This is a genomic window from Streptomyces sp. NPDC002104 (assembly GCF_053593795.1).
This window is the reverse complement of the sequence record NZ_JBSFDF010000005.1, coordinates 56,131-167,877: the sequence shown is the minus strand read 5'-3', so window position 1 is coordinate 167,877 and position 111,747 is coordinate 56,131. Positions and strand designations below refer to the sequence as shown.

General features: G+C 69.0%; 106 protein-coding genes and 11 pseudogenes (1 of these 117 only partly in view). 55 read left to right on the top strand and 62 right to left on the bottom strand.

Translation table 11 applies throughout. From position 1 onward, the window contains the following. The first annotated feature begins 54 nt into the window (after positions 1-54). The 4 genes and pseudogenes from ACWCP2_RS06885 to ACWCP2_RS06870 form a co-directional block, all read left to right on the top strand. On the top strand, positions 55-1,419 hold the full coding sequence (locus tag ACWCP2_RS06885) for an NAD(P)-binding domain-containing protein (RefSeq protein ID WP_450907520.1): 1,365 nt from the start codon (positions 55-57) through the stop codon (positions 1,417-1,419). Between the two features lie 215 nt (positions 1,420-1,634). Then, complete coding sequence (locus ACWCP2_RS06880) at positions 1,635-2,990, top strand: nitrate- and nitrite sensing domain-containing protein (protein WP_450907519.1); 1,356 nt, start codon at positions 1,635-1,637, stop codon at positions 2,988-2,990. A gap of 34 nt (positions 2,991-3,024) precedes the next feature. Then, positions 3,025-3,768 carry a maleate cis-trans isomerase family protein gene (locus tag ACWCP2_RS06875; RefSeq protein ID WP_450907518.1) on the top strand — a complete coding sequence of 248 codons (744 nt, stop codon included), beginning with the start codon at positions 3,025-3,027 and terminating at the stop codon, positions 3,766-3,768. A 217-nt stretch (positions 3,769-3,985) separates the two neighbouring features. Further along, positions 3,986-4,138: pseudogene (locus ACWCP2_RS06870) on the top strand (AraC family transcriptional regulator); the annotation flags it as partial. A 180-nt stretch (positions 4,139-4,318) separates the two neighbouring features. Here the strand turns inward: ACWCP2_RS06870 and ACWCP2_RS06865 are convergent. Then, positions 4,319-4,837: a peptidylprolyl isomerase gene (locus ACWCP2_RS06865; RefSeq protein ID WP_450907517.1), complete on the bottom strand. Its 519-nt coding sequence runs from the start codon at positions 4,835-4,837 to the stop codon at positions 4,319-4,321. Between the two features lie 985 nt (positions 4,838-5,822). Here ACWCP2_RS06865 and ACWCP2_RS06860 point away from each other — a divergent pair. Next, entirely contained in the window at positions 5,823-6,383 is a 561-nt protein-coding gene (locus ACWCP2_RS06860) for a hypothetical protein (RefSeq protein WP_450907516.1), read from the top strand. Positions 6,384-6,443: 60 nt separating this feature from the next. Here ACWCP2_RS06860 and ACWCP2_RS06855 read toward each other — a convergent pair whose 3' ends face one another. Both ACWCP2_RS06855 and ACWCP2_RS06850 read right to left on the bottom strand, forming a co-directional pair. Further along, positions 6,444-6,713 carry a hypothetical protein gene (locus ACWCP2_RS06855; protein ID WP_450907515.1) on the bottom strand — a complete coding sequence of 90 codons (270 nt, stop codon included), beginning with the start codon at positions 6,711-6,713 and terminating at the stop codon, positions 6,444-6,446. 72 nt (positions 6,714-6,785) lie between these two features. Continuing rightward, positions 6,786-6,931: pseudogene (locus ACWCP2_RS06850) on the bottom strand (cold-shock protein). A gap of 686 nt (positions 6,932-7,617) precedes the next feature. Between ACWCP2_RS06850 and zwf the strand changes: the two are divergent. From zwf to ACWCP2_RS06820, 6 genes are all read left to right on the top strand, one after another. Then, complete coding sequence (gene zwf / locus ACWCP2_RS06845) at positions 7,618-9,087, top strand: glucose-6-phosphate dehydrogenase (RefSeq protein ID WP_450907514.1); 1,470 nt, start codon at positions 7,618-7,620, stop codon at positions 9,085-9,087. 20 nt (positions 9,088-9,107) lie between these two features. Continuing rightward, positions 9,108-9,329, top strand: a complete 222-nt coding sequence (locus ACWCP2_RS06840) for a hypothetical protein (RefSeq protein ID WP_450907513.1) — start codon at positions 9,108-9,110, stop codon at positions 9,327-9,329. Next, positions 9,326-9,538 carry a hypothetical protein gene (locus ACWCP2_RS06835; RefSeq protein WP_450907512.1) on the top strand — a complete coding sequence of 71 codons (213 nt, stop codon included), beginning with the start codon at positions 9,326-9,328 and terminating at the stop codon, positions 9,536-9,538. The genes ACWCP2_RS06840 and ACWCP2_RS06835 overlap by 4 nt, the downstream gene beginning before the upstream one ends. A gap of 164 nt (positions 9,539-9,702) precedes the next feature. Continuing rightward, positions 9,703-10,047 carry a MerR family transcriptional regulator gene (locus tag ACWCP2_RS06830; RefSeq protein ID WP_450907511.1) on the top strand — a complete coding sequence of 115 codons (345 nt, stop codon included), beginning with the start codon at positions 9,703-9,705 and terminating at the stop codon, positions 10,045-10,047. Between the two features lie 46 nt (positions 10,048-10,093). Beyond that, positions 10,094-11,092, top strand: coding sequence for a zinc-binding dehydrogenase (locus tag ACWCP2_RS06825; RefSeq protein WP_450907510.1), 999 nt, complete (start codon positions 10,094-10,096; stop codon positions 11,090-11,092). A gap of 323 nt (positions 11,093-11,415) precedes the next feature. Continuing rightward, positions 11,416-11,871, top strand: coding sequence for a hypothetical protein (locus ACWCP2_RS06820; protein ID WP_450907509.1), 456 nt, complete (start codon positions 11,416-11,418; stop codon positions 11,869-11,871). A 277-nt stretch (positions 11,872-12,148) separates the two neighbouring features. Here the strand turns inward: ACWCP2_RS06820 and ACWCP2_RS06815 are convergent, their stop codons facing one another. After that, positions 12,149-13,123 (bottom strand): glycosyltransferase family 2 protein, encoded by a 975-nt coding sequence (locus tag ACWCP2_RS06815; protein WP_450907508.1) that lies wholly within the window; start codon positions 13,121-13,123, stop codon positions 12,149-12,151. 106 nt (positions 13,124-13,229) lie between these two features. Here ACWCP2_RS06815 and ACWCP2_RS06810 point away from each other — a divergent pair, with 106 nt between their 5' ends. After that, positions 13,230-15,221 carry a GtrA family protein gene (locus ACWCP2_RS06810; protein ID WP_450907507.1) on the top strand — a complete coding sequence of 664 codons (1,992 nt, stop codon included), beginning with the start codon at positions 13,230-13,232 and terminating at the stop codon, positions 15,219-15,221. A 212-nt stretch (positions 15,222-15,433) separates the two neighbouring features. On the opposite strand, the pseudogene ACWCP2_RS06805 reads toward ACWCP2_RS06810, so the two are convergent. Both ACWCP2_RS06805 and ACWCP2_RS06800 read right to left on the bottom strand, forming a co-directional pair. Then, positions 15,434-15,589 (bottom strand): annotated as a pseudogene (locus tag ACWCP2_RS06805) (IS5/IS1182 family transposase); the annotation flags it as partial. A gap of 454 nt (positions 15,590-16,043) precedes the next feature. Then, a complete protein-coding gene (locus tag ACWCP2_RS06800) occupies positions 16,044-16,610 on the bottom strand; it encodes an SMI1/KNR4 family protein (RefSeq protein ID WP_450907506.1) in 567 nt (188 codons plus the stop codon). 350 nt (positions 16,611-16,960) lie between these two features. Between ACWCP2_RS06800 and ACWCP2_RS06795 the strand changes: the two genes are divergently transcribed. From ACWCP2_RS06795 to ACWCP2_RS06785, 3 genes are all read left to right on the top strand, one after another. Continuing rightward, complete coding sequence (locus tag ACWCP2_RS06795) at positions 16,961-18,394, top strand: NF041680 family putative transposase (RefSeq protein WP_450907601.1); 1,434 nt, start codon at positions 16,961-16,963, stop codon at positions 18,392-18,394. Positions 18,395-18,398: 4 nt separating this feature from the next. After that, complete coding sequence (locus tag ACWCP2_RS06790; protein WP_450907505.1) at positions 18,399-18,725, top strand: hypothetical protein; 327 nt, start codon at positions 18,399-18,401, stop codon at positions 18,723-18,725. 286 nt (positions 18,726-19,011) lie between these two features. Beyond that, on the top strand, positions 19,012-19,134 hold the full coding sequence (locus tag ACWCP2_RS06785) for a hypothetical protein (protein ID WP_450907504.1): 123 nt from the start codon (positions 19,012-19,014) through the stop codon (positions 19,132-19,134). A gap of 113 nt (positions 19,135-19,247) precedes the next feature. Here ACWCP2_RS06785 and ACWCP2_RS06780 read toward each other — a convergent pair whose 3' ends face one another. Further along, a complete protein-coding gene (locus tag ACWCP2_RS06780; RefSeq protein ID WP_450907503.1) occupies positions 19,248-19,853 on the bottom strand; it encodes a dihydrofolate reductase family protein in 606 nt (201 codons plus the stop codon). 426 nt (positions 19,854-20,279) lie between these two features. Here ACWCP2_RS06780 and ACWCP2_RS06775 point away from each other — a divergent pair. Next, positions 20,280-20,513, top strand: a pseudogene (locus ACWCP2_RS06775) (IS110 family transposase); the annotation flags it as partial. A gap of 83 nt (positions 20,514-20,596) precedes the next feature. Here ACWCP2_RS06775 and ACWCP2_RS06770 read toward each other — a convergent pair. Next, entirely contained in the window at positions 20,597-21,142 is a 546-nt protein-coding gene (locus tag ACWCP2_RS06770) for a hypothetical protein (RefSeq protein ID WP_450907605.1), read from the bottom strand. Positions 21,143-22,144: 1,002 nt separating this feature from the next. On the opposite strand from ACWCP2_RS06770, the gene ACWCP2_RS06765 reads away from it, so the two are divergent. After that, entirely contained in the window at positions 22,145-22,972 is an 828-nt protein-coding gene (locus tag ACWCP2_RS06765) for a glycoside hydrolase domain-containing protein (RefSeq protein WP_450907600.1), read from the top strand. Here the strand turns inward: ACWCP2_RS06765 and ACWCP2_RS06760 are convergent. The 4 genes and pseudogenes from ACWCP2_RS06760 to ACWCP2_RS06745 form a co-directional block, all read right to left on the bottom strand. Continuing rightward, entirely contained in the window at positions 22,962-23,354 is a 393-nt protein-coding gene (locus tag ACWCP2_RS06760) for a VOC family protein (RefSeq protein ID WP_450907599.1), read from the bottom strand. The two genes, ACWCP2_RS06765 and ACWCP2_RS06760, sit on opposite strands and share 11 nt — an antisense overlap. Positions 23,355-24,168: 814 nt before the next feature. Beyond that, entirely contained in the window at positions 24,169-24,876 is a 708-nt protein-coding gene (locus ACWCP2_RS06755; RefSeq protein WP_450907598.1) for an HAD family hydrolase, read from the bottom strand. 58 nt (positions 24,877-24,934) lie between these two features. After that, positions 24,935-25,494, bottom strand: a pseudogene (locus ACWCP2_RS06750) (transposase); the annotation flags it as partial. Next, the gene (locus ACWCP2_RS06745) at positions 25,491-25,649 is read right to left on the bottom strand and encodes a hypothetical protein (RefSeq protein WP_450907604.1); all 159 of its coding nucleotides are present in this window, start codon (positions 25,647-25,649) and stop codon (positions 25,491-25,493) included. The gene ACWCP2_RS06745 and the pseudogene ACWCP2_RS06750, both read right to left, overlap by 4 nt. Before the next feature lie 804 nt (positions 25,650-26,453). Between ACWCP2_RS06745 and ACWCP2_RS06740 the strand changes: the two genes are divergently transcribed. Together ACWCP2_RS06740 and ACWCP2_RS06735 are read left to right on the top strand one after the other, a co-directional pair. After that, positions 26,454-26,834, top strand: coding sequence for a nuclear transport factor 2 family protein (locus tag ACWCP2_RS06740; RefSeq protein ID WP_450907502.1), 381 nt, complete (start codon positions 26,454-26,456; stop codon positions 26,832-26,834). Further along, positions 26,834-27,256 carry a nuclear transport factor 2 family protein gene (locus ACWCP2_RS06735; RefSeq protein ID WP_450907501.1) on the top strand — a complete coding sequence of 141 codons (423 nt, stop codon included), beginning with the start codon at positions 26,834-26,836 and terminating at the stop codon, positions 27,254-27,256. The genes ACWCP2_RS06740 and ACWCP2_RS06735 overlap by 1 nt, the downstream gene beginning before the upstream one ends. 126 nt (positions 27,257-27,382) lie before the next feature. On the opposite strand, the gene ACWCP2_RS06730 is transcribed toward ACWCP2_RS06735, so the two are convergent. The 4 genes and pseudogenes from ACWCP2_RS06730 to ACWCP2_RS06715 form a co-directional block, all read right to left on the bottom strand. Further along, the gene (locus ACWCP2_RS06730; protein WP_450907500.1) at positions 27,383-27,568 is read right to left on the bottom strand and encodes a hypothetical protein; all 186 of its coding nucleotides are present in this window, start codon (positions 27,566-27,568) and stop codon (positions 27,383-27,385) included. Positions 27,569-27,931: 363 nt separating this feature from the next. Then, positions 27,932-28,070: pseudogene (locus ACWCP2_RS06725) on the bottom strand (DUF4383 domain-containing protein); the annotation flags it as partial. Further along, positions 28,007-28,240: pseudogene (locus ACWCP2_RS06720) on the bottom strand (hypothetical protein); the annotation flags it as partial. The pseudogenes ACWCP2_RS06725 and ACWCP2_RS06720, both read right to left, overlap by 64 nt. A 370-nt stretch (positions 28,241-28,610) precedes the next feature. Beyond that, on the bottom strand, positions 28,611-28,928 hold the full coding sequence (locus ACWCP2_RS06715; protein WP_450907499.1) for an SH3 domain-containing protein: 318 nt from the start codon (positions 28,926-28,928) through the stop codon (positions 28,611-28,613). Positions 28,929-29,359: 431 nt separating this feature from the next. Here ACWCP2_RS06715 and ACWCP2_RS06710 point away from each other — a divergent pair, with 431 nt between their 5' ends. From ACWCP2_RS06710 to ACWCP2_RS06695, 4 genes are all read left to right on the top strand, one after another. Beyond that, a complete protein-coding gene (locus tag ACWCP2_RS06710; RefSeq protein WP_450907498.1) occupies positions 29,360-29,938 on the top strand; it encodes a fasciclin domain-containing protein in 579 nt (192 codons plus the stop codon). A 163-nt stretch (positions 29,939-30,101) separates the two neighbouring features. Further along, the gene (locus ACWCP2_RS06705) at positions 30,102-31,694 is read left to right on the top strand and encodes a molybdopterin-dependent oxidoreductase (RefSeq protein ID WP_450907497.1); all 1,593 of its coding nucleotides are present in this window, start codon (positions 30,102-30,104) and stop codon (positions 31,692-31,694) included. Positions 31,695-31,766: 72 nt separating this feature from the next. Further along, positions 31,767-32,159: a hypothetical protein gene (locus ACWCP2_RS06700; protein WP_450907496.1), complete on the top strand. Its 393-nt coding sequence runs from the start codon at positions 31,767-31,769 to the stop codon at positions 32,157-32,159. Positions 32,160-32,611: 452 nt separating this feature from the next. Then, positions 32,612-32,938, top strand: coding sequence for an STAS domain-containing protein (locus ACWCP2_RS06695; protein ID WP_450907495.1), 327 nt, complete (start codon positions 32,612-32,614; stop codon positions 32,936-32,938). Positions 32,939-33,552: 614 nt separating this feature from the next. On the opposite strand, the gene ACWCP2_RS06690 is transcribed toward ACWCP2_RS06695, so the two are convergent. The 8 genes from ACWCP2_RS06690 to ACWCP2_RS06655 form a co-directional block, all read right to left on the bottom strand. Continuing rightward, a complete protein-coding gene (locus ACWCP2_RS06690; protein WP_450907494.1) occupies positions 33,553-33,750 on the bottom strand; it encodes a hypothetical protein in 198 nt (65 codons plus the stop codon). A 49-nt stretch (positions 33,751-33,799) separates the two neighbouring features. Then, positions 33,800-34,183, bottom strand: a complete 384-nt coding sequence (locus ACWCP2_RS06685; protein ID WP_450907493.1) for a hypothetical protein — start codon at positions 34,181-34,183, stop codon at positions 33,800-33,802. A 491-nt stretch (positions 34,184-34,674) separates the two neighbouring features. Next, a complete protein-coding gene (locus ACWCP2_RS06680; RefSeq protein WP_450907492.1) occupies positions 34,675-35,217 on the bottom strand; it encodes an ATP-dependent DNA ligase in 543 nt (180 codons plus the stop codon). 587 nt (positions 35,218-35,804) lie between these two features. Further along, positions 35,805-36,659, bottom strand: a complete 855-nt coding sequence (locus ACWCP2_RS06675; protein WP_450907491.1) for a hypothetical protein — start codon at positions 36,657-36,659, stop codon at positions 35,805-35,807. A 79-nt stretch (positions 36,660-36,738) separates the two neighbouring features. Then, a complete protein-coding gene (locus ACWCP2_RS06670; RefSeq protein WP_450907490.1) occupies positions 36,739-39,075 on the bottom strand; it encodes a polymorphic toxin-type HINT domain-containing protein in 2,337 nt (778 codons plus the stop codon). A 462-nt stretch (positions 39,076-39,537) separates the two neighbouring features. Continuing rightward, entirely contained in the window at positions 39,538-40,416 is an 879-nt protein-coding gene (locus ACWCP2_RS06665; RefSeq protein WP_450907489.1) for a helix-turn-helix domain-containing protein, read from the bottom strand. 821 nt (positions 40,417-41,237) lie between these two features. Then, the gene (locus tag ACWCP2_RS06660; protein ID WP_450907488.1) at positions 41,238-41,903 is read right to left on the bottom strand and encodes a hypothetical protein; all 666 of its coding nucleotides are present in this window, start codon (positions 41,901-41,903) and stop codon (positions 41,238-41,240) included. Between the two features lie 180 nt (positions 41,904-42,083). Continuing rightward, entirely contained in the window at positions 42,084-42,416 is a 333-nt protein-coding gene (locus tag ACWCP2_RS06655) for a hypothetical protein (protein WP_450907487.1), read from the bottom strand. Between the two features lie 176 nt (positions 42,417-42,592). On the opposite strand from ACWCP2_RS06655, the gene ACWCP2_RS06650 reads away from it, so the two are divergent. Beyond that, on the top strand, positions 42,593-42,727 hold the full coding sequence (locus ACWCP2_RS06650) for a hypothetical protein (protein ID WP_450907486.1): 135 nt from the start codon (positions 42,593-42,595) through the stop codon (positions 42,725-42,727). Positions 42,728-43,342: 615 nt separating this feature from the next. On the opposite strand, the gene ACWCP2_RS06645 is transcribed toward ACWCP2_RS06650, so the two are convergent. The 4 genes from ACWCP2_RS06645 to ACWCP2_RS06630 all read right to left on the bottom strand — a co-directional run bounded on the left by ACWCP2_RS06645 (position 43,343) and on the right by ACWCP2_RS06630 (position 45,102). Beyond that, the gene (locus tag ACWCP2_RS06645) at positions 43,343-43,528 is read right to left on the bottom strand and encodes a hypothetical protein (RefSeq protein ID WP_450907485.1); all 186 of its coding nucleotides are present in this window, start codon (positions 43,526-43,528) and stop codon (positions 43,343-43,345) included. Further along, positions 43,528-43,695 (bottom strand): hypothetical protein, encoded by a 168-nt coding sequence (locus ACWCP2_RS06640; protein WP_450907484.1) that lies wholly within the window; start codon positions 43,693-43,695, stop codon positions 43,528-43,530. Before ACWCP2_RS06640 ends, ACWCP2_RS06645 begins: the two co-directional genes overlap by 1 nt. 255 nt (positions 43,696-43,950) lie before the next feature. After that, positions 43,951-44,157, bottom strand: coding sequence for a hypothetical protein (locus ACWCP2_RS06635; RefSeq protein WP_450907483.1), 207 nt, complete (start codon positions 44,155-44,157; stop codon positions 43,951-43,953). Positions 44,158-44,550: 393 nt separating this feature from the next. Then, entirely contained in the window at positions 44,551-45,102 is a 552-nt protein-coding gene (locus tag ACWCP2_RS06630; protein ID WP_450907482.1) for an FG-GAP-like repeat-containing protein, read from the bottom strand. Positions 45,103-45,113: 11 nt separating this feature from the next. Between ACWCP2_RS06630 and ACWCP2_RS06625 the strand changes: the two genes are divergently transcribed. The 6 genes from ACWCP2_RS06625 (at position 45,114) to ACWCP2_RS06600 (ending at position 51,056) form a co-directional block, all read left to right on the top strand. After that, positions 45,114-45,704 (top strand): heavy metal-binding domain-containing protein, encoded by a 591-nt coding sequence (locus ACWCP2_RS06625; protein WP_450907481.1) that lies wholly within the window; start codon positions 45,114-45,116, stop codon positions 45,702-45,704. Then, positions 45,697-46,089 carry a hypothetical protein gene (locus tag ACWCP2_RS06620; RefSeq protein ID WP_450907480.1) on the top strand — a complete coding sequence of 131 codons (393 nt, stop codon included), beginning with the start codon at positions 45,697-45,699 and terminating at the stop codon, positions 46,087-46,089. The genes ACWCP2_RS06625 and ACWCP2_RS06620 overlap by 8 nt, the downstream gene beginning before the upstream one ends. A 407-nt stretch (positions 46,090-46,496) precedes the next feature. After that, positions 46,497-47,501 carry an ArsR/SmtB family transcription factor gene (locus ACWCP2_RS06615; RefSeq protein ID WP_450907479.1) on the top strand — a complete coding sequence of 335 codons (1,005 nt, stop codon included), beginning with the start codon at positions 46,497-46,499 and terminating at the stop codon, positions 47,499-47,501. Between the two features lie 205 nt (positions 47,502-47,706). After that, a complete protein-coding gene (locus ACWCP2_RS06610; protein ID WP_450907478.1) occupies positions 47,707-48,147 on the top strand; it encodes a hypothetical protein in 441 nt (146 codons plus the stop codon). A gap of 655 nt (positions 48,148-48,802) precedes the next feature. Next, positions 48,803-49,279: a DUF4265 domain-containing protein gene (locus ACWCP2_RS06605; protein WP_450907477.1), complete on the top strand. Its 477-nt coding sequence runs from the start codon at positions 48,803-48,805 to the stop codon at positions 49,277-49,279. 1,060 nt (positions 49,280-50,339) lie between these two features. Continuing rightward, positions 50,340-51,056: a poly-gamma-glutamate hydrolase family protein gene (locus ACWCP2_RS06600; protein ID WP_450907476.1), complete on the top strand. Its 717-nt coding sequence runs from the start codon at positions 50,340-50,342 to the stop codon at positions 51,054-51,056. Between the two features lie 383 nt (positions 51,057-51,439). Here the strand turns inward: ACWCP2_RS06600 and ACWCP2_RS06595 are convergent, their stop codons facing one another. The 3 genes and pseudogenes from ACWCP2_RS06595 to ACWCP2_RS06585 all read right to left on the bottom strand — a co-directional run bounded on the left by ACWCP2_RS06595 (position 51,440) and on the right by ACWCP2_RS06585 (position 53,870). Then, entirely contained in the window at positions 51,440-52,012 is a 573-nt protein-coding gene (locus ACWCP2_RS06595; protein ID WP_450907475.1) for a hypothetical protein, read from the bottom strand. Beyond that, a complete protein-coding gene (locus ACWCP2_RS06590) occupies positions 52,009-52,428 on the bottom strand; it encodes a hypothetical protein (RefSeq protein WP_450907474.1) in 420 nt (139 codons plus the stop codon). The genes ACWCP2_RS06595 and ACWCP2_RS06590 overlap by 4 nt, the downstream gene beginning before the upstream one ends. A 634-nt stretch (positions 52,429-53,062) precedes the next feature. Beyond that, positions 53,063-53,870: pseudogene (locus ACWCP2_RS06585) on the bottom strand (IS5 family transposase). A gap of 351 nt (positions 53,871-54,221) precedes the next feature. On the opposite strand from ACWCP2_RS06585, the gene ACWCP2_RS06580 reads away from it, so the two are divergent. Next, positions 54,222-54,656, top strand: a complete 435-nt coding sequence (locus tag ACWCP2_RS06580) for a hypothetical protein (RefSeq protein ID WP_450907473.1) — start codon at positions 54,222-54,224, stop codon at positions 54,654-54,656. Between the two features lie 214 nt (positions 54,657-54,870). Here the strand turns inward: ACWCP2_RS06580 and ACWCP2_RS06575 are convergent, their stop codons facing one another. Beyond that, a complete protein-coding gene (locus tag ACWCP2_RS06575; protein ID WP_450907472.1) occupies positions 54,871-55,026 on the bottom strand; it encodes a hypothetical protein in 156 nt (51 codons plus the stop codon). A gap of 315 nt (positions 55,027-55,341) precedes the next feature. On the opposite strand from ACWCP2_RS06575, the pseudogene ACWCP2_RS06570 reads away from it, so the two are divergent. Together ACWCP2_RS06570 and ACWCP2_RS06565 are read left to right on the top strand one after the other, a co-directional pair. Next, a pseudogene (locus tag ACWCP2_RS06570) lies at positions 55,342-55,494 on the top strand (IS5/IS1182 family transposase); the annotation flags it as partial. A 261-nt stretch (positions 55,495-55,755) separates the two neighbouring features. Then, on the top strand, positions 55,756-56,700 hold the full coding sequence (locus ACWCP2_RS06565; protein WP_450907471.1) for a methylenetetrahydrofolate reductase: 945 nt from the start codon (positions 55,756-55,758) through the stop codon (positions 56,698-56,700). A 48-nt stretch (positions 56,701-56,748) separates the two neighbouring features. On the opposite strand, the gene ACWCP2_RS06560 is transcribed toward ACWCP2_RS06565, so the two are convergent. From ACWCP2_RS06560 to ACWCP2_RS06495, 14 genes and pseudogenes are all read right to left on the bottom strand, one after another. Continuing rightward, on the bottom strand, positions 56,749-56,982 hold the full coding sequence (locus tag ACWCP2_RS06560) for a hypothetical protein (RefSeq protein WP_450907603.1): 234 nt from the start codon (positions 56,980-56,982) through the stop codon (positions 56,749-56,751). Positions 56,983-57,180: 198 nt separating this feature from the next. After that, entirely contained in the window at positions 57,181-57,435 is a 255-nt protein-coding gene (locus ACWCP2_RS06555; protein ID WP_450907470.1) for a hypothetical protein, read from the bottom strand. 215 nt (positions 57,436-57,650) lie between these two features. After that, positions 57,651-57,851: a hypothetical protein gene (locus tag ACWCP2_RS06550; protein WP_450907469.1), complete on the bottom strand. Its 201-nt coding sequence runs from the start codon at positions 57,849-57,851 to the stop codon at positions 57,651-57,653. 233 nt (positions 57,852-58,084) lie between these two features. Then, entirely contained in the window at positions 58,085-58,474 is a 390-nt protein-coding gene (locus ACWCP2_RS06545) for a hypothetical protein (RefSeq protein ID WP_450907468.1), read from the bottom strand. A 319-nt stretch (positions 58,475-58,793) separates the two neighbouring features. Next, positions 58,794-59,015 carry a hypothetical protein gene (locus ACWCP2_RS06540; protein WP_450907467.1) on the bottom strand — a complete coding sequence of 74 codons (222 nt, stop codon included), beginning with the start codon at positions 59,013-59,015 and terminating at the stop codon, positions 58,794-58,796. Between the two features lie 501 nt (positions 59,016-59,516). Next, positions 59,517-60,872, bottom strand: coding sequence for an ATP-binding protein (locus tag ACWCP2_RS06535; protein ID WP_450907466.1), 1,356 nt, complete (start codon positions 60,870-60,872; stop codon positions 59,517-59,519). After that, on the bottom strand, positions 60,869-61,564 hold the full coding sequence (locus ACWCP2_RS06530) for a response regulator transcription factor (protein ID WP_450907465.1): 696 nt from the start codon (positions 61,562-61,564) through the stop codon (positions 60,869-60,871). Before ACWCP2_RS06530 ends, ACWCP2_RS06535 begins: the two co-directional genes overlap by 4 nt. A 56-nt stretch (positions 61,565-61,620) precedes the next feature. Further along, entirely contained in the window at positions 61,621-62,385 is a 765-nt protein-coding gene (locus tag ACWCP2_RS06525) for a PepSY domain-containing protein (protein ID WP_450907464.1), read from the bottom strand. 557 nt (positions 62,386-62,942) lie between these two features. Further along, entirely contained in the window at positions 62,943-63,272 is a 330-nt protein-coding gene (locus ACWCP2_RS06520) for a hypothetical protein (RefSeq protein ID WP_450907463.1), read from the bottom strand. Next, a pseudogene (locus ACWCP2_RS06515) lies at positions 63,272-63,538 on the bottom strand (GmrSD restriction endonuclease domain-containing protein); the annotation flags it as partial. The gene ACWCP2_RS06520 and the pseudogene ACWCP2_RS06515, both read right to left, overlap by 1 nt. A gap of 53 nt (positions 63,539-63,591) precedes the next feature. After that, positions 63,592-64,848: an FG-GAP-like repeat-containing protein gene (locus ACWCP2_RS06510; protein ID WP_450907462.1), complete on the bottom strand. Its 1,257-nt coding sequence runs from the start codon at positions 64,846-64,848 to the stop codon at positions 63,592-63,594. A gap of 166 nt (positions 64,849-65,014) precedes the next feature. Continuing rightward, the gene (locus ACWCP2_RS06505) at positions 65,015-65,224 is read right to left on the bottom strand and encodes a hypothetical protein (RefSeq protein WP_450907461.1); all 210 of its coding nucleotides are present in this window, start codon (positions 65,222-65,224) and stop codon (positions 65,015-65,017) included. Between the two features lie 315 nt (positions 65,225-65,539). Next, the gene (locus tag ACWCP2_RS06500) at positions 65,540-65,707 is read right to left on the bottom strand and encodes a hypothetical protein (RefSeq protein ID WP_450907460.1); all 168 of its coding nucleotides are present in this window, start codon (positions 65,705-65,707) and stop codon (positions 65,540-65,542) included. A 60-nt stretch (positions 65,708-65,767) separates the two neighbouring features. Next, positions 65,768-69,130: an RHS repeat-associated core domain-containing protein gene (locus tag ACWCP2_RS06495; protein WP_450907459.1), complete on the bottom strand. Its 3,363-nt coding sequence runs from the start codon at positions 69,128-69,130 to the stop codon at positions 65,768-65,770. A gap of 405 nt (positions 69,131-69,535) precedes the next feature. On the opposite strand from ACWCP2_RS06495, the gene ACWCP2_RS06490 reads away from it, so the two are divergent. From ACWCP2_RS06490 to ACWCP2_RS06470, 5 genes are all read left to right on the top strand, one after another. Further along, a complete protein-coding gene (locus ACWCP2_RS06490; RefSeq protein WP_450907458.1) occupies positions 69,536-69,700 on the top strand; it encodes a hypothetical protein in 165 nt (54 codons plus the stop codon). Between the two features lie 355 nt (positions 69,701-70,055). After that, positions 70,056-72,425: a tetratricopeptide repeat protein gene (locus ACWCP2_RS06485; RefSeq protein ID WP_450907457.1), complete on the top strand. Its 2,370-nt coding sequence runs from the start codon at positions 70,056-70,058 to the stop codon at positions 72,423-72,425. Between the two features lie 138 nt (positions 72,426-72,563). Beyond that, a complete protein-coding gene (locus ACWCP2_RS06480) occupies positions 72,564-74,039 on the top strand; it encodes an MFS transporter (RefSeq protein WP_450907456.1) in 1,476 nt (491 codons plus the stop codon). Next, on the top strand, positions 74,036-75,136 hold the full coding sequence (locus tag ACWCP2_RS06475; protein WP_450907455.1) for a cation diffusion facilitator family transporter: 1,101 nt from the start codon (positions 74,036-74,038) through the stop codon (positions 75,134-75,136). The genes ACWCP2_RS06480 and ACWCP2_RS06475 overlap by 4 nt, the downstream gene beginning before the upstream one ends. 151 nt (positions 75,137-75,287) lie before the next feature. Then, complete coding sequence (locus tag ACWCP2_RS06470) at positions 75,288-75,716, top strand: SRPBCC family protein (RefSeq protein ID WP_450907454.1); 429 nt, start codon at positions 75,288-75,290, stop codon at positions 75,714-75,716. A gap of 22 nt (positions 75,717-75,738) precedes the next feature. On the opposite strand, the pseudogene ACWCP2_RS06465 reads toward ACWCP2_RS06470, so the two are convergent. Continuing rightward, a pseudogene (locus ACWCP2_RS06465) lies at positions 75,739-75,967 on the bottom strand (WhiB family transcriptional regulator); the annotation flags it as partial. An 88-nt stretch (positions 75,968-76,055) separates the two neighbouring features. Here ACWCP2_RS06465 and ACWCP2_RS06460 point away from each other — a divergent pair. Beyond that, positions 76,056-77,099, top strand: a complete 1,044-nt coding sequence (locus ACWCP2_RS06460) for a branched-chain amino acid ABC transporter substrate-binding protein (protein ID WP_450907453.1) — start codon at positions 76,056-76,058, stop codon at positions 77,097-77,099. 10 nt (positions 77,100-77,109) lie between these two features. On the opposite strand, the gene ACWCP2_RS06455 is transcribed toward ACWCP2_RS06460, so the two are convergent. Further along, positions 77,110-77,664, bottom strand: coding sequence for a hypothetical protein (locus ACWCP2_RS06455; protein ID WP_450907452.1), 555 nt, complete (start codon positions 77,662-77,664; stop codon positions 77,110-77,112). 68 nt (positions 77,665-77,732) lie between these two features. Then, positions 77,733-78,140, bottom strand: a complete 408-nt coding sequence (locus tag ACWCP2_RS06450) for an ASCH domain-containing protein (RefSeq protein WP_450907451.1) — start codon at positions 78,138-78,140, stop codon at positions 77,733-77,735. A 396-nt stretch (positions 78,141-78,536) separates the two neighbouring features. On the opposite strand from ACWCP2_RS06450, the gene ACWCP2_RS06445 reads away from it, so the two are divergent. Both ACWCP2_RS06445 and ACWCP2_RS06440 read left to right on the top strand, forming a co-directional pair. Next, positions 78,537-80,513 (top strand): discoidin domain-containing protein, encoded by a 1,977-nt coding sequence (locus ACWCP2_RS06445; protein ID WP_450907450.1) that lies wholly within the window; start codon positions 78,537-78,539, stop codon positions 80,511-80,513. A 343-nt stretch (positions 80,514-80,856) separates the two neighbouring features. After that, positions 80,857-81,306: a TIGR03618 family F420-dependent PPOX class oxidoreductase gene (locus tag ACWCP2_RS06440; RefSeq protein WP_450907449.1), complete on the top strand. Its 450-nt coding sequence runs from the start codon at positions 80,857-80,859 to the stop codon at positions 81,304-81,306. Positions 81,307-81,446: 140 nt separating this feature from the next. On the opposite strand, the gene ACWCP2_RS06435 is transcribed toward ACWCP2_RS06440, so the two are convergent. Then, positions 81,447-82,340: a hypothetical protein gene (locus ACWCP2_RS06435; RefSeq protein WP_450907448.1), complete on the bottom strand. Its 894-nt coding sequence runs from the start codon at positions 82,338-82,340 to the stop codon at positions 81,447-81,449. Between the two features lie 474 nt (positions 82,341-82,814). Between ACWCP2_RS06435 and ACWCP2_RS06430 the strand changes: the two genes are divergently transcribed. Continuing rightward, positions 82,815-83,768: a virginiamycin B lyase family protein gene (locus ACWCP2_RS06430; RefSeq protein ID WP_450907447.1), complete on the top strand. Its 954-nt coding sequence runs from the start codon at positions 82,815-82,817 to the stop codon at positions 83,766-83,768. A gap of 15 nt (positions 83,769-83,783) precedes the next feature. Here ACWCP2_RS06430 and ACWCP2_RS06425 read toward each other — a convergent pair whose 3' ends face one another. The 3 genes from ACWCP2_RS06425 to ACWCP2_RS06415 all read right to left on the bottom strand — a co-directional run bounded on the left by ACWCP2_RS06425 (position 83,784) and on the right by ACWCP2_RS06415 (position 87,019). Further along, complete coding sequence (locus tag ACWCP2_RS06425; RefSeq protein WP_450907446.1) at positions 83,784-85,334, bottom strand: hypothetical protein; 1,551 nt, start codon at positions 85,332-85,334, stop codon at positions 83,784-83,786. Between the two features lie 2 nt (positions 85,335-85,336). After that, positions 85,337-86,026, bottom strand: a complete 690-nt coding sequence (locus ACWCP2_RS06420; RefSeq protein WP_450907445.1) for a GAF domain-containing protein — start codon at positions 86,024-86,026, stop codon at positions 85,337-85,339. Positions 86,027-86,245: 219 nt separating this feature from the next. Then, complete coding sequence (locus ACWCP2_RS06415; RefSeq protein WP_450907444.1) at positions 86,246-87,019, bottom strand: response regulator; 774 nt, start codon at positions 87,017-87,019, stop codon at positions 86,246-86,248. 112 nt (positions 87,020-87,131) lie between these two features. On the opposite strand from ACWCP2_RS06415, the gene ACWCP2_RS06410 reads away from it, so the two are divergent. Continuing rightward, positions 87,132-88,736: a sensor histidine kinase gene (locus ACWCP2_RS06410; RefSeq protein ID WP_450907443.1), complete on the top strand. Its 1,605-nt coding sequence runs from the start codon at positions 87,132-87,134 to the stop codon at positions 88,734-88,736. Positions 88,737-89,456: 720 nt separating this feature from the next. On the opposite strand, the gene ACWCP2_RS06405 is transcribed toward ACWCP2_RS06410, so the two are convergent. Then, positions 89,457-89,663 (bottom strand): hypothetical protein, encoded by a 207-nt coding sequence (locus ACWCP2_RS06405; RefSeq protein WP_450907442.1) that lies wholly within the window; start codon positions 89,661-89,663, stop codon positions 89,457-89,459. Positions 89,664-90,267: 604 nt separating this feature from the next. On the opposite strand from ACWCP2_RS06405, the gene ACWCP2_RS06400 reads away from it, so the two are divergent. Both ACWCP2_RS06400 and ACWCP2_RS06395 read left to right on the top strand, forming a co-directional pair. After that, the gene (locus tag ACWCP2_RS06400; protein ID WP_450907441.1) at positions 90,268-90,657 is read left to right on the top strand and encodes a hypothetical protein; all 390 of its coding nucleotides are present in this window, start codon (positions 90,268-90,270) and stop codon (positions 90,655-90,657) included. 97 nt (positions 90,658-90,754) lie between these two features. Further along, positions 90,755-90,934, top strand: a complete 180-nt coding sequence (locus ACWCP2_RS06395) for a hypothetical protein (RefSeq protein WP_450907440.1) — start codon at positions 90,755-90,757, stop codon at positions 90,932-90,934. 787 nt (positions 90,935-91,721) lie between these two features. Here the strand turns inward: ACWCP2_RS06395 and ACWCP2_RS06390 are convergent. Beyond that, positions 91,722-93,353 (bottom strand): penicillin-binding transpeptidase domain-containing protein, encoded by a 1,632-nt coding sequence (locus ACWCP2_RS06390; protein WP_450907439.1) that lies wholly within the window; start codon positions 93,351-93,353, stop codon positions 91,722-91,724. A gap of 404 nt (positions 93,354-93,757) precedes the next feature. Between ACWCP2_RS06390 and ACWCP2_RS06385 the strand changes: the two genes are divergently transcribed. Next, positions 93,758-94,276, top strand: coding sequence for an NUDIX hydrolase (locus tag ACWCP2_RS06385; protein WP_450907438.1), 519 nt, complete (start codon positions 93,758-93,760; stop codon positions 94,274-94,276). 353 nt (positions 94,277-94,629) lie between these two features. Continuing rightward, the gene (locus ACWCP2_RS06380; RefSeq protein ID WP_450907437.1) at positions 94,630-95,154 is read left to right on the top strand and encodes a hypothetical protein; all 525 of its coding nucleotides are present in this window, start codon (positions 94,630-94,632) and stop codon (positions 95,152-95,154) included. Positions 95,155-95,470: 316 nt separating this feature from the next. Here ACWCP2_RS06380 and ACWCP2_RS06375 read toward each other — a convergent pair whose 3' ends face one another. The 6 genes from ACWCP2_RS06375 to ACWCP2_RS06350 all read right to left on the bottom strand — a co-directional run bounded on the left by ACWCP2_RS06375 (position 95,471) and on the right by ACWCP2_RS06350 (position 101,834). After that, the gene (locus tag ACWCP2_RS06375) at positions 95,471-96,340 is read right to left on the bottom strand and encodes a MurR/RpiR family transcriptional regulator (protein WP_450907436.1); all 870 of its coding nucleotides are present in this window, start codon (positions 96,338-96,340) and stop codon (positions 95,471-95,473) included. A 136-nt stretch (positions 96,341-96,476) separates the two neighbouring features. Then, complete coding sequence (locus ACWCP2_RS06370) at positions 96,477-97,766, bottom strand: cyanophycinase (RefSeq protein ID WP_450907435.1); 1,290 nt, start codon at positions 97,764-97,766, stop codon at positions 96,477-96,479. 177 nt (positions 97,767-97,943) lie between these two features. Beyond that, positions 97,944-99,158, bottom strand: coding sequence for a M20/M25/M40 family metallo-hydrolase (locus ACWCP2_RS06365; RefSeq protein WP_450907434.1), 1,215 nt, complete (start codon positions 99,156-99,158; stop codon positions 97,944-97,946). After that, entirely contained in the window at positions 99,155-99,907 is a 753-nt protein-coding gene (locus ACWCP2_RS06360) for an amino acid ABC transporter ATP-binding protein (protein WP_450907597.1), read from the bottom strand. Before ACWCP2_RS06360 ends, ACWCP2_RS06365 begins: the two co-directional genes overlap by 4 nt. Positions 99,908-99,915: 8 nt before the next feature. Continuing rightward, positions 99,916-100,878: an amino acid ABC transporter permease gene (locus ACWCP2_RS06355; RefSeq protein ID WP_450907433.1), complete on the bottom strand. Its 963-nt coding sequence runs from the start codon at positions 100,876-100,878 to the stop codon at positions 99,916-99,918. Positions 100,879-100,880: 2 nt separating this feature from the next. Next, the gene (locus ACWCP2_RS06350) at positions 100,881-101,834 is read right to left on the bottom strand and encodes an ABC transporter substrate-binding protein (RefSeq protein WP_450907432.1); all 954 of its coding nucleotides are present in this window, start codon (positions 101,832-101,834) and stop codon (positions 100,881-100,883) included. A gap of 280 nt (positions 101,835-102,114) precedes the next feature. On the opposite strand from ACWCP2_RS06350, the gene ACWCP2_RS06345 reads away from it, so the two are divergent. The 3 genes from ACWCP2_RS06345 to ACWCP2_RS06335 all read left to right on the top strand — a co-directional run bounded on the left by ACWCP2_RS06345 (position 102,115) and on the right by ACWCP2_RS06335 (position 104,583). Next, on the top strand, positions 102,115-103,548 hold the full coding sequence (locus ACWCP2_RS06345) for a pre-peptidase C-terminal domain-containing protein (RefSeq protein ID WP_450907431.1): 1,434 nt from the start codon (positions 102,115-102,117) through the stop codon (positions 103,546-103,548). 207 nt (positions 103,549-103,755) lie between these two features. Beyond that, positions 103,756-103,965, top strand: coding sequence for a hypothetical protein (locus ACWCP2_RS06340; protein WP_280919233.1), 210 nt, complete (start codon positions 103,756-103,758; stop codon positions 103,963-103,965). Positions 103,966-104,004: 39 nt separating this feature from the next. Further along, positions 104,005-104,583 carry a DUF4383 domain-containing protein gene (locus tag ACWCP2_RS06335; RefSeq protein ID WP_450907430.1) on the top strand — a complete coding sequence of 193 codons (579 nt, stop codon included), beginning with the start codon at positions 104,005-104,007 and terminating at the stop codon, positions 104,581-104,583. Positions 104,584-104,634: 51 nt separating this feature from the next. On the opposite strand, the gene ACWCP2_RS06330 is transcribed toward ACWCP2_RS06335, so the two are convergent. Beyond that, on the bottom strand, positions 104,635-106,671 hold the full coding sequence (locus ACWCP2_RS06330) for a glycosyltransferase family 4 protein (RefSeq protein WP_450907429.1): 2,037 nt from the start codon (positions 106,669-106,671) through the stop codon (positions 104,635-104,637). Between the two features lie 152 nt (positions 106,672-106,823). On the opposite strand from ACWCP2_RS06330, the gene ACWCP2_RS06325 reads away from it, so the two are divergent. The 5 genes from ACWCP2_RS06325 to ACWCP2_RS06305 all read left to right on the top strand — a co-directional run. After that, entirely contained in the window at positions 106,824-108,146 is a 1,323-nt protein-coding gene (locus ACWCP2_RS06325) for a glycosyltransferase (protein WP_450907428.1), read from the top strand. Positions 108,147-108,371: 225 nt separating this feature from the next. Further along, a complete protein-coding gene (locus ACWCP2_RS06320; protein ID WP_450907427.1) occupies positions 108,372-109,073 on the top strand; it encodes an SDR family NAD(P)-dependent oxidoreductase in 702 nt (233 codons plus the stop codon). A gap of 16 nt (positions 109,074-109,089) precedes the next feature. Next, the gene (locus tag ACWCP2_RS06315) at positions 109,090-109,584 is read left to right on the top strand and encodes a DUF427 domain-containing protein (RefSeq protein ID WP_450907426.1); all 495 of its coding nucleotides are present in this window, start codon (positions 109,090-109,092) and stop codon (positions 109,582-109,584) included. Positions 109,585-109,762: 178 nt separating this feature from the next. Continuing rightward, on the top strand, positions 109,763-110,278 hold the full coding sequence (locus tag ACWCP2_RS06310) for a TspO/MBR family protein (protein ID WP_450907425.1): 516 nt from the start codon (positions 109,763-109,765) through the stop codon (positions 110,276-110,278). A gap of 427 nt (positions 110,279-110,705) precedes the next feature. Beyond that, positions 110,706-111,747 carry the 5' portion of an ABC-F family ATP-binding cassette domain-containing protein gene (locus ACWCP2_RS06305; protein ID WP_450907424.1) on the top strand. 602 nt of this gene lie beyond the right edge of the window, so 1,042 of the gene's 1,644 nt are visible here — the first part of the coding sequence; the start codon lies at positions 110,706-110,708; its stop codon lies off the right edge, out of view.

Genomic DNA, 111,747 nt, shown 5'->3' with positions numbered 1-111,747 from the left:
GCCGACCGTATGACCACCCGGTCATGTGACCGGGTGGTCATAATGGAGGTCCGGATGGAACGCATCTGCGTGATCGGAGCCGGCTCATCCGGCATCGCAGCCTGCCAGGTACTTGCCGAGCGCGGCATCCCCTACGACTGCTACGAGAGCGGCTCCGAGGTCGGCGGCAACTGGCGCTACCAGAACGACAACGGCATGTCCTCGGCCTACCGGTCCCTGCATATCAACACCTCCCGGCAGGTGATGGAGTACGCCTGTTTCCCGATGTCGGATGCCTACCCGGTCTACCCGAGCCACTTCCACATCGCGCGCTACTTCGACGCGTTCGTCGACCACTTCGGCCTGCGTCCCTCGATCGCGTTCCGCACCGAGGTGACGGAGGTCGCCAAGACACCCGACGGCCGGTGGGCCGTGACGGCACGAGACATCGAGGACGGCGCATCGATCAGCCGCGTCTACGACGCGGTGCTGGTTGCCAACGGACACCACTGGAAGCCCCGCATGCCACAACCGGCGCTCGCCGGAACGGGTTCCTTCACCGGCAGCCAGACCCACTCGCACCACTACCGCACCCCCGAGGCCTTCGCCGGAGCGCGGGTTCTCGTCCTGGGTATCGGAAACTCCGCGTGCGACATCGCCGTCGAAACCTCACGCGTCTCCGCGCGCACCTTCCTGACCATGCGCCGCGGGGCGCACATCCTGCCCAAGTACCTCTTCGGAACCCCGACGGATCACCTCACCGGGTCCTGGCTCGCACGGGCCCCGCTCACGATCCAGGCCCTCGGACTGTCGCTGCTCCTGCGGCTCAGCCGCGGTCGCCTGTCCGCATACGGCCTGCCCGAGCCGGGCCACGGTGTCCTCGGCGCCCACCCGACGATCTCCGACGACCTGCTCTCGCGCCTGGGCCACGGCGACATCACCGTCACTCCAATGATCAAGGAACTCGACACATCGGGCGTCGTTTTCGAGGACGGCAGCCGGGAGGAGATCGACGCAATCATCTACTGCACCGGCTACGACATCGACTTCCCCTTCCTGCCGGAGAAGCTGATCAACCCGGCCGACAACGCGGTGAACCTGTACCGACGTGTCGTCTCCCCCGACCACAGCGGGCTGTATTTCATCGGGCTCGTCCAGCCGCTCGGCGCGATCATGCCGCTGGCCGAAGCGCAGTCCCGCTGGGTGGCCGACCTGCTCCAAGGCCGCTGCCGCCTGCCCTCGCACGACACGATGCAGCGCGAGATCAGCGAGTACCACGCCCGCACGGCACGGCGGTACGTCGCCTCCAGCCGCCACACCATCCAGGTCGACGCACTGAGTTACCTCAGGGAGTTGCGTGAGGAGCGCGCACGCTTCTCCACAGGCCACACGAAAAGCCGGCGTCGGGGATCGGTTGACGGTCGGGCCGCACCCCTCTAGTTTTGCGAAACATCGTTTCACTGAACGAAACACGTCAACTCGTTTGTCTCCCTGTCAGGAGTGCCGACTTGCCGATCCGATGGCCCCTCCCGCGACGGTCCGGACAGCACAGGCACACCTCTACCGATACGCCCGGGCGTCGACGCTCCGCAGGCATATCGCCGGCCAACTGGGGCTTCACGTCCCGCCTGGCCACCATCACCGTCATCCCGCTGGTGGCCTTCTCCGCCCTGGGCACCCTGCGCAGCCTTGAAGCCTCCGGTTCCGCCACCACGGCAACCGAGGCCGCAGCCACCGCAAGCCTCTCCCGGCAGGCAGCCGTGCTGGCAGCTGCCCTCCAGGACGAAGCCGGAAGATCAGCCCTGCCACCCGACAGGCCTGCGGCCGCCCCAAAGAGGGCAGTCCCACCGTCAGCGCAACCCGCGGCAGCCACCGACAGGGCGTGGAAGGAATTCCTTGACGCGGCCAGCAGAATCCCGGGCTCGCAGCCCGCTCTGCGCAAACGGCTCGAGGAGTTCATCCAGCGGGCCCCCTCCCTGCCTCAAGTCCGCCGAAGCGCCGAGGAAGCCGAGCAGCGAGCGCAAGAAACCTCAACCGGGAACCTGAGGCAACAGCCGAAGGCGGCCGAGACCTACCAGGACACCCTGGACGTCCAGCGCCAGTACGAGACCCTCATCGCTCCCCTGCTTGGGCTGCACAACGAGATCTCCCTCACCCCCGAAGCCAGCGCCAAAGGCAAGTCCCTCTCCTGCTTGTCCGTCGTGAAATCCGCCATGTCCACGCAGCGTTCACTCATCACGGCGGTCCTCGGCGGACGTCTGGGAACCGCCGAAGCCGCAGAGCGCGTACAGGTAGCCGCAGGCCTCGAGCGGGCAGCTCTGGGAGAGTTCCAGGCGGGCGCCGGCCCTGGGGACGCCCAGCTCTTCTCCTCGACCGTTTCCGCCCTCGGCATGGAACGTTTCACGCAGCTGCGCGCCCCTGTCATGTCCGGTACTCCGACGGGCGCCGGACTTGCGACGACTCCACAGGCGTTCTTCGACTTCGCCGGCGCGCAAGTGGACCAGCTGCACAAGGTCGAAGACCAGCTCGGCCAAGACCTTGCCGACATCACCACCGGCGCGCTCACCGACGCCGGGGACACCGCGGTCCGCTCCGGCGTGTGCACACTCCTCGTCGTGCTGCTCTCCGTCGCGCTCATCAACAGCGGCTGGGGCGAGCCGATCCCGCTGGAAAGAATCCTGCGTGCGGCAGCCGGTGAGGTGAGCAGTACCAGCGCGTACGCATCGTCAACGTACCTGAATCGAGGTGAGCGACCTCGGCTTGGCCTCACCACCAAAGAGCTCGCACACCACAACCGGCGTCTCGCCGTTCCGCCGGCACTGGATGGCTCCGCAGGACGCCGGATGGGCCTGTACGTCGTGGCCCGGCTGGCCGAGCATCACGCGATCCACGTGGAACTTCGAGCAGCGCGCAAGGGCGTCGGGACCACCGCCATGATCACCCTGCCACCAGCGCTCTGCAGTCTGGGCGAACCGGATCTGGAGCCCCGGCGCGTACGCCACTCGCGGTGACTGTCCCTTACCCGTACGAACTGGAGCATCCGCCATGACCAATACCGTGGGCCCACGAGCCGTCTTCGGAGTCATCGTGCCGAGCACCAACACCGTCGTCGAACACGACTATTGGAGTGCACGAATTCCCGGAGTCGCATACCGCACGGGCTCCATGCACATCCCACACCCGGCCATGGCCGACGATCGTGACTTTGAGGCGCTCCTGTCCCAGATCAGGGCTTCCCTTGACACCGCCGTCCGCGACGTCCTTACGGCCGAACCGGACCGGATGGTCATGGGGATGTCCGCGGAGACGTTCTGGGGCGGCGTAGCGGGCAACGCGGCCTTCGAACGCCGACTACGCGAACGCACCGGCCTCCCGGTCACCACCGGCGCAAGTTCCTGCCGGGCCGCACTGCACGCCCTGAAGTGCCGGCGCATCGCAGTCTTCTCCCCCTACCAGCCGGTGGCCGACCGTGAGGTCAGCCGGTTCTTCAGCGAATCGGGATTCGATGTGGCAGCCGTTTCAGGACTGCGCTGCCCGACCGCGACGGATATCGCCAGGGTGGGACCCGACCGGATCCTGGAGATGGTCACCGCACTGGACGGCCCCTCGATCGAGGCCATCGTGCAGGTGGGCACCAACCTCTCCTTCGTCTCCCAGGCCGAGGCCCTGGAGGCCGAGCTCGGCAAACCCGTCGTCGCGATCAACACGGCCACACTGTGGCACGCCCTGCGCGAGCACGGCATCACCGACCGCATCGCTGGCGCGGGCCGCCTGCTCAGAGACTTCTGACCACAGACGGCCCCTGCGGAACCATGACCCGGCCGCAGAGTGGACATGCGGGCCGCCCCCCTGTGGAGGGCGGCCCGCACCCGTCAGGGACGACGGTGAGCGCCGGCAGGAAGCACCAGGGGCGCGTGAGAGCTACGGCGTGCTGCTCCGCGGGTCACTGGGCGTCGTCAGGTCTCGCCCACGTGCCAAGCTGCTGGGCCACCAGCTTCGCGGACCATCGCAGTACCTTGCCGCGTGGGTGATCACCCGGACCCTTGGAGAGGAAGCCGCGCGCGGCGCTATCGGCTACGCGGCTCCGGTCGGCGAAGCCCGGGAGACCGTAGAGCGCGTCATGGGTGCCCTCCACGCAGGCGAGGTCGCACTGAGCTGACACCCGTGGCCAAGGCCTCCACCACTCCCTGGACCGTCTGGAACAACCCCTCGGGGCAAACCTCCTCCCCCACCCCTGAAGCTCTCGGGGCCCAGCCAAGGCGGCGGCAACCCCGGCGCCGGGGAACGCCGTGACCGGAGCACGGCAGTTGTCCACCGCCGCGCTCGCCCCTCCCGTCGGCTACCTGGCCGCACTGCCGCCATGGCCGCCGACGACAACGTCCTCGATGGTGACCGTCTTCTTGGGGGCGCCGTCGCCTTCGCCGTTGATGTTGTCCGTCCCGGCCATCGCGACCTGCTCCAGGAGATCCACGCCGCTGGTCATCTTGCCGAAGGCCGTGTATTTCGGGGGCAGTTCGGAGTCGCCGTAGACCATGAAGAACTGGCTCCCGGTGGTGCCCGGGCCCGCGTTGGCCATGGCGACGGTCCCCTTCGCGTAGATGGCGGTCCGCCTGCCGGAAGAGGGTTTCGGCAGGTTCTCATCGCCGTACGTGTAGGCGGGCCCGCCCGAGCCCGTGCCGGTCGGATCGCCGCACTGCAGGACCTTCAACGCCCCCGTGGTGAGGCGGTGACAGTGGGTCTTGTCGAAGAAGTTCCTCTGCGCGAGGTAGGTAAAGGAGTTGACGGTGCAGGGTGCCTTCGCCCCGTCCAGGGCGAGCTCCAGCTCCCCCAGGTTCGTCTTGAGCGTGGCCTGCACCATGCCTGCGTAGGGCGGTGTGGCCGGGGGTGTCCCCACGTCCTTCGCCCCCTGCTCATGGTGGGGCCGGAACGCGCACGCTGCGGACACGGCCGCAGCCGCGGGTGTCATGGACAGGGCGCCGGCCTGGGGCCGGACCGGACCTGAGAACGCGGCAATGAGTCCGATGGCGAGCGCGGTGCCGGCTGCCGCGCGCAAACTGGTCGAGAGCATGGAAATCCCATCGCAGACGGGGCCCAGGGACCTGATCCGCTGAGGCCAACACCCGCGCAACGACCTCCTGCCGTGCCAGGTCACCCACGCACTGGCAGCAAGGGCGATCGAAGGGTAACCCCCCGCCGTCGAGGCACGCCCTGGTCGTGGGACCTCCCAGGGCACGGCGAACCCACCCGGCCCCGGGCCGGACCCGGGCCGGACCCGCCGGGCTTCGCCGTGGTGGCGGGGCGGGTGGAGCAGTTGCCCGAGCACGCCAACCCGCTCCGGGCCGCCCTTCGGCATCTATCGCCGCCGCGGTCCCGCTGTTCGCGCACCGGCCAGCCCAGACCCGTACCGCAGTGCGGGCGGGTACCCGGTCAGGGCGGCCGCCCGCACCTACCGACTCCCCGCCGCACGCGGACTAGCTGCTGCTACTGCCGGCCTCCTTGCGCGGAAGCGCCGGGCTGCCCGCCTGCCCCGCCCCGGGATCGGCCGAGTCCTTCCCCGTACCGTTCCCGCCGCCATCGTGGGATTCAGGGGCCGGGCCCTTCGCGTACGTGACCGGGCACTTCGCCTTACGCGGAAGCGTCGCGCCGCCGCTCGCCTGCCCCGCCCTGGTGTCGGTCGACTCAGATTCCGGCGTCTCCTGTCCGGCGGATCAGGTGCTTGGGCTCTCCGGCATGGGCTTACCCAGATCACCGTGGAGCGGCCAAGGCACAGGCGCGGCAATCGAAACAGGGGGTGTTCCGGCAACTGCACATGAGGACGGATCGCATCAGCGATGATTCTTGTCATGGATGCAACGGGTGTTGCCGCAATCCTGGCCCTCGCAGGAATCCCCGTGAGCGTGCTCTTGGGCCGCTGGCAGATGCGCACCGCCCTACGTCAGGTCGAGGTGTCCCATCGGACTGCTTTGGAGATCGCCGCTGCCAACCACCGCAACGTATTGGAAGCGGCAGAGGCCAGCCACCGCAATGCCATGGAACTTGTGCGCAAGCAGGAGGAGGCGGAGCGCGCGCGTTGGCTGGCTGAAGCGCGTCGTGCCGAGTACAGGCTTCTACAGAACTCGTTGGCGCAGTTTCGGCGAACCCTTTTGGCTCCTGATCCAATTATTGAAGATGTTCTGTCCGCTTTTGATGAGGTTCACGAGAGTGTGCACTCTATCGAAGCGGTAGGGCCTGAAGAGATATACCGCCTGGCGGTCAGAATTCTCGTGGCGTGCCGGGTACCGGCCGTTACCTTCCAGCTGGGAAGATCTCCCTTACTGGAAGACCGAGAGCGCTGGTGGAATCAGATCAGGTCACTGCGGCACGACTTCCATGACGCAGTAAAGGATGTCCTGGAAGGTTACTGAGGGTGAAGTCGGCCGTGTGACCCGCCGGACACGCTCTAGTACTCCAGCCGTAGATCGTGATCATGGATGCGGAGGTCCGCGCATCAGAGCTGGTTCTTCTTCCGGCGGCCGCTGAGCACGATGCCGATGCCCATGCCGGCCGCGGCGCCCGCGAGGATCATCCACCAGACGTTTCTTGCCGCCCGAGTCCTTCTCCTTGTCCTTCTTGTCCGCCGCCTGGTCCGATGCCTTCGCGGACGCGTTCTGCGGCGCCGGGCCCGTCGCGTGCGCGGCCAGGATCAGGGTGCCGAGGCCCGCCGGGTTGCCGACCGGCAGGAGCGCGGGTCCCACAACGCAACGGCTCCCGCATGGCGTTGAAGGCAGCTCATGCGGGAGCCAGGAGCCTCAGCGCGGGCCAGGGCCTCAGAGATGGCGGACCGACCTGGCCTCCAGCGCCTTCTCCCCCTGAACGACTTCGAACTCGACGGGCTCGGCTTCCTGGATCTCCCCGCCGCCGTCGATCGCGGAGGTCTGACGTACACGTCGTCGCCGCCCCCGTCCTGCGCGATGAAGCCGAAGCCCTTTTCCGAGTTTCACCACTTCACGATGCCCGTCGCCATGCCCTTTCCCCCTTACAAGATCGAGGGTGCCGCCAGCCAGCCCTGCGGGCAGCACTCACCACGGACGGTGCGACCCGGCGACCCACGGCGGTACAAGGATTCCAGCCGCCCCAGAACACGCCATCCACAACACACAGGCCGCACCAGGGGCGGCGGTGCTCGCTCCACGGCCATCCGGGGGACGCAGTCAATCCGAACCCGCGCATACCCATGGGGGTATGGGAGCGTTGCGTCCATGCGCCGCTGGTCTCTGCTTGCTGCTCGGCGTCCTGCAGGCGGTCCCGGGATGCGTGAGCGTAGATCCCGCCGGCCGCCCGGCCCCGACCGCCTCGCCGGCCGCCGACGACACCCCCCTCCCCCCGCCCGAACCGCGCCCAGTCCAGGGCAGGCGGCCCTGCCACTCTCCCCTACCCGCCCCCTCCCATGCCGTCCAGCCGTCCGGCTGGAGACCAGGCCGGAACACCGGACCCTTCGTGCGATCCCGGGTGCCGGATCGGTCGCGGGCGTGCAGAGTGGGTGTGAGGGCGCACGGCCGCCGCGTAGGTGGAGCCGGCACGGGCCCGGGGCGTGCCGGGGGCGCCCGCTGCCGCACTCGCGCCGTGCGGAGTTCAGGCGCGGATGAGGGAGGATGTCCGATGGCTCAGCCGACCCAGCAGTGCGAACCCCTTGCGGACCACGTCATTGTCCTGTTCGGCGCCACGGGTGATCTGGCCCGGCGCAAGCTGCTTCCCGGGCTGTTCCATCTGGCGCGAGCCGGGCTGATGCCACCGCACTACCGTGTCGTCGGTACGGCGCCTGCCACGGAGGCCCTCACCGACCAGGAGTTCCGGGATCACGCGCGGCAGGCCGTAACGGAATTCGGGCGCGCACGGCCGGAGGGCCCGGCCTGGGAGACGTATGCGGCCGCCCTGTCCTTCGGTGCGGCCGACACGGGAGCCGCGGAGCCCCTGGTGACGGCCGTGCGCGCGGCGGAGGCGGAGCTCGGGGGCGAGCCGCGCCGGCTCTTCCACCTTGCCGTGCCCCCGGTCGCTTTCACCTCCGTCATCGACCTCCTCGGTGCCACGGGGCTCGCTGAGGACGCCCGCGTGATCGTCGAGAAGCCCTTCGGTACGGACCTCGCATCCGCTCGCGCCCTCAACGCGGCCATCCACGCGGTCTTCGACGAATCACGGGTGTTCCGGATCGACCACTTCCTGGGCAAGGAGGCCGTCGACAACGTCCTGGCCCTCCGCTTCGCCAACGGTCTGGTCGAGCCGCTGTGGAATCGCGAGCACATCAGCCACGTACAGATCGACGTGCCCGAGCACATCGACATCCAGGGCCGCGCCCGCTTCTTCGAGGGCACCGGAACCTTCCGCGACATGGTCGTCACCCACCTGTTCCAGCTGCTCGGCTTCATCGCCATGGAACCGCCGGTCGCTCTGGAGGCGGGCCCGCTCCGGGACGAGCAGGTCAAGGTCTTCCACAGCATGCGCTTGCTGGATCCCGCGCACGCCGTCCGCGGCCAGTACGCCGGCTACCGTGCCGAGGAGGGCGTGGATCCGGAGTCGGACACGGAGACGTTCGTGGCCCTGCGGGCCGAGATCGACAATTGGCGCTGGTCGGGAGTGCCGTTCCTCCTGCGGACGGGCAAGGCCCTGGCCGAGGGTCGGCACGTGGTCACGATCGGCCTGCGCGAGCCGGTCCTGCGGATGTTCCCGCTGGACGCGCGGGATGCGGCGGACGGCCGGGGCAACGAACTCGTCATCGACTTCGACGACCCCGGCTCCATCACGGCCCGGTTCCTCGTCAAGGAGCCGGGACCGTCGATGCGGCTGACCGACGGCGAAATGGTCTTCGACTACGGCACCTCGTTCGCGGCACAGAGCTTCCTGGAAGGTTACGAGCACCTCCTCCTCGAGGCCATGCGCGGCAACCAGTCCCTGTTCACCCGGTCCGACGGCGTCGAACGGCTCTGGGAAGTGGCGGCACCGCTGCTCGACGAGCCGCCGGCGGTGCAGCCGTATGCCCCTGGTAGCTGGGGGCCGGACGCCATCGACGCCCTGGTGGCGCCTTACCACTGGCACCTGCCTGACCGGCGGCTGAATGGCGGGGGCGAGGTCTAGGGGTACGACGCCGGAGGCGAGTGCGTCAAGGTCGAACCGGAAGAGCCCGACGAGATCGCGCCGGGCCGCTCCTCCCCGGCAAGGCCCGGGCCTCGGAGAAGGAGCTGACGAAGGCCGAGCGGCTCATCGTGGCCCTGAGCATGAGCTGGGACCCCGGCGGGTTCCGCGACACCTTCCAGGAGAAGGTCGCCGCCCTCATCACGGCGAAGCGGTCGTACCGCTGTTCCTGTACGTCGGCATGATCGCCCTCCTGGCCGGGCTCAGGGGCCCCGGCGGCATCCGCTCGCTCGTGCTGTTCGTTCTGGGCACCGTCGCGATCGCGCTGAACTCGGACTCTCTCCCGCTGGGCGGGTTGTGCTACCTCCTGGCGTTCATCCCCCTCCGGCACCGCGTGGCCGCCCTGCAGGTCACGGTTCCCTGGGGGACCCTGCGGACGCCGGCTGGCCACTGAGTTGTCGCCAGGCCGACTGCGCAGATCACGTATGTGGCGTGGCAGGGCCTCCTCGTGCTCGTACTGGTCGTGGGCGGTTGTCTGACCTGTTGAGTTCTGTCAGGTCTTCAAGCCGTGTGCGGGGTATTGGAAGATCGCGACGCGTCTGGACGTTGTCGCCGGACATGCAGATCAGTGAAGCTTCCAGAGTCAGCGGTGTCAGCGCACGTGCGCTGCGCTACTACGAGGCCGAGGGCCTGATCGCCTCCGGCCGCTGCTCCAACGGGTTCCGTGACTACTGCCAGACGACCATCGACCAAGTGCGGCTCATCCGCGAGTTGCTGGCGTCCGGGCTGCCCGTGCGGCTCATCCGGGACGTACTGCCCCGCCTCACTGACGAAGTGTGTCCGGAGTTCCTGGCCGAGGTGGAAAGCCACCGCGACCGCCTCGCCGCACGCATCGCCATCCTCAGCGGCCAGCAGGCGGCCCTCGAAGCCTTCCTCCGGAAGGCCCGTTCGGCCAGTTCGTGAATGCCATTTGACCTTGACACAAGCGTCAGCTGCCTAAGGTCGTCCCATGAGTACTGATGAGCAGCTGATGAAGGCCCTGGTCCAGCAGTCACACCAGGGTCCGAAGGACCTGACCTTGACGATCGACCAGCCCCGCCCTAGCCCGGGGCCCGGCGAGTACCTGATCCGTGTGGGGGCCGCTGGGGTCAACTTCGCGGACGTCCTGCAAAGCCGTGGAACCTACGAGGGTGGGCCGCAGGCGCCCTACGCGGCAGGCTTCGAAGCCGTCGGCGAGATCGTGGACGCCGCCCCGGACGTCGAGAGCCCGCTTCCGCTCGGCACCCATGTCGTGGGGGTGGGTGCGGGCGCGTTCGCGCAGTACATGACCATGCAGTCCGCGAGCGTGCTCCCCGTCCCATCCGGCTGGAGCGACGCCGAATCCCTTGGCCTGGTGCTGAACTGGGCGACCGCGCTGGCCGCACTCAAGCCGCTGGGCGAGATCAAGCCGGGTGAGGCGGTGCTGGTGTACGCGGCGGCCGGAGGCGTGGGCCAGGCCGCCGTCCGCCTCGCCCGGCACTACGGCGCACGCGTCATCGCCACGGCCTCGCCGGCCAAGCACGCCACCGTCAAGGCCCTGGGAGCCGACGAGGTGCTGGACAGCCGACGCCCCGATCTCGCCGAGGAAATCCTGCGTCTGACCGGCGGTGTCGACCTGGTACTGGAATCCGTGGGCGAGGCCACTTTCGGGACCAGCCTGACGGTCGCCAAGCCGTTCACCGGACGCATCGTCATCTTCGGCGCCGCCTCCGGGCACGCCGATTTCTCCACCCGCGACTTCATCTTCACCCACTACGCCCAGGTCAAGGGCCTGCACATTTTCAACTGGGCAGCAGCAGCCCCGGCCGCTTTCAGGGAACTGCTCGTCGAGCTCGACGAGCTCATCGGCCAAGGCGTCTACCAGCCCGGCACGCCGCGGATCCACCCTCTGGCACTGGGGCCGGACGTGCTGCGCCAGCTCGAAGAAGGCCAGACCAGCGGCAAGCACGCCCTCGACCCCTGGCGCTGAGAACGACCACGCGGCAGGGACCCGCACCGCAGACGGTCCGGCCGCTGGTCCTGCCGCAACCAGGGAGAGACATCCACGGCCGGCACCAGGCGACCATCGTTCGGACGGGGGCAACGGCACGTCCGTCAGCGCGCGACGCGGGCGGGCGACGTCGATCCGGCCCCGGTTGATCCCGGGGTACAGGCGGCCTCCGTGCGGACCAACCCTGAGCACAGGATCGAGGCTGGGCCTCGCGCACGTCCTGTGCGCTGGGGAAACCCGTACGAGTCCGGGCTCAGTTCGACGCCCGTGGATGAACGGCAAGCTAAGGAATAATCGTGACCATGGAACACCCCCACCTGGCGTCCACTGAGGCCGCCGTCACCGCGATACGCAAGATCGCGGACGACTACCGCCTGGCGATGACCGTCACCCACGACATAGGCGCCGACCAGACGTCACGCCGCACCTCGGCGGGCGTCTTCGCGACCCTCGACCCCGACGGCTCACTGCCGCACGAGGCGTTCGTCGAACTGGCTGGCTCACCCACCGTGAGTGTCCGGGTCTTCCCCGAGGACGACGTGAAAATCACCGTGGATCACGTCGAGTTCCACGACGTGCCCCGGGACTCCGTCCCGGCGTTCCTGCGCTCCGTGTACGGCGGACTGGCCTACACGAAGGGCCGGTTCTTCCCCCCGGGCCAGTGGCTCATCGTCCCCCTCCCCGGCGACGAGACCTACAAGGAACTGATCGCGGACACCACTCGCACGCCGTGGCTCGCACGCAGTACGCGTCGCTGATGGCAACCCGCCAGTGGCCGCTCCGTGGACGACCCCGTTCCACACCTTGGGCAGTTGAAAGCCCGACACCTACTCAGCACTGACCTTTGGACAGCGCACCATCCAAGCCGCATCCCGAAGCAGGTCCCGGCCGGGCGACCGGGGCCGGGCGGGTGGGTTTTGGTCTGACCACCACAAACGCCAGCCGAGCCCTTACACGCTAGAACCATCCACAACACACCTGGTCAGTGGTACACCAAGCACCACCCCCTCCAGCGTCAGCTGCGGTGCGGTGTCGTCAGGACGGCTTGGGGGCGTTCTGGCGGAGCATGTCCGGGACGAAGTCCGTGTCTCGGGTCGGGGCCGGGTACCTCAGGTGGGCGAGGCGTGCCTGCTCCTGACGCATGTGCATGAAGGACTCCAGGATGTACCCGACCAGCAGCACGAGCACCGCGATGATCATGATCGAGGCCGACAGTACGGCAGTGGGGAGGCGCGGGACCGTGCCGGTCTGGATGAACTCGCTGATCAGTGGGGCTCCCAGGATGAGGGAGACGAGGGCGAGCAGGCTGGCGACGACGGAGTGGTACAGCGAGGGGCGCTGGCGGCGGGCGAGGCCCAGTATGAGCTTCAGGATGCGCCAGCCGTCGCGGTAGGTACGCAGCTTGCTGACGCTGCCGGCCGGGCGGTCCTTGAAATCGACCTCTATCTCGGCCGTGGGCAGACGCAGGCTGAGTGAGTGCACCGTCATCTCGGTCTCGGTCTCGAACTCGTGCGAGAGCGCCGGGAAGGACTTGATGTAGCGGCGCGAGAAGACGCGGTAGCCGCTCAGCATGTCGGTGACGTCGTTGCCGAACAGTGAGCGGACGGTGCCGGTCAGCATCTTGTTGCCGACCGCGTGGCCCGCGCGGTATGCCGTCTCGACTATCTCCCGCCGGGCGCCGACGATTTGGTCGTACGGGCCTTCGAAGAGCAACTCGACCATCTCGCGGGCGCGCGACGCATCGTAGGTGTCATCGCCGTCGATGATGAGGAGCGCGTCCGCCTCGATGTCGGCGAATGCGCGGCGGATCACGTTGCCCTTGCCCTTGCGGAGTTCGTGGCGCACCACAGCGCCCGCCTTGAGGGCTTCGGCGACGGTGTCGTCCGTGGAGGCGTTGTCGTACACATAGATGACTGCCTCGGGGAGAGATGCGCGCAGGTCGCGAACGACCTTGCCGATGGCGGCCTCCTCGTTGTAGCAGGGGACGACACACGCAATCGCCGGATTCATCGGGTGGTCCTCGTTATGGTTAGGAAACGGACAGGGTGATGACCTTGATCGTTCGGATGTTATCCCTAATTTGTTCACATGACTTCCGTGCGCTTACGTTCTGTCCATGCTGCAAACGATGGCGTGGAGTCGGCGCATGCCCGCGTGGGCGCGCAAGGTCTGGCGGGAGGTCGCGGCCTTCGGCGTTGTCGGCGCTCTCGCATTCGTGGTGGAGACCGCCAGTTTCAACCTCATGATCTTCGGTTCCGCCTCCTCGGGCGGCGGAATCCTGGGCGGTACGCCCGTGCTTGCCTCCGTGGTCGCCACCCTGCTCGCGATGGCTGTGAGCTGGTTCGGCAACCGTTACTGGACCTACCGGGACCGACGCGGCGGCGCACAGCGCAGTGAGCTCATCTGGTTTCTGGTCATCAACCTGGCGGGCATGGCCGTGACGGCCGTCCCCGTCTTCGTCTCGCACGAACTGTTCGGCCTGGGGTCGTCCCTGAGCGACAACGTGGCGCGGCTGATCGGCTGGGCGGCGGCGACGCTGCTGCGCTTCGTCGCCTACCGCAACCTGGTCTTCAGTCAGCCTGGAAAGGACGCCATTCCCGTGACCGTCAGCACTGACCGGTGGACCACGACACTGCGCGGCGCCTGGCGGCGCGGCGAGCCCTGGCCGTGTTGCCTGGCCGTCATCGCGATCATCTGCGGCGTCGTGGTGAATGCCATCTTCCACCCCGGCTACCTGAGCACGGACAGCGTGGAGCAGCTCATGCAGGCGCTGGGAGACCGGCCGGTGACCGACTGGCACCCGCCGGTGATGGCCCTGCTGTGGCGCATCCTCATCGACACCACCGGTGCCATCTCGGCTATGGCCACGCTCCAGATCGCTGTCCTGTGGGCGACGTTGTGGGTCCTCGCCCGACTGCTGTGGAAGAAGACCGGCAGCCGTGCCCTGTCCCTCGCCATGCTCGCAGTCGGCCTCGCCCCGCACATCCTGACCTTCACCGGGGTGGTGTGGAAGGACGTGCACATGGCGTACGCCATGCTCGCCGTCCTCGCGGTGGCGCTCACAGCGCGCGAACTGCCCGCCGGCCGGACCAAGACGCGCTGGTCCCTGCTGGTCCTGGGTGTGCTGTTCCTCGCGTACGCCATCCTGGTCCGCAAGAACGGCTTCCCGGCCGCGATCCCTGTCTTCGTGTTGCTGGTCATGGCCGTGTGGCCCGCCCCGGGCCGCCGCCGCTGGCTGGTCGCCACCGGCGCTCTCATCGCGGTCACCGCGGTCGGCAGCGTCGCCGTCTCGGCGGCCACGAGCCCCGTGGCCACCCGCCAGTACGCGCAGATTCCCCTGGACGACCTCACTCACGTACTGACCCCGAAGCAGGTGCGCGCGGCCGCCGAGCAGGCCGGAGCGAGCGCGGACTTCCGTGACCGCTTGGTCACCACCACCGTCCAGTGCCAGAAACGGCAAATCCAGGCCGACGTGTACTTCAACTGCTACCCGAGGGACCTGTCGCTCGGTGCCACCGAGCTGAGCCAGAACGCCGACGTCCTCGTACGGATGTGGACGCAGCAGATGCCCAAGCACCTGAATGACTATGCCGCGTACCGGGTGCAGGTGTTCGCGAAGCTCCTCTTCCAGGGCAACCTGGCCTTCTACGACGGCTCCGCGACCAAGCTCGACGTCCTCAAGAGCGCGCCGGTCAGCCAGCCCATGAAGTTCACCTTGCAGAGCTATGTGACCGGCTTCGACCGCGATCTGCCGATGCTGTTCGAGGGCTGGTTCTGGCTGGCCATCTCCCTGGTCCTTGCCCTGCGCCGCCGCTGGGTCGGGCCCTACTCGCGGGAGCTGAGGCTCCTCGGGGCCAGCACCGTGCTGTACATCCTCGCCTACGTGCCCACGGCGCCCCAGTCGAACTTCCGTTACGTGTACTGGCCCGCGCTGTCCGGAACCATCGCGCTGGTCCTCATCGCGGCCGGGTACCTGGTGCGGCGCCGTGAACAGGCCTCCGAAGCCGTGCACGAGACGGACTCGGTCCCCGAGACGGCAGCCGCCGCGGCGACCCCGTCCCCCGGGGCCCCGGCCGCGGCTCCGCTGGAGGTCGCCGCCCCGCGGTGACCCGTGTGGTCGACATGGCGAATCCGGCTCGAGATCGGATCGTCGGGTAGTCGACGGTGAGGCCTTGACCCAGGGCCGGGTAGTTGACGTGTCCACAGGTCGGGCAAGCCAGTTGAAGACTTTGGACGCAGAGCAACGGAGCTCGTTGGAACAGGCAGTCGACCACGACAGCTTGTCCCGAAGGAGCTCCGTTGCCCCATCATTGAGCGTTTTCAGCGTTGCCGCTCCCGGGCGAGGGCGGCTCTTGCGATTGACGTCATGCGGGTTGGGCTGCAGCGGGCGTGACGGAAGATCCGCCAGGTCTTGAGGCGGGCGACGCCGCGCTCGACCGGTGCCCGCGCTGCTGCCAGGGCCTGGTTGGTCGTTCGTTAGGCATGTCTACGCCGGTCAGGGCTGAACACGTAGTCGTGTTGCAGGGTCGGTTTGCACAGCCCGGGTGAGTGCTGTCCGATGACAGCGGATGCTGAGGCCGTGCCATCGCGTGTTCAGTGAACTAGACCGTTTCGTTCGGATCATCTGATCGTTGGTTCGGGTGTGCCATTGAGTGACGCGCAGTGGGCGCGGTCGAGCCGTTGCTTCCGGACCGGACGCCGAAGCGAGGTGGTCGATGGAGCCAACCCAGCAGCCTTCGAGCCCATAAACCCCCAGCCACTACGAGCGCAACGGGTTCCACATCAACACACAGCAGCCAAACCATCCGAACACCCGCAGGTCACAGAACCAGACCACGCACTACATCAATGGCCCGTCTTACATGACCCGCCCCATCACCAAGCCACGCAAGGCCCCCGAGCGGTCCTCGCCCCAGCTCTGCCCAGGTAGTCAGGAATCGGTGACCTCTGGGCTGACCGGGGGCAGCGCCCAAGGTTCCAGCGTTCCATCACAGAGCTCGGCCAGGAACTGCACGACTCCGCCTTCGTAGTGCCACCAGCCCCCGTTCCGAGACGCGACGGTGACCTGCCACTTCTGCGGGCTGTGCTCGATGGAGCTCCACAAGAACCGGTCGCCCTCGGCTGACTCACCCCACGGCAGCAAGCCGCCGGGCGCTGGATGGGGACTGCGCAGGTCGGCGGCATCATCAGAGTCCCACCAGTCCCGGTCATCCCGCATGGCCCGGAAACGGTAGATCTCCCTGCCCGGGTCGGGAAGGGAGACGAGCAGGAAGTCGTCGAGCGCGAACGCGGGATACAGCTCGGCCAGGCACTTGAAGTCGGCAGGCAAGATGACGCCGAGCCCGTCCTCAATGACGCTCCAGTCAAGCCTCGCAGGCTCCGGCCTGCGGTGATTTACCAGCCCAGGAACAGCGCCCTCCAACGTGGCGATCGCCTCGGCAGGATCAAGAATCCTGCGGACCGGTGCCTGAGTGCCGATGAAGTCGTCATCAATCATGGCGAGCAGAGTGTCAGATCGCTCCGACAAGCAGTTCAGCCAGGTCTAATCGCTCTCAGGATGAACGGCCACCCATAGGCAAGGCACCCCAAGGGCGTCAGACCATCCGGGCTCGGGCAGCTCCGGATTGCAATCAGGCAGTCAGCTTGACGTTTATGGTCCGGCGTCGAACGAGGGTCGAACTTGTTCGGTGTTTGCCCAGTTCACCAGCGGTGTGAGACTCCGCGGGCCGATTCTGTGCTGAGCGACAGCGCAGCACGGAGGCCGGGATCGTGGGACTGGTCGAGCACGAGGTTCAACGAGGCGCGTTCACGGTGATGGCGGAGTTCCGCTCGGAGTAGTACGCGTGCCTGACCGCACGGAGCGACGCCCTGTTCGAGCTGTGCGACGCGCTGCTGTGCACCGACGGTCCGGCCCGCACCCTCGTGGACCTGGCGCTCGCTCCCGAGCCTCGACGCGGGCACGGGGCCTTGTACTCCGCGATCAACCACGGCCGGATTGACCTCGCCCGGCTGCGGCGGGCACTGACCGGCGTCCCGCTTCCCCGAGTCGGCGACGGTCGGCTCGTTCTGGCAGTGGACATCTCCCCGTGGCTGCGGCCGGACGCCGACACCTCCTCCGACCGCTCCTTCCGCCATACCGTCGGCCGGGGCCTGGGCACGCACCAGATGGTGCCCGGCTGGCCGTACTCGATCGTCGCCGCCCTGGAGACCGCCCGGACCCCGTGGACCGCGCTGCTGAACGCGATCCGGCTGGAACCCGGCGCCGACTTGGCCACGGTCACCTCCAGTCAGGTCCGAGACGTCGTCGAACGCCTCATGGACGCCGGCCAGTGGCTGGAGGGGGACCCGGAGGTCCTGGTCGTGCTGGACGCGGGCTACGACGCGCCCCGCATCGCCCATCTCCTGGCCGACCTGCCGGTGGAGGTTCTGGGCCGGCTCCGCTCGGACCGGGTGATGCGCAAGCCCGTTCCGGTGCCGTGGATCTGCCCGCCGCAGGGCGGGCGCCCGCCCAAGCACGGCGGCGAGTTCGTCTTCGGCCGACCCGAGACCTGGGGCGAGGCCACCGCGGCGACCGTCACCAGCACCGACCGATACGGGGCGGCGACCGCACAGGCATGGGACCGGATGCACCCCCGGCTGACCCGACGGGCGGCTTGGCTCGACCACGAGGGACCGCTGCCCATCATCGAGGGCACCGTGATCCGGCTGGCAGTCGAAAAGCTGCCCAGCGGCAGGGTGAACAAGCCTGTCTGGCTGTGGTGGTCGGGCACCGGCGCCGGCCCCGCCGACGTCGACCGGTGCCGGCAAGCGTTCCTCCGCCGCTTCGACGTGGAACACACCTTTCGGCTTCTCAAGCAGCCTCTCGGCTGGACCAGGCCCAAGCTGCGGGACTCGGCGGCGGCAGACCGCTGGACATGGCTCGTCCTGGCCTCACACGCTCAGCTCAGCCTCGCCCGCCCATTCGCACGCGGCCTCCGGCGTCCCTGGGAACGAACCGCGGAACCGAACAGACTCACCCCCGCCCGGGTCCGGCGAGGGTTCAAGAACCTGCACGCGAAGACGGGCACGCCAGCCGGTGCACCAAAACCCACACGACCCGCCCCCGGACGCCCGCGCGGCTCGAAGAACCGACAGCCCGCCACCCGCTACGACGTCGGACGCGTCCTCGCCACCGGCGAGCCCTACACCCGCCCCGCCCACCACAAGAAGGGCACCAAACCGCGCCGAGGCAGCGGCCCCGCCACCCCCGTTCATCGCCACGATCCCGACGATGTTGGATAGCGGCATGGTGAGACGCAAGAAGGAGAAGAAGAAGCGCCCCACCTGGGGCATTCCGAAGGGGATCGTCCTGCTTGCGACGCCGGAAGGCTGGCGCTTCATGATCCAACCCGTAGAAGGTGGCATGCTCTGCGGGCGCCTGGACATTCCGATCAACACCGACCCGCAGGACGCGCGAGCCGCTGCGGCAGTCATGGTGGTGGAATTCGCGCACGACGTCCACGACACCGACGTCGAGGTGACCTGGGATCCGCCCCCGGAGCCCTGGTCATGGACCGCCCAAGTAACCCTCGCCACGCCGATCGAACCTGCCCCGTCGGGCACCGGAGGTTAAACGACAAGGTCAGGCAGGAGCACCCGCACCGGCGGGAGCGGCGCCCCGGTCGGTGTCCGGTGGGGCGCGGTCCGGCCGCGCGACGCCTGACCTGCCATAACACCTATAGCCGCTCACGTGTTCGAATGAACGCAAGTGGGGGCTCCTGCGCCCGGGGGAACAGCCACGATTGCGCGGGCTCGCGCCGACGGGCACGAGGATGGGAGAGATCGCCTAAGGCAGCGCAGGGAAGCACGTCCTCCTGCCCGCCGGCACCATCCGCCAGATCGACGCCGCCGAGGAGAAGGTGTACGTCGACCGGACCAAGAAACAGATCAAGAACGCACCCGAATACTACGCCGACAAGCACGCAGGCGAACCCAGCCACCTCGAACAGTTCGCCCGCTACTACGGCATGCCCCACATCTGACGGTTCGGGGCCGGGTGACCGGGCGTCCTGACATTGGCCGTCCCCCTTTTAGGGCTTGCTTTGCACCTGCCGACGCCGGCCTGGCAGCCGTCCAGACCGGCGCCGGGGTGACATCACGCAGGGACGCTGAGCGGCGGGCGCTCCAGTACGCGGGGCTTGTACTCGACGAGCTGGATGCGGCTGTCGAAGGTGCGGTGCTCGATCATCTCGAGGGCAACGTCCGGATAGCCGTCGTAGATGCGTTCTTCGCCCGTGGCCCCGGTGATGACCGGGAACATCACGACCCTGAAGCGGTCGACGAGTCCGGCTCGTAGCAGGGAGCGGCACAGGCTGAGGCTGCCGATTGTGCTGAGGAGCCCCGATCCACTGGACTTCATGGCGCGGACCGCCTCGACGGCGTCGTCGCGGACGAGCGTGGAGTTGGCCCACTTCAGTGGCTCCTCGAGTGAGGAGGAGAACACCACCTTGGACGCTTGCGTGAGCTCGTCGACGGACGCCTCTTCTTCGGGCCTGAACTCGTCTTGGCCATTCGGGATCTCGCCCGCGGCGAAGCCCGACATGAGGCGGTAGGTGTTCGCTCCCATCAGATAGGTGACCTCGGGCTGCTCGCCGAGCCAGGCGAGGTACTCCGGGCCCTCGAGGCCCCAGAAACCGGGCCATCCGTCTCCCGATGCGTGGCCGTCGAGGGAGGTGATGAAGTCTACGAGAAGCTCCGACATGACGCTGTCCCTTCCTGAGGTGTCACGAGCTTGGACTGGCCGCGAGCCGCAAACTCATCGGCCGCGCTGTCGGGTAACGAGAAATCCCACGACTGCAGCCGATCAGATTGGTGGAGGGCCGCCCGCGAACGGTCCGGGCCAACAGGCACGCTCAGCCAGGCCAGGTGCAACGCTTAGGGGCCAACTGAGACGCTCCTTACCGTATTGGCGGATTGATTCCGGTCCTTCGTACGATCGGGAGACCCAGGGGCCTGGGTGTGGCTCTATCGCGCTCTTGCCGTACGTGTGGCTTTGACTGATTGGCCGCCCAGTGCCCCGCGACGACACGGCCACTCATTGGGATGAGCGAACAGAGATCGCTTCGTAAGGACACGTCGGCGTGGTCGTCTGCAGGGACCAGTCAAACGATCGACGAGGGAGGCTCGGGTGCCCGAGCTCTGGGCGGGGACGGATGCCGGCAAGGCCGCGCATCACTGCACGGTGATCGATACGGACGGGGCGAAGGTGCTCTCGCGCCGGGTGCCCAACAACGAGCCTGAGCGCATGGAGCTGATAGGCGACGTCCTCGCACTGGCCGAGGACGGCCCGGTGACGTGGGCCGTCGACCTCAACGCTGGCGGCGGGGCTCTGGTGATCGCTCTCCTGACTGGCCATGGTCAGCGGCTGCTCTACAGCCTGGCCGAACCGTCCACCACGCCTCCCGCGGCAACCGAGGCGACGGCAAGACCGATGCGAAGGACCCCCTACGTCGGCGTCGCCTCGACGATCACATCCGCGCCCGGCACCACATCGGTGTATGTAGCCCGGGGGCCGTTCAGCGTCGGCGTCGGCAGCCCGCCACGCCACTGCAGTGTGATCGCGTCGTCACCCGAGCCCACGCCCACCAGATCGGTGGGCGCAGCCGACTGAGCATTCCTCAGCGACGCTGCCTTCGTGCCTGCCTTCCCGGACAACCGCAGCCCCTGCGGATGGGCCTTCGAGGCAACCGAACCATCCGCGGCAGCGGCGAAGTCCACATCGATGTCGCGCCACTCGGCGCTGGCCGCGTCCCTAAAACGGATCGCTCCGGCTGCCACCTCAGTGGTCAACGAACCGTCTTTGTTCACCCACGTCGTCGACGTCTCCGAACGCTCCGACAGTGCCTCCACCCGCTTGCCGGACAGCCGAGCGGTTACACGGGCGGACACGATGTCGGCGACCGCAGTCGGATACCGGTCCGCTGTCTTCTGCTGCGGAGCCTGTTGCAGGGCGCCCGTCGCGGTGGTGCCGTACAGCGGCGTGACGGACATAGCCAGGGCGATGGAGGTGGCTATTCGCCGGGTCCAAACGCTGCGGAGGTCGGGCCAGGCACGCCCGCGCCAAGCCCGCGTTCTTGTTGCTCTCATGAATCCCTACAGCTCTTGCCGACCCAGGAGTTGGGCCCGTTCGGCAGAGCCGTATCTGCGTAGAAAAGTGCCTCTTTCGCCAAAATCAGGACTCTAGACGATCTTTACACCTCACATACATGCGGAATCTGTACCCGCAGGATGGAGCAAGACATTCCGAATTCTCCTTGTAGGCGCTGACCGGGGCACCTTCTGTTATTTATCGGTACTGGGAGCCACATGCACGGCCCGAAGAAAGGTGACCGGCTCGCCGTGGAGGCAGCCCACGGCGGCGGCTTCGACCACTACCAGCCGGCAGAGCCGCCCTGATGCGCTCGCCCGGCACGGTGCTGGACCTGCACCGCGTCCAGGGCCTGGTCCGGGGTCAGCGCCGCGCCCCGGCCGGGGCCTCCGTGCAGTCGACGGCTTGGACGGTCCCACAGGCGGCAGGCCCGCGGCCGCCGGCCTTCGCCACCCACTCGCTATGACTGAAGCCCGCTTGGCCGAGCTCGCCGCCACATGGAACGTCATCAGCAGCCTCCCCCTCGGAGACTGCCACCGCCCCGCCTACCAGCTCATATGACCATGTTCATCGACACCCCGGGGAAGGTGCTCCGCGTCCGCGATCTGCACGAGTATCTCGGCTTTGCCAACCGAGAGCACTCAATCGACGGCCGACGCTCTCGCCTGGGGCGCGTCGGGCCGCAAGGAACCTCTCAGGCGCTATCAGGAGCGGACGGAAACCAAGTGAAAGCAGTCCACTACAGTGCGGTCTGCTCCGCATGTGTGGAGCGTGGCGACACTGCATCGCTCCATGCGGCGACGGGCACGGCGTCAACGGCTCGACCTGCCGTTTCGCACAACCCGTTTCCCTCGGCCGGTGCACTGACCGCGGCAGACTGCCGCGTTCGTGAGATGGGGTGGGGTATGGCCAGGCATCGGCTGTCGAAGAAGCGTCTTTACATTGCTGCGGCGACCGGAGGCGCCGTAGCTGTTGCAGGGTCCGTGGTCGCGGCGCAGACCACGATGGCAGCCACGGTGTGGCCTGCACAGCAGACGTTCGCCGGTCAGGCCTTCGACACGTGCGCGGCCCCTTCTCTGGCAGCGATGAAAGCATGGAACACCGGCTTCTACGGCGGTGCCGCGGTATACATCGGGGGCGAGAACCGCGGCTGCTCCCAGCCCAACCTCACTGCGTCCTGGGTGAAGTCGGTCAACGCGATGGGCTGGAAACTCATCCCCCTCTACGTCGGCGCCCAGCCGTCGTGCCAGACCAGTGCCAACCCCGAGAAGCTCACTGCCTCGACCGCGGCGTCCCTCGGCGTCAGGGACGCCAACGACGCGGTAGCCAAGGCGGGGGCGCTCGGCATAAAGCCGGGCAGCCCGATCTTCCTGGACATGGAGCCGTACGACATCACCAACAAGGCCTGCAACGACACCGTGCTGACGTACGTGCGGTCCTTCACCAAAACGCTGCGCGCCAAGACGTACCGCGTTGGCTTCTACGGCTTCACCAGCTCCAGCGCCAAGGCCATCGCTACGGCGACCGACCGCACCGACCTGCCGGGCAACCTCTGGTACGCGCTGTGGGACAAGCAGAACACCACCACTGCCGACTGGCCGTGGAACCCCACGCAGTACACCAACCACAGCCGCGGCCACCAGTACCTGGTCAACAGCAAGGAAAGCCGCGGTGGCCACACCATCACCGTCGATCAGGACGCCTGGGACGGACCTGTCGCGATCATCGGCTGAATCCCAACACGACCAGTTCGATCTCGAAGCCGTCGTCGTTCTCCAGGTAGGCGGCATAGTGCTCCGCGCCGCCTGCGTGCGGATGCCGGTCGGGGAACATCAGATGCCAGCCGTGCCGGGTCGCCTCGGTGGCCAGCTGTTCGACTGCGGTGTCGTCTTCGACGTGAACGGCCAGATGGTTCAGCCCCGGTCTGCAGCGCTCGTGCCGGTCGGCGATGAGGCCCGGGGACTGCTCAAGGACCAGGTAGGTCGGGCCGAGCCGCCAGCTGCATCCGTTGTTCCAGCTCTGGAGGAGGGTGTAGCCCAGGGCCTCCAGCAGCCAGCTGAGAGAGGCAACCGCGCGGTCGAGGTCCGGCACCCAGAGCTCGACGTGGTGCAACATGCCGCTGGTGGGCCGGTTCACGCCGCCACCGCCTCGGAGTGCTGCGGCGCGCCCCCACCCTGGCCCCGTACACAGTGCGCGCCCACCAGTGGCATCTCACACACTGAACGCTGCCGGGCGGCACCAGGGTGTTGGACTACGGAGCCGTGCGCGGGCACCCAGGTCGCGCCTCCAGCGGCCGCCCGAGGGTTCACAAGTCCGGCCGACATGGACCCCCGATCCGTACGGTCAGCCCTCACGCGCCCCGACGTACCCCTCACCGCCCGTCCGTACCCGTCAGCACACGTCGTATCCATCGCCGCGGCCGCCGAGCGAGCATGACCCCGACCGAGTGGATGGTCCGGATCGTGGTCGAGGAGCAGGTGCGGACGTGGTTTCGACCCTCGCCTGCGGCTTCCCCGTCAGCTGCTGTTGGAGAGCGCCCCTTCCCGCCGCGACATACACCGCCCCGCGACTGGCGACGGGTGAGGCCCAGGCCGAACTATTCGGGGATCTCCAGCAGCAAAGCGCCGGCCTCCGGCCAGGCAGGAGGAACATGGACTTCGCGCAGGGTGTCGATCAGATCGGGGAACCGGCCTTCGCGGCGGGCCTGGGCGAGGTGGGAGGGCAGGTGCCGCTACATCGACGGGGTGTGCGCCAGACCCCTTCGGAGGCGATTCGGTACAAGACCTGTCGCGGCCTGAGGTGGCGGGAGCGGCCCCCGGCCCCCACGGCCAGCACCACCACCAGACCTTGGTAGGTGAAGAGATTCATGTCCGCTCAAGGCCCTGAAGGAACCGATGTAACACGGCCCAGCCATGAAAACGAGCAATTATCAATACCTATGGATGGTCGGATCGGAGTTGTGCGGGGGTGCGATGCTGGTGAGCGCCTCTATCGCATCCTGCAGGGGGAGCTCTGCAGCGGTGGCGAGGACAAGATCCGCCGCGGTGAAGTACGTTGGGTCGGCAAAGGGGTTCGGGATGGCGATGCATGAGAGCCCTGCGGCTCGGGCTGCGGCGGCACCGTGGGGTGTGTCCTCGACTGCGATCGCCTGTGCCGGGTCGAGCCCGAGGCGGTTGAGTGCGAGCAGGTAGACATCGGGTGCTGGCTTGGGCGATCGCACTTCGTTCCCGAAGGCGAGGACGCCGAACGCGTCGAGGCGATCGACTCGTGCCAGCATGCTGGTCACCCACTCCTCGGTCGAGCTGCTGGCGACTGCGCACCGCAGACCGGCATCGCGGGCTTGCGTGAGCCAGGCGTCGATGCCGTCGCGAAGGCCTAGGTTGCTGTGCAACTCGTCGCGATAGGCGAGTCGTCGGGCGTGGCTGATCTCGTAGTCGAATTCTGGGCCGACTGCCGCAGCGAGTCGTCGGTAGCGTTCAGCCGTGATGTCGCCACCGTGATCTGCGAAAAAGGTGGCCGGGTCCAGCTCACGACCATGCTGCCGCCACTCATACTGCCAGCACTCCAAGAGCGTGGTCTCGGTGTCCATGAGCAGGCCATCAAAGTCGAACACAATCGCTTCTATCTGCACCTGCATATTCAAGCAGGCCTCCAGACCAGTGCCATCGGACCCGTGCCCCTACCTGTTGAGCGGCTCAGGCCACGCCGACTTCAGGGCATTCGACGAGGTGGCCGCGCTCAAAGTGGGCTCCGGCTCGGACGAGGGCGACGAGGTGGGGTGCGTTCACGGCTCGCCAGCGGGCCTGAGCGGACTCGACGAGCTTGAACTCCATCGCCAGGGCGTCGCCTCGGAAGCCGGCACCCTGGTGACCTTGGTGACCTTGGTCCGCAGGCGGACGGTCGCGAAGGTCGACTCGATCGGGTTCGTGGTCCGCAGGTGGATCCAGTGCTTGGCGAACGCCTTCACTGCGCCGGCCGCGTGCTCCTTGTCCTCGGCGTTGTAGATGTCCTGGTTGGCCTTATTCGCCGCGGGCTGGGCCGACTTCGGCAGGCTGTCGAGGCAGTTGGCCGTTCTGTGAACCCAGCACCTCTGATGGTGGGTTCCGGGGAAGACCTGGTTCAACGCGTTCCAGAAGCGGAGGGCGCCGTCACCGACGGCGAGGACGGGAGCACGCATCCCGCGCCGCTGGCAGTCCCGCAGGAGACTCGCCCAGGATGAGGTAGGCGTCCAGTAGGCGTCCAGCTTGTCGATCAGGACGCCGGGTTGGAGAAGTCGATGTGCCTCAGTACGCGGCGGGCCAGGGCGGAGAAGAACAGCTCGATCTGGTCGAGCCAGGACGCGTACGGTGGTGTCCAGCGTGGGTGGTCGACCAGCCACTTGTTGGTTACCTCGCTGGTTCTCACGTCCATGGCGGCCACGATGGAGGCCGTGGCGTGTCGGTGGTACTCGAACCCGTATCGGGGGCAGTCGGCCGGGAGCGGGCGGCGATCGCGATCTTCTCATCAGTCGACAGCACCGCCGCCCTTGGGCTGATCGCGGTACTGACCACGCACATCAGCGGACTGCTCCCAGAAGTCGGGGCAGCGCAAGAGAAAGCGGAGCCGTTCTGCTCGCTGGGATTCTTACGCTTCCGTTCGGCGGCTCTCCAGCGCGGAGAGACGCGGTATCCAGTCTGCGGATTCCCTGGCCGCCGGACATGACGTGGTGCCCAATCGTTCAGCCAGGAGATGAGGTCCACGGCGTATGTGTCGAGGCCTGCCTCCCGCAGGAATCTCACCCAGCAGCGAACGGTCACCAGGTGCGGGAGCGCCGGATCCGTCGGCGTGATCCGGGTGCTTCTTCCGTGCCGCCGAGGCGGTGTCCCCGATGATGGGGCCGACGCCCCCGTCGATGTTGCTGACGGCCCGGAGGACGTTCGACTCCCTGACGTGGGACCTTCGCGGCATACACATCGAACGTTGAACGGGTAGCGTTGAGGGTGCGGCAGGAGATCACCACTGGATAGCGGCAGATCCTGGCGTACGTCCCCCGCGGGGGACGGCAAGAGAAAGTATGACTAGCGTTGGCGTGCCATGCCCGGCCGCCTGTGTAAACGTGTGGGCGCATCCAGTAGAAAAATCCTGGATTCCCGGTCATTGCCATGTCCTCTTGCCTGTCAAGTTCAAGGCTCCGCATTCCGGGAATCCGAAATCCCAGGAATCGGAGCTCTTTCCATGTCTGACATCGAGCGCAACAAGCAGGTCGTCGTCGACTACTACCAGACGGCCTTCAGCGGCAACCCCCAGAAGGCGATCGAGGACCACTTCGGCGACCGCTACATCCAGCACAACCCGGACGCGGCCGACGGCCCGGAGGCGTTCATCGGCTTCGTGACCTGGCTGCGCGGCGAATACCCGGACCTGCAGCTGGACATCAAGCGCGTCATCGCCGAAGGCGACATGGTCGTCACCCACTCCCACCTGATCCTCAAGCCTGGCGAGCCCGGCCGCGCCCTGGCCGACTACTTCCGCCTGGAAGACGGCAAGGTCGTCGAGCACTGGGACGTCATCCAGGACGTACCGGCCCAGTCCGCCAACCCCAACGGCATGTTCTGATGCCCACCCAGCCCCCTGCGTCAAGCCTCGCGGAAGCCCCCGCCGACGTCGTACGCCGGCAGTATGCGGCATCCGCCACCGGGAACCTGGACCTGTGGCGTACCACGGTGGCCCCCGACGTCGAGTGGATCGAAGCGGCCGGATTCCCCCTGGCGGGCACCTACCGCACGCCCGCCGGCGTGATCAGCGGCGTGTTCGAGCCGTTGGCTGCCGCCTGGGACGACTGGATCACCCACGACGATGCCTACCTCAGTGACGGCGAACGCGTCATCGTGCTCGGCCGCTACAGCGCCGTCAACAAGGCCACCGGCAAGGCCATGTGCGTCCGGGTCGCACACAGCTTCATCGTGCGCGCCGGGAAGATCGTGCGCTTCGAGCAGATCGTCGACTCCGCCGGCGTCCGCGCAGCCATGACCACCTGACGTCACCTCACACTGCAGGCGCCATCGCCACAATCATGACGATGGCGCCTGCAGCTACCCACCCCGGGACCTCTGCACAGGTCAGCGGGAACCACCCCCCGGGTGGCTCCCGCCGCTGCCGCCATGTCAGAGGAGGATGCCGAGCCCGAGGCCCAGGCCGATCCCTCCACCGTAGTAGCCGGGATGGCCGTACCCGTTGTGGTCGTAACCGTGTGCGTAGTCCTTGTGGTCGCCGTGGTCGGCGAGCATCCGGGCAGGAGCCGGGGTGGCGGCGGCCATACCGGTAGTCGGGACCAGAATGGCGGCCGTCATGCAGGCAAGTGAGAGGCCGCGGGCAATGAGCTTCATCGTCAAACCCTTCAGTCATTGAAGAACACGACCCGGCCGACGCTAGGACCGTCGTACGACCACCGCCTGCTGAGCGGCGCACCTGAGCGAGCATGGTCCTCTTGCTCACGCGCATCGTCAGTGTTAACGGTCCGGCCGCATTGGTCGGCCTGTTTGAGCGGGCCGTCCCCAGCAGGCTCACAGCGCAATGGGCCGCTTGTGGTCCCCCGGCCATCGTGTCATCTCTCGCAGAGCCCGAATTCAACCTTGTTCCATCAGGGATGCCGGCCGGAGGCGCGGTTCCCGACTGAGGTCGCCCTGCCCGGGTTCGGGAGGGCGTCAGAGGCGGGGGTGGCGGGAGCGCGAGTACGGGTTGTCGTGCGGGAGGGATCCCGCTGACGCGCCCATACATGCCGAAGGTCATCAGCAGCAGGCCGGTGACGAAGCTGAAGTGGACGTTCTGAAGGCGGAACGCGAACCCGTTGAAGCCAAGGCCCGTTCGAGGTGGGGGCGCGTGGTGGAGCCGTCCTTGCCGTAGCCGCCCATCTGGTGGGGACTCAGCCCACCCCCCGGGAAGTCCACGGGCCGGCGCACCTCGTGCTGCTCGCGCACCTCGTAGACGGCCCCGCCGGCCGGGAAGTGTGGCTGGATGTCCGGCGTAGGCGGAGGGGATCATGCGCCCGGACGTTCGCCCCCAGGGTAGACGCGCCGACCAGGACGGCGACGACAAGGAGTCCTACGATCAGGAACCATCCCGCGTAAATCTGATGACGTGCGGAGACCTGTTGGAACCTGGCGCGCACCCCGGTAGCCCGGTGGCGGACAAGGCCGTGACCAGGACCAGTTCGGCCAGGCATGTGTACGCGAAGCCGGAGAGCGACATTTAGTAGTCGAGCGTCGGACCCGGGATAAGTACGCCCCTGCCCATGCCTGGGCCGCGCCTTCGGGTGCGGCCCAGCTGTGCGGGACTCGTCCGAGTAGGCCACGCCAGCGGAATGCCTCCCGGTCCAAGCCGCCCGACCCGCACTCAGCAGTACTGGACCCACTCGTGCGCGTGGACGTAGCGGGCGTCGACCCAGCCCGCGCCGCCGGCCAGGTGGTACCAGCCATCCTGCTGGCATGCCAGCTTCACGTGACTGCCCGGAGCAAGACTCCACACCACGTGTGAATGCGTCCAAGGGTGCTGGCGGACGTTGAGTTCGATCCTCGACGTCACCGTTCCCGCGACGCTGTGGTCATGATGGTGCGACTGCGGAGCCGCCCCCGCGGCCCCCGCGCCTGCCACACCGAAGCCGGCAGCGAGAGCCACCGCGGCAAGACCGCGACCGATCCTTCGTGCTCCCATGAGTGCACTTCCTCTGGTTCATCCCCCGCGTCCCCGCGCCCCGGAACCTTGTGGGATTCGGCGCCACAAGCTCATGGCTTGTGCCTCCACCCAGTGATTCGAAGACACGACCCGAGCGGATTGGAAGAAAATACCCGGGGCTTTAGGGCCGACGGCCAGATTCCCGCTCGTGCCCTGTATCCAGCCGCTCAGCGGGGTGTGCCTCGACGCTTTACGAGAACCACTGACGTATAGCGGTGTTTGCTCCGGAAGCGACCGGGCAGGTGCCGTATGACGTGTGGCGGGACCAGCCGACCTCCGGGCGGCCAGGAGCACTCGGCCGGATCTTTCTCCGGCATCTCCTTTCCCCACCACCAGCCGATCCGGCAGCCGCGACGCCCTCGATGCGCATCGCCCCCGGAGAGCCGCCTCCCAGAGGAGGAACACCCCTCATGTCCAGCATCCGCATCCGTCGCTCCGCCATGGCCGCGGCAGCCGCGTTCATCCTGCCCATCACCTTGGGTGTGGCCGCCCCCGCTTTCGCCGACACCCCGAAGGCCGACCCCTTCGGCCCTGCCTGTGCGTCCGTCCCCAAGGAAGGCTCCGGCAGCCTCGCCGGCATGGCCAAGGACCCCGTCGCAACGGCCGCATCCAACAACCCCGCTCTGTCTACGCTCGTCACGGCCGTGAAGAAGGCCGGGCTCGTCGACACCCTGAACAACGCCAAGAACATCACCGTGTTCGCGCCCAGCAACGATGCCTTCAAGAAGATCCCGAAGGCCGATCTCGACAAGCTCCTCGCCGACAAGGCCCAGCTGACGAAGGTCCTCACGTACCACGTGGTCGGTGAGAAGATCACCCCGAAGCAGCTGGCGGACGGATCGTTCACCACCCTGCAAGGCGGCAAGCTGACCACCTACGGCTCCGGTGAAAAGTTCGAGGTCAACGACACCGCGAAGATCGTCTGTGGTGACGTCCAGACCGCCAACGCCACCGTCAACATCATCGACACCGTCCTCACCCCGAAGTAACGGATCACGATCCCATCAGGGCGAACCCCAGCCTCCCCCAGCAGCCAGGCAGCCGTGCGGTCGACCGCACGGCCTGCAGGGCACGGGGAGGCGGACTCTGCCGATGGAATCCTCAGCCGACGGCCACAGGATCACCGGCCGCCGATGATTTTCGGGTCGAATCATGGACGTGACAACCTCTCCGAAGTGGTGGGTGCGACTCCCCCTCGCCGCGCTCAGCGGTCTCCTGGCGGGTTACGCGGCCCTGGCCGTCGCTGAACTCGTCTCTGCTGCGGTGCGACCCCAGGCCGGGCCGCTCACCGCGGTCGGGGGTGCCGCAATCGACCGGACGCCCGCGCCCGTCAAGGACTTCGCGATCCGGCACTTCGGCGAGAACGACAAGCTGGTCCTCCAGCTGGGCATCCTGACCACCATCGCCGCCCTGGCGATCATGATCGGGCTGATCGCACTGCGCTACCGGCGGGCCGGATCCGCAGGCATCCTGCTCTTCGGCATCATCGGCTCCGGCGCCGCGATCACCCGACCCGACTCCACCGGCATCACCGATGGCCTGCCCTCCATCGTCGGAGCGATCGCCGGAGCCTGCCTCCTGTACGGACTGATCGGGCGCCTCACCACGGGGCGCAAGCAGACCAGCCCGCCCGGAGACCACCAGGCCGGAAAGGGCTGGGACCGGCGCGGCTTCCTCATCGCCGCTACCACCGCCGCCCTCGCCTCCACCGGCGCAGGCGCTCTCGGGCGCTCACTCAACGGCATGCGCGGCCACAACGCCGTCGCCTCACGCGGAGCCGTCCGCATCCCACCACCCGGCTCGCCTGCCGCCGCGATCCCGGCCGGGGCGCAACTCAAGATTCCCGGGATCAGCCCGTTCGTCACACCGAACAACGACTTCTACCGGGTCGACACCGCCCTCATGGTCCCGAAAGTAGATGCCACCACATGGCGGCTGAGAATCCACGGCAAGGGCGTCACCCGACCTCTCGCCCTGAGCTTCGAAGACCTCCTCGGCCGCGAGCTGATCGAACGGGACATCACCTTGACCTGTGTCTCCAACGAGGTGGGCGGCCCCTACGCCGGCAACGCCCGCTGGATCGGCGTACGCCTCGCCGACATCCTCCGCGAAGCAGGGGTGAAAGCGCCATCCCAGGGCGGCATCGCGGATCAGCTGGTGGCCCGCTCGGTGGACGGCATGACCCTGGGCACCCCCGTCGAGACGGTCATGGACGGCCGCGACGCCATGCTCGCCGTCGGCATGAACGGCCAGCCCCTCCCCTTCACCCACGGCTTCCCCGTCCGGATGGTCGTTCCGGGCCTGTACGGCTACGTATCTGCCTGCAAATGGATCCAGGACATCGAGCTGACCACCTTCGCCTCCTACAACCCGTACTGGGTGAAGCGAGGCTGGGCCAAGAAGGGCCCCATCAAAACCGAATCCCGCATCGACACCCCCAAGCCCTTCGCACGCCCCGAGGCCGGCACCGTGATGATCGCCGGAGTCGCCTGGGCCCAGCACCGCGGCATCGGAAAGGTGGAGGTCCGCATCGACGACGGACCCTGGAAGGCCGCCGACCTCGCCGCCCAGGACACCACCGACACCTGGCGCCAATGGTCCTACCCCTGGAAAGCCACCCCCGGCCCCCACACCCTCACCGTCCGGGCCACCGACCAGACCGGCCAGACCCAAACCGAGAAGCGCACCAAAACCATCCCCGACGGCGCCAGCGGCTGGCACTCCGTCGTCATCACCGTCGAATAGGAACCGGGCCACCCCTCCGCAGAGCGCGGACAGGGCATCCCCCCAGCGCAGGAGAGACAGGCAGGCCAAGCCATGGCTAAGAAGCCGAAGTCATCCCAGCCCACGCATGGCGAGGGCCCCAGCCCGCACAAGGGCACCGCACAGCACGGCTGGTCTCCCGACATCGACGAGACCCACCAGCAGGACAACCCGAGCGCCCACCGCTCGTTCCACCCCGACCAGTACGCCCCCGCCAAGGGCCCCGGCCGCACGATCTCCAAGGAGGAAGCCGGAAACCCGCATGGCCGCCCCGTGAAGAGCACGGGCAGTCACGGTGAGGACCAGAGCACGGCAGGCAGCGACGAAAAAGGCATGCACGACACCGGCCCGAGGGGCCGCTCCCGGCGCCCCAGCGGAACCAAGGACGCATCCGCCTCCACCGGTATTGACCCCCAGGACCCGCCCGGGACCCGCAGCGCCGGCTGACCTTCCAGTCTTGGCTCCAGGCGCACGGCGAGAATGACGACGTCGTCTGCCGGGGCGGGTCCGCCACCTCCTTGGTGATTTGGCCGATCAGTTCGGGAAGCGGCCTGCCCCCGAAGCGGGCCAGCAGCGTGGAGAGCTGCAGGCGGCAACCTCCACATGGTGTCCCCGGCGTTCGATCAGCCCGTCGTGCAGAGCAACAGCGTTGAGCCCGTTAGAAGTTCGAGCCGGTGTTCAGCGCGGAGCACAGGCCCGATCGACGGGTGGAACAGAATGCCGTGCTCTTCCAGCATGGTCACCCTGCCGTCGGAAGTACTAGCTGACGCCCGCATGCCTCCGGCATACCCAAACGCGTCTGCCTCCACGTAGCCTTTCTCAGTGATCGTCACGTCTGAAGCGACGACACACCGACCATGGGGACCTCACCTCCCCAACAACCGACACCAGGGGCCCCCATGGAACAGCGCGTCACCGTGCTGCCCGACATCGACGGCATCCGGGTGATCGCCTGCACCGGCGAATACGACGAAGACACCCTCGGGCCCCTGCGCGAAGCCCTCGCCCGAGCCGGCACCGACCGCGTGCCCAGGATCGTCCTGGACCTCGGCGGCGTCACCTTCGCGGACTCCTCCATGCTCAACGAACTGATCCGCGTCCACACCACTCACGCCCTGGTCCTGGCCGGCCCTCTGCCGTCGCAGCTGACCCGGCTGTTCGAGGTGACTTCCGCGGACCAGATCTTCACCATCGTCGACAGCATCGAGGCCGCCCGCGCCCTATGAACCCGATACCGCTCCGAGACCGGGACAGTGGGCATGGCAGGCAGGGCCGGGAACCGGTTCTAGATCCCGTCGGCGGGTGCGGTCAGGGGGAGGTAGGCGGTGATCGTCTTTCCCGTGTCGCGGACGCTGATCCCGGTACGGGTGGCCATCTTGCTGACCAGGAGCCAGCCGAAGCCGCCCGGGACGCTGACCGGTGTCCCGGGCGAGCGGGGCAGGCGCGGGGTACGACACCGCCCAGACCGACGCCCACCTCGCCAGCCACCCGATCCCGCCACTCCCCCAGGACCCCCACGGGCAAGGGCTGCTGAGTGACTCCGAGGTCGCCACCGTCACCGGACTTCCACCTGGACGTCACCGCTGAACGGATTCCCCAGGGGTCGAACTGCACGGACGGTGGTGGTGGACCCGCGAGGCCGCCGAAGCCCGCACCACCTGACGCCGGCCCCCCAACACGTGCGGGCCCGTGCCCCCTTCAAGAGGGCACGGGCCCGCACGTCCTCCTTGCTCCGGTCCGTCCCGGACGTCACAGCAGCCCTGTGTGTCAGACCCTCGCGGGGCAGGCTCCGAACGTCCTCGGTCCCGGTCAGCCCGGTCCCAACGCCTGTACGCGCGCCCTAGTTCCCGGACAGACGGGCGGCGAACTTCGCGACCACCCCGCCGGCCCGGACCCGCCACACGGCAACCTTCGGGGCCCAGTACGCCCGGACCAGCCCCACCAGCGGGGGCCCTGCGGCCACCAGACCGACCGCCCCCACACCCCCGAGGACGGGGTGGTCCGCCGCCATCGTCACGGCCGTCTCAACGATGTGCATCAACGTGCTCTCCAGATCGAAAAGGGGCGCAGCGGCGCCCGATCGGAGATCAGGCAGCCAGCACCCAGGAAGGGAAGGAGGCCCCAGAGGGGCCGGCGAGGTCGAGCTGGAGAGCCCGTAGGGATCCGCGCGGGACCCGGGGAGAGGCCATGCGGATCACGCCGCACGGCGAGGAAGCCAGCGGCGGCACGTGGTCGGCGTACTCGTACGCGATCGGGAGCAGGCGCTGCCGGATGATGCGCAGCAGGTCGGCCCGCCATACCGCGACCAGGTCAGCGACAGCCTCGATGCCGTGCCGGTAGGCGTCCGGGCCGGAAGCCTGCGCCTTGACCAGGATGGTGTGGAGCGCCTTGAACGCGATCTGGGTGATCTCGTCGGCATCGTCGAAAACCAGCGGCCGCAGCCCCGCCGACAGCGCGTACGCCCCGAACACCTCCGGAGCGGAAGCCTTCCTCCGGGACTGGCGGCTCCGGAACTTCCACCTGAGGCGATCGGCCTGCCGGGGGTCGGGCGCCGTGCCGAAAGCCTCGCCCAACAACCTCTCGAAAGCACCATCATCGTTCTGGACCGCGCGACGGTGAAGGTGGGGCTCAAGCCCGACAAGACGGAGCATGCGCCGCCACAGCTTGGCCAGCTGCGGAACCTGGTCGAGAGGTAGTTCGCGCTCGCGGTCGCGTGTCCGCAACACAGAACTACGCCCCTTGAACCTGCCCTCGTATGACCTGGGGAGCGCACCGGAAAGGGGCGCGCCCGGCGCCCTCCCGATCTCCTGCTCTCCCATCGTCACGCCCCCAAGGGTACCGGCACCGGGACCGGGGCCGCGCCGGCATGGGCCTCAACTCCGGTCATCTGCAAGGCCTGAGCTGCACCAGCCACGCGTGGACCGGAACCCACCAGCACACCCCGCACCGGCGGATTCGACGGTCAGCCCGTCGCCGCGGCCGGACCCGGGCCGAACCGGGGCACATCCTCGGCCGTGACGTCCGGGCGCAGCTGCTTGAACCGGAGCGGGTGACGGAAGACTCCGCCCCGGTCGATGGACCGTTCAGCGCTGACCTCAGCCACCGCCTCCGAGCGGAGCAGGACCGCATCGAGGACGTCGCGGGACCCCCACGCCGCGGCGAAGCGCACCCCCGTCCACGGGTGCCCGGGACCGGCGGCGGTCAGGTGCTCCGCGACCAGGCGGGCCTGCTCCGGGCGCAGCGCGACCGTGCGGCCCACCGCCCGCAGGCGGCCGGTGTCGTCCCGGCGGCCGAGGACGAGGAGCTGCGGGCGGGTCAGGGTGCCGGTGACGGCGCCGATGACCGCCTCGGTGGTGTCCCGCCTCCTGATCTTGGTCCAGCCACGGCAATTCGGGAAATATTTACTGTTCAGGGGCTTGATGACCAGGCCTCCGACGCCTGATACGCCGGTCCAGGCCTCCAGCCATTCCCGTGCCGTCGCAAGGTCGGTGGTCTGCGGGCACAAGGTCCACGGGGCGGTCAGCGCCCGGGGACGCGAACAGCACCTCCAGCCGCCGGCGGCGCTCCCGGTACGGCAGGGGGACCAGCTCGACACCGTCAGCTTGCAGAACGTCGAACGCCGAAGCGCGCGGTTCCGAGATCCTGAACGTGGTGAAGCCTGAACCCGCGTGCCCGTTAATGGCTGAGGCGATCCCGCGCGCAGGCCCCGGTGAAGCCGGTGGGATTTACTTTCCGAGCGTTCGCCGCCGATCCAACAACCCTGCGAGCCAATACACCTGACGCATTGTCCACGACCATTCACCGGGTCGGGTGGCAGGGCTGGTCAGCGTTCGGGGCAGGGGTCCTGCAGCTATTTGCGAGAGCCGGCGAAGACCTCCGGAACGCGCCCGAATTCCCCCGAACGGTCTTGTGTAGGTTCTGACAAAACTCCTGTGTTCTCACAGGGAGTCCCTGGGCCTCGTCGTCCGAGAGACTCGCAAGCACCCATTAGCCTCGAAGCTCCCTGGCCTCGCGACCGAACTCCCCCAGGACTCACCGGGTCATCATCAACCGCCGAGCTGCACAGACTGCAGTCTTGTGGCTCTCGGCGCGTCAGGACCAGTCGACGCGGCGGCCGTCGCGTTCAAAGGTCTCCTCGACGGCGGGCCAGTCCTCAATCCATTCGGCGCGGACGTCGACCGTGATGTCCGGGTCGCTTGCCACTCGTATCATCACGCCCGTGGCCTCCGGGCCCTCCTCCGGCCACCCGAGGTCGGCCACGCGGTCGACACGCAGGTACTTGCCGGTGTCGTGGCCCTCGACGATGCAGCCGACGACGCCATAGTGGGGCACGGCGTTCGCGTGCTTGGCGAGGACGATGGAGCGGTCGACGGTCGCGGTCACGCGTAGGGTGGGGATCTGGCGCCAGGCGGCTGCGACGGCCATGTAGTACCGGCCGTCCTCGGCGGCGGTCGCACGGAGCGCGGGCAGGTCCGGCAAGGTGCCGGCCTCGATGGCCCGGACGTCGCGCTCCTGCGTCGCCAACTCCCGGGCGGCCAAGGCCCGGCCCGCCCGCTCTCCCAGCCCGGCCGTGAACTCTGCGGCCGCCAGTGCGATCTGCATCGCGCCCGTCGGGTCACCCCAAAGTAGTACCCCGAGCGCGGAGTGCACCAGGTCGCCGGCCTCGGCGGAGACCGAGTCGAGGTCGCCGTCGTCGTCCGGCATTTCGTCCAAGAGCCCCTGCAGCTCGTTGTAGACAGCGCTCACCTGCGCGTTGTCCACCGGCCCAGGCGCCCACAACAGGTCCAGGGCCCGGAGCCAGGGCTCGGGCGCAGCCTGTCCCGTGGAATTGGCGAGAGCCCAGAGGAGGACGGCCCCAGTGCGCTCCGCACAAGCCGCCACGAAGGCCCCGGCCTGCTCGGAGGAGGCCGAGAAGGCGAAGCCTGCCACGTTCTCCGACAACTCCACGTCGCTCACTTCTCTCCCACTTCCATCCTCGAGGTCTGCCGGGGGCAGTCTAAGACGACTGCCCCCGGCCACTGACCAACTATTTCTTGCTGGGTAGAGCTCCGGCGTCCGGGAACCAGAAGGTCCTCACACCGCTGCCCTTGCCGGGCGTCACATCGCCATCGACCTTGCCGCCGCCCCCGTTGATCAGCGGCTTGCAGGTCTCCAGGCAAACGTTCCTCGATGCGCCGCCGGCGATCGGCTGACCGCCCAGTTTCTCGACATACAGCAGGATCTTCTGCTCGGCGTGCGAGGCGCCCTTGAAGTTCATCAGGACAGGCACGTGACCGTTGGCCCTCGCCGCCTCGATCTGCGCCGCGGACAGCCTCTTACCGTTGCCGCTCAGCGCGACGAAGGTGCGTTCCTCCCACTGCTCCGTCTTGGGGTTCTTGATGCGGGCCTGGATCACCGCCGTCGTGTAGTCCTTCTCGGCGAACTCCTTCGCCTTCTTCCCTGCATCGTCCTCAGCTTTTTTGATCTCATCCTCGGACTTTCCTTCCTTCTTGGCCTGCTCCCGCGCCTTCTTCCGCGCCTCGTCGGCCTTCTCCTTGATGAGCACGTTCTGGTAGTCGGATGCGGACTTCGCGCTGTCCTTTGCCAAGTCCTTCATCTGGGCTTCGGTGCGCGCCTTCGCCTTGTTGCAGTCGTTGTTGTGCACGAGGACGCTCGTGGCACTGCCAGCGACGCCGACGTAGTAGCTGTGCAGATCGGCGACCGTCAGATCGTGCGTAGTCTGACGCTGACTGGACCGGTCGACCTTCGAAACGGTCAGGGTGGCGCCAGAAGGTACGCGGAGCAGGTCACCGGCCTCGATCTCACCGGCGTCGGTCCAGCGGCGCTCGTTGACCAGCCAGAACGGGTGCGTGTCCGTGGCGGTGATCGTGCCGGCGGCCGTCGTTAGACGGGTGAAGTCCTTGTCGTCGTACGTGGTGAACGTTCGCGTGACCGTGCGCAGGGTTGTCAGACCGGTGACCGGATCAGTCGCGAGGACCTCGTCGCCGAAATGGATGGACTCGATCGGGACGGACCGACCGTCAGCGGCGAGGACCGGGGTGCCGGGCGGGAAACTGTGCGGCTTGGCGCAGGCCGCGGCGGCGTCCCGTTCCGACTTCGCCTGGTTGGCGAGTTTCTCCGCCTCAACCTTGGCCAGGGCGCGGGCGTCGATGAGGGTGTGGGCGCGCAGTGGGTAGCTGAGGCTGACCTTGCAGCGGCACGCATCGGCGTCGGCTTGGGCTTGCGCCTGGACGCGGGCCGCGACCGAAGCGTAGAGCGGTCCGGCTCCCGGGTTGGAGCACTTCAGGGTGGCCGAGACGTTGTGACCCCGAACGGGGAAGGTGCTCTGTGGGCTGGTGCACTCGCCGGCGGGTTTGCCGTCGATCGTGAACGTGGCGCTCATCACCGCGGTGACCTCGCCCTTGGTTACTCGTTCCCTTCGGGCGATGGAGCTGACCTCGCCGGTGAAGTTCTGGGTGGCGGTGCAGCCCTCCGGGCTGCAGTCCATCTCGCCCGCACCGTCGAGGGTGAAGTTGATGCCGTGGTCGGTGGCGTCCTTGAGCTGGTCGGCGTACTCGACCAGGGTGTCGAACATCTTGTCGGCGGCGTCGGCGAAGATCGGGGTCAGGTCCATTCCTTCGCCGTCGCCGGCCGCCAGCGGACCGGTGGTCACCTTGGGGGGAGTTGTCGGCGCCTCTCCCTTCTCCAATTGGTCCCTCAGGTCGGCGAGGTTTTCTCGGAGGTCGTAGGCCTCCAGCCGCAGCACTCGGTGTGGCTCTTCCTTCGTCACCAGCAGACGACCGGCCGAGGTGTTGATGCCGAGCGCGGGCGTTCCGTTCACGCTCAGCGACTGCTGCCCAGATGTGCTCGACGTCCTCCACTCGCTCGCCGCCGGCGGTGACTTCTCCAAGTCGGCCAGGGCCTTGTCCAGCACATCCGCCAGCATCGGCGGGGCGATGGTCCGGGCCAGCGCTTCGTTCGTGAGCGTGGAGCCGTCGTCCAGCCCCACGGTCCACTCGCTGGGTGGAGCGTTGTCGCCCGCCTTTACGGCTTTGTTGGGGGCGGGATCGACCTGCCAGCGCATGAACGTCTTGTCGCCGATGCGCAGGACGTCCCGGCCGTTGTCGTTCCGGCCGGAGGAGGTGGTGCCGAAGCGGCTGCCGGCGGCGGTGGCGGTGATCTCGTTCTCAGTGATGCCGAGGGCCGAGGTGTCCTTGTAGCGCAGGCCAGGAGCGACTGCCAGGTCGTCAACAGCTTCCCTGAACGGCTCGAGGTTCCGCTGAACCGTCTGCGCCTCATCGGAGTCGGAGGACGAGGACGTCAAAGACAGGACTCCGGCTACCAGCGCCAGGATGACCAGACCGACCAGGCCAACCAGTGACACCCGTTGGCGTCCAGTCAGAGCATGGAACCGCGCGAGCCACGCGCTACGGATCGGTCGGCCGACGGGCATCGGAGGCTGGGCGGGAGCCGCGGGCGCGGTCGCCCCGCTCGGATTGGCCGCGAGCGCCTGCGAGGAGTCCGGAAGGGGCGTCGGGCCAACGGGAGGTGGCCGCGTGTCAGACATCGAAGGCACCTCCGATGCTGGTGTCGTTCTAGGCTCGTCCCCCCGGGGGCCGAGAAAAGGTTCTTCGCCGCCTGACTTCTGTTCGGCCATGACTCCCCCTCATGCGCATCCATGACGTACTAGCCCAGGAGCCCGGAGACTGGTCACCGTGGCAGCCGAATCCGGACAGCTGGACCCAGCTGCCCATGGGTACGGGTCCTGTGTGCCCGCCTGGACGCGATCGCTTCGACGAACGTAGTGGCGAGCGGACGGGGTCGGCTTGGACGAATGTGACCCGTCCTAGAAGGCGAGGGCCTCGTCCACCGGGCGGCTGGTCGTCGCCATCCGGCCGGGAGTGAGGCCCGCCAGGGCCCGGAACTCCCGTGTGAGGTGGGCCTGGTCGTAGAAGCCACAGGTGGCGGCGAGTGCGGCGAGATCCACGGGTCCGCGGGCGAGCAGCTTCGCGGCGTGGCGGAACCGGAGGACCCGGGCCGATGTCTTCGGGGTGAGCCCGACCTGTTCGGTGAACCGGCGGACCAGGTAGCTGCGGCTCCACCCCACCTCGTCGGCCAGTCGGGCGATGGGGAGCGAACCGGCCGAGCCGGAGAGCAGGCACCACGCGTGCTGGACCTCGGGTGCGGGCTCCGGGCCGCGCTCGAGCCGGGCCAGCAGCACGGCATCGAGCAGGTCGAACCTGGCGGCCCAGCCACGGTCGGCGGCCAGCCGCTCCACCAGCACAGCGGTCCCGGGGCCCAGGACGTCGTCCAACCCGACCACGAGGTTGGTCAGCTCGCGCATGGGAACGGCGAGCAGGCGGTAGGCGCCGAGCGGGGTGAACTCCAGCCGGATCACCTCCTGCCGGCCACCGGGATGCGCGCACCACGCGGGCCGGTCCTCCATGCCGACGACTGCCGAACCGATCCGGCCGGTGCCCGAGCCCGGCATTCCGAGGCGGCGGATCTGGCTGAACGGCTCGGCCAAGCTGATGTTGAGTATGACCCGGCCGGTCGGAACCATCCGGACCTGGTAGGGGGGAGCCAGGTGGGAGTAGCCGACGCGGCCGCGCAGATAGGGCTTCAGTCCGGGGTGCGGGGGGCGGGTGACGCGCCTCAGCCCGCCGGTGTCCAGGACCGTGACGTCCTGACCCGTCCCGTCATCACGTTCGACCTCACGGCCCACCAGACACCCCTTCGCCCGGGAACCCGCGTTCATCCTTCCCGGAGTGGCAGGGAACTGTCCGGCGGATCCTGCAACTGGCTACTTGTCGGCTGTTTCTGGCCGGGTGCGGCCGGTCCCGGGGCGGCCCGACCCGCAGGATCCACCTCGCCGCCCAGTACCAGCTGCAATACGCCTAGCCCGCAGGCCAAAGCGAGTTCGGCCTTCCGTCATCGCCCATGTGCGCCCGCTGCCAGATCTCGTTCCAGTTAAACGGGGTCTCCGGCACGAAGCGGTGACGCTGCCCGCACGGACATGGCGCCAGCAACCACGCGCAGCCACGGCACAACTCGACCCAACCGTGCCCGGTCGAGCTCAGCACTCGCGGTCCCTCGTCCCCACAAGCTGGGCAGCCAGGCGGCTCGGGATCGTCCAGAATCGCGTTCTGCCGCCGTACGTACTCGGACAGGCGCAGCGACGGGTGACGAAACGGGGCTTCGAACCAGGCACGGTCGGGGCTTTCCCACCGGTTCCGTAGCCACCACGGCCGAGGGTTCGCACAGCCCGGCGCCCAGCCTGCTTCTCCGCCCGGCGTTGCTCGGCGTAGTGGTCTGCCCGCACGAGCCACAGCACCCGCGCCTCGTGCAGTTCCTCCACGGCCCGTACCAGCGCGTCGGGGTCCGCCTCTAGCCGGCGGGGGATCGCGGGGCTGAGCGTGAGGTGGTGGTACGTCGTCCGCAGACCATAAGGGGCGAAAGCGGTGAGGCAGGTGCGCAGCGCGCTGTGCCGCCGGTGGAGGGGGAGCCCGGCGTCGTGCACGTGCGCTCGGTGGGTCAGGAAGCTGGTCATGGTGTGGGTGCCAGGTCCATTGCCCGTGCCAGGGCCGTAGTGAGGGCAGCAGCATGTGCTGGCAGATGTTGTTCCGCCCAGGCTCCGGCAAGGCTGAGGAAGTCCTCCAGATCCTGCTGAGCGTTGGCGACGAGCCTGCGTACCAGTTCTACCGGCAGCTCGGTCACCGGGCTCCCGTCCACCCCGTGAGCATCGAGTGTGAACCGGACCACGTTGTTGACACGTTCGGCCACCGAGGATGGATCGTGGCCGAAGTATGCGCAGCCGGAACCGTCAAGCACGTCCAGCCAGTCCCGCCAGGACTCCAGGCCGTTGCAGCAGCCGGGCTCAACGAAGACGGTGTCGGTGGCATTGTCGGTCACCCGGAAGCCGCCGACGGCGAGCAGGTCAGGCATGGTGAGCAGCCCGTGCAGGAAGGCGCCGAGCGGGTCGGTCGGCGACGAGTCGTGCTCCTCCTGCGGCTCGGAGTCATTGCAGTCGGCGATCTGCATAACGGCCGTGCCGACCTCCGCCGGAGTCAGCTTCCCGTTCAGCACGAGGTAGTCAAATGACTCGTGCTCGGCAACAGGCCAGAGCGCGAAGTCGTCGTGAGCGGAGATCTCCAGAACGGGTTGCATAACAATCACATGGGGATGATGCCGGACCCGCCGCTTCGTCGCCACGGGCTTTCGGCTACGGCGTCGGGCTCGGAGCGGGCCCGCTACCTGCAGCTTTGAGGACACGGACCGCGAGGGCGGGGACCGTTCTTCACCTGGGCAACAGGCAGACCGCGCGCTCCACTGGTGCAGGGACCTTCCGCGGTTTCGACGAGGCTCAACGCCTCCTCCCTGCTCCCTTCGCCCTCATGTGACGCTCGGGCGCGGCGCGCGGATCCGGCTGCGCAGCTCGGGCAGGCGGGCCCATTCTTCGGGTGCCGCCAGTACCTCGTCCAGGGCCAGCAAGGACAGGAGTCGGATGGGGCGGCCGGACCTCGCCGCTGCCTCCAGTTTGTGGTGACCGTCAAGCAGGAAGTGGGTCAGGCACCAGTGGGCGTACTGGTCGTTGTCCGGCGGGCTGACGGCAGGTTCGAACACGCCGAAGGTCGAGACCGCCACCGCGGTCGGGATCGCGCCCCGGCCCATGAGTTCGACGTACTCCTCGACGCGCTCGTCGTCGTTCCACGTCGGGGGAACCATGGCACGACGAACTCGTAGAGGTGGGCGGATGCGTCGATTTCGGTCTCGAAGGTCCGGTAGTAGGGGGTACGCGGGGACTCCGCGATGCCCCAGAACTGGCTGACCCCCCAGGTGGCCACCTGCTCCTCGCTGAAGTAGTCGCCTTCCGACCCAGGAACGGCCAGGCGCGGCTCAACGTGGAGGAGGAGCGGCAGGTACTGCCCTTCGGGCAGTACCTCGCCGAAGGCCCGCAGAATGTCCTCGTCGTCAGCGTCCGTGAGCGTGCCCGTCAGGCGATCCTGGACCTCCTCCAGCGACAGGGTCTCGCGTGAGCCTTCCAAGCGCTCGAAGAGGAACGAACAGCTACCGCACCAGACGCCGAGCTCGAACGCCGGCTCACCGTCGATCTTGATCAGCCGACGCGTCGGATAGGTCCCGGTGGCCGTTATACGGGTCTCAGTCTCGAAGCGGAGCCGTGGAGTCCCGGCATCCGGTGTGCCAAGTCTGCGCGGTTCGGCGGCGTTGATCAGCATCGCCCGAGCGTACGACGCCACCTCGAAGAGGAACCACCGGATGCTTCGATAGGCGGCACGGCCGCACCCATCGCTGTCCCTAAAGGCCACCGTCCCCCAAGCCGAGAGATCGCAGCTGGGAGGTCCGCGAAGTGAAGGCACCGGTAGGAACACTCACACCCATGACAGCCAGAGATCCTCGTGATGGGCACCCGACGTCAGCAGCTTGGTCACCTCGCGACAGCCATGATCACTACCCCCGCGCACCATGAGCAGAGACAGCCAGCACATCCGTGCTGACGCCCATCCGCTGACACCGGCGCACCCATTCACAGCGCCCACGTGTTGACCGGACGTCCCCGGCGTCCACATCCAACGGGGGGCGGCTCACGGACGCCATGCGCGCCTATCCAAGTGGGGCAACGCAGCCGCCGTTCACAGTGCGGCGAGGACGAAGGTCAGCAGTGCCAGGGAGAGTGTGGCGCTGCCCGCGAAGGCCAGGGCACCTCGTAGCAGGGCGCTGGCGTGGGTGGCTCCGTCGATGCGGGCAAGCAAGCCCGCCGCTGCTCCTACGACGATGCAGAAGATCGCGACGACTGCCAGGAGCAGGACCAGGAGCATCAGGCGCTCTGGGAGGGCAGTTCATAGGTGTGGCGCACCGGGTGCCCGATCGGCTCCCGCCAGGCGTCGAGTTCGGCTTCTTCGACGGACCAGCGGCGTGCGGCGGGGGTAAGGACGAAGGCCACGTCCCAGCCGCTGGCCTGGGCGGCTTTGATGCCGGTGGTCACGTGGCGGGCGGGCCGGCCAAGACGCGGGCGGCGGCCTCCAGGACCGACAGGCGGGGGTCGGCCTCACGCACGCCAACTTCGAGGCGGCTGCATTACCATCCACCCCGCCCCGCGTGCCGGACCGCTCCGCCCAACGTCCCTTCCATGGTGCCTCGCAGTCCGGCCGGCCACGTCAGCGTGGCCGCAGGCGCCGCCCGAGCCCGACCGATGCACTGATCGGCTGTCACGGGGGACGCGGTGGGCTACTGCGTGTTTCTACGCTCCGTCGGAGGTGCTGTCGTCGTTCCAGTGAGGGTCCTCGCGCCATTGTCTGTTGCGGTCGTCCGCGGTCTGCAGGGCCGAGGCGGCTTCCTCCCGGGTCGGGTAGGGGCCGAGCCGGTCGGGACCGGGTTCGTTCGCAACGGACTGTGTTCGGGTGTCGAAGTACCACTCGTGAGGGCCGGCTGAATCGTGGTTGCTCATGCCCGCTCTGCTGCTCAGCATGAGGGCGGCCAAACCCGGCTGAAGGCGGTGATCCCCCGTGCGCGCTCGCCACTCCGCTTGCAGCTCTGACGGCCGGCCGACACCAGCAGAGCGACCACTCTCTCGCTCGCTCACACCGCCCACCCATTCCGGGCTGCCGGGCACCCGCTCGTCGAAATCGTGAACGCCCAGTCGTGGCGCACGAGCAGGGCCGGCTTGCCGTCGAAGTCGTCACTGCGTGCAGTGACCAGCCGCTGGAAGGAGACGCCCGGGAAGAGGGTGGCGGCCAGTTGCGGGTGAGCGACCAGACAGCGGCAGCACGTAACAAGCACTACTCGGGTCCCCGGCCCCGTCCCCCTCCGGCGGAGCCGGTCAGGGGACCGATCGGAACGGTCAGAACAGGTCGCGGTACTCGTCGAAGCCGTGACCGATCTTGACCGGGGGCTTGAAGGGGGCCGCGGCCCTGCCCGTGCCCTTGTACAGCAGCAGGTTGCCCTTCGGGTCCCGGGCCAGGAGATCGCTGCGCTGGTCGACGTCGACGTCACCGATCCCCACCAGCCGGTCGTACGCGTTCCAACCCGCCCCGATCCGGACCCGCGGCGCGAACGGCTTGGCCCCGTCGCCGGTGCCCTTGTACAGCCACAGCACGCCCTTGGCGTCCCGGGCGACGAGGTCCGCCCGGGCGTCCCCGGTGTAGTCCCCGACCCCGGCGATCTGCGTGTACACGTTCCAGCCGCCCCCGATCCGAACCCGCGGCGCGGGCGTGCCGTCCGCCTTCAACGGAACCCGCCACAACACGCCCTGCGCGTCCCGGGCCAGCAGGTCCGCGTGCCGGGCCCCGCGGGCCAGCGCGCCGGGCGAGATCACGACGGTGTACTGCTGCCAGCCGGTGGCGACCTTCTTCAGGACGCCGTGGCGCCACTGGTTGAGCACTCCGTTCGTCACTGTCCCAGGCCATGTACCACGCGCGCGATCTGGCGATGAGCCGCATGGAGGCCGAGGCGAGCGCCCTGGGTGCGGACGGGGTCGTGGGGGTGCGGCTGGACATCGAGTTCAAGGAGTTCGGCTCGGACGTCGCCGAGTTCATCGCGGTCGGCACAGCGGTGAAGGGGGACGGTGCGGACCCTGGACCGGGCGGCACCTGGCGCAACAACAAGGGCAAGCCGTTCACCTCGAACCTGTCCGGCCAGGACTTCTGGACGCTGATCCGGGCCGGATACGCGCCGTTGGACATGGTCATGGGGTCCTGCGTCTACCACGTGGCACACCAGCGATTCACCCAAGCGCTGAGCACCACGGGCCGCAACGTCGAGATCGAGACGTTCACCCAGGCGCTCTACGACGCGCGCGAGCTGGCGATGAGCCGCATGCAGGCGGAGGGGAAGGCACTGGACGCCGAGGGGATCGTGGCGGTCCAGCTGAGGCAGCACTCGCACAGCTGGGGATCGCACACCACCGAGTTCTTCGCCATCGGGACTGCGGTGCGCCCGCTGCGCGACGACCACGTCATCGACCGGCCGACCATGGTGCTGAGCCTCGATGCCTGAGCGGGACGTGGAACTGCTGGCCGCGGCGCTGCGCCGGGACAGCACGGACCTGAACCTCTACGTCAACGTGCTGTCGGCGAACCTGGCGGACTCGCTGCCGCACGGCGCCGTACGGGTCAAACGCAGGCGTTCCCTCGCGGAACGGGTGGCCGGGCGCGAGGGTCCGGTCGCGGAACTGGACGTCGCGCTCGGGGAACAACGGCTTTCGCTGCGGATGGAACGGGGCCGGGTGGCCGGGGAGATCTGCCACGAGGTACGGGGCATCGTGCTCTCGCGGCGCCCCGTCGGCCTGGATGAGTGGATCGATGCCCTCGCCCGGTCCCTGGCCGAAGCCGCAGCCTCGAACGCTCACGCCCGCGAGGCCATCGAGCGCTACCTGGCTTGACCGCTGCCGGCCCAGGCCCCGCCGCACCGGCCTCCATGGTCCGAGCGCCAGTCGTGCTTCAGCAGTTGCTGATGTGCCAGCTGGAGTGTTCACGCCGAGGAGGAGGTCCCGTACCGGGCATCCCCGGTCGCCCGGCCACGTACCCGAGCCAGTCGGCATGCTGGAGCACGAGCGGGGTGTCACACACTCCGGATTCGAAGCGCGGCCGGTGGCCCCGGCGCGGCTTGTTCGCCTTTTCACGCCCGTCGGATGGCACGGCAGACCAAACGAGACGATCTCTTAGGGGTGCCGCATGCGCAGCCAGCAAGCCGGCGCGGCCCACGCCTGAACGCGGGGTCGGACGTGGCGGGTTGGGGCATGCTGGGGGTGCGCTCACGCGCTTCACTTCGGTGGCAGGGGGCCGGGCCGTGTTACGCATTCACTTCACGACGGAAGACCTCGCCCGGACACGGGTGGCCGCAACGATCGGTGTCGCAGCGGAGGTTTATTACAGCCTGGAGCTTCTGAAAGAGAATCGGGAGCTTCCTCACTTCCGCTCGTGGCGGTCAGAGATCGTGGGCCGGATGGGAGACGACACACGCCCCCTGACTTCCCTGGTTCCGGTACGCGGTCCCGGGCTTGATCTGTTGGCCCTGATGGGCGACGTGTCCTCTCTGGACCACGCCGTGGACAACCTGCTGCACGCACCGGTGGCCCGGCTGCGACGCGAGTTCGAGGGTCTCGACTTCCACCCCGGACACCTGCCATGGGCCAGGCGGGTGTCCGAGGGCGACCGCGAGGCGCGGCGGAAGCTCGCCGGGGCAGTGCGCGCCTGCCATGAGCTGACCGTGGAGCCCTACTGGCATCGAGGGCGGTCCGAACTGGTCGCGCTGTCCGCCCGCTGCGCGAACCTGATGTTGGAGGGAGGCATCGATCTGCTGCTGCGTTCGATCTGCGCACCGCTGGTCCGCTGGCGTCCACCGGTGCTCGAAGCTCCTTACCCACGCCCAGTCGAGGTGCGTCTCCAGGGAAGGGGACTGATCATCACGCCCACGGTCTTCTCGAAGAGCCCAGTGAGCTTTCTGTGGGATCCGCTCGATACCGCCCTGCCACCCCGACTGACCGTGCCTGCTCTCAGCAAACCGCTGACCGGTCGCGAACCGGCAGAAGTGGACGGCTCCGCCGTGCGGAACCTGGAGTCTCTGCTCGGCCGCACGCGAGCCGGCGCCCTACGTGTGACCGCAGAGGGATGCACGACGAGCGAACTGGCCCGGCGCCTGGACGTCACCGCCGCAGCGGCCAGTCAGCATGCGACAGTGCTGCGGAATACGGGCCTCATCACCACTAGCCGCCGAGGCGGATCCGTACTGCACCTCATCACCCCCCTCGGGCTGGCGCTGCTGCGGAACGGTGCCATGACGACGGAACCGTAAGGCCCGAGGGCAAGGCCGCGTCAGAGGGGTTAGTACAGCGCGCCGCTCTGCTCGGGTGCCACCGGACACTCACACCGCGGTGCGCGAGCCGCCGCGCCTCCTGTCCCGGACTCCCCTTTAAGCCATGGCTTAAGAGGTAGGCCGCAGGAGGCCGGCCAGCCCAGGATGTGAAGCCGCAACCGGCCCATCCCATCCTGGAGATCGCATGAAGACTCACTTCGCCGTCGCCCTCGGTTCCGTCGTGCTGACCGCGGGCACGTTGCTGGGCACTCCCGCCGCCAGCGCGCAGACCGTGACCGCCTATCCCAGCAGCGACTTCAACATCAATTTCGGTGCCACGTGGACCAGGGGAACCGTCACTTGGTACAACCGGTCGGTCCGAGTCGTTGGGCAGCACAGGTCCGCAGTGTCGGACAGCGCGGTCACTTGCCGGACCACGTGGGCCTACACCCTCCAGGCCGATCGTGCCGTGATCGGCCAGGGTGGCGGCTCCCCGACTGCCTGCGGCACCATCGCGTCCTACAACTTCGTCGTCTCCGCGGACAAGCCCGGCGGTGCCGCGTACGTCAGGGTCTGTCTCGATGACGGGAACCTCAAGGACCTCGCGTGCAAGCTCATCGCCAGGCCTCTTCAGCCCGCGAGCTGAGGCCGGCTGCTCGAACCACGAAGCCTTGCATCCTCCAGTCCCGCTCTGAACATGTGTGCGCCGAACGGTCGGACGACTGAATGATGAGCCGAGCCATGCACGCGACTGGCTTCGCTGAGTAGACGCCTCGATTGGATGACCGCAGGCCGGCTGGCTGGGGTCCGGGCCGGGGACAACTGGACAACCCCGGTCTGGGCCCGTCTGGCCGGTCAGTCAGAGTCGGTCGGGGTTCGGGTGCACAGGGGGCCGAGCGGAGCGCCCTTGTACCCGACGACGAGGCAGGCATCGGCGACCGGTCCCCGGGGCTCCATGAGCCTGGCCATGGCCGCAGCCTCGGACGGTAGTTCGGCCGGATCGAGACCGAGCGCCCAGGCCGCACGGTCGCGTCGCTGGTCGAGGTCGGGTGTGTCCTACCGGTACACGACGGCGATCGCCCGGGGTCCCCCGGCCGTCCGTCCTGGAGCATCCGGCCACCACGGGTGCTAACGGGGATAGCGCTTGGGTAGCAACTGCCGTTGACCTGTCTCAGCGAAATTGGTCGACCGAGTCATGCTGACCTACATGGACTGGATTGGGTGAGACGGGTTTCCAGGGTTGATCGCCCAGCTCAGACCCGGTGCGAGGCACGGTCGACGGTCGGCGCATGCTGGCCGTCATGGAGAACGCAGTCGAGAAGATCAAGGTCTGGTTCCGGTTCGTTCCTCGCGAGGGCTGGTTCCCGCAGGACACCGAGGGCCTGTGGGCGCAGAAGATCGGTGCCGATACGGCCAAAGTGCGGAACGTCCCCTTCCTCCAGGACGGGGTGGCCGAGGGCGACGTCGTGCGGTTCCAGACCGACTCCGACGGGATCCACTGGGCGGTCGGCCGTGTCAGTGCATCCGGCAACTGCACGATTCGCGTAGTGCCCGTTCCTGCCGGCACCCTGGGACGCAGCCCTCAGGCAGTGCATCAGCGTCTCTCCCCGTTCGGGCTCGGCGGTGAGGTCTTCAGCGAGGAGTTCCCCATGGTGGCCCTCACCGCACCGGCCGACGCGGATTTCGCCGGGATCAAGGCACTCCTGGTTCAAGGGAAAGAGGAAGGCTGGTGGCACTACGAAGTCGGCTGCGGCAACGACCGGTGGTGGAACGCCTGACCTCTGGCGAGGCCTCAGGCCTTGCCGGGCGGCCGGAGGCCGGCCGCTGCGCGGATGCGCGGATGCGTAGATGCGTAGATGCGTAGATGCGTGGATGCGTGGATGCGTGGCAGAACTCGACATCTCAGGCGGACCGACCCGCAGGGATCCGTCCCGGATCCCATGTCCCTGGGCGAGCCGGGCATGCATGGTCGCGTGCCGCTCCCGAATGCGGGCCTCAATCGGCGACATAGTCTTCGTCTGCTCGCGCCGTACGCTGCCCCGTCTCCCGCCGTCGCTTCGCCCTGGGCCACGGGCACCGGCGGGACGCCGTGTACGACCGGCCGGCATGCCGGCAAACCGCCTATCGGGGGCGCCGCACACAACGGGTACGTGAAGCCGTGACACCTCGCACCCAAGGGACGTGCTCTGCTAGCCAGGCGGAGATGCGCTGCCACGCATCGGACACCTGCCGCTCGGCGGCCAGTTCATGCGCGGGACCGGAGGCGGAGTCGGGGGTCAGGGCATGGGCTCCTGACAGCTCCGAGTGCACGGGGCAAAGCCGAGCCCTCAACCGGCTCGGCTCCGCATCCTGGCGCCCGGCAGGTTACTGCCGGGCGGCCGCCTCACGGCCTCGCAAGGAACCAGATCGCCGCAAGCCTCACCCGTCACCCAACCGCGAAGCGCAGTGGAACACCCGCCGCCCAGCGAACCAGGCACCTTCGCCCCGGGCTGGCGGGCCGTGCGGTGGGATACGCCGACGGGCCCCGCACCGAAGGAATGGTGCGGGGCCCGTCGGTCAGCGTCCGGCCACACGGCCCGACGGGACGCCCTCGGTCGCTGCCGTCTGAACAACCCGGCCAACCGATACGGTCAGGACACTAGGCACCGCCCGCATCCCGGGATGCGGAGCGCACAGCACTGAAGGAGGGCAGCGATGCCTCGTCCGCATGCAAGTCGCAGGACCATTCCCTCCTCCCTCGGGGGCGCCGCAGCAGGCGGACCGTTGCCGACTTCCCTGGCCGCGACTTCGGCAGCCGCGGCCGGCGGGGACCTGTACGCCTCCAACTCGGACCTGTACATGAAGACGACCGAGGGCAAGGACTTCGCTCGCCGGTCTCAACGGCACGAGGCCTGCGACAACGAGAAGGCCAGCGCTCCTCTTCCTCGTCTGACCAGTGTGCTGGCCATCCACGGCGGCGGCATCGAAATGGGAACCTCGGAACTCTGCCTGGGCATCGCCGGCTACCGGCCCGACACACTGACCGTCACCACAGCTGGAACCCCGCTCTACGACTACTGGATGCTCGAAGGTCTGCGCAGCTCCGGCAACGCCGAACTACACGTGACCTCCACCCACTGCGACGACACCGCGGCCCGTTCCATGGTCGCCGCGAGCGCCAACGTCCTCAGCATCCACGGCTGTACCTCCGCCCAGGCCGGCGCCCCCACCGGCAAGCCCAAGGCAGTCGTCGTCGGCGGACGCAATGCCCGCTTCCGGCATCTCCTGGCCGCACAGCTGGGCGCCGCCGGATTCCAGGTCCTCGGCAACGCCCATGGGAACCTCAACGGCGAAAGCCCCGACAACATCTGCAACCGTACCCTTACGGGCGAAGGCGGCGGCCAGCTGGAAATCACTACCGAACTCCGCAAAAGCTTCTTCGGTAACTTCTCCGGCGCGAACAACCGCGCCACCAGCACAAACATCGAGTTCTGGAAGTTTACTGCCGCATGCCGGGAGGCCGTAGGGCAAATGGAAACCGAACAACTCGCCCGTAAAGGGATTTTCGTTCACTAGAAGTACGCATTCTCGCTTCTCGGAGCGGTCAGTCACTTGATGAGGCGCAGAGGAGAGACCACGCGCGGGCCTCCTGGCGGTTCCCCGGTGGTCCGCCTAGACCGGATCACCATCAGCCATCAGCCCAGTCCGGGTCGATGTCCGGGACGTACGGGAGCTTTCCTCACCCGGTCCAGACGAACTGCTGGTCCGGCCAGGCCCGGAACGGGCGCAGGCCATCGCACGACGCCCAGGTGATCAGAAGCCATTGGTGCCTGGCCTTCGTGATGGAGGGATCGGGCGTATGGCGGACCTGGGGTGCGGGCTGATGCCATGAATGGATGGATGCGGTGGACTTGGACGAGTTCGTTCGTGCGACGGGCGAGTGAGTCGGATGCGGCGGGTCAGCCGGTGCCTGTGTCGTCGCATGTCGGCGTCGGCGGGGCCTGGGCGAGGACGTCCCTCCAGTAGGTGGCTTCGCCGGCCACGCCACGCTTCACGGGCTGGACGACCTCGGCGAACGTGAAGCCATAGTTCTTCGTCCCGGGCCCGGCCGTCAGGTCTCCGGGGCCAATGGCCACCACGTACTGACGGCCGGCCTCAAGGAACACCTCCTGGCGGTTTGGGGTGGCCGAGAGGGTGTAGCTCCCCGGGACCCCGCCGGCCTGTACACGCTGGGTGATCGCCACGGCAGGCGCCCACCGCTCCTTCACCACCTCCAGGACGCGCACCGGCGTGGTCACGAACTTCCGCGCCTCGGCGTCCGAGACCCCCTCCAGTGAGACGGGCCCGGCGGGGCCGATCGCTTCGACTACAGCGATGCCCTGCGCGGAGGCGGCAACCTCCGCGTCTGTGCCGTACGGCGCGTCACACAGGCTCTCCACGTATTCCGGCGAAGACGAGTCCCATACGTACCAGCCGCCACCTCCGAGGAGTACGGTGGCAGCGACCGGCACGATCAGCAGCATCTTCTTCATGAGCCCCACAGCTTTCGGTAGTTCGCCTTGTCGACCTCGGTCGGGACCCCGTGCGCTGACGCGTTTGCCCACATCACGGACTGCACGGCCGACTTCCCGCCGTCGGATTTGTGGCAGAAGCCGTGAGCATGTTCCAGTTCGTGGACGAGGACGTTGCGCCGCATCTCGGCGCTGTTTCCGGCGATCAGGGTCACATTCAGGGTGATCTTGTCGGTCGCTGCGGTTCCCGTGTCCTGTGTCCAATGCCCGGCCTTCTTGTCCGTCTTGCTGGAGAAGTCGGAGACGTTGAGGTCATTCACGGTCGTGGCCGAGTCCGCGAGCGGCCCTGCTCTCGGTGGAGCGACCGCCGGCGGGGCGCCAAGCAACAGGGCGGCGGCGGCACATAACGCGGCGAGGGGACGTTGCATCTTGTCCACGCTAGGACACCCCCAGGCGAGGCCAATCGTTTCGTCGGGCCCGGAAGGGAAATGGCTGCCCGACTGTCACCCGTGAGACGAGTGCCCGGCCTCGAGGAGGCCTGGGTGGCAGCGGCGGACCTGTTTCAGCGGGCCGCTCGGGTCACCGTTCCGGCCTCGCTGACCCGCGCTGCCACCGGAGGGCCCGGGAGGTGTTCCGGCGGATCCCCGTGACAGGCTACTCCGCCGAACATGGGGGCGAGTAGCCCCCCCCTGACCTGGGGTGGGGCGATGAGTTGGACGAAGTGGGCTGCTGTGATGGCGGCGGTCATCGCGCTCGCCACGGCGGGCTGCGGAGGCACGGAGGCGGGAACCGGGGCCGTCGCAGTGTCCCCCGGCCGGAGGGCGCCGGGCCCCTCACAAGGGAGGTCGTCCGCGCGGACCTCGACACCGCGGCGGCGGCGGCGAAGGCGCCGGCGACCGACGCGGAATGGGCCCGCATCAACGAGAGTTCCGAGTCACAGCACTAGGACACCGCCGACGCTAGCTCTTCGCCGCCACGCGGGCCTGCTTCGAGCTGCACGGATCTCTGGCCGCCTTGGGGCACGGCAGCGCCCTCGACACCGCCGTCGGGCACCAGGGGGTGTCTTGCCGATCATGTGTCGAGCCAGATGAGGGTGCTGGCGAGGGTGATCGCGGCCTGGTAGCGGGCGGGGTGCTTGTCGGCGGGTGGCGACGCCTCGCCATTGCTTGAGCCGGTGAAAGCGGCGTTCGACGACGTTGCGTCGCCGGTGGACAGTCTTGTCGAAACGGCATGCCGGCTCGCGGCACCGGGCCCGGCCCGCGAGTTGGTCGACCCGTTCCGGGATCGTGGCCTTGATGCCGCGCCCCTCGGAGGTAGGCGCGGAAGCTCCGGGAGGAGTAGCCCTTGTCCGCGATGACCCGCTCGGGCCTAACCCGGGGCCGTCCCGGCCCGCCCTTGGCGACACGGATGAGGCCGATGACAGTCTCGGCCTGGGTGCAGTCGTTGCGGGTGCCCGCGGTCACCACGAAGGCCAGGGGCCGGCCGCGTCCGTCGCAGGCAAGGTGAATCTTGCTGGTCAGCCCCGCGCGGGAGCGTCCGAGGACTCGTTCGTCGAGCCCCCTTTGGCGGCGGTGTGCTGGTGGGCCCGCATGATCGTGGAATCGATCGCGACGAGTCAGTCCACTTCACCCACGGTCTGGGCAGCGGCCAGGAGCCGGTCGAAGGTGCCGTCGGTGGCCCAGCGGGCGAAGCCTCCGCGGACGGTCTGCTACGGCCCGAACCTCTCGGGCAGGTCCCACCAGGGCACAACGGTACGGAACTTGAACACGCTGCCCTCGAGCACCTGGCGGTGATCACGCAATCGTCCACGGGGCCGGCGTAGGCGTAGCGGTTGCCCTGGGCGGGTCGGCGAGGAAGACGGGGGGCTTGGGTGGTGAATCGGCCGGTGGTGGGGTCGTACCAGCGCTGGCCGTAACGCACCAGTAACCTCACTACCGCGCACCCGGTGCGCGGGTGCCCACCACGGTCCGGTCGGTGCGCACCATCCGGAGGTGGCGCGCACCGTGCTGCGTACCACTGGTGTGGTCGGTGAGCAGTCGCGCGGCCGTCCGCGCGCATCCCCGGCGCGAGCCGAACCACGGCAAGCAGCACGGAGTGACCGGGCGGCGCCGTCCTGTGGCCCCGGCTCTTCTTGAGCACAGGTCCTCGATACGGCGATGTCAGTGTGGGCGGTTAGGATCCGCTGTTCGGTTGTTCGATCGGACAGGGTGGGTCGGCGGTGGGGGTTGGGATGAGCGTGCATTTGCGGGGAATCGCATCGGAGTTGGCGGGGGTGCTGTGGCGGGAGCACACCGTGTACCGGGACCGTGAGGGCGGGGTCGTCATCCGCGGCGAGCACGTGCGGCGATGGATCAGCTTGGCGCCCGCCGGCGGACCGGGTGAGGTCCGGGTGCGGGTCGGCCGGATCCTGGAGGGCGGTACGACGGCCCCCGCACGCGCCGAGGCCGTCGCGAGCCTGTCCGCAGGGCCGGCGGAGCTGGCCACGGTGTGCCGTCGGCTGCTCGCGGAGGCGTCGGTCGACGCAACCACCGCTCCCCCGCCGGGCCGTGGCCGGCGTACTCCCCGGCGGGGCCGCCACACCGGCTCAAGCTCGTGGCTTGTGGTGCTCGCCGTGGCCGGAGCCATCGTCGGGATCTATCTGGCCCGGGCGTCCGGGACCCTCTGACGCGTCGGCCACCAGGCCCGGCTCGCCGACTGGAACGAGCACCCCGGACCGCTCACCTGGACGAAACATGTGATGTCGGCAGCAACCGACTCACGGCCACGGCTGTGACTGCGCCTTTGGTTGCCCGCCTCGGGACGATGCCGAGCATCCGCACGGAGAGTGCTCGGCATCGTCGATGCGCACCACCGCACCCGCTCCACGGCATCGGGTCCACTCAGTGGCCAACCTCCCGGCCGCAGTGCGGTCCCGGCGGCGGTGGGTGGTGCGCTTGCTGGTCGTCCTGGCGCACCCAGTGCGCTGCGTCGACGCCGTCCGGTTCGGCGTAGCGTGCCGCGCGGGTGTGGGAGTCGTCGGCCGCCCTCTTGAACACGTCCTGAAGATGGCGCAGCCGCTCGGCCGTGAGGTCTCCGGCAGCGCGAGCAGTTGCTCGGGCATCGCGGCCGGCTGGTGCGCGGTGACGTCGTACGCCCGGCCCCGCACGGCAGGGGTGCGCAGCCTCTCCCGCACCATCGCACCATCGCACCGGCGAGGACGGCTCGCTCGTACTGCAGCGGGATCCGGGGGCTGTCCACATCACACTCCCCCCGCGTCCGGGTCCGGAGGGCCGGGGCCCGGCCCGGCTTGCCGGGATCGGCCGGGGGTAGCCGGTTCGGGTCGGGCGCGGGGGTGGGTGGGCGGCGGCGGCCAGCGCCTTGGCCGCCACCGTCGGACTGTGGAGCGGACGGTAGGGCCTGGCTCTCTGCGTCCACATCGTCGCTACGAGCGCAAGGCTGAGCACTTCCTGGCGTTCGCCGGCATAGCCGCGGCCCTGATCTGCTACCGCCGGTTGGCAGCCTGATCTGAGAGACTCCCGAGCTGGGATGATGCGTGCCGTAATCAGACGCGTCGCCCGGGGGCGGCTTGTGCGCCTGACTCCAGGGCGGGCTTGTAGAGAGTGAGGGACGCCTGACTGGAGTTATTGTCAAATCCTGTGGATCTGATGAGCGCGGTCGTTCCACCGGAGCCTTTTCATGGTTCCCTCGGGCGAGAGCGGCCGAGTCCGGTCTCACAGAGTGACGTTCGCCTGCTGCCTGGTGAATGAGCTGGTAGCTTCCGCGACATGATGGACCTCAGAGACAGCACAGCTCTCCGGACGCTGGTGACCGACGCCGAGAGCGGCATCCTGCTGTTCGGCATCACGCCGCCGCGTCTGAGCACCACTCCGGAGCGGATCCAGGAGATCACCGCAGCCACGTTGGCACGGTTGGACCTCCTCGACCTTGACGGTCTGGCGCTCTACGACATCGACGACGAGAGCGACCGCAATCCTGCGGAGCGACCGTTTCCGTACCTGCCGACCATGGACCCCGCCACCTACCACGCGGAATACCTCGCCGAGTGGAACCGCCCCGCGGTTATCTACCGGTGCGTCGGCAAGTACCCCGAGGCGGAACTGCGGACTTGGCTGCAGACGGCCGACACGGACCGCGTGCTCAGCGTCTTCGTCGGTGCGGCCTCGAAAGACAAGGCGGTGCGCACCCGCCTGTCCGAGGCGCAGGCCCTGCGCCGTGATGTCCGCCCGGACCTGCTGCTCGGCGGCGTCGCCATCACCGAGCGGCCCGACGAGCACCTGCGGCTGCTCGCGAAGCAGGAAGCGGGATGCACGTTCTTCATCTCGCAGGTCGTCTACAACGCCGACGCGGTGAAGAGCATGGTCTCTGACTACTACTACGCCTGCCGCGACCGGGGGCTCGCACCAAAGCCCGTCCTGTTCACGCTCTCGGTATGCGGCTCGGTGAAGACGCTGACGTTCCTCAAATGGCTCGGAGTCGACGTGCCACGCTGGATTGAGAACTCGCTGCTCCACGCCGAGGACACCCTGGCCGAGTCGTACGAGCACTGCTTGGCCAACGCCATTGACCTGGCCGCCTTCTGCCGCAGGCTCGGCATGCCGTTCGGCTTCCTCGTGGAGAGCGTGTCGATCCGCAAGGTAGAGATCGATGCCTCGGTCGCCCTCGCCGGCGAGGTGAGCGGACTGCTCGGGCGCGGTCGAGCATCCGTATGAGGCCGGCCATGAACGTGCAGTTGTCAAATCTTCTGATCACGACGTAGCTCAGGCTGCTGAGACTTCCTCGCGCTCGACGAGGACTCCCTTCTCGAAGCGGGCGCCGGCGCGGACCAGGGCGACCAGGTGAGGCGCGTTGACCGCGCGCCATCGGGTCTGGGCGAAACCGGGCCGTACGAAACCCCGATGCCAGACCAGCCTGAGATCCGCATGATCGTCCTCGGCGGCCTCCTCGCCCCGATCGAGGTCAACGAGGATGAGTACCTGATCATCCTGCGGCACCTCACGTACATGGGCTGCCCTGCGGGGAGAGAGGGCCATCCCCGAACCGGGCGACGGTCCTCCCCCGTGTCCGCCCGACAATCGGCGACTCCTGCGCAGCGATGTCCGCAACCCTCGGGCAACCCAGCCCAACCATCGAAGCGGCTTTCGGGAGCCAGGATCTGCCCCCATCGTCGTTCCACCCTGCCCGCCGGACGATCACCCGTCCTGCGGTAGGCAGGATCCGTCAGGGTTGTGTCCTTCGGCGACGGCTCCCGCCTCCCCCGGATAGATCGTGGCGTTGATGCAGGCCCGGCCTTCACTCAGCCCGATCCTGGCAGGATGGGCGCCGCTCGCCGCCCTGACGTCGAGCCGCGCCAACGCGGGCGGTGCAAGGGCTGCCCGCGTCCGGCTGAGGAGCCGCTCCTCGGTCAGACCGGACTCCCCCTGAAGTTCCTTGGCCAGCAGCTCCATGGCTGCCCTGCGGGGCCCGGCGAGCTCGCGTTCGGCCGGGGTAAGCGACTCCCGTTTGGGATCCCCTTTCGAGTTGGCGAACTGTGGGCCAACGTGTTCGGAGAGCTGCCAGAAGAAAACGGAGGCGAGGCCGAGGAGGAGCAGGAGGGGAAGAGCGCACCCCAAGAACACGTATGACTTCGTCCTCGGGGTGCGGCCTACGGGCTGAGCGGCCATCAGAAGCTGCCGTACCCGATGTCGCGCGGCTTCTGCCCCTCGGCCAGGATCCGGTCCGCCGCCGGATGAGGACACGCCTCCGCATGCCTGGTCACCAGCATCCGGCCCTGCGAAACACACACCGTGCGGGTATCGCTCTGCCCGCCGGCAGCACCACCGAAAGCACAGGAGACAGGACGCAGAAGTTCACCAAGCAACATGCCCTCATCCTTCCCACCCCACACGAAGAGTCCCCTCGGTCGGCCGAGCTGGTCAGCGGTACGGGCTCCAATCTCCGGAGCGGGCCATCAGCTTGCGTACCGCATCCTCCCCCGCTTCGTCGTCGCACTTCAGCAGACATCGGCTTCACGCCTACCGGAAGGTCACAAACCTACAGATCAGACAGCGACTCGTCTCGAATCCTGCGCAGGCTCACGGCCGCTCGCAGAAAGCCTCACAGGCGGCCGACGACCACGAAGGACGCCGCCAACAGCACGCTGGTTGCCACCAGAGCGGCGCGCCGCCAAGCAGGAACCGTACAGGCAGCAACGAGCACCGGGACAAGCGCCAGCACGGTCAAAGTTATGACTGAAGGCTGCGGCGGGTCATCCCCGAGGAGGGGGAGGAGGAAAATCGCGTACAACTGCAGCGCCACACATGCCGGGGCCGTCACCTTCAACGGTCGCACGCCCAGCAGGCCCAAAGCGACCGCGAACATGAGGACGGCCAGGAACACCCACAGCCCGAGGGCAATGAGCGGGAAGGCGGTGAAGCAGATCGACGTGCTTTCTTCACAGGCACGGGCATCGGCGGTATCGGCCCATTGCCAAAGTGTCAGCCCCATCCACCCGGTCACAGCACCTGCTAACCCGCTGCCAAGAACGCTATAAGCCTTAGACATGGGCAGCAGCCTTCCAGAGCAACAAGCCAAGGTCCTGAGTACAGATACTCAGCTTGTTTCTAGGCCGCCTGCACGTACGCGAGGGGAAGACTCACCCCTGCGGGGGATCGCGAACCGGCGGCGGACAGGCGGAAGCGGGGGCCGTCAGCACGGCCCCCGCCGCCCGACGCCGCGACCGGGTGGGAACATCTCGGCGGAGCCAAGTCGGCCGTGCAGGGCTACGGTCGCCGGGCGCGGGCGGGTGGCGGTGGGGTCTGCTCGCTCATGCTGCGCTCCGTGCCGTGGGGGTGAGGGTCTGGGTGCGGGCGGTGCGGGCAGTGCGGCGCAGCTCGGCGGCGCCGGTCCGCAACTGGGTGGGCGGGGCCCAGTAGGGGTGGGTGGCGAGGCGGAGGTCGAGGAGGAACAGGGCGCGCCGCACAACCTCGAACGTGTCCCCGTCGATACCCGCCTCGAAGATGCCCGGCAACGCCGAGGGCACACCCATGTCAGGATCCTCGGACAACTGGCCGGCCAAGACCTTCAGCGCGAAGGGGCACCCTCACCGAGCCCGGCAGCTACCTCGCGTATGAGTACCGGAATTTCAACGTCCACGGTTCACGGGCCCCCTCATCAGAACGCACGGCTCGGCCCCTCACACTGCCAGGCCCGGATACACCAGTCACTGCGCGGACAGCCGCCTCTCACCATGATCTGCAACTCAGCCGAGCAGGTCATGGCAACCGGAAACCACCGTTACGCTTCCCCTACTCCCCCACAGCACCAGCGGCTCGCCGGCCGGCCCGGCCATCAACCCGTTTTCGCCCTTGGACGAGCGGGGCGTCGGTATGCGCGGCCGAGGCAGGTCGGCTGGCCCGGTCCTCGCCTGGCGCCGACACCGACCGCAGGTGCCGGTGCGAGTCCCGCGCCGGATCCTGGACAAGGGGTTCGGCGAGCCAATCGCGGCACTGCGCCTCTCGTGGACGGCGAAGATGACGGGCAGGCGGGATCATGCCGGGGAATCGGCCGGAAGGCGGAGAAGGAAGCGGCCCCCCGGGCCGGCGGGTACCGTCAGCGTCCCGCCGTGCGCCGTGGCGATGTCCCGGGCGATCGCGAGTCCCAGCCCGGTCCCGCCCGCGTCCCGGCTGCGCGAGGCGTCGAGCCGGGTGAACCGGGTGAAGATCCGCTCCCGCTCGGCTTCCGGGACCCCGGCCCCGTCGTCCCGGACCTCCAGGTCGACCGTCCCGTCGCCTGTGGACACGGTCACCGTGATCGCGGTGCGCGCGTGCCGCTGAGCGTTGTCGAGCAGGTTGTCGAGTACGCGGGTCAGCTGTCCGCGGTTACCGTGCACTGGTGCCGCGACATCGGCCGACACCGTCACCGGGACCCGTCCCCGCGGCCGGCGGGCCACTGTCTCCCGGACGGTCGTGGCCAGGTCGAGCGCGGCCCGCTCCGGCGCCTGCCCCGTGTCCAGCCGGGCCAGCAGCAGCAGGTCGTCGGCGAGTTGCTGCACCCGTACGACGTCGTCGAGCAGTTCCTCCCCGTGCAACAGCTGCGGATGCGCGATCGCGACCTCCACGTGGGCGCGCAGGGCGGCGATCGGATTGCGCAGCTCGTGTGAGGCGTCCGCGACGAACCGGCGCTGGCGGTCCATCGACTCCTCGAGGCGGTCCAGCGTCGCGTTCATCGTTAGTGACAGGCGGGCCACCTCGTCCCGCGAATCGGGAACCGGGACCCGGCGCCCCAGGTCGCGCTCGGTGATCTCGGCGACCTCGGCCCGGATCGCCTCCACCGGCCGCAGGGCCCGTCCGGTCGATCGCCAGGTCACGGCCGCGACCAGCAGCACCAGCAGCGGGATGCCCGGGGCCATGGCGGTGAGGATCAGCCGCTGGGTGTACTCGGCCGTTTCCAGGCTCGTCCCCGCGTAGACCGTCACTTCACCGCCGTCCTTTCCCTTGGCCCGTACCGCGACGACCCGGAAGGGATGGTCGCGCGGGTCGGGCCGCAGGGCGAGGTTCAGTCCGCGCGCGGCCGAATCGTGACCGGGGGCGGGCTCGAAGGACGCCACCGGGCCGCGGCCCGCGAGGTTGTCGCTCGCTGCCAGTACCCGACCGTCGTCGGTGACCACCTGGAGCAGGCTGTCCTCCCCGTCGGGTACGGCAAGCCTCTCCACCAGCCGCCCCTGGCCGGTAACCCCGGCCACGGCGTGGGCGCGGGCCAGCGCGGTCCGCTCGGCGGAGCCGACCAGCCCGTGCCGGATCACACCGAGCAGTCCGGCGCAGGCCGTCAGGAGGGCCACGGTCACCACTGCGACGGCGCCCAGCGTGGTCGTGACCCGGACCGACCCGAGCGGCAGCCGGATCACGGCCTACCGGAAGCCGTGGCGGGCGCCACCAGCCGGTAGCCGATTCCGCGGGCGGTGTGCACGAGCCGGTCGGGGAACGGCTGGTCGAGCTTGCGGCGCAGTGCGCTCACGTGGACCTCGACCACGTTCGGATCGCTGTCGGCGGGCAGGTCCCAGACCTCCTCCAGCAGCGCCCCCTTCGATACCGCCACCCCGGGCCGGCGGGCCAGGACGAGCAGCAGGTCGAACTCCTTGGCGGTGAGGGGCACCTCGCTCCCGGCCCGGACGCAGCGCTTGCTCCCGGGCTCCAGCACGAGGTCGCCCACGGTCACCACAGGTGGCCGCGCGGCCGCGCCGCGCCGCAGCAGTGCGCGGAGTCGGGCCTGGAGCACCAGGTAGGAGAACGGTTTGGTGAGGTAGTCGTCGGCACCTGTGTCCAGGCCCTCGGCCTCGTCGTACTCGCTGTCCTTCGCGGTCAGCATGAGGATCGGCGTCCACAGGCCCGCGGCCCGGACGGTCCGGCAGATCCGGTGGCCGTCGAGACCGGGCAACATGACGTCGAGGACGATCGCGTCGTACTCCCCGGCGAGGGCCAGTCGCAGGCCTTCGGTGCCGTTGTGTGCGACGTCCACGCGGAGCCCCTCCGCCTCGAAGCCGCGCCGGAGCACGGAAGCGAGGGAGACCTCGTCCTCAACGATCAATATGCTGCTCATTGACCGGATCCTACCTATTCATGCCGGTAAGCGGAGGCGGCCGTGCGGCCGCCGGATCAGCGCGGGACGTGCTGAGACCAGTCGTAGTGGTCACGTCCGAAATTGCCGGACCGCTCGCGGATCTCCTGCTCCGACGGCCGGCGGCGGTCACCGCTGTCCTGGTCGTCGACCTCGGCGGAGGAAGAGCGGGCCTCTCCCTTCTTGTACTGCGCGACCGTGCCGTTCTTCGCATCGACGTCGATCTCGTGGCCGACCGTGCCATCGGTGACCCGTACCTGCCAGCGCGGCGCGGACTCGGTGCCCTGGATGGAGATGCGGGACACGAAGCCCGCACCGGCCCTCTGCAGCGCGGTCGCTGCGGCGCTCTCGCGGTCCACGCTCGCGGCGGCCAGCTTGGCGAGCGGGATCTCCAGGTACTGGCGGGACCGCTCGGGCATCCGGTCGCTCCGGTTGCCGAGCAGGGCGCCGGTGGCCGCGTCCACGTTCACGTGGTGCACGCGCGGCTCATCCGTCATCACGTCGACCTTCCAGACCTGGGTACCGTTGCCGCTCTCCAGCGCGACGCTGGTCACCTTCCCGCCCGTCACCGAGCCCTCGGCCGTCTCCGTGGCCACGGCGCGCGCTGTCTTCGGTCCGCCCCGTTCAACCGGCCCCTGAGGTGTCTTCTTCTCTGCGGCAGCCCCCGCCGGGGCCGCATCGGCGGCCGTCGAGCGGGCCCGCTCGACGCCGGCGTCGGCGCCCTCGGAGCAGGCCGTGAGGGTGAGGGCCAAAGCGCCCGTGGTGAGCGCGGTGGCGATCAGGCTGCGGTGGCGGCGGTTCATCGGGTCTCCCGAGGTTCGGTCCCACCGGTCTGATCCCGGCGGGCGGCGATGGCTCCACTCTCGGGGGCCCACCTGAACCGTCCCTGAAGGTTGCTGAAGCCGATTTCAGGGTGATGCATTGGCCAGAGGTGCCCGCCCCACCGGACTGCAGGCCTGGGGCTTCGCGAGCTGAATGGCCATCGCGCCGCCCGGCCGGCGAGGGCGCACTCGTGCGGCCTGGCAGCCTGGCGGCCTGCGTCACGGCGCGGGGCGGTGTCTGCAACGCCTGTCAGCACGAGCGTGACGAGCGCCGCACCCGCACCCGCCCACCCCCTCGCCGTCCCCAGCGCCGAATCGACGCGCTGCCCTGCACCTGGCGGATCCGGGTGCAGGGCAGCAGTGGTGAGCCGGCGCTCCTGTTACTTACAGACGGCCCTGGGTCTGTGGACGCAGGGCGGGTGGAACCTGGAGCGCTCGATGCCGCGGCCAGCCGCTCACGCGGTGGCGCCGGGGACTTCGGCGCTGCCCCGAGCCTGACCACGACGATGCCGCAACCCGGCTGCGTGGCAGGCGGGTTTTCACGAAGTGGTTGCGGGGACCTCAGCGGCACCTCCGGCTTTCACGGCCTCGACGACGTTTATGGAAGGCGGCCGGGCCGCTGGGCGGGAGCGGTGCGGGCTGCCGGTGAGGGTGTATCGCTCCTCCGCGCCCGTGTACTGGATCCGCACCTGGGTCGCGCCGTCCGGGCCGGCCTCGGATGTCAGCGTGACGTCGCCGGTGATCACAGCGACCTCATCCGCCATCGCCCCGCCGGGACCAGCCTTCAGGTGGTCGGTCAACGCAGCTGCCCAGTCGAGAACGGGACCGTGGTCGGGCTGCGGGGTGCTGTCGGGCTGGTGGTCAGCCATGAGCACGTTCCCAGCATCTCGGTCAGCTTCTTCCTCTCGCCCTCGGTCACCGTGAGCTGGTAGGCGGACTTCACGTTCGTCCACGCCGTGGCGTAGGTGCACCAGTAGCCCTTGGCCGGGGGCTGCCAGTCCTCGGGGCCCTGGTCGCCCTTGGCACGGTTCGTCGCCGCCGACACCGCAAGCAGCTGGGGGCGGGTCAGATCGTTCGCGAACTCCTTACGCCGCTCCGCCGTCCACGACCCGGCGCCGGAGCGCCAGGCACGCGAATCCAGCCGTTCTGAACGGTGGTCGTGGGACCGGGTAGAGGGGCGGCCGGGGCTCAGAAGAGGAGATGCTCGTCTGAGGTGTCGATGACGGTCACCGAGCGGCCGAGGTGGCCGTCCGCTGCACCCGACCCGGGATACATGCGTACAGAGTTGTCCTGGTGCTTGTGTGCCAGCAGGTCGGGGTGTCCGTCGCCGTTGTAGTCGCCGATCCCGGTCAGTTCCTTGAAGTTGTTCCAGCCCCCGGTGCCGATCAGGCGCCGGTCGCCGAAGCCGCCGCGGCCGTTGCCCGGGTAGAGCCACAGCCGGCCACTCGTGTCCCGCGCCACGAGGTCGGAGCGGTGATCGGAGTTCATGTCACCGGCACCGACCAGCTCGTTCATCACGCCCCAGCCGCCACCGAGGTTCTTGCGCGTCCCGAACGAGCCCTTCCCGTTGCCCGGGTACGACCACAGCACACCGGCCGCGTCGACCGCGAGCAGGTCCCGCTTGCCGTCACCGTTCAGGTCTCCGGCCGCAGCCATGTCACGCATTCCGTTCCACATGCCGGGGACCTGGACACGCGTACCGAGGCGCTTGCTGGTGCCGAAACCGGTGCCGGGGTAGAACCACAGGACGCCGTAGGTGTCCCGGGCGAACACGTCCTCGTTTCCGTCTCCGTCGTAGTCGCCGTGGCGCAGCATCTGGTTCATGCCGGTCCAGCCGGTGCGAATGCGTTCGTACGTGTCGGTCAGGTACCACTCATGTACGGGGCCCCAGTACCAGACCTCGCTGTAGCGGTTGCGGGTGAGCAGGTCGGCGCGGTCGTCACCGCTGAGGTCGCCGAATGCCTTCTCGGGGGCCGTGGAGAAGGGACGCACCCGCGGCTTCTGGTCATGCCAGAACGAAGGGTAGTAGGACATACCGCAATCGTCTTCCTGCCCTGGCGGCAGGAGCTCGATCGAGCTGATGTTGTTGTCGAGATCCGGGCGGTCGCGCTCGGCCAGGGACACCTCTTCGTCGGGGTACGACCTGACGTCCCATCCGTCGTAGTCCGGTTCGCCGCTCAAGCACACCGTTTTCGGGCCGTAGTTGGCGATCGAGCTGATGCGGTCATCCCAGGCGCCGAGGCTGGGCAGGCTCTTGGTGACGACCATCATGGAGCCGGTGCCGAACGACCCGCTGAACACGCAGACCTGCCCCTGGGCGCAGCGCTTGTACCCGCTCGCCGCATCGGCGGACGAGGCGGTAGCGAGCAGGCCGGCGGTGGTGGCGAGCACCGTGGCGGTGGCGACGAGCGAACCACGGACCGCGCGCGGAACGGAAAATCTCACAGAATCCCCTGAATACGTACGAAACATCCGTGTTCGCGCAGGTCCGCCGGGGCGGCCCCCCTCCGGAACGCGGAATCGAGTGCCTGGAGCTTAGACCTGGCCTTTTGCGCCGGGACCGGCGGGCCCCCGCAAAAGGGTCCGTTGACAGCCCGTCTACCTGGAGGCCCTACGACCCGCCCGGGACTTCGGCCCCGGCCCCGGCCTTCACGGCCTCGACGACGAGCTCGTGGAGTGCGGCGAGGCCGCCGGGTGGCATGGGGTGGGGCTGCCTGTGCGGGTGCCACTCCTCCGAGCCGGTGTACTGGATCCGTACATGGGCGGTGCCGTCCGGGCCGGTTTCGGTCGTCACGGTGACGTCGCCGACCTCGTCGGTCATCTCTCTAGGGCACGCGTCCTTGAAGTAGGAACACGCAAAGACTCCTGCCACCTCCGAGTGGGGAGGTGGCAGGAGTCTGTGACCCTGCGTAGGACCAGCGGCCCAGGGGATGATCGGCGAACCGGAGTGACGGCAGCGACCGGCGGGCTTCTAATCAGCTATGTACCAGCCGTAGAAGGCTGCGATCCCCAGGGCCAGAACGAAGAATGCAATTTTTGCGTATTTCACGGTCACTCCTAGGTCCGCCTCTCGGATTCTTGCGCACCGAATGCATTGCCTTTACCGTCCCTCCTGAAATGGTATTTAGAATCCACTTCAGGGGAGGTTGGATTTTTTGCGCAGGCCGCTCTTTGCTGCCAGGTAGGAGAAGAATCCCAGGCCGGTGGCCAGGCGCAGTATTTTCTCCGGCGTCTCCCAAAGCTCCCCTGCCGATGCCGTGCGGAGAATGATGAGGAAAATCCATGCAGCCGCGAGGACTGCCACAAGGACTCCGAGGCATGTGACTGCTCTTCTGCCTGGATCGCTACCTGTCATTCGTCCCGCCTAGTCGCCGATGAAGTCGGAGAAGGGGTTGAAGCAGTCGTTCAGGTCGGACAGTTCCGCCTCTAGGGTGCCGTCTTCCGGACCGCCGTCCGTCAGCGAGTTTGAGGCATAGCAGGCGACTCCGAGCCACGGGCTGCCCTTTGAGACACCCTTCACGGCGGACCCGAACCAGGACCTGCCAGTGGGGTCGATGTTGTTGATGGGGTCTGCGCCTGCGTACGCGTAGCGATTGCCCTGGGCGGGGTCAGCGAGGAACGTCATCGCGTCCTGGGTGGTGAAGCGGCCGGTGGTGGGGTCGTACCAGCGCTGGCCGTACTTGAGGTAGCCGGTGGTGCGGTCGTAGGTGCCGCCGACGAAGCGGTAGGGGTTTTCGGTGGCGGCGGTGCCGGACTTCTCGGTCTGCGCGGCGCCGTAGGGGTCGTAGGAGTAGACGCCGGACTGGACGGTGGACTGGTTGATGAACTGCACCGGGCTGCCGAGGCCGTCAATGATGTAGTACGCCTCGTAGCCGTTGGTGGTGCGCAGGGCGAGGGGCTGGCCGGTGGTGGGGTCGTGCTCGATGTAGGCGGTTCCGGTGGAGAGCTTGACCTGCTCGATGACGGGGACGCCGTACTGGTCGGTGCGGCCGTGGACGTAGTCCACGCTCTCGCCCGTGTCGGTGGTCTGGTGGACGAGCTCGTTGGCGGTGGTGCCGGCGTAGGTGTAGCTGCCGGTGCCGTTACCGGTCTTCGCGGTGGCCATCCGGCCGGCGGCGTCGAAGGTGACCGCCGACAGCGAAGGCGTGGTGGTGAGGTTGCCCTGGCCGTCGTAGGTGTAGCCGGGGGTGGTGATCTGGTTCGCGGCGTCGTAGGCCAGGGTCTGGGTGGTGGTGCCGTCGGAGGACGACTTGCGGTTGCCGCGGGCGTCGTAGGTGTAGGTGTACGTCTTGCCACCCCCCGAAGTCGCGACCTGCGTCAGCCGGTTGGCCGTGTCGTAGCCGTAGCTCGTCGTCTTGCCCGAAAGGTTGTCCTTACTCCACTGGAGCAGACTCCGGTCGTCACCCTTCGCGGTGGAGCAGGTGCCGGGGGTGCCGACGGCACGGCAGTAGGACGTGTCGAACTGCCGGGTCGGCGCGGTCGCCGGGCCCTGGTCGGCCCAGACACGGCTGGCGCGACCCGAGGTGTCGTAGTCCTGGTGGACTCGGGCCTTGAAGATGGTGCGCGAGTCGTTCGTGCCGTAGTAGGTGTCGGTGCGCCGGCCCCGGCTGTCGTAGGTGAAGCCGATCTTCGTAGAGATGGACGGGGCGTTGGTGGTCACCTGGGTGAGCTTGTTCGCCGCGTCGTAGGCGTAGGCGGTGGTGCCGCGGGCGTCGGTGAGGGCGGTCTGGTTGCCGTTCTTGTCGTAGCCGTAGGTGAGGGTGCCGCCGCCGGAGGTCGCGGTGCGGGACGTCAGCTTGCCCAGGTCGTCGTAGCCGTAGGTGGTGGTGCCGGACGCGTCCGTGCGGGTCTGGACCCGGCCGAACGGGTCGTAGGTGTAGGCGACGTCGGGGGTGGCGTCGGAGAAGTCGACCTTCTCGATGCGGTCCGCGTGGTCGTAGGTGAAGGTCCGCGTGATGCCGCGGCCGTCCTTGGCGATGGCCAGGCGGCCGAAGGTGTCGTAGGTGTACGACTTCACCTTCAGCGAGCCGCCGGCCGGGTCCACCGAGGTGGCCTGCCGGGTGGCGCTGTCGTAGTTGTAGGTGGTGCTGGTGGTGTTGCCGGGGTCGGTCGAGGTCTTGACCGTGCCGTCGGTGTTGTAGTCGACCTTCGCGGTGGAGGCGTTCGCGTCGGTCGCCTCGGTGAGGTTGCCGGCCCCGTTGTAGGTGTAGGTCGACTTGTTCGACTGGGCGTCCGTCGACTCGGAGGGCAGGTACTTCGACCCGGCCGCCGTATTGCCGTAGGTCGACGAGAACGACGCCCCGCTCGGGGATTCGGACTTCGTGAGGGACTCACCGGTATTGGCGCCGAAGGTGTTCGTCGTCGTACCCGCTCCGGTTCCGGCGCCGTCGGTGGCGGTGGCGGTGTCGAAGTTCGCCGTGTACGTCTTGGCCTGCTCGCGGCCCTCGGCGTCGACGGCCTTCTTGACCCGGCCCGACTTGTCGTCGGTCAACTCGTACGTGGTGTGCGGGACCGCGGTGATCGCCTGCGCCTGGTCGGTGTTCGGCGAGGCCACCACCGTCTTGGCGGGGTCCGCGTAGGAGAGGCGGGTGACGGAGTCGCCCGGGGAGCCCGGGGCCTTGTTCTCCTGCGTGATGGAGGTGACGCCGATCGACCCGTAGTCGAATCGGGTCACGCCGCCACCTGGGTTGGTGATCGACGTCAGCTTGTGCCCGGAGTACCCGAACGTGGTCGTGCGGCCGAGGGAGTCCTTGATCGAGGTCAGGTCGCCGGCTCCGTTCACGCTGTAGGTGACGGTGCGCTTCTTGCCGTCCTGGCCGGTCTGCGTCAGCGTCGTCACGTGCCCGGACGCCGACGCGTATACGGCCGTCTTCTGGGTCTGGGTACCGCGGGTGGAGACGATCGTTGTCGGCAGGTCACCGTTGTAGGTGAGGGTGGTGACGTTGCCGTTGCGGTCGGTGGTCTTCGTCAGCTTCCCGGCCGAGTCGAAGTCCTGCTTGCCCGAACTGTCGTTGGCGCTGAGCGTGTAGGTGCCGTCGCCGTTCTTGACGAGCTTCGCCTTCGCGCCGGCCGAGGCGGTGAGGCCGGAGGCGGAGTTGGTGAACAGCCAGGTCGTCCCGCCCTGCCCGTAGAAGGTGACCGAGCCTTCCTCGTGAACCTTGAGGGCGACGTCGTACGGGGTCAGCCTCCACCCGTAGCCGGCCTTGGCGCTCGCGCCGGTCGCGTCCGTACCGATGGCCGCGCTGTTGTACGCGACGCCGAGACCGGTGTCGCCGTTGATGCCGGGCAGCGTGAGGTCGCTCGTGGTGACGAGGAGGTTGCCGGTGCCGACGTCGACCTGGGCTCCGGCATGGTCGCCCGCGGCGAACTTCAGCCTGGTGGCGCCCGGCCGTTGGCCCGCGCCGGTCATCGGGCTGACCCTGGTGGACTGGCGGGTGGTGAGCGCGGTGCAGTCACTGCCCTGACAGGCCTGGGCCTGCCAGTCGAACTGGGTGCCGATCCGGATCGGGTCCGGCAGTTTCAGCCGGGCCACCTCGCCGGCGTTGACCGTGACCGCGGCGCCGTCGACGAGATCGTTCGCGCCGCCGGCGGCGTAGGTTCCGGCGTAGAACTTGACCGTGACCTGGCCGCTGCCGGCCGCGGTCTTCGCCGTCAGAACCGGCTGCGTCGACTCCGTCAGCGCCACCAACTGCGACAACACCCCCGGCGCCGCCACCGCGGGAGCCATCCCCCACGCGGTAACCGCTGCGGCCACCCCCGCCGCACAAACCGCCTGTGACCAGCGTTTTTTGACACGGACATACGACATGAATCCCCCATGCGAAGAAGCGCCCGCCCCCCTGGCGAGCGCTCCTCATCCTTGCCACCTCCTCACAGTGGAATGAAAGGTTCCACGGCGTCGTCACCCACCGAAACCAAGGTCACCAAGGGTCAACTCACGGAAGTTCATCAACCTCGGGCGCCCATTCCAAGGCATTGAACACCTCCATGATCGATATTCGACGGTGCAGTCCGCATTCGACCTGACAAAACGTTGAAGGTGCAGACCATATGAACAAACCCACACGCATGCCATCCCCCACCCGGGGCACAAGGTTTCCTCAACACCCGACATCACAAACGGAGTTCCGCCATGCCTCTTTGGCTCACCGCACTGGCCGTCCTGGCCGCCTGGACCATCGCCGCCACAGGCCTGGGCCTCCTGCTGGCCCGCCACATCCACCGCTCCCCCGCACCACCTGTCACGCAGAACGCCACCCCGCACACCACGCCCGCGGGAACAGGAGCGGTCACCTGACCCGGCCACGACCGCCGCCCCGCCGCCGATACCGCCAGGAGCTGTGGTCGGGCTGCGGCAACATCCCAGTCCGTCTCCTCCAGCGTCACGCTCAACATCAACTGAAGGCTCGCCCCTCCGGCGACCCGGCTGCGGGACCCTCATGTTCGTCCGGCTGACGACAGCGGGCCGCCCGAGGGAGCGGCCGGGCCGAGGAAGGGCGTTGCGGTCGGGTGCGACACCACTGCTGCCGCTCTCGGCTCACGCGTGCTCCACGGAGTCGGTCGGTCCGGGTCTACCGGCGGGCCGGGGCGGGAACGTCTGAAGTCGGGCCGAGAGGTGGTCTCGCCCGGGGAGCTGGACCAAGGGGGCTGGAATGGCAGCACGTTCATGGCGGGAGCGTCGTCTGCTCTTCATCGCTGTGGGGCTCGCCGTACTGGCGGCGGCCCCCGCAGTGCTGAACGGGTTCGGCGTCGTCACCCCGTGGCTCGCGGGCGGCGCGGCAGCCGCGGGAGCCGCCTTTCTGGTGTTGGCCGGAGTGTGGCAGGAGCGCTTTCGGGTCGTGGCGAGTGCGGAGCACGAGCTGGCGCTCGAAGTCGAAGGCGGCTGCCTCATGTTGACCGCGGGCACCTTGCCGCGCGTGGCGCAGGTACTGGATCCCGTCGTCCTGGGGATCCATCCCGCCTCCCGTGAGGACGAGGGGGCAAGACGGAGCCGGGGGAGCCGCTCCGGCGCCTCCGAACGCGTTCCGGTCTACGTGCCGCGTGACATCGACGAAGAACTGCGCGAGGGGTTGGCGCGCGGGGGATTCCTGCTGCTGGTGGGGGATTCGACGGCCGGAAAATCGCGCGCTGCCTACGAGGCCATGCTGGCCACGGTGCCGGATCACGTGCTGATCGCGCCGCGTGATCGGGACGCGATGGGCGCCGCGCTCACGCTGGCCCTCCGAGAACCCCGCTGCGTCCTGTGGCTGAACGATCTGGAACGCTACCTCGGCGGCGGTCTGACGCGGGCGGGGATCGCGCGGCTCCTGGCCGGCACCGGCCATCACCGCATCATCCTGGCCACACTGCGTGCTGCCGAGTACGCCCGGCTCACGGAGGGCCGGGCTGAGGACGACGAGCGCGCCCGCGCGGCCGACGACGAGGCGCGCGAGGTGCTGGAGCAGACCGATCCCCTGCGCCTGAGCAGGCTCTTCAGCGAATCGGAGGCAGCCCGGGCCAGAACGCGTACCTGGGACCGACGCATCGCGGATGCCCTGGCCCACGCGGGCACCTACGGGATCGCCGAGTACCTTGCGGCCGGCCCCGATCTGTTGCGGGAGTGGGAGAACGCCTGGAGCGCCAACACCGCTGCCGGAACGCGCAGTCACCCGCGGGGCGCCGCACTGGTCGCCGCCGCGGTCGACATCCGACGGTCCGGGTACACCTCGCCCCTGCCACGCGTCTTGCTGGAGGCCGTGCACGCGCGTTACCTGGAGCAGCAGGGCGGGGCCTTGTTGCGTCCGGAAACCCTCGAAGAGGCTTGGAGCTGGGCGGGCCGTCCACGCCGCGCCACCGCCGCACTCCTTCAGCCCCACGGTGAGGGGCACGTCAACGTTTTCGACTACTTGACCGACATCGTGCAACGCCGCAAGTCCCCCGACACGCATGTTGCCGAGCCGGTCGTACGCACAGCGCTCTCGCACAGCTCCGCGCAGGACGCGAACAACATGGCCGCAACGGCATACGCGCAGGGCCGGTACGCGCTGGCAGAACACGGCTGGCGCGTAGCCCTGAGCGGCATGGAACCTGAGCAAAGCGAGGCGCCGGCGGTGTTGGCCGTACGCAACAACATCGCCCTCACGCTCCAGCAGCTGGGGCGCGTGGCAGAGGCGGAGACCGAGCTCCAGACCGTCTTGAGGGAGCGGCTGCGCACCCTGGGGGCCGAGCACCCGGACACGCTGGGCAGCCGCGATGATCTGGCCTTCGCCCTGCAAGAACTGGGCCGCTTACAGGAAGCCGAGAGCCAGTGCCGCGCAGTACTGGAGGCGCGCACGCGCGCCCTGGGAGCCGAGCATCCGGACACCCTCAACAGCCGCAACACCCTCGCCCTCGTCCTGCGCGAGCTGGGCCGATTGGAGGAAGCCGCGGCCGAACACGAGGGTCAACTGGCCGTAGCGGTCCGCAAGGGGACCACCGACCACCCCGAAACCCTCCTGATCCGCAACAACCGTGCCAGCCTCCTGCGGGAGCTGGGCCGGTGGGACGAGGCGGAGGCCGAACACCGAGCCGTGCTGGAGATACGCACCCGCGACCTCGGACCCGAACACCCCGAGACGCTCACGGCCCGAAACGACCTGGCCAGCGCTCTGCACAGTCTCGGCAGGCTGGATGAGGCCATGGCCGAACACCGCGCGGTACTGGAAAGCCGCACCGAGCTTCTGGGGCCCGAACATCCGCGCACCCTGGTCAGCCGCAACCACTTCGCCACCGTCCTCCACGACTTGGGCCGGTCGGAGGAGGCGGAAGCGGAGCACCGCGCCGTGCTGGCGATACGCACGCGCACTCTGGGCGAGGAGCATCCGCGTACGCTCACCACGCGCGACAACCTCGCGCACGTGCTGCAGGACCTCGGCCGGATGGCCGAGGCCGAAGCGGAGTTCCAGACCGTTCTGGAGGCCCGGACCCACGTGCTCGGACCTGAACACCCGCACACGCTGTCCAGCCGGCAGGACCTCGCACGGATGCGGGAGCAGCGCAGCTGATGACCTCCGGGGATCACGGGAAGTGATCCCACCGGGGACTGTCCCGTGCCGGGCAGCCACAGTGGTCCGGAACCGCGGTTGCCGGCCGGTGCTCCCGGCCGCCGTTTGCGGCGGGGCGGCCCGGGCACACGCCCGGACATGCTGGAGAACGCCGAGTCGAAGACGGGAACCGTCACCACCAAGGTGCCGGCGAGGCTGGACAGACTTCCCTGGTCCCGCTGGCACTGGATGATCGTGATCGGGCTGGGAACCGTATGGATCCTGGACGGTCTGGAAGTCACCGTCGTCGGGAGCATCGCCAGCCGGATCTCCGAGGACGGAAGCGGGCTGTCCATCACCGACGCCCAGGTCACCGGGATGGCAGCCGCCCTCTACGTGGCGGGCGCCTGCGCGGGCGCGCTGGTCTTCGGCCGGCTCACCGACCTGTACGGGCGCAAGAAGCTGTTCCTGATCACGCTCGGCGTGTACCTGGCGGCGACCGCGCTGACCGCCGTGTCCTTCTCCGCCTGGTGGTTCTTCCTCTTCCGCTTCCTCACCGGCTTCGGCATCGGCGGCGAGTACGCGGCCATCAACTCCGCGATCGACGAACTGATCCCGAGCCGGTTCCGCGGCCGGGTGGACCTGATCATCAACGGCAGCTTCTGGATCGGCGCCGTCGCGGGCGCGCTCCTGTCGGTCGTGGCCCTGAACACGGACGTGTTCCCGGAGTCGGTCGGCTGGCGGCTGACGTTCGCCCTCGGTGTCGTGCTCGGCCTGGTGATCCTGCTCGTACGGCGCCACGTGCCCGAAAGCCCGCGGTGGATGATGATCCACGGCCGGGCCGAGGAGGCGGAAGCCCTGGTGGCGGACGTGGAACGGCAGGTGGAAGAGGAGAAGGGCCGCCCGCTTCCCGAGCCGGAGGAGTCCATCACGGTCACCCAACGGCACAGCGTCGGCTTCGGCGAGATCGCCAGAACGGTGTTCCGCTCCTATCCGCGCCGCGCCGTACTGGGGCTCTCCCTGTTCGTGGGCCAGGCCTTCCTCTACAACGCCATCACCTTCGGTTTCGGTTCCATCCTCGTCACCTTCTTCCACGTCTCCAGCGGCGTCACCGGCTACTACTTCGCCGTCATCGCCTTCCTGAACTTCCTCGGCCCGCTCCTGCTCGGGCGCCTCTTCGACACCGTCGGCCGCCGTCCGATGATCGCGGGCACGTACATCCTGTCCGGCCTGCTGCTCTTCGCCACCGCATGGCTCTTCGGAGCCGGCCGGCTCAGTGCCGTCACCATGACCGCCTGCTGGTGCGTGGTCCTCTTCTTCGCTTCGGCCGGAGCCAGTTCGGCCTACCTGACCGTGAGCGAGATCTTCCCGATGGAGACCCGCGCGATGGCGATCGCCTTCTTCTACGCCGTCGGTACGGCGGCGGGCGGCATCTCGGGCCCGCTGCTCTTCGCGCACCTGACCTCCAGCGGGGTGGTCTCCGACGCGGTGCTCGCCTTCTGCGTCGGCGCCGGGCTGATGGTGGCCGCCGGAGTGGTGGCCGTCTTCTACGCGGTCGCTGCCGAGGGCCGGTCCCTGGAGGAGATCGCCACCCCGCTCTCCTCCCGGTCCTCCACCGAGGCTCAGCGCGGATGAGCGGGACGGGCGGACGCCGGCCGGAAGATACGCACCAGCAGGCCGGTCCGGACGGGACCGGCGGCACCGGGACCGGCGGCCCCGGGCACGGCGGCCCGGCGGGCACGGGCCAGGACACCGAGACCCGCAAGACCGTGTGGGTCGCCCTCGCGGCCAACCTCGTCATCTGCGTCGCCAAGGCAGCCGGTGGGGTCGTGGCGGCCTCCCCGGCGCTGCTGTCGGAGGCGGCCCATTCGATCGCGGACAGCCTCAACGAGGTCTTCCTCCTGGCCTCCCTCAAGCGGAGCAGGCGCCCCGCGGACGCGCGCCACCCCTTCGGGTACGGCATGGAACGGTTCTTCTGGTCCCTGCTCGCCGCGGTCGGCATCTTCGTCACGGGGGGCTGCTTCTCGATCTTCCAGGGCATCGAGGCATTCCGCTCCGGCGGCAACGAGACCCGCCACGGCTACGTGATCGGCCTTGCCGTCCTCGTACTCGCCCTGGCCGCGGAGGGAGGCTCGCTCGTACGGGCCCTGCTCCAGGTGCGCCGCGCCGCGCGGGAGGGGGGTCGCTCGATGGCCGCGGAGATCAAGGCCGGCCACGATCCGGCCCTGCGGACCGTGCTCGCCGAGGACTTCACCGCCTGCGTCGGCGTACTGCTGGCGATCGCCGGCATCGCCCTCCACATGATGACCGGGGAGATCGCGTACGAGGCCTGCGCCTCCGTCCTCATCGGGATCCTGCTCGTCTACGTCGCCTACACCCTGGGGCGGGCGGCCCGCGCGCAACTCGTCGGCGAGGCGGCCGATCCGGCCGTCCAGCGGGAGGTGCGGGCATTCCTCACGGAGCAGCCCGAGATCGACACCGTCGCTGCCCTGCTGACCATGCGTCTGGCGCCCGACTCGGTCATGGCGGCCGCCCGCATCGACCTGACGCCGGGCTACGACAGCGAGACGGTGGAGGAAGCGATGGTACGGATCCGGAGCCAGATCCGCGGGCGCTGGCCCGAGCTGGACCAGGTGTTCCTCGACGTCACGGATGTTGCGGCCGGCCGCCGGGAGGGCAAGGCCGATGCACATCCGGGACCGGCGGCGGGAGCGTCTGCGCCAACGGCTTGACGGCCGCTCTTCAGGGACGGCTGCTCGAGGCTGCGATGGCGGACCTGCCGGTTCAGAACGTGTGAGACGGGAGTCCGATGTGGTGGGGAAAGTCCGGGCTTCGGGGTAGGCGAGGGGGCGACCAGTCACCGTATCGAGGAGATGGATCCAGATGACATCCTCATTGCTTGAAGCCGTTGACATCCAGGCGCCCGTGTCCGTGAGCTGGGCCCTGTGGCAGGACGTCGAGCGCTGGCCCTCGTTCCTCAGTCACGTCCGGCACGTGCAACGCGTCGACGGGACCACGTTTGTCTGGCAGGTCTCGCTGCCCGGGGCGGACAAGGAGTTCGTAGCCGAACTGACGGAAGTGGTTCCTGAGGACCGCATCGCGTGGCGCACCACCGAAGGTGTGCACCACGCGGGCGTGGTCACCTTCCACCGGCTCAGTGACACGCAGAGCCGGGTGACCCTCCAGATCGAGTACGACCCGACCGGCTTCGTCGAGCACTTGGGCGCCCTCACCAACCTTGATTCCGTCCTGGCCAACTATGACCTGGGTCAGTTCCAGACCATGGCCGAGCACGAGGCGGCAGCGTCCTGACCCCCGAGTACGGGCAGGCGAGCCATAAGGTGAGCAGTGGTCGGCGCCGCAGGGTGGACCGCCGTTCCCACTCGGTCCCTCCCCAGATTCCGTGCTCGATGTGCAGGTCGACTGCATAGACAAGGCATTCGCTGCGCACCGGGCATCCTTGCAGATGGCCTTGGCCTTGGCCTCGGCTTGTTCTGGGCCGCGCCTTCTGCGATCTGCTCCTCTGGGTCAGCAGTACGGCAAAGTGCCCGCTCGCTCCATTCGTCGTCATCACCCGCGTGGCTGGGGTGCGGGCATCAGCTCTGCCGGCCGGCTGCTGCCCCACCCGACCTGGCCTGAGGGATAGAAGACATGGACGTGACGATCGGCTGTGTGGCTCCGCTCACCGGGGAGGCCACGCACTTGGGCAGGGACCTGATCGATGGTGCGCGGCTGGCCGTTGAGCAGGCGAATGCCGGCGGCCGGTCCTTGGCTGGGCAGTCGGTGCGGTTCGTCCTGCGGCCGGAGGATGACCGGGGCGAAAGCGATACGGCTGTGGAAGTGGCGAAGAAGCTCGCTGGTATGCGGGTGGCCGGTGTCGTGGGGCATCTGCATTCCGGTACGGCCCTCACGGCTTCGAAGACCTATCAGGACGCGGGCATTGCGTACCTGACGACCGCCACGAGCCCCAGGCTGACCCAGCAGGGCTTCGATCACGTCTTCTGCGTCGTCACTGACGACGTCCGGATAGGCACCGCGCTGGCCGAGTACGCGGCGAACACCCTGAAGGTCCGCACGGTCGCCACGATCGGCGACGGCACCGCCTACAGTCAGGGCCTGGTCAGCTCCTTCACTCAGGCAGCCAGGCGTTTCGGGCTCGGCGTCGTCTCCTCACAGTTCGGCACCGAACAGGAGACCGACTTCACGCGCATCCTGACGGCGATCAAGTCCAAGAACCCCGAGCTGCTCTTCGTCGGCGCCCTGGATGCCACGGCGGGGCTGGTGATCCGCCAGATGAGGAACCTGGGGATCGAAGCGCACGTGATGGGCGGCGACGGCATCTGCACCACCCTGCTGCCCGTATTCGCCGGCGGCCAACTTGCCGACGGCCGGGTGCATGCCATCACCTCCGGCGCCGGTGTGGCACCGGCGGACCCCTTCCGTTCCGCGTTCGAGGGGAAGTTCAGGCATCCGGTGGCGCTCAGTGCCCCGTACGCGTACGACGCTGTGAACGCGCTGATCGCCGCCATGGTCAAGGCGGGCTCCCCGAATCCTGCCGTCTACACCCCGCAGCTGGCCCGCCTCACCCACATCGGCGTCACCGGCATCATCGCGTTCGACAACCGCGGCAACCTCCGCAACGACGCCGTCCGCCTGTCCACCTCCACGGGGAACACACTCGTCGCGGTGACGTAGCACGCCTTCCCTACAGCGCTTCGCCCGCCCGCACCCCACGGCCGAAGCTGTCGACGTTCGCCGATGCCCCCGCCTGGGCATCGTGCTCGACGGAACGCGCCTGCCGGCCGAACTGGTCGCCGGGCTCCGGGCTCCACTGGCTGCTGGTCCGCGCGAAGGGGCCTTGGGCTTGGGTCAGGCGCTGCGGGTGACGCCATGCGGGCGCGCGCGGCGGCCCTGTTCGGATCCGTCTTCTTCTTGGCCAGGGCGTCGGTCTTGATCTCGTGGACGGTCGCACCTCCTCCCCCGGCAAGTTCACGTCGGCGGCGGGGCGCTGGCTGACGCCGGCGGTGGACCGGAGCTCGTCCGGCCACGTCATGAGTGGCCGGCGCAGGGCCTCACCGACGACACGGAGGAGGGCCATACGCAGCAGGACGTACGGCTTCGCGGAGGCCGGCCCGTTGGCCATCAGGTAGCACGGCGTGCCGACCGCGATGGGGTCGATCGAGACGGCCGGGGCGAAGCAGACGATGTCGGTCGTTTCGGCCTTGGGGATCGGCATTGGGTCGAGGCCTTCGTCGGTCAACTGGCAGCAGTCGGCAGCGCCGGGTTCCGACTGGTGGCCTCAGGGCTCGCAGGTGCCGAGGCTCCCGATCAGGAGGAAGCGTGGCTCTGGGAGGGCGCTGTGGGGTCTTCCACGAGGCGGAATCTCAGGCAGGTCACGGAGGTGTGGTCCTCGACCGGCGTGCCCGTGCGGGCGAAGTAGCGCCGGTGGCCGGCACGCCAGTCCTCCAGGGACGTGTCCCCTTCCCCCTCCGCCGCGGCGTGTTCCCAGGTGACGTCGATGAACGGCTTCACCTCGACACCGGTGACCTCCAGCGTCGCCACGAACTCCCCCTCACTGCCCAGGAGGGCCAGACGCTCCCCCACGAACTCCAGACCCTCCATCTCCTTGACGTACACGTCCAAGAGGCCGGTCGTGGCAACCTTCGTCCCGGACAGGACCAGCGCGTTCAATCTGTCCCGGAGCTCACCCGGCGTACCCAGTTCGAAGGAACGCATGCGATTGACCCTCGGCCACATCTCCTGATGTCTCCCTTCGCCCTGTCCCGTCCCCCGGGCTCCACACGCTAACGCAGCCACCTGTCCGAGCGACGGCACATCGCTCCGCCCCGACCGGCCGGCCCCGGCGCTGACCGGCGGCTCGTCCGGAGCGCAGCCCCCACCAGTCCTCAGCTACTGAGGAACGGTGACCACTGACGTCGGCCCTGCCGAGCTACAGCTCGATGCGCAACCCATGTTGCATGCCTCTGCATATTTTTTGCGAATGATTGCAGCACTATTGCATCCGAATGCGCGTCTCCCTACGCTCTGCGCATCAAGTCCTTGCTGCCGACGGCTCCACGCCGAACCACCGCCCACGGCAGCGGATGTGACGAGCAGTCGGAGGAGATCCAGATGGGTGTCACGCGTCGTACGGTCCTGCAGGCCGCTGCCGCCGCCGGAGCCGCCGGGGTGGTCGGAGCCGCTCAGACCGCGCTCGCCGGCGGCGCTCGCGCGGCGAGTGCGCCCGGCGACGTCGTCGGCAAGGTGACCGTTGGGTACCAGGGCTGGTTCGCGTGCGTCGGTGACGGCGCACCGATCAACGGATGGTGGCACTGGGCCCAGAACTGGGGCCAGACTCCCTCCGCGTCGAACAGGGCCATCGTCGCCTGGCCCGACACACGCGACTACCCGTCCACATACCGCACCGCTTTCGGCAATCTGGGCAACGGACAGCCTGCTTCGCTGTTCTCCTCCTACGACCAGACGACCGTCGACGTGCACTTCCGGTGGATGAAGCAGTACGGCATCGACACCGCCGCACTCCAGCGCTTCAACCCCACCGGCGGCGAAGGGCCGACCCGTGACGAAATGGCACGCAAGGTGCGCAGCGCGGCCGAGTCGCAGGGCGTCAAGTTCTACGTGATGTACGACGTTTCCGACTGGTCGTCCATGCAGACGGACATCAAGGCGGACTGGACGAACAAGATGCGGACCCACACCGGATCGCCCGCGTACGCCCGGCAGAACGGCAAGCCCGTGGTGTGCCTGTGGGGCTTCGGCTTCAACGACAACCAGCGCCCCTTCACTGCCGACGCCTGTCTGGACGTCCTCAACTGGTTCAAACAGCAGGGCTGTTATGTGATCGGCGGGGTACCCACCTGGTGGCGCACAGGAGACCGGGACTCACGTCCCGGCTTCTCCGGGGTCTACCGCGCCTTCGACATGCTGTCGCCGTGGATGGTCGGCCGGATCGGCACCGCGGGGGACGCCGACAACTTCTACAACGTGGCGACCGTACCCGACCTCGCCGAATGCACCTCGCTCGGCATCGACTACCAGCCCTGTGTCCTGCCCGGCGGGGTCACCGAACGGCAGCGCGCCCACGGCGACTTCATGTGGCGGCAGTTCTACAACATGGGGCGAGCCGGAGTTCCGAGTGCCTACATCTCCATGTTCGACGAGTACAACGAGGGCAATCAGATCGCCAAGACCGCCGAGTCCCAGCTGTGGGTGCCCACCGGATCCGGCCTGGCGGCCCTCGACGAGGACGGGACGGCCTGCTCGTCCGACTACTACCTGAGGCTGACGGGTGACGGCGGCAGGATGCTCAAGGGGCAGATCCCCCTCACCGGGGTCCGCCCGACTCCGCCGGTCATCGGCGGGGACACGCTTCCGCCGACCACGCCCGGCAACCTGCACGCCACCGCCGTGACCGCCACCACCGTGACGCTGGCCTGGACCGCCTCCACCGATGACACCGGCGTGACGGGCTACCGGATACGCCGGATCACCGGGGGCGGCCCCACCCCCGTCGGCGCCGCCCCCGGCAACGCCACCACCTTCACGGTGACCGGGCTCGCCGCCGCGACCTCTTACACCTTCGACGTCCAGGCCCTCGACGCGGCGGGCTCCATCTCGCAGCCCTCCGTGCAGGTCACGGCGACCACCGCGGCCGACGGCTCCCCCACCACGGACCTGGCCCTGAACCGCCCGACCGCGGAGAGCAGCCACACCCAGGTGTACGGCTCGGGCAACGCCGTGGACGGCCGCGCGAACACGTACTGGGAGAGCGCCAACGGCGCGTTCCCGCAATGGCTGCAGGTCGACCTGGGCAGCCCGGTCAGCGTCCGCCGCATCGTCCTCAGCCTCCCTCCGGACACCGCATGGGCCACCCGTACGCAGGCCGTCGCCGTCCAGAGCAGCACTGACGGCGGTACCTTCGGCCAGCTGCTCGGCGCTTCGGCCCGCACCTTCGACCCGTCCACCGGAAACACCACCACCCTGCCCCTGCCCGCAGGCACGACAGCCCGGTACCTGCGGCTCGTCTTCACGTCCAACACGGGCTGGCCCGCCGGCCAGATCGCCCAGCTCCAGGTGTACGGCACCTGATCGCCCACCCCTCCTCCGCGGCGAATACGGGGCTGGAGGGCTTCGAGGGCCCGGCCGCCCGGTCGGTCACGATGTCACCGGGCCGCTCGACGCCGTGCGCGCCACCAGAGGGCACCACAGTGAGCTAGGCCCGGTTCTTCGCCCCGAGTGGGAAGACCACGGCTGGGAAGGCCCGTAGCTCAGCGCTGTGCTCGGCCCGGTGGACAGCCGCCCGGCCCCGCCGAATTCCACCGCGCTGGGGACAGGAGCAGGTCCACCGGCCGGCCCGGTCAAGAGCCCGGCGTCGGGGTCGAGTTTCCTCAGTTGCAGCCGTCGCACCGCATGTGGTTGCTAGCTTCACAGGATGACTGCCGTGACATTCGACGACGCTGTCCGCGCCCGGCTGCACGCCCCCAACATTTGGTACGTCGGCACCGTATTCGCCGACGGAGCACCGCAGGTCAGCCCGATGTGGGTGGATCTGGAGGGTGAGGGGGAGCTGACGTTCACCACCTCAGTAGGTCGGGTGAAGGAGCAGAACCTGCGCCTGGACCCCCGCGTCTACCTGTCCCATGCGGACGCCACCGATCCCTTCGACCGAGTACAGATCAGCGGTGTGGTGGCCCGGTTCATCGAGGGCACGGAGGCGCACGAGCGCATGGACCAGCTGGCCCGGAAGTACCTGGGCACAGAGCGCTACGAGTGGCTCATGCCGGGAGAACGGCGAGTCTCGGTCATCGTGCGCCCGATCAAGGTGCGGCACATCGTAGGGGTGGAGCGGTTCCGGCCCGGCGGCCCCGTCCCTGGTACCTGACCGACGGACGGGCCGACGGCTGCAGGCGGCGCTTCCTCAGCCGGGCCTTGCTCGTCCCTGCCGCACACGCGCAGCTCGCACACGACGAATCCACAGCCGCCGGGTCGTGCCCGCGAAATGGGGCCGCGGCTCGGTTCGGTTCATCCCTCCGAGCCGGTGAGCTTCTCCGCCTTCCGAGCCGCGTTCTCCGCCCGCGCCCGTGCTTTCGCGGCCGCCCGGCCGGCCGCTCTCAGACCGGCGGCAGCCTCCGCGCTCGTCATGCGTGCCGTCGCCAGCCGGTCCTTCGCCGCCCGTACGTCGCTCTCGGCCTCTGTCACCGCGGCCGCCGCACGGTCCGCAAGCTCCTGCGCGGCGGCATGCTCCGCCTCCAGTCGCTCCGCCTCCGCCCCGGCCTCGGCCAACTCGGCGCGGGCCTTGGCCAAACGCTCACGATGAGCCCGCGCTGCAGCAGCGTCAGGGGCCGCCTGTCCCTGCTCGCGGGACGGCACGGGTCGCGATCGGGCCCCGGCGGCCGCCGGCTGATCCCGTTGCGGTGGGGCCGCACCGGGCAGTGGTTCAAGGCCGCTGAACCCCGACACCGCCTCCGGCGCCTTGGCCAGTCGGCCGCCCTGCCAGCGCTCGGCGACCTCCGCATCGGCCAACACCGCGTGGAGGATCTGCTCGACCTCATGCAGCACCGACTCGCTCACCTCCTGCCCCGACTCAGCCGCCAGAGCACGCGCTGTGCGTGCGAGCTCCCCGATCACCACATGCTGATCATGCGACAGCTTCCGCAGCTGCCCGGCGTCCAGCGCCCGGTGCGCGGCACGCAGTGCATCGCCGAGCTGCACCAGGCCCCGCGCCTCCTGCGGTAGGTGGCGGGCCAGCAGCCCGGCGGTCCACGCAGCGAGCGTCGGCTTGCGCAGTGCGGCGATCGCCGTGGCGAGTTGCTTGTCTCCGGCCTTGCGGGCCTGGGCCACGTACCCGTCCCGGGCCGCAGTGGACTCCGACGGCTTCAGCCCGTACAGCTCCAGCTCCAGCGACTCCACATCCATGACCGGAAGTGTCCCGCCCGCCCTGCCGAGCAGCCGACACCCAGCACGACACCGCGCGTCGGCCGGCACGGAGCGGAGCCAGAGGTGACGTTCAGGGCCAGTCGAAGCCGGGGCAGCGGGCCAGGCCGGCGCGGACGTCGGTGAAGCGGCGGAGCGCCCCTCGGGGCCGCCGCCGAGCCGTTCGGGGAGTCGAGGGGTGGGCCTGCCGCACCGTTGTCGCCGGCATCCCACCCGGCTTCGGTCGCGGCGGGCTGCCCGACTGGTTGCCGCGGTCGCTTGCTGACCGAGCGGGTCCTGCCGCTCGGCGGGTTGCTGCCGAAACCCACGGGCCACCTTCGCCGGCCGCTGCGGGTGCGGCGGTGACCGCCCGGCCGTCTGTGTGCAAGGCGGACGGGACGTGGCGTGGTGCGGGGTCGCGGCCGGGGCGTCGGGGCTAGCCTCGGCGGCCGGACGACCAGGACAGGTAGGTGCGCCGTGCCCCGCTCCGCAGTTCCCGAACCCCCGCGTACGGATCGTACGGGCCGTACCGGTCGCAGGGCCGGCTCCGTCCTGGTGCTGCTGGCGCTGTGTGCCATCGGGCTGGCCCCGGCCGGTACTGCAGCCGCCTCCGACCCGGGATCCGGGGGCGCGGTCGGCCCGCTGTACGTCTCCGACTACGGGAACGACCGGGTGCTGCGGGTGGCGCGGCGCGGTGGGCAGGACGTGGTCCCCGCCGTGGGCCTGGTCCGGCCCACGGGCATGGTGGTCGACGCCGCGGGTGATCTCTACGTGGCGGACACCGGGAACAACCGGGTCGTACGGATCCCCGCGGACGGTGGCCCCCAGGTCACCGTTGCGACGGACGGGCTCTCCCGCCCCCTCGGGCTGGCCCTGGATGCCGAGGGTGATCTGTACGTCGCCGACAGCTTCAACGACCGGGTCGTCGAGGTACCCGCGGACGGCAGCGGGCAGCGCACCGTACCCACCGTGGGACTCCTCCACCCCTGGGGCCTCGCCTTCGACTCCGCGGGTTCCCTCTACGTCACCGACTTCGTGAACGACCGCGTCGTCACCCTCCCCGCCGGAGGCGGCGCGCAGCGCACCCTTCCCTTCACGGGGCTCTCCCAGCCGGCCGGCATCGTGCTCGACCCGGCGGGCAACCTCTACGTCTCCGACACCGGCAACAGCCGTGTGGTGAGGCTGGCGGCTCACGGCTCCGGCCAGAGCACCGTCGCCGCGTCCGGTCTGAACGGCCCGCTGGGCCTGGCCCTCGACGGGAGGGGCCGCCTCTACATCGCGGACGCCTTCAACAACCGGGTGGTCCGCCTCGCCCCGGACGGCAGCGGCCAGACCACCCTCCCCTTCACGGGCCTGAACACCCCTACGGGCCTGGCGATCCCGCCCACCCGCATCCTCCCGGCCGGCCACGACCGGGAGGAGCGCCCCTAGGGGGATTTCTGCCGCTCAGGCCGGGTGGACCAGTGCCGCGCGCAGCTCGCGGGTCAGGGAGTCGGCCCGGTCGGCCAGGTCCGGGGCGAGGAACGTCACCATGCCGTAGCTGCCCTTGTCGCCCCACAGGCACACGGCGTGCCGGGCACCGTCGGTGGCGGTGAGGTCCATGCACTCCAGCCGGCCTCCGGCGGGTCCGGCCGTCGGGTTCCAGGACCGGTTCACCCGCGCGCCGACACGTTCGGCCCCGGCGCGTGCGGCGTCCATGAAGGAACTCAGGGTGTCCGCCGACATGTCGTGCAGGTCGCCCGTCACCACGTGGACGCCGATGAGCCCGTCGTTGGCCTTGAGGTCGCCGTACGCGGGGGTGAAGGACGCGTAGCCCTCCGGGGCTTCGTAGGCCGCCTTCAGCTCCTGGTTGAGCGGGGAGTTCCACAGGAGCCGCATGCCCTGGAACGTGTCCGGGACGGTGACGTCGTAGCGCGGGTACGCGGTGTACTTCGCGTACGACCACACCCCCGCCCCCACCACGGTGCTCAGCACCACCGCCGCCCCCGCCAGGCCGAGTGCCAGCTCGCGGGGCGAGTACGGCGGTACGGGCGCCAGCTCGGCCAGCGGCGCTTCCTGCGGGGCCGGATGGGCGGCAGCGGAGAGCTCGCCCAGGCGCCGGGCGCCGCGCAGCACCCTGCCGAGCCAGAAGGGCAGCGCTCCGTAGGCGGCGATCCCGGCCCACCACACCCATTGCGGGAGCCCCAGGCCGACCACGGCGACGAGCACCGCGCCCAGCAGGACACCGCGCACGAGGCTCGACTCGAACGGCCGCCGGACGAGCGGCAACAGGAGCACCCGCCCGGGCCGGTCCAGCACCTCGAGGGCCTCGGCGAGCATGGCGCGGCGCACGTCGTCCGGCCGCTGCGCGGCATCCGCCCGCGCCTGCCCGGCCGCGGCGTGCACACCATGGCCGGCCGCCAGCGCCTGGCGCAGGTCGTACAGCTGCGTCCGGGCGATGCGCGGCGGCCTCACGGCCTTGTCGCGGGCCGCCGTCAGCCAGGGCGCACCCTGCACCTGAGCCACGCGCAGGGCCTCGGGCGAGTCCGGGGCCAGCTCGGCCACCCGCGCGGCAAGAGCGGGGCCCCGGTTCTTGCGTGCCGGGCGGTCCTGGAAGTCGCTGCGCAGGCAGAGCTCCGCGTACCCGGCGAGCAGCCCCACGTGGTCGGGGAACACCTCGAGAGCGTCCCGGTAGACCTCTTCGGCGCGGTCGTCCTCGTCGTCGTCGTCCTCGGCCGCGTGCGCGAGCGCGAGGAGCAGCGACAGCTCGGCGTCGGGCCCGTACACCTGCAGTCCCGTTCGGGCCGACTGCCGGGCGGCGCCCCACCGCCGCGCCGCGAGCAGCGCCCGGCCCTCGGCGCGGGCACTTTCCGCGCCTCTGTCCGCCACGGCGTTCGCGTCCGCGACTTCCTGCCCCGCGCCTTCGGCTATCGCGGTGACGGGCGATGTCTCGTCACCGGCCGGGGGTGCGCCGTCAATGTCCCCATTGACCTGGTTGTTTTCATTCGTGCCGTGCATGGCTACTGCGTCCCGCCCCTTGGTTGCGCGACCGGGCCCCTTCCCGGCCGCGCAACTATCGCGCGCAAATCGGAGTCCGTCAATCCGTCGGATGGGCCCGGGGAGAGGCGCAGGTCGTGGCGCAGGCCGTGGCACCGGTTGTGAAAGTTCGCCCGCCCCAGGGAACAGCCGGCGCTCCTGAAAGCCGCGCAGCTGTGGGAGTTCGCGACCGAGCTGCGGCCCCCGCTGGAGCTGACCGCCCGGGCCGGCTCCACCACCTCCAGGCCCCAGATCCACAAACGCCTGCCGGGCCTGCCCCGTCTCCATACTGACGACCAGTGCGTCCTCTTGTGGCTGGTCGACGACGAGGACACCGAACGGGCCAGGGTCTGCAGGGCCTGCGTCTGCGACGGAGTGAAAGGGCGGGGGGGCTCGTCGACGAGGCAGAAACTGCCCAGGATATGCCCGCCCGGGGCGACCACCGGGTAGCCGGCCCATGCCCCGATGCCGAGCGCACCGACGGCGGCGAGGTCCTTGATCCGAGGATCGGTGGCCTCGTCCTCGGCGATCAGTTCACGGCCGATTCCGATGAGGATGTGGCGGGGGACGTCGCGGATGGCTTCCTCCCCGGCCCGAAGGGGGGTCCATCCCCAGCACGGACTTCCAGAATGAACGGCGGCCGTCCGCGACGCTGAAGAACGCCTTCTGCACACCCGTGATCGACATCACCAACTGCGCGAGAGCTTGTCGAACGCCCCCTCGGGACGGGTGTCGAGGAGCCGCGAAGCGGCGGCGACCGCAGCCAACCGAGCCGGATCAAAAGTCGGCCCAGGCGAACCACCCAAAGATGAAACCCCTCCAACCCCATCACCCGATAACAGCCTCACCGCCAGCTCAGCGCCATCCCTCACCCCGGCGCCATGAACTGCGGTTCAGTTGCGGGGCGGGTGGGTCGCGGTGTCGAGGTAGAAGGCGTCGATGCTCTGGACCGCCCTCTCGAACTCTTCCAGGTTGACGGGTTTGGCCACGTAGGCGTTGGCGTGGCTGGTGTAGGCGCCTTCGACGTCGTCGGGGGCGGTGGAGGTGGTGAGGACGACCACGGGGATCGTATGGAGGCTCTCGTCGCTCTTGAGGATCTTGAGGAGGTCCCGGCCGTTCATGCGGGGCATGTTGAGGTCCAGGACGATCAGATCGGGGCGCACGCTCGTCGGGTCGCGGAGGTGTTCGAGGGCGGCGACGCCGTCGGTGACCTGGATGAGGTTGCGGGTGCCGCACTCGGAGAGGGCTTCCTCGATGAGCATGGCGTCGGCCATGTCGTCCTCCACGAGGAGGACGTCGAAGGGCCGGGCGGGGGTGGTCATCATCGGATGCTCCATGGGTGATTCGTCGGAATGCTGGAAGAGCCCCGGCCAGCGGCGCCGGGCGCCCTGGCGGGTCATGCCGCACGCGGCACCGATCTGCGGATAGCCGGCGCCGGCCCGAGCAGCGGAGAGGGCCGCGCTCCGCTGGAGGCGTTCGGCGGCCTGCTGGAACTCGTCCAGCAGGTGGAGCAGGGACAGGGCCCGCGCCGGGTCCCCCTCCGGCGCATGGGGGTCCTCTTCCAGGAGTTGATGGGCAAGATGCCTCGCCAGTTGGCCGACCGCCGCCTCCGCGACTGCTGCCGTCTCCTCAGGGGTGATCCGCAGTGTGAAGTTCTTGCCAGCCATAACCCGCACCTTAGGCGCATTCCGACCCCGCGACAACAACTGTTGTCAACCCTCCTCTACAGTGACCTCGGCCGCGTCGGTGCGGGCGGCAACACGGCGGAGGACACGCGGCATGAGCGGAACCACGAGACCGAGCACGCGACGGATCGCCACCTGGACGACGCGGCGCTGGCTGCGCGCGGGCGTGGCGGCCTCGCTGGCCGTTCTCACCGTTCTCGGAACGGTCGGCGCGTGGGTGCTGGGGCAGACCCAGTCGATCAGCGACGAGCTGGTGAACGAGAAGTCCCCGGCACTGAGCGTCTCCTTCCGGCTGGAGTCGGCGCTGCTGAACCAGGAGACCGGCATCCGCGGTTACGGCCTCACCGGTACCACGGACTTCCTCGAGCCCTACCGGCAGGGCCTGACCGAGCAGCGAACCCACATGGCCCGCCTACGGGAACTCCTGCACGCAAACCCCGCCCGCTCCCAGGACCTCAGTGCCGTGGAGGAAGCGGTGGGGGCCTGGCAGGAGAGGATCGCCCGCCCCATCGCCGCATCACCGCCCGGCGCCCCCTCAGCCCTGGCCACCGAGCAAGCCGAGGAGGGCAAGAAGGCTTTCGACGCCGTTCGTACCGCCCTGTCGGGCCAGCAGGAGCATCTGCGCACGGACCGCGCCCAGGCAGTCGGGGACCTCTCGGACACCGTGGAGCTGCGGAATGGGGTGTTCACCGCGATCGCGCTGGTCATCGTCGCCCTGACCGTGCTGGTCTTCGAGGGGCTGCGCCGCGGCATCACCCGCCCTCTGGAGCAGCTCGGCGCCGACGCCCGCATCATCGCGGCCGGCACCTTCGACCACCCCATCACCCCGACCGGCCCCGCAGACCTGCGGCGGCTCAGCAGCGAGATCGACTTCATGCGGCGCCGCCTCGTGCGCGAGCTGGCATTCACAGAGGAAGCCCGCCTGCGCCTGGACGCGCAGGCAGCCGACCTGCAGCGCTCGAACACCGAGCTGGAGCAGTTCGCGTACGTCGCCTCGCACGACCTGCAGGAGCCGCTGCGGAAGGTCTCCAGCTTCACGCAGCTCCTTCAGCGCCGCTACGGCGGCCAGCTCGACCAGCGTGCGGACCAGTACATCGAGTACGCGGTCGACGGCGCGAACCGCATGCAGACCCTGATCAACGACCTCCTGGACTTCTCCCGCGTCGGCCGGGTCCACCACGAGCTGCAGAGCATCGAGCTGGAGACGGTCCTGGAGCGGACCGTGTCCTCTCTCAGCGTCAGCATCGAGGAAACCGGCGCGGAGATCACCCATGATCCCCTGCCGTCCCTGGTCGCCGACCCCACCCAGATGGGGATGCTGTGGCAGAACCTGCTCGGCAACGCGATCAAGTTCCGCCGGACCGGCCAGACACCGAAGATCCACGTATCGGTTGAGCACGAGGACGCTCTGTGGCGGTTCGCGGTCACCGACAACGGCATCGGCATCGCTCCCGAGTACGCGGAGAAAGTCTTCGTGATCTTCCAGCGCCTCCACACCAAGGACACGTACTCAGGCAGCGGCATCGGCCTGGCCATGTGCAAGAAGATCGTCGATTTCCACGGCGGCACCATCGCCATCGACCCCGCCTACCAGGACGGCACCCGCGTCACGTTCACCCTCGCAGACGAGCCGCCCAAGGCCGCAGGTATCTCCACCCTGCCCGAGGCCGTCCGTGCCGGCGTGGGGCAGTCCACATGACCGTCTCCGCCACGGACGACACGAAGCCGGCCCCACAGACCCCGCCTACAGCATCCTCCTCACCGAGCACGACGAGGCGAACGCCATCCTCGGCAAGGAGTTCCTCCACAACCCCGGCCTGCGGTCCGAACTGACCACGCGGACCAGCCTCACGCAGGCCCGCACCACGCCGGCCGCGAGCCGAATCGGCTGCGTCCTGTTCGACCTCCACTGTCGCCCAGCACCGCGTCGGGCTAGATGGGCCACGCGCCCAAGCCGGTCGCGGCCACGTTCCGCACGTGCGGCCGAGTCATCCTCCGTCGAGGCCGCGACTGAACTAGGGACGCATCGCGGGCTGTTTGCCAGGCAGATTCCGGAGAACTAGACCGGACACGAGAGGTCTGCCATCTGCCCCGAGGAGATCATGATGCGACAAGAACCGTTCGATCTGACGTCAGTCCTCGCCCGAGGTGCGGCACCCAGCAGTCCGCCCTTCTGGCTCGTCGCGATCATCCTGGTCGCTCTCGTAGGCGGGGCCTTTCTCGTCACCAGGTTCCGCAAACGATGACCACTCCGGTCAGCCTCCCCCGCCGGGAAGCCCACGCCGAGCCGGCCCCCGGCTCTACTGGTTCCGGCACAGGCGTAGCTGCCAAATCCGTGCCCCGGCCGCCGGTTGCGCGGCGGAGGGGGCACTGATCGACTGTCACGGGGGGCCGGGCCGTGGTGGGCTACCGCATGCTTCTACGCCCCGTCGGAGGTGCCGTCGTCGTTCCAGTGAGGGTCTTCACGCCATTGTTCGTTGCGGTCGTCCACGGTCTGCAGGGCCGAGGCGGCTTTCTCCCGGGTCGGGTAGGGGCCGAGCCGGTCGGGACCGGGTTCGTTCGCGACGGACTGAGTTCGGGTGTCGAAGTACCACTCGTGATGCCCGGCTGGATCATGGTTGCTCATGCCCACTCTGCTGCTCGGCATGAGGGCCGCCAAACCCGGCTGAAGGCGGTGATCTCCGAGCGCGGGCCCGGCAGGTCGCGTCCCTGGTCGATAACAGACGTCTGAGACCCGCACTCTGTGGGAAATTCGCGACTGCAGGCCGCTAGGGGTAGGGAAGCAATCAGGTGGCGGCCAGGATGCCCCTTGGCCGAGCTCCTCCGAACCTTGCGGCCCCCACTCAGCATCGAGAATCGACAACGGCCGCACAGGGCCGAAAACGGGGGGGGAACACCATGAAGACTGCCACCCGCACGAACCCCAGGGCCTGGAAGTCCTACGTCCTCGGAGCCGCGACGCTCACCTCCCTGCTCCGTCTGATTCGAGCCGCCGAAGCACAGGGCGGTCTCGGTAGCGGGATCGAGCGAGCCGCCCTCGGCGCGGACGGCGACCCGGGTGGCCGAGCGCCACGTCCAGGACCAGCTCACCGCCTGGCCCCACCGCCCGGTCTGCCGGCGCCTCCACCTGGACCGTTGTCGTGGCGGGCCCGGCTCCTGCCGCGGGATACCGTGTTCCTCTACGGGGTGCCATAACGGATGTGACGCCCCCCACCGGAGGTAGTCAGCGTATGAGTTCAAAGCGCAGCAAGAATCCAGCCCTGCCCGTACTTGACGACGCAATGCGACTCGCGTCGGTCAAGGACGCCGAAGAGTCCACCCGTGACTTGGCCGCGCGACTGGCCACCACCGAGCTGCGCCGCGTTTCCCACCCGGGCCGGGTCACCTGGGAGCCCACCGATCAGGCTGAGCCCGTACCGGTCCCGCCGACTGTGGTCGACGGTGACGGGGACCTCTGGCTGCGGGACCGGGGCACTGGCACCTGGACCATGCCCGAGTTCAATCCGAAGGAGTTCCCGGCCCGCTGTGGCGAGGTTCTGACGTGGAACGAGCTTGCCTGCGAATTCGGCCCGCTCACCGCGCTGGCCGACGACCGCCGCATCGGCGGCGGCCGGCGCTGACCACGCGGCCTTCTGGGATGACCCCGCCTTGAAGCGCCCGTTACGGGTAGCTGGGAGCTCCAGCTAACCGCCTACCTCGGCTTATGGCGGCCAGCAGGTGGCTCCAGGTCACCTCGACGCCGCCGACGACAAGCTGCACGGCCTCAAGCGCGCCCTCACCGACGGCCGGCCACAGCTGGTAGACCTCGGCATGCCCGTCTTCACCGATCAGCCAGTCGCGAACTCGGCCAGGACATCGCAGTTGAGCCTCTCCACGTCCATCACCCTCGGTGGTTGAGGCTCAGCTCGTGATCAATTCTCGCCGCGGAACGATCGCGCTCGCGCTTGCAATCGACGGACACGGTCGCCTAGAGCACCACACGGGCGGCGCTGTAGGCGCGCCTTGCTGTTGGCGTACCGTCGTCGCCTCTCAGGTCCATCGGCCCGATCTGATCAACTGTCCCATGGCGCGGCGGCGGACAGCTCCGGCACCGAGGTCGTCGCTCTGCAGGTGGCCCACCGGCAGGCGCTGAGCGTCAGCGGGACGGCGTCGAGCAGCGCATCGCGGCCCTGGAGGAGTACGCCGCGCAGGTTTGCGAGGCCGATCTGCGCTACCAGGAGCGCCAGCAGATCCAGCGCCTGGTTGAAAGTCCGGTGGGGTCAGAGCTCCGGCCGGTCTCGCCCTGTCCACCGACCACCCAGTAGTCAGCCCGGTGCAGGATCCTCTGCCACCACCGGCCCAACATCGGCCGTACCCGCTGAGCGGCCGCAGTGACCGGGGCCGGCACAGTAGGCGTCGCGACGACGGCGGGCCGCTGGCTGCCCTGATGGTGCACCGTCGCATTCCTTGCTCCGGCGAGGTGGTCAGATGCGGACTTCCCCAGGGGTAGGCGGCGACGTTGCCGTGCTCGGGCCTCTGCGGGCGGAAGCCGTGCCCGGTGCCTTCGTCCGTCGGGAAGGGAGTGGACGCCCGCTCCGCGCGGGTGGCGAGGGCGGGGTGCTGGGCTTGGGCGGCGTTGATGTACGCGAGGGCGCCGACGGGCCCGGCCGACCGGCTTCGCGCTGTCGGCCGGGCCGTCTCCGCCCTACCGTGCGTTCAGCACGGACGCTACGACGTCGCCCGCCGGCCCGCTGCCGTAGCCGCCGGACTGGACGACCGAGCCTGCGGCCAGATCGTCCGCGTAGCCGGTGAACCAGCTGTTGGAGTCGCTCTGCCCATCGACCTCGGCCGACCCGGTCTTGGCTCCCTTGTCGCCGCTGACCGCGGACATCGCCTTGGCGGCGGTGCCGTCCGTCGCGGCGGCGCCCATCAGGCTGCGCAGGGTGGCGGCCATGGTCCCGGGCAGCGGCTGGGCGGTGGTCAGCTTGGCCTTGATCATCTCTCTGGGCACGATCACCGGCTGGCGGAACGCGCCGTTCTTCACGGTCGCCGAGAGGGAGGCGACGCTGAGGGCGTTCATGGTGACCTTGCCCTGGCCGATGTAGGAGGCGGCCGTCTCGGGGCCCTTCGAGACCGGGATGCCGGCGTCCGTCGAGGCGATACCTATGGACCACACCCCGCCCAGGCCGAAGTATTTCCGGGCCGTCTGGCTCAGGGCGGTGTCCTCCACGCCCTTGGCGTTCAGCGGGCCCAGCGCCTTCATGAAGAAGGTGTTGCAGGAGCGGCGGAAGCTGTCCCGGAAGGTGCCGTTCTCGATGAAGAAGTTCTTGTTGTTGTGGAAGGTCGCACCCGACCAGGTCACCTCCTTCGGACACTCGACCGGGGAGGTCGGTCCGCCGACCAAGCCGTGCTCCAGCATCATCGCCGCGGTCACGACCTTCATCGTGGAGCCGGGGGCCTGTGCCCCCTCCATCGCCACGTTGAACCCGCCGGCCTGGCTGTTGGCGACCGCGCTGATCTCGCCGGTGCTGGGCCGGATGGCGACCACCGAGGCCCGGTCGTACTTCTTCACCGCCTGCTCGGCGGCGGCCTGTACGTCGGCGTCCAGCGTCGTCTGAACCTTCTTCGTCTTTCCCTTGACCAGGGTGAGCAGCGTCTGGTTCGGCGCGTCGGCCTCGGCCGGCTCGATCCAGGTCTCGACGCCGGGCTCGCCCACGGCCCCGACCGCGTACCGGGTGCGCAGGGTGTCCAGCACGGGGGCCAGCGACGGGTACTCCTCGGCCGTCAGCTCCCGGCCCTCTCGGTCCATCGCCTGGATCGAGCCCGTCTTCGCCTTACCGGTCCGCAGGGTCGCGCCCTCGATCAGCTTCGGGTGCAGCACCGTCGGCCGCCAGTCCACCAGCGCCCGCCCGCTGCTCCTGTCCCGCACCACGGTCAGCTCCGAGGCGTACGCCAGCTCCTTCTGGTGCCCCTCAAAACTGACGGTCGCCTTCACCGTGTACGACACCTTGGCGCTGCTCGCCGCGCCGGGCGTGACCACGGCGTTCTCCACATGCCCGCTCTCCCGGAAGCCGCGCAGCGCCTCCGCGGCCGCCGCCGGGTCGTCGGTCAGCGTCCCCGCCGCCTCCGCGTCCCCGCGGGCCCACGCCGCCAGGAAGTCCCGCGATGTCCGCTCGACCTCCTCGGTCGTCACCTCCCCCGACCCGGACGCGTCCGCGCCACCGATGTCCGCAGCGCCCGAGTCCCCACCCAGCATCTCGTGGCCCGCGAACCCCACGCCGCCCGCCACCAGGACGAACACACCGCCGATCAAGGCGGTCTTCACTCCGCTGCGCATGGCGCAGTCCCTCCCCCGAAGGCCCCGTACGGACGACCTGGCGTACGCACGATGCCCATTTGAACACGTTCAAGACATAGATACCTATGCACTCTACGGGGCCGAATGTCACCCCTGAGCCGCCAGAAACGATCGTTACCCGACCGGAACGCACACCGATTCGCGCCTTACGCGGACTCAAGCTGCGAACCGACCGTCCGCGCCCGGCCGTACAGCTCCCGGGCCGCGGCGTTCTTCCGGTCCTCCAGCGCCTTGTGCCACGTGGCGCAGGCGGTCTCCGGATGGCCGAACTGTGACTGCCGCTCAGCCGGGTTGGCCCGGTGTCGTACTCGGGCCCGGTAGGACACACGGCCCCCTAGGCGGATGACAGCTCGATGTCAGAGGCTCGTCGTACTCTCCGGCGGATGACACACCATCTGATCGCTCCGCGCACGCTCGAAGCTGCCATCTGCGATGCCAAGCAGGCGCTGGCTGAGCACGACCATGCCTTGAAGTGGCTGCTCCGCCCTGATGTCTCGCAGGACGGTCCGCTTGCAACTGAGGTATGGGTGTTCGATACGACCCTGACGCACGTCCTGCTGGTGGATCACCGCTGGCGCGGGTGGGTGGCCCCCGGCGGCAAAGTGGATGAAGGCGAGACTCCACGAGAGGCAGCCGTGCGCGAAGTGTTCGAAGAGACTGGACTGGTCGTGGAACCTCTTCGGGCCCCGGCGGCCGTCACGGTTCGCTCGTATCACCCTGACTGGCCGGCTGTCATGGGTGTGTCGTTCATGGCCGTCGTCGACCGCCAGGTTGTGCTGGCCCCAGAAGACGGGCAGCCTGCCGCGTGGGTGCGCCTGGACGAACCTTGGCAGGGGTACTTCGCTGACGATCGCCTCCGGATGAGGCAGTGCGTCGACTGGATCAGAGTGGGCGGCCAGTGAGCTGTGGCGTGGTCCGGTGCGGGGCTGACGCTCTGCAGGCGCGTCGCGAGGGCAGCTCATGGTGCGGGGCCGCCTGGAGATGACCATGCCGCAGCCGAGCCGCGTGGCAGGTCCGCCCGGCCCGCGCGTCCGCGCCTGCCGGGCGAGTTCACCGTTGAGGCGGGCATCTGTACCCCGACTGTGAGACTCCGACCGCGGGCGGTGGTGGAGCGGTACGCGACGGGGAACGAGGAGTTGTACGGCTGATGCCCCGTGCTCCGACCGGAGGGGCCGGGAGGTGTTCCGGCGGATCCCCGTGGCAGACTCCTCCCTCGAACACGGGGGCGAGCGGCCCTCTGACCTGGGGTGGGGCTATGAGTAGGACGAAGTGGGCTGCTGTGATGGCGGCGGTCATCGCGCTCGGCGCGGCGGGCTGCGGTGGCACGGGGGCGGGAGCCGCGTCCGTCGCGGTGTCCCCCCGGCCGGAGGGCACCGGGCCCCTGACGCGGGAGGTCGTGCGCACGGACCTCGACAGCTCGGCGGCGGCCGCGAAGGCGCCGGCCACCGACGCGGAATGGGCCGCCATGCCCGAGGATGCCGAGCCCGGCTCGCTGTCCTCGTGCGTCGTCGCCTTCAAGGGGTTCGAGACCGATGGCGCACCGCTCGACCATGAAAGGTTCGAGGCAACGCTGCGCGAGCTGGGCAGGCGCGGATGGAAGCAGGTTGGAAAGCCGGAGCAGGTGAAGGACAAGAACGGCGAGGTGTGGACCTCCAAGGTGCTCCTGGACCAGCGAGGCTGGAGGATCGTCGCCGAGTACCGGGACGGACCGCCCGGAAATGGCACGATCTCCTTGCCTGCCTTCGAGAACGCATGTGTGGATGCTCAGGGCGGGCATTGAGCACACTGGGCATCGACAGGGCGGGTGTGGACACGGTTGTCGAACATGCGCAGGCCACTGCCTGTGGGAGGTTGCGCTACATCGTCGGACTTGATCGGGACAGCGCCGGCGTGGTGACGCCGCGCTGTCGCTTGTAGTCGATCCCCAACGATCCCGCCCGGACCACAGACACCACGTTCACCGCAGCCGTCGACCCGCCCGGCTCCGGCGATGGATCGCCTCGGTGGGAGGCGACGCCGCGGGATGTTCCGTGCTCTGGTCGCAGCACGCCGGGGCGAAGGGTGGCTGCCGTTGGTGGGCCGGAGGGGTGCGGTGTTCAGTACAGGCCCATCCGGCGGGCGGTGTCCTCTCCGTGCTGCATCCGCTGGCGAGCGCCGTCGCCGAGGGCGGTGAGCACGCCGGCGACGACGGTCTCGATGATGGCGAGCGTAGGGACGAGGCTGTCGTAGGGGGAGGGTGCGGCGACCTGGCTCGGCAGGACCACCTGGGCGTGCGCGGCCGCGGGCGAAAGCCAGACGTCGGTGAAGAGGATCACCTTGCCGCCCTGCTCTTGGACGAGTTCGGCGATGGCGAGTTTGTCCGGCTCGTAGCGCCGGTAGTCGAACAGGACGAACACATCGCGTCGGTTCACCGCTGCGAGCTGAGCGGTCCGTTCGACGTCCCGGTCGTGCAGGAACCGGACGTCGTCGCGTACCTGCATGAGGTGCAGCCCGAGGTACTGGGCGAAGAGGTTCGTGAACCGGCCGCCGGCCAGGGTGATGCGGCGTTTGCCGTCCGAGAGCAGTGCGATCGCGTGTTCGAGATCGTGCGGGGGTAGTTCGGCGAGGGTCTGGGCCACAGCGGCGCTGAAGAGGTTGCTGCCGCGCTGGAGGAGGGAAAGGTCCTCGGCTCCGTCCTGGCTGCGGCCGTAGTCGGTTGCCTCGTAGAGGGAGAGGGGGGAGGCATTGCGTTCGTCGAGCTCTGCGCGGAGTGCCGTCTGGAAGTCGGGGAAGCCGCGGTAGCCGATCCGGTTGATGAAGCGCAGGACGGTCGGGGTGCTGACGGCGGCGCGTTCCGCGAGGACGGCCATGGTTTCGAAGCCGGCTGAGGGGTAGCCGGCGAGGAGCACGCGTGCGACCTTGCGTTCGGCGGGGCTGGCGTCGCCCAGCTTGAGGCGGATCTCGTCGGCGAGCGTGCCAGGGGCCATGCGCTGGGTCTTCCTTCGTATGGGTCGGTGCAGGGGCGGGTCGAGGTCGAGCTTAGTGTCGGGCGTCGGCGGGTGAGGCCGACCGGAACCCCCGGGTTCCGGCCGGCCCTGTCGCCCGGAGTGCGTCAGGGCGCAGTCACTCGGGAGCGACGGCTATCCGAAGGCCGGTGACGGTGTGCGCGGTGGCGCCGTCGCCGGTCCAGGCGGTGAACCCGGGTTGCTTGCTGAAGGTGACGGTGAAGCGCGGGCCGGTCTCGAAGGTGCTGGCCGTGGTGGTGCGCTGGGTGCTGGCCGACAGGGCGCGGGCGGTGTTCAGGAAGGAGTAGGGGATCCCTGCGGGGTTGGCCGGAGAGGAGAAGACGTCCGCGTTGGCGGGCACCGGTGAGGCGGACAGCGGAATCAGGGGCCGCTTGCCGGTGGCGGGCAGGATCTGCCAGCGGTGGGGGTCGTAGCGGTCGCCATGGGAGAGGTAGGTGTAGCGGGCGCCCGTCAGGACCCATCCGCCCTGTGCGTTCGTGCTGGTGCGGGCTTGCCGCAGATCGAGAATGGCGACGCCTTGCGGGCCGAGGACGCGCAGTCGCTCGCGGGGGGTGCTGGGATCGTCGACGACCAGTGCGGTGTTCTCTTCCAGTGCGTACACACGGTCGTGTCCCGTGTCGGCGGCGAGTCGCAGGGCTCTGCCTTCGCGCCCGTTCGTACCGGTGTGGGTGTCGATCAGTCCGGAGCTGAGGAAGCCGAAGCCGCCTTCGGGGAGGTAGCCGAGCCGGGCCGGGTCGTCGAAGTAGCCCGGGCTGCTGCCGTCGCGCAGTCCTTCGTAGGAGTCGCCTCCGGTGACCATGTCCGCTCCTGCCGCGATCTGCGCGCCGGCGCTGGATCCCGATACCACGGCCCCGGCGGCGAGCTTGGTCCGGATGGCGGCGAGCACCTTGGAGTCGGTGTGTGCGGAGCCGTGGAGCAGGGTGGTGACGTAGCGGTACTGGTCGCCGCCGCCGAAGAAGAAGCCGGTCATGGAGTTGACCTGCCGCACGACCTCGTCGGAGTCGGCGTTGGTGATGTGGTCGAGGTCGATGGGGATCCACTGGGCGTCGGCGGCGCCGTGCAGTTTGAAGAGGCCGGCGTAGTAGGCGCCGTTGCAGGCGGAGTTGCTGCAGTTCTCGGGGTCGCCCGCGTCGGGATCCTGGCTGGCGGGGACAGAGGCGGCCGTGAGGACTCCGATGCGTGCGTTCGATCCGCCGGCGCGCTTGATGATCTCGCCGTAGACCTGTGTGTTGTCCGCTTTCAGGCCGCCGCCGATCAGGACCAGCGAGCCGCGGGCGCCGGCCGACGCGCTGGTGTGGGCCTGGGCGGCCGGGACGAGGGTGAGGCCGAGTACGAGAGCGGCGCTGCCCGCCAGCATGGTGCGGCGGGCTCTGGGCGGGACGGGCATGGGGATGCCTCCTGTGCGTGGGGTCGGGTGGTGGCCGGGACCGCGGCGGTGGTTGGCTGCCGCGGTCCCGGCGGGGGCCGGCAGCCCGGTGCGTGGTGGGAGGGGCTGCCGGGGCTGGGTCCCGTACCGGGCCATGGCGTGATCGAGGCGGTACGGGATGCTCATGCGGGGGGGGTGTCAGCTGGTGCGGCTGTCGCCGAGGCCGGCGACGAGTGAGGCCAGGAGGGCGACTCGGGCCGGGACGGTGGAGGTGTCCAGCCATTCCTCCGGGGTGTGGTCGGCGCCGCCGACCGGGCCGAGGCCGTCCAGGGTGGGCACGCCGAGACCCGCGATGAAGTTGGCGTCTCCGACCCCGCCGGTCGCCGCGCCTCCAAGGCTGATTCCCAGCCCTGCGGCCATGCGCCTGGCCCGGTCGAACATCTGGCGCGAGGCGGGCGTGTCCTCCATGGGCGGGCACAGGTCCAGTCGCTCGACCGTCGCCGTGGTCCCGGCGACGGCGGGCCGGGCGGCGGCGGACTCGATCGCACGGTGGGCCGCTGCGAGTCCGGCGGCGGTGGCCGAGCGCACCTCGACGCGGAGCTCGGCTTCCGCGCAGACGATGTTGGTGCGGCTGCCGGCCCGTACGACACCGACGTTGACGGTGACGTCGTCCCAGTGGCCGTTGAGGGACTGCAGGCTCACGACCAGATGGGCGGCGGCCAGGGCGGCATTGGCTCCACGCTCCGGCTCGATGCCGGCGTGCGCGGCCCGGCCCGTGACGCTCACACGGAAGTCGGCTACGCCCTTGCGGGCGATGACGAGGTCGCCGTTCTCCCGGGCACACTCCAGGGCGAGCGCGAAGTGGGCGTCCCGGGCTGCCGCTTCGGTCACGGGGCGGCTCGCGGGTGAGCCGATCTCCTCGTCGGGTGTGGCGAGGAAGACGAGTTCGGCGTACTGCCCTGTGCGGGTCTCCTCCAGGATCTCCAGCGCGGTGATACCGGCCAGCAGGCCGGCCTTGTCATCGCTGACACCAGGGCCGCGCGCCGTGTGGCCGTCGAGGTGGAAGGGTCTCGCCGCGGCGGCTCCGTCGTCGAAGACGGTGTCGAGGTGTGCGACGAGCAGGAGGCGCCGTCCGCCCTGCTCGACCGGAAGATCGCCCGGTTTGCGGGCGACGATCATGTCCCCGACGGGGTTCCCGTGGGCCGGTTCGAGGGCCACGCGCTCGACGGCGAATCCGAGCCGCAGCAACCGGTTCTGGGTCCAGTCGGCCATCCGGTTCACGCCGATGGGGCTGTAGGAGCCCGAGTCGATGGCAACCAGGCCGGCGAGGTCGGCGAGGTAGCCGTCCAGGCGCGCTTCGGCGTACGGAAGCAGCGCGCCTGATGGCAGCTGCTCCCGTGAGGGGGCGGTCACAGGACCTTCGAGAGGAACGCGCGCGTGCGTTCCTGCCGGGGTTCGACGAGGACCTGGCGCGGGTCACCGGATTCGACGACGACGCCGTCGTCCATGAAGACCGCGGTGTCGCCCACCTCGCGGGCGAAACCGATCTCATGGGTGACCACGACCATCGTCATGCCGTCCGCCGCGAGTCGGCGCATCACGTCCAGGACGTCCCCGACCAGTTCCGGGTCGAGCGCGGAGGTGGGTTCGTCGAAGAGCATGAGCTTGGGTTTCATCGCAAGGGCTCGCGCGATGGCGACGCGCTGCTGCTGCCCCCCTGAGAGCTGCGCCGGGTAGTGGCCCGCCCGGTCCCCGAGGCCCACCTGCTCCAGCAGATGCCGTGCCTCGTCCCTGGCTCTCGGTTTGTCGGTCTTGCAGACGTTGACGGGGGCTTCCATGACGTTGTCCAGGGCGGTCATGTGCGGGAAGAGGTTGAAGCGCTGGAAGACCATGCCGATCTCGCGTCGTCTCGCGGCGACTTCCCTCTCGCGCAGTTCGTGGAGCCTCGATCCGCTCTGGCGGTAGCCGACCAGGTCGCCGTCGACGGCGAGTGTGCCGCCGTCGACCCGGTCGAGGTGGTTGATGCAGCGCAGGAAGGTCGACTTGCCCGAGCCGGAGGGTCCCAGCAGGCAGCACACCTGGCCGCGTTCGACGGTCAGGTCGATGCCCTTGAGGACTTCGAGTTTCCCGAAGTGCTTGCGCACGCCCTGGGCATGGACCATGGGGACGTTCATCCGGCCGTCTCCTCGGTGGTCTTCTTCGTACGGGCGGGCTGGGCCAGTGCGCCGGCGAGCATGCGGCGCAGGGGTGAGATGCGGCCGCCGCGGTCGGACCCGCGGCCGTAGCGGCGCTCCAGCCATGCCTGCGGGATGCCGAGCAGGGTGACCAGGCCCAGGTACCAGAGGCTTGCGACGACGAGCATGGGGATGACCTGGTAGTTCTGCGCGTACACGTCCTGGATGTTGGACATCAGGTCGTGCGCCGAGATGATCGATACCAGGGCGGTCATCTTCAGCATGTTGATCGTCTCGTTGCCCATCGGCGGGATGATCACCCGCATGGCCTGGGGCAGCACGATCCTGCGCATGGTCTGGGCGGGTCGCATGCCGAGGGAGTGCGCCGCTTCGCTTTGGCCTGGGTCCACCGACTGGATGCCGGCCCGGACGATCTCCGAGGCGTACGCGGCCTCGTTGAGGCCGAGTGCCAGCAGGGCTGCGACGGCCGGGGTGAGGAGGGAGTTCGTCTCGACCTGGAAGAAGGTGACGCTGGTGAACGGGATGCCGATCTTCACGTACTGGTAGAGGGCCGCGGCGTATCCCCAGAAGATGATCTGGACCAGCAGGGGGGTGCCGCGGAAGAACCAGACGAACAGTGAGGACATCGCGTGGAGAACCGGGTTGGACGACAGCCGCATCACCGCGACCAGCGTGCCCAGAACGAGCCCGAGAGCCATCGCCGCAACGGTGAGCCACAGCGTGGTGACGAGCCCGGAGAAGATCAGGTCGGCGAAGAGGAAGCGACCGACGATCTCCCAGTGGAGATTCCCGTTCTTCGCCAGCGATCCGGCCACACCGATGAGTGCGGTGGTGGCCGCGGCGGCGGCGATCCAACGGCCGTAGTGGCGCAGCGGAACGACGGTGAGCTGCTGCGGGGCCGGACGGTCGAGGTCCGGCGGGACTGTGGTGGTGGTCATTTCTAGTCCACCGCCGCGTTCTTGGTGGCCTCCTTGACGGCGATCGAGGCGACACCGTACTTGTCGAAGATCTTGGTCACGGTTCCGTCGTCGATCAGGGCCTGCAGCGCCTTGTGGATCGCGTCGCTGAGCTGGGGCAGCTTCTTCGAGACGGCGATTCCGTTCGGCGAGGCCCCGTAGCCGCCCGCGGCAGCCGGATCGTCGACGACCTGGAAGGCGTTTCCGCTGTCGGCGGTCTTGGCGGTCCAGCCCGCGGCGGGCTTGGTCTGCACTTGGGCGACGACCTTGCCGGAGCGCAGGGCGAGCTGCGCGTCGGAGTCCTTGGGGAAGGTCTGGATGTCGACCTCGCCCTTCCCGGCGGCCCTGCACTTCGCCTGGTGTTCCTTGAGGAGGTCCAGCTGGTTGGTGGCCGCCTGCACGCCGACCTTCTGGCCGCACAGGTCATCGAGCGTGGTGATCTTCTCGGGGTTGCCCTTGACCACCATGATCCCGGAACCGGAGACGGAGTAGTCGACGAAATCGACGACCGCCTGGCGCTCCTTGTTGTCCGTCATCGCCGACATCGCCGCGTCGAACTTCCCGGCCTGAAGGGCGGGCACGATGCCGTCGAACTTCTGAGGCGTGAAGGCGAACTTCACGCCCAGCTTGGCCCCCAGCGCCTGCCCCAGGTCGTAGTCGAGGCCGGTGAGTTCCGGCTTGCCCTCGGTCACGAACATCTCGAACGGCGCGTAGGGCACGTCCGTGGCCACGCGCACGGTGCCGGCCTTCTTGATCGCGTCGGGCAGTGCTTCGTGCAGCGCGGTGTCCTTCGTGACCGCTGTCCCCGCGACGGTGGCCGGCTGTCCGCCGGCGGCCTTGGGGGTGTCGGCAGCGGAGTCCGAACAGGAGGTGAGGGTGGCCAGCGCGGTCGCGGCCGTCAGCGCCGTGATCAGGTTTCTGGACAGACGGGTGTTCATCAGGCGTATGCCTCTCCGGTCTTCGGGGGGCCGACGGGGCGTTCGCCGTCGACCACACGGAAATTACAGAATGGTTGTGCTGCTGGCTAGATGTAGTGCTCGTTACATTGCGGTAACGGGCGCCTCTCCGGCCGCACGACCATGCGCGACCCGCCGTTGAACTGGTCAGATCACCCACACCTCTCACGGCAGACGGTGATTCATGCTCTACATCTAGCGTTCATTCGGCCTGACTTGTAAGTTCCGCTCCACCACCGCACCCCCACTCCCTGGAGAAGCCATGGGCACACGGATCAGCCATGCCTCGCTGGCCTCGGCCGCCGTAGCACTGTTCACCCTCGCCGCCACGCTCACTTCGACCTCCAGCGCCCAGGCAGCCGCCACGCGGGTCCGCTCGGGCAGCAGCTCGGACGTCAGCCGCACGTCGTGGCAGGGCCCCGCCTTCACCATGAACGGCGACGGCAAGATCATTCCCGGATCCATGTCCGCTGCCATCGACGCCATCCGCGGCGGAACCGGCAGCCTGGACGTCGTCGTACTGGCCGGCTCCGCCCCCACCTCGGGCAGCCCCACGCCCGAGTGCGACGCCGCCATGGCACTGCCCGGTGTCAACTCCTGTACCACCTGGACCCTGACCGCGGCCGCGGACGGCAACAACAGCCAGGTCAACACCGACATCCGCAACGCCGAGTTCGTCTACTTCGCCGGCGGTGACCAGTGCCGCTACGCCGCCTGGAAGGGCAGCGCGCTGGAGGCATCCGTCGAGTCCGTGGTGGCCAAGGGCGGTGGCTCGGGCGGCGGCAGCGCCGGCCACCACATCAACAGCCCCATCGTCTACGACGCCTGCAAGGGAAGCGTCACCAGCGCCGAAGCCCTCGCGAACCCGTACGACAGCTACATCACCTTCACCACGGGCATGTTCGACTGGGCGAACTACGGCGGAGTCATCAACGACTCCCACTTCACCACCCGCGACCGGATGGGCCGCACCATGGCCTTCGTCGCCCGCGCCATCAAGGACGGCCGGACCTCCGGCGGCAAGGCCTGGGGCGTAGGCGTCGAGGAAGGCAGCTCGCTCCTGCTCGACAAGAACGGGTCAGCCACCCTCTACGGAAGGGAGGCCTTCGTGGTCCTGGGCGACCACCAGCCGGAGCAGGCATCGTCCGGCAAGCCGCTGACCTTCTCGAACTACAAGATCTGGCGCCTGGGCCCCGGGCAGAGCTACGACTTCAAGAACCGCCCCACCTGCGGCTACTACCTCCGAAGCGTCACGAGCGGAGTCGCCGACCCCAACCTGTACACCGGCACTCCCCAGACCACCTGTTCACCGGCCGGCGGCACGTCCACCCTGGCCGAGACCGAAGCGAACGACACGCGAGCCACCGCCGACGACGCAACCGCCCTCGCCTACCCGGCCGCACTCACGGGCAGCATGGAGTCGACCGGCGACCGGGACTACTTCCGCGTCACCTTCGCAGCCGGCGAGCGCGTCACCATCCTCTGCGCCATCCCCGACGGAGCCTACGACGCCGACCTCTACCTCCTGGACTCCAGCGGCAGCACCATCGCCCGGTCGGTGAACGACGGAGCAGGCACCGACGAAAGCCTGACCTTCACCAGGACCGCCTCCGGAAGCGGCACCTACTACCTGGAGCTCGACGCCTACCAGGGATCGGGCAGCTCCCCCTATACGTGCACCCTGGCCAAGGACTGAGCCGTGACGTGTGCCGGACCGGCGGCCCCCGTCCGGTCCGGCACCCTCGCGCGCGGCCGAAGGACGCCCGTAACGAGACGAACCACCGAAACAATGCATAAAGGGTGCAAGTCGCCCTCCATGTCGTCCGTGCATAGGTTCGGCACGTCAGATACCTCTTCGGGGGATCGAGCGCTTCTCCCGGAATGATCAGAAGGAGACGTCGTCATGATCGTCAAGAAGCTGCATGACGCGGGCGTCAAGAGCGAACATGCCTACCTGGCGGCAACCCTGTCCATCGGCCTGTCGCTCGCATCGTGGCTCGCTTCCAACAGCCGCGAGGACATCGAGCGGGCGGACCGGTGGGGCATCTTCGTCGGGGAATGGGCTCCCACGTTCTTCGGCCTCGGTCTGGCCCTCGCGAACTACGAGCAGTGACACAGCCGCGGACCGACACGATCCACCGGAGGAGCCGACATGAAGCTGAGTGACGAGCTGCCCGTCGATCACCACCTCGCCACCGTCTACCGCTACGGCGCCCTGCTCTGCGGCCTGATCCTGCTCGCCTTCGGGATCCTCGGCTTCGCCGATGCCCTGCGCCCGTTCGACACGCAGGGCGAGACCATCGCGGGGATGACGACGAACACGACGCTCAGCGTCATCTCCGTCGTGGTCGGACTCGCACTTGCCGCGGGCGCCTTCATCGGCGGCAACTTCGCCTCCACCCTCAACATCACGGTGGGAGCCCTGTTCCTGCTCAGCGGCTTCGCGCACATCTTCGTCCTCGACAAGGACGCCAACGTGCTCGGCTTCGGGATGACGAATGTCCTGTTCAGCTTCGTCATGGGGCTGATCATCATGACCTTCGGAATGTACGGCCGCGTCTCGAGCAAGCTCTCCCACGACAACCCGTACTGGCAACGCCGCCACGGCCGCGAAACAGACCGGTCCGCGCAGGCACGTACGGCTCTCACCAGCGGGGGGACCGGCACCGTCGCACGCGTCGCGCCCTCGGATCCGGCAAGCTCCCTCAGTGCGGGTGAGGCCTCGCGATAGCTGTCCGGGGAGGCCCCGCGACCGAGGCGCTCGCCCGCTCCGGGGACCGGTTCATGCGCGCTGGACCGCCGTTCTGGTCTCCGGGAGCCTCGTGTAGACGGAGGCGAACTCCAATGCCGCGGCGTCAATGGAATAGCGCGACCGGACCGTCGCCCGAGCGCGACGGGTCATCGCATCGATGACGGCCGGATTCAGGTCCAGCAGCCGCTTCAGGCCTTCGGCCAGGTGCTTGGGTGACGAGGTGTCCAGGAGGATTCCGTTGACCTCGTCGTGCAGGTAGTGCGGAATGCCGCCTCGGCTGGTTCCCGCGACCGGGAGTCCCGCGTCCATGGCCTCCAGCACGGCGATCCCGAACTCCTCTTTCGCGCTGGGGCAGACGTAATGAGCCCGGCCGGTGGTCTTCGAGCCGGCCAGCGCCCGCTCGAGGCACCGGACCGTGTGGTTGGGCATCGCCGGTACCAGTGCCAGTCGCGCGGCGGCGTCCGGGTGCTCGGCGAGCAGATCGGCGATGGCCGAGCGCACTTCCCGTTCCGCCGGGTCTCTGCCTTCCTCCCGCGCGGACCCGCCCACCACGACGAGCGTCGAGTGGAGGTGGAGACCGGATTCGATCCACGCTCGGACCAGGACGTGCTGCTGCTTGAGCGGGTGGAGGCGGCCCACGGTGAGCAGCAGCGGCAGGTGGCGCGCGGCGGGTTCGAGTGTCCGGGGAAGCCCGGCGGCGAAAAGGCCCTCCAGCAGGCGCCTCTGCCTCTGTGTTTCGTCGCCGGCGGGCTGGTAGGCGGTGATCCCTTCCTGGGGTGCGCTGGGTCCTTCTCCGCCCCGGAGTGCGGCGAGCTGAGGGAAGTACCGGACCAATTCGCCCGTGCCGCCCCGGCCGGGGATGCCGATGACCTCGTCGGCACGGTCGACGAGCCTGTCCGCCGCGAAGACGCGGTGAAGGTCTTGGCGAATTTCCTCCGTTGCGGACTCGGTCTCTTCGGCTGCCGTGGGTCCGGCATGCCGGTCACTGAGGCGGCGGTGCGGATCGGGTGTCGCCGTGAAGATCAGGCGGGCGCCCAGTCGCCGAGCGGCTTCGGCAACGGCGAGAGACCTGTCGTCCGCGTATCTCACATGGACGAGATCGGGCCGCCGGTCCAAGCCATCCAGGACCGTGTTGGTCCACCAGGTCAGGGCCATTCCGGCGGGAACCTCCGCGGTGGTCCGGTCGTGGGGGTCGGTCGGCAGGGTCAGCGCCCAGTGCCCGTCTCCCCGGCCGCGCAGAAGGTCCGGCTTCTCACCGAGTTGCCGAGCGTCCTTCGTGACGAGAGTGATCACCGCGTCGATGCATGGAGTGCGTGCGAGGGCGTCGCCCAAACCCGCGAGAAGGACTCCGAGGCCTCCGCTGCCGCCCTCCCCCGGGCTGTCCATCTCGCCCAGCAGCATCGACTGCACCACCAGCAGGCCGTCGCCACTCGGGAAGGCAGGAGCATCGAACAGCCGGCCGCCGCCGGCGGCCGTCAGCAGAAGGCGCTCGTAGGCGTCACCGCCCTTGTCGGGCGACGGGAGCATCTTCCGCAGGTGGGGGTGGTCCGCGAGGTGACGCCACAGAGCGAGCCTGGCCGGCCTGGCGGTGAGAAGCCGCCTGCGGGCCAGGTCGGCCCATTCGCGCGCGTCCAGCACGTGCAGGCGCCCCGCGGTGGCGAGGTCGATCAGGTGGGCCAGGGTCCCGGGGTCGGTGCAGCACTGGATCGCGTCGCGCAGTTCGCGGCGGACGCGCCCGGTGTCGTACTGCGGAAGCGACAGGAGCCAGGCCTCGGTGACCGTGCTGCGCAGCCGGTGATCCCCGCTCAGCGCTTCGGCCAGAAGCTCTTCGGGCGCCTTGGCCCTTCCAAGCCTCACGTCGCGACGCAGGGAAACCGTTCTCTCATCGAGGGGATCGGTCAGGAGGCTGGCCGGATGCGCGCAATCGCCTGGGAGGTACTCGGCATGCAGGAAGGACGCCAGCGTGCCCAGGTCGAAGGGGGTCCGCAGTGCTGCCTGGGGAGCCCAGAAGCTCTGGCGGGCCGCGACGAAGGGGTCGGTCCCGTCCTGCGGGGTGTGTGCGTCCACGGGGCGCTGCTCTCGCTCGGGCGGATGGTCACCTCCCCTTCCGCCGGGCCCACGGGTTCGGATGCGTACAGATGTCCGTCCTGCAAGTGCCTCCGGATTCCGGTTTCGCGCAGAAGAGGACCCGATAGTCGTCTGCCGGAAGTAGGTCCCTCATGCCGCGAGTCACCGTGATCGCTCCGCCGTTCCACTCGCACGCGGCCCCCTTGTCCGTGCTGGCCGGCGAGCTGCGGGCAGCGGGAGCCGAGGTCACGTTCGCCTGCGCGGAGGGCTTCGCACCGCTCGCCGCGGCCGCGGGGGTGGACTTCACGCCCCTGCGGGTCGGACGCAACGCGAACACGGGAATCGCGCAGCGCACGGTCCAGGCACGGGCCGAGGCGCGACGGCTGGAGGAGTTCTTGGAGGCCACACGGGATGGGGCCGTTCCCGCTCTGCTCGTCCAGGCTCGCCACCGTGAGGCAGACATGCTGGCCGACCCCGAACGGCTCCTCGCGGACCTGGCGGCGCTGCATGCCCGGCAGCCGGCGGACTGGTACGTCGTGGACCAGCTGAGCTACGCGGTGACACTCGCCCTGCACTGTCTGGACCTGCCGTACGCGACGTTCTGTCCCGGCCATCCCAGCTATCTGCCGGCTGCGCCGGGCTCCCTGTTCGGGGTTCCCTACGCCTGGCCGAAGGCGGTGCGACCGAACGACACCGACCTGCGGACCCTGCGCGGCGTGGCGCAGGCCAACGACTCCTCCTTCACCGCGCTGTTCGCGCGTTTCATCTCCCGCCACGCTCCACACCGACCCGTACCGAGCCGGGCCTTCGCCCTGTGCTCTCCCCGCGCTGTCGTGCTGAACTATCCCCAGTTGGACTGGCTGCCCTCACGCCCGGAAGGCCCGGCCTACGTGTTCACCGGTCACCTCACGCCCAGCGGCGCACTGGACCCGGGCCCCGCGTGGAACTCCGAAGTGGTTCGGCTGCGCGAGGCCGGTCGGCGCCTCGTCCTGGTCGCACTGGGGACGTTCCTTTCAGCCCGGGGGGACGTTCTCGAGTCGGTGACACGCGGCATTCTTGCCGAGCGCGACGACACGTCGGTGATCCTCGCCGCCGGGGACCAGGCAGAGGCGTTGGCGGGCTTGGCAGGCCCCCGTGTGGCAGTGGCCACGACGGTGCCGCAGCAGGCGCTGCTTCGGCAGGTGGACGCCATGGTCCATCACGGCGGCAACAACTCCTTCACCGAATGCCTGGCGGCCGGCGTGCCCGCGCTCGTGCTGCCCTTTTCCAGCGATCAGTTCTCCGTCGCCCACGACGCCGAAAGGTCGGGCGCGGGCATGTGTCTCGACCCGCACCGTCTGGACTCGAAGGAAGCGGGCCAGGCAGTCTCCAGACTGCTGGACGCCCCCAGGCACGCCCTCGACGGACTGCGCGGGCACGTCCGTGCGCACGGCCCCCGGCACGCCGCCCGGCAACTGATCGCGCTGATGGCCTGACCCGAGGGCGGAGGGCCCCTCCGCTGCCCGCCTCGCGGAGCATGGACGGGGTGGGCGGGGCAGGGCAGGGCAGGGCCTACGAGGTTCAAGCGATGCATCAACGGTGCGATGTGCGGGCCGGGCGGCCGCCGCCGGACGGTTGAGGAGAAGGGCTGATCGTGCTCGGCACCGTCCTCGTGGCCGGCTTCTTCGTGGCACGGATCGCCGACCTGTGAGGCGAGGGTGATGCACATGGAAAGCGGCGCCGCTCCGTCCGGGCTCGGTATGAGCGGCTCGCGGGTGCTCGTGGCGGGCGCCAGCGGGGTCATCGGCGGACTTGCGGCCCGCGAGTTGCGGGTCCGCGGGGCCGCGGTCGCTCTCGCAGGAAGGGATCTGGACCGGCTGGCGGACGCAGCCCGCGGACTCGGCGGAGCTCCGGTCCGAGCGCTGGACGCGTACGACGTCGAAAACTGTGCCGCCCTGGCCACGTGGGCGGGGCGGGAGCTGGGTGGACTGGACGGCGTCCTGGTCACGGTGGGGGTAGCTGGGTTCGGGCGCGTGGAGGAGATGTCCGATGCGGTCGTCGAGCACCTGTTCGCCGTCAACATGCTGTGTCCGGCGGCGGTCCTGCGCGGTGCGATCCCCCGGGTGACGGACGGCGGGTTCCTGGCCGCCGTGACGGGAGCGGTCGTGGACCGGCCGATGCTGGGCACGGCCGACTACTCGGCGGCCAAGACGGCCCTGAGCTGCTGGCTGGGTGTCCTGGGCCGCGAGGGGCGGGCCCGGCGGCTGCGGGTGTTCGACTTCCGGCTCCCCCACCTGGAGACGGGCTTCTCGGACCGGCCGGTGGCTGGGCGGCCGCCCGCCCTGCCCAAAGGCGGCGACCCGGCCGCGGCCGTACACACCTTGGTCGACCAGCTCGAGGGCGCGGGTTCCCCCTCGCAGTGAGCTCAGGGAGGTGGCCATGAAAGCGAGCAGGCCGTCGGGCAGACCACCCGAATCCGTGTGGGACTACCCGCGTCCGCCGCGCCTCGAGGCGGACAGCCGGCACGTGATCGTCGAATGCGCCGGGATGCGCATCGCCGATACCCACCGAGCGGTCCGGGTGCTGGAGACGAGCCATCCCCCGGTCTTCTACGTTCCGCCCCAGGACACGCGGCAAGAGCTGCTCGTGCCGTCCGGGACGCGAACGTGGTGCGAGTGGAAGGGCGTCGCCACGTACTGGGACCTGCGCATCGACGGCAAGGCCGGCGTCCCGGACGTGGCGTGGAGCTACGAGGACCCCTCCCCCGGATTCACCGCGATCACCGGCTTCCTGGCCTTCTACCCGTCCCGGGTGGATCAGTGCCGGGTCGAGGACGAGGAGGTGGTCGCGCAGCCCGGCGACTTCTACGGGGGCTGGATCACCTCCGAGGTCGAAGGTCCCTTCAAGGGCCCGCCGGGAACGCGGGGGTGGTGACGCCCAGCCGGGCCACAGGGACGGAAGCGTCCGTCCTGCGCATCCGGCAGCGGCACGGCAGGAGAAGAAGAGGCGGGCAGCGCCCCACGAAACCGTGGCCGCGCGCAGCAGATGCCGGGCCGCGGTCGGTCGCAGGTCGCGCTGCCCGTCGAAAGTCATCGAGCAACGGGAGCCGGCCGTGGCACATTCCGCGACACCCACACCGACTTCGGCGCGCCCGCAGCGATCTGCGCAGTGGCGGGCTCTCGCGGGCTTCCTCGCCGTGAGCTACGGCGTCGCGGCGCTGGGAGCGCTCGCTTCCGCCGATGCGGGTGAGGTGTACGGGGCGCTGCAGCGGCCCGGCTGGGCCCCGCCCGCCTGGCTGTTCGCGCCTGTCTGGACCGTGCTGTACGGGATGACGGCCGTTGCGGCCTGGCTGGTCTGGCGCCACCCGGACCGCCCGCGCGTGCGGCGGTCCCTCGCCTGGTGGTCGGTCCAGCTGGTCCTCAACCTGGCCTGGACCCCGGTGTTCTTCGTGGCCCGCCAATACGGGCTCGCCCTGCTGAACATCCTCTTGCTGCTGGCCGCGCTCGCCATCACGGTGGTCCTGTTCCGGCGGCTGAGCCGGGTGTCCGCCCTCCTGCTCGTCCCGTACCTGGTGTGGGTGGCGTTCGCGACCGCCCTCAACGCATCCATCTGGCAGCTGAACCCGTGAAGGTTCGGACGCGCCCTCCGGCGGCGCCGGGACCCGTGGTCGGTATGAGGAGCGGGGCCGTGGGCGGTAGCAGGCAGGGCCGAAAGTCCGTGGTGTAGCCGTGCGCTCGGTGTGTAACGTGGTGGACGGTCCTGTTGTCACCGATTGAGGTGGATTTTGCGCATCTGAGGTTCGTATCCCTGCTGTCAGCACGGCGTCTTCGCCCGTGCTGCCCTGCCGCGGTCGGCTGCGCCGGCGGTGGTGGTGTGCATGCGACCTCTGCGCCTCTTCCCGGCCTTCCGATGCCGGTCGATGCCCTCCGTGTCACGAGCCCGCGTCCGCTCTCGGATGCGCCGCACCCCACACCTGCCGTCGCGCTGCCGACCGTGCGCCTCACCCTCACACGCTTCTCACCACTGGTGACCGACCACTTCCGGTAGGCGACCCCATGACCGCAACTTTGACGACGAAGAATCTCTCCGCAGCCCACGGCGACCTCCCCCTGTTCACCGGCCTCGACCTCGTCGTGCCCCCCGGGGAGGTGATCGGCCTGGTCGGGGACAACGGGGCCGGCAAATCCACCCTGCTGCGCATCCTCGCCGGGCTCGCCCGTCCCGAGGAAGGCCAGGTCTGCACCGCCCCCGCCGGCGCGACCGTCGGGTACCTGCCGCAGGAAGCGGACCGCCGCCCGGGCGAGAGCGTCTACGCGTTCCTCGCCCGGCGTACCGGTGTCGCCGCTGCCCAGCACGCTCTGGACACCGCCGCCCAAGCCCTGGCAGGCAACATCGCCGGGGCGGACGACGCCTACGCCACCAGCCTGGAGAACTGGCTGGCCCTGGGCGGCGCCGACCTGGACGCGCGCGCCGAGCAGGTCACCGACACCCTCGGTCTCGGCATCGGGCTGGAGCAGGACATGGCCGCCCTGTCCGGCGGGCAGGCCGCACGGGCGCAGTTGGCGTCGCTGCTGCTGTCGCGCTACGACGTCTTCCTGCTCGACGAGCCCACCAACGACCTCGACCTGGCCGGCCTGGAACAACTGGAGGAGTTCGTGCACGGGCTGCGTGCGGGGGTGGTCGTGGTCAGTCACGACCGCGAGTTCCTCACGCGCACCGTCACCCAGGTCCTCGAGCTCGACCGCTCCCAGCAGCAGGTACGCCAGTTCGGCGGCGGCTACACGGCGTACCTGGAGGAGCGCGAGCGTGCCAAGCGGCATGCCCGCGAGGAGTACGAGGAGTACGCCGGGCGCAAGGCCGCCCTCCAGGAACGGGCCGGCATCCACCGGTCCTGGGCCGAGAAGGGAGTCCGCACAGCCCAGCGCCGCGGCCGGGACAACAACAAGTTCGCCCGCAGCGCCCGTATGGAGAACAGCGAGAACACGGCCGCCAAGGCCAAGCAGGCCGAGCGGCTCATCGAGCGCCTGGAGGAGGTGGAGGAACCCCGCAAGGAGTGGCAACTGCGCATGCACATCGCCGCCGCGCCCCGTTCCGGAA

Coding starts and splice junctions, on each gene's coding strand:
- ACWCP2_RS06885 (WP_450907520.1), top strand. CDS start 55: ATGGAACGCATCTGCGTGATCGGAGCCGGCTCATCCGGCATCGCAGCC.
- ACWCP2_RS06875 (WP_450907518.1), top strand. CDS start 3,025: ATGACCAATACCGTGGGCCCACGAGCCGTCTTCGGAGTCATCGTGCCG.
- ACWCP2_RS06865 (WP_450907517.1), bottom strand. CDS start 4,837: ATGGTGCAGGCCACGCTCAAGACGAACCTGGGGGAGCTGGAGCTCGCC.
- ACWCP2_RS06860 (WP_450907516.1), top strand. CDS start 5,823: ATGGATGCAACGGGTGTTGCCGCAATCCTGGCCCTCGCAGGAATCCCC.
- zwf (WP_450907514.1), top strand. CDS start 7,618: ATGGCTCAGCCGACCCAGCAGTGCGAACCCCTTGCGGACCACGTCATT.
- ACWCP2_RS06835 (WP_450907512.1), top strand. CDS start 9,326: ATGATCGCCCTCCTGGCCGGGCTCAGGGGCCCCGGCGGCATCCGCTCG.
- ACWCP2_RS06830 (WP_450907511.1), top strand. CDS start 9,703: ATGCAGATCAGTGAAGCTTCCAGAGTCAGCGGTGTCAGCGCACGTGCG.
- ACWCP2_RS06825 (WP_450907510.1), top strand. CDS start 10,094: ATGAGTACTGATGAGCAGCTGATGAAGGCCCTGGTCCAGCAGTCACAC.
- ACWCP2_RS06820 (WP_450907509.1), top strand. CDS start 11,416: ATGGAACACCCCCACCTGGCGTCCACTGAGGCCGCCGTCACCGCGATA.
- ACWCP2_RS06815 (WP_450907508.1), bottom strand. CDS start 13,123: ATGAATCCGGCGATTGCGTGTGTCGTCCCCTGCTACAACGAGGAGGCC.
- ACWCP2_RS06810 (WP_450907507.1), top strand. CDS start 13,230: ATGCTGCAAACGATGGCGTGGAGTCGGCGCATGCCCGCGTGGGCGCGC.
- ACWCP2_RS06800 (WP_450907506.1), bottom strand. CDS start 16,610: ATGATTGATGACGACTTCATCGGCACTCAGGCACCGGTCCGCAGGATT.
- ACWCP2_RS06790 (WP_450907505.1), top strand. CDS start 18,399: ATGGTGAGACGCAAGAAGGAGAAGAAGAAGCGCCCCACCTGGGGCATT.
- ACWCP2_RS06780 (WP_450907503.1), bottom strand. CDS start 19,853: ATGTCGGAGCTTCTCGTAGACTTCATCACCTCCCTCGACGGCCACGCA.
- ACWCP2_RS06770 (WP_450907605.1), bottom strand. CDS start 21,142: ATGTCCGTCACGCCGCTGTACGGCACCACCGCGACGGGCGCCCTGCAA.
- ACWCP2_RS06765 (WP_450907600.1), top strand. CDS start 22,145: ATGGCCAGGCATCGGCTGTCGAAGAAGCGTCTTTACATTGCTGCGGCG.
- ACWCP2_RS06760 (WP_450907599.1), bottom strand. CDS start 23,354: ATGTTGCACCACGTCGAGCTCTGGGTGCCGGACCTCGACCGCGCGGTT.
- ACWCP2_RS06755 (WP_450907598.1), bottom strand. CDS start 24,876: ATGCAGGTGCAGATAGAAGCGATTGTGTTCGACTTTGATGGCCTGCTC.
- ACWCP2_RS06745 (WP_450907604.1), bottom strand. CDS start 25,649: ATGGACGTGAGAACCAGCGAGGTAACCAACAAGTGGCTGGTCGACCAC.
- ACWCP2_RS06740 (WP_450907502.1), top strand. CDS start 26,454: ATGTCTGACATCGAGCGCAACAAGCAGGTCGTCGTCGACTACTACCAG.
- ACWCP2_RS06735 (WP_450907501.1), top strand. CDS start 26,834: ATGCCCACCCAGCCCCCTGCGTCAAGCCTCGCGGAAGCCCCCGCCGAC.
- ACWCP2_RS06730 (WP_450907500.1), bottom strand. CDS start 27,568: ATGACGGCCGCCATTCTGGTCCCGACTACCGGTATGGCCGCCGCCACC.
- ACWCP2_RS06715 (WP_450907499.1), bottom strand. CDS start 28,928: ATGGGAGCACGAAGGATCGGTCGCGGTCTTGCCGCGGTGGCTCTCGCT.
- ACWCP2_RS06710 (WP_450907498.1), top strand. CDS start 29,360: ATGTCCAGCATCCGCATCCGTCGCTCCGCCATGGCCGCGGCAGCCGCG.
- ACWCP2_RS06705 (WP_450907497.1), top strand. CDS start 30,102: ATGGACGTGACAACCTCTCCGAAGTGGTGGGTGCGACTCCCCCTCGCC.
- ACWCP2_RS06700 (WP_450907496.1), top strand. CDS start 31,767: ATGGCTAAGAAGCCGAAGTCATCCCAGCCCACGCATGGCGAGGGCCCC.
- ACWCP2_RS06695 (WP_450907495.1), top strand. CDS start 32,612: ATGGAACAGCGCGTCACCGTGCTGCCCGACATCGACGGCATCCGGGTG.
- ACWCP2_RS06690 (WP_450907494.1), bottom strand. CDS start 33,750: ATGCACATCGTTGAGACGGCCGTGACGATGGCGGCGGACCACCCCGTC.
- ACWCP2_RS06655 (WP_450907487.1), bottom strand. CDS start 42,416: ATGGTTCCCCCGACGTGGAACGACGACGAGCGCGTCGAGGAGTACGTC.
- ACWCP2_RS06645 (WP_450907485.1), bottom strand. CDS start 43,528: ATGCTCCTGGTCCTGCTCCTGGCAGTCGTCGCGATCTTCTGCATCGTC.
- ACWCP2_RS06635 (WP_450907483.1), bottom strand. CDS start 44,157: ATGAGCAACCACGATTCAGCCGGCCCTCACGAGTGGTACTTCGACACC.
- ACWCP2_RS06625 (WP_450907481.1), top strand. CDS start 45,114: ATGTACCACGCGCGCGATCTGGCGATGAGCCGCATGGAGGCCGAGGCG.
- ACWCP2_RS06620 (WP_450907480.1), top strand. CDS start 45,697: ATGCCTGAGCGGGACGTGGAACTGCTGGCCGCGGCGCTGCGCCGGGAC.
- ACWCP2_RS06610 (WP_450907478.1), top strand. CDS start 47,707: ATGAAGACTCACTTCGCCGTCGCCCTCGGTTCCGTCGTGCTGACCGCG.
- ACWCP2_RS06605 (WP_450907477.1), top strand. CDS start 48,803: ATGGAGAACGCAGTCGAGAAGATCAAGGTCTGGTTCCGGTTCGTTCCT.
- ACWCP2_RS06600 (WP_450907476.1), top strand. CDS start 50,340: ATGAAGACGACCGAGGGCAAGGACTTCGCTCGCCGGTCTCAACGGCAC.
- ACWCP2_RS06595 (WP_450907475.1), bottom strand. CDS start 52,012: ATGAAGAAGATGCTGCTGATCGTGCCGGTCGCTGCCACCGTACTCCTC.
- ACWCP2_RS06580 (WP_450907473.1), top strand. CDS start 54,222: ATGAGCGTGCATTTGCGGGGAATCGCATCGGAGTTGGCGGGGGTGCTG.
- ACWCP2_RS06565 (WP_450907471.1), top strand. CDS start 55,756: ATGATGGACCTCAGAGACAGCACAGCTCTCCGGACGCTGGTGACCGAC.
- ACWCP2_RS06555 (WP_450907470.1), bottom strand. CDS start 57,435: ATGGAGCTGCTGGCCAAGGAACTTCAGGGGGAGTCCGGTCTGACCGAG.
- ACWCP2_RS06550 (WP_450907469.1), bottom strand. CDS start 57,851: ATGTTGCTTGGTGAACTTCTGCGTCCTGTCTCCTGTGCTTTCGGTGGT.
- ACWCP2_RS06545 (WP_450907468.1), bottom strand. CDS start 58,474: ATGGGGCTGACACTTTGGCAATGGGCCGATACCGCCGATGCCCGTGCC.
- ACWCP2_RS06540 (WP_450907467.1), bottom strand. CDS start 59,015: ATGGGTGTGCCCTCGGCGTTGCCGGGCATCTTCGAGGCGGGTATCGAC.
- ACWCP2_RS06530 (WP_450907465.1), bottom strand. CDS start 61,564: ATGAGCAGCATATTGATCGTTGAGGACGAGGTCTCCCTCGCTTCCGTG.
- ACWCP2_RS06525 (WP_450907464.1), bottom strand. CDS start 62,385: ATGAACCGCCGCCACCGCAGCCTGATCGCCACCGCGCTCACCACGGGC.
- ACWCP2_RS06520 (WP_450907463.1), bottom strand. CDS start 63,272: ATGGCTGACCACCAGCCCGACAGCACCCCGCAGCCCGACCACGGTCCC.
- ACWCP2_RS06505 (WP_450907461.1), bottom strand. CDS start 65,224: ATGACCGACGAGGTCGGCGACGTCACCGTGACGACCGAAACCGGCCCG.
- ACWCP2_RS06495 (WP_450907459.1), bottom strand. CDS start 69,130: ATGGCTCCCGCGGTGGCGGCGCCGGGGGTGTTGTCGCAGTTGGTGGCG.
- ACWCP2_RS06490 (WP_450907458.1), top strand. CDS start 69,536: ATGCCTCTTTGGCTCACCGCACTGGCCGTCCTGGCCGCCTGGACCATC.
- ACWCP2_RS06485 (WP_450907457.1), top strand. CDS start 70,056: ATGGCAGCACGTTCATGGCGGGAGCGTCGTCTGCTCTTCATCGCTGTG.
- ACWCP2_RS06480 (WP_450907456.1), top strand. CDS start 72,564: ATGCTGGAGAACGCCGAGTCGAAGACGGGAACCGTCACCACCAAGGTG.
- ACWCP2_RS06475 (WP_450907455.1), top strand. CDS start 74,036: ATGAGCGGGACGGGCGGACGCCGGCCGGAAGATACGCACCAGCAGGCC.
- ACWCP2_RS06470 (WP_450907454.1), top strand. CDS start 75,288: ATGACATCCTCATTGCTTGAAGCCGTTGACATCCAGGCGCCCGTGTCC.
- ACWCP2_RS06460 (WP_450907453.1), top strand. CDS start 76,056: ATGGACGTGACGATCGGCTGTGTGGCTCCGCTCACCGGGGAGGCCACG.
- ACWCP2_RS06450 (WP_450907451.1), bottom strand. CDS start 78,140: ATGCGTTCCTTCGAACTGGGTACGCCGGGTGAGCTCCGGGACAGATTG.
- ACWCP2_RS06445 (WP_450907450.1), top strand. CDS start 78,537: ATGGGTGTCACGCGTCGTACGGTCCTGCAGGCCGCTGCCGCCGCCGGA.
- ACWCP2_RS06440 (WP_450907449.1), top strand. CDS start 80,857: ATGACTGCCGTGACATTCGACGACGCTGTCCGCGCCCGGCTGCACGCC.
- ACWCP2_RS06435 (WP_450907448.1), bottom strand. CDS start 82,340: ATGGATGTGGAGTCGCTGGAGCTGGAGCTGTACGGGCTGAAGCCGTCG.
- ACWCP2_RS06425 (WP_450907446.1), bottom strand. CDS start 85,334: ATGCACGGCACGAATGAAAACAACCAGGTCAATGGGGACATTGACGGC.
- ACWCP2_RS06415 (WP_450907444.1), bottom strand. CDS start 87,019: ATGGCTGGCAAGAACTTCACACTGCGGATCACCCCTGAGGAGACGGCA.
- ACWCP2_RS06410 (WP_450907443.1), top strand. CDS start 87,132: ATGAGCGGAACCACGAGACCGAGCACGCGACGGATCGCCACCTGGACG.
- ACWCP2_RS06405 (WP_450907442.1), bottom strand. CDS start 89,663: ATGAGCAACCATGATCCAGCCGGGCATCACGAGTGGTACTTCGACACC.
- ACWCP2_RS06400 (WP_450907441.1), top strand. CDS start 90,268: ATGAGTTCAAAGCGCAGCAAGAATCCAGCCCTGCCCGTACTTGACGAC.
- ACWCP2_RS06390 (WP_450907439.1), bottom strand. CDS start 93,353: ATGCGCAGCGGAGTGAAGACCGCCTTGATCGGCGGTGTGTTCGTCCTG.
- ACWCP2_RS06385 (WP_450907438.1), top strand. CDS start 93,758: ATGACACACCATCTGATCGCTCCGCGCACGCTCGAAGCTGCCATCTGC.
- ACWCP2_RS06380 (WP_450907437.1), top strand. CDS start 94,630: ATGAGTAGGACGAAGTGGGCTGCTGTGATGGCGGCGGTCATCGCGCTC.
- ACWCP2_RS06375 (WP_450907436.1), bottom strand. CDS start 96,340: ATGGCCCCTGGCACGCTCGCCGACGAGATCCGCCTCAAGCTGGGCGAC.
- ACWCP2_RS06370 (WP_450907435.1), bottom strand. CDS start 97,766: ATGCCCGTCCCGCCCAGAGCCCGCCGCACCATGCTGGCGGGCAGCGCC.
- ACWCP2_RS06360 (WP_450907597.1), bottom strand. CDS start 99,907: ATGGTCCATGCCCAGGGCGTGCGCAAGCACTTCGGGAAACTCGAAGTC.
- ACWCP2_RS06355 (WP_450907433.1), bottom strand. CDS start 100,878: ATGACCACCACCACAGTCCCGCCGGACCTCGACCGTCCGGCCCCGCAG.
- ACWCP2_RS06350 (WP_450907432.1), bottom strand. CDS start 101,834: ATGAACACCCGTCTGTCCAGAAACCTGATCACGGCGCTGACGGCCGCG.
- ACWCP2_RS06345 (WP_450907431.1), top strand. CDS start 102,115: ATGGGCACACGGATCAGCCATGCCTCGCTGGCCTCGGCCGCCGTAGCA.
- ACWCP2_RS06340 (WP_280919233.1), top strand. CDS start 103,756: ATGATCGTCAAGAAGCTGCATGACGCGGGCGTCAAGAGCGAACATGCC.
- ACWCP2_RS06335 (WP_450907430.1), top strand. CDS start 104,005: ATGAAGCTGAGTGACGAGCTGCCCGTCGATCACCACCTCGCCACCGTC.
- ACWCP2_RS06325 (WP_450907428.1), top strand. CDS start 106,824: ATGCCGCGAGTCACCGTGATCGCTCCGCCGTTCCACTCGCACGCGGCC.
- ACWCP2_RS06320 (WP_450907427.1), top strand. CDS start 108,372: ATGCACATGGAAAGCGGCGCCGCTCCGTCCGGGCTCGGTATGAGCGGC.
- ACWCP2_RS06315 (WP_450907426.1), top strand. CDS start 109,090: ATGAAAGCGAGCAGGCCGTCGGGCAGACCACCCGAATCCGTGTGGGAC.